The sequence below is a fragment of the Pseudomonas sp. W22_MBD1_FP4 genome (genome assembly GCF_052113765.1).
Classification (GTDB): domain Bacteria; phylum Pseudomonadota; class Gammaproteobacteria; order Pseudomonadales; family Pseudomonadaceae; genus Aquipseudomonas; species Aquipseudomonas sivasensis.
In genome coordinates, this window is the sequence record NZ_JBGQOI010000002.1 from 1 (window position 1) to 115343 (window position 115343).

Consider the following 115343-nt stretch of genomic DNA (forward strand, 5'->3'; position numbering starts at 1 on the left):
GCTCCCGATGGCGGAGTGTCAGTCACCATTGAGCTGGCTGACACTCCGCCATCGGGGGCAAGCCCCCTCCCACATTTGTTTTTGCAGGATTCAGAAAATTTGGTTTTGCAGGGATTCAGAAAATCAGGCGCTGAACCCACCATCAATGGTCAGGCTGGCACCGGTGATATACCCCGCTTCCGGTCCGGCCAGATAGGCCACGAAACTGGCAATCTCTTCCACATGCCCATAACGTCCCACCGCCATTAACCCGATCAGGCTCTCGGCAAAATCACTGTTTGCCGGGTTCATATCGGTGTCCACCGGCCCAGGCTGCACATTATTGATGGTGATGCCCCTCGGTCCCAGATCCCGCGCCAACCCCTTGGTCAGGCCCACCAGCGCCGCTTTGCTCATCGCGTACGGGCCACCACCGCCAAAGGGCATGCGTTCGGCATTGGTGCTGCCGATGTTGATCACCCGACCACCTTCACCCATATGCTTGGCGGCTTCCTGGGTAGCGATAAACACGCTGCGCACGTTGATCGCCAAGGTCTGGTCGAAGTCTTCCAGCTTGAAGTCTTCCAGCGGTGCGATGGCCAGCACGCCAGCGTTATTCACCAGGATGTCCAGGCGGCCAAAGGCTTCCACGGTGGTATTGACCGCGTTGCGGATCGCAGTGGCATCGGCGCTGTCGGCGTGAATCGCCAGGGCTTTGCCGCCGGCGCTGATTACGCTGTTCTGCAACTCTTCTGCCTTGGCGGCCGAGCTGACATAGGTAAAGGCGACCGCTGCGCCTTGGGCGGCGAGGCGCTTGACGATGGCGGCGCCGATACCGCGGGAACCGCCTTGAATCAAGGCGACTTTGCCGCTGAGGTTGAGTGTGGTCATGTCGATCTCCTGGCTGTTCAAGGCAGGCTGCCTTGTTGTTGGAGCCGAGTATCGACTTCACCCAGTCCTACCGGTAGACCGTGATTGCTATAGTCTGTGTAAACCAAAAGTTTAGAGTGGGGCGTGATGGAAAGCTTTGGAAGTATCGAATGCTTCGTGCGCAGCGCCGAAGGTGGCAGCTTTGCCGAAGCGGCGCGGCACTTGAGCCTGACCCCGGCGGCGGTCGGTAAAAGCGTCGCCAAGCTGGAAGCGCGCCTCGGTGTGCGGCTCTTCCAGCGCAGCACTCGGCGCCTCACGCTGACTGAAGCCGGCAAGCTGTTTCTAGAAGAGGTCAGCGCCAGCCTTACCACTATCCAGAACGCCGTCGCCAACCTGGCCAGCGCCGAAGGGCGACCGGTGGGTACGCTCAAGGTCAGCATGGGCACGGTGTTCGGCAATCGCTATGTGGTGCCGCTGCTGGGGGAGTTTATGCGGCGTTTCCCGGATATCAGCCCGGACTGGCATTTTGATAACCGCCAGGTGGACCTGATCGGCCAAGGCTTTGATGCCGCGATTGGCGGCGGTTTTGAACTGCCCCAAGGCGTGGTGGCGCGCAAGTTGACGCCCGCGCACCGGGTGCTGGTGGCTTCACCGGGTTACCTGGCGCAACGCCCACCGGTGCGCGAGCCTGAAGACTTGTCGCGGTGCAAAGGTATCCTGATCCGCTCACCGCAAACCGGGCGTATCCGTTCCTGGCAGTTGACCAGTGTCGAACGTGAATGCCGCCCGCTGGTGCTCAACCCCGGCATGACTATGAGCGACTCCGAAGCCGCCTGCCGCGCCAGCGCTCAAGGCTTGGGAATTGCGCTGGTGAGCATGCCCATGGCCGTGCCGTTCCTCGACAGCGGCGAGGTGGTAAGGGTATTGCCCGACTGGTACGTCGACGACGGCAATATTTCCATCTACTACGCCGAGCACAAACTGCTGCCCGGCAAGACCCGGGCGTTTGTGGACTTCATCATTGAGCAGTTTGCCGAAAAAAAACTGGGGCAAAGGTTCAGCGCAATCTAAAACCAGACGCAGCTTGAAATGTGGGAGGTGGCTTGCTCCCACATTTGATTTTCAGCGGCCGAACCGGGTCGGCCAGCCAATGACCTTCTTCGGCCGAGGCGTCGCGTAAGTCCGGATCTTCGACGTCGACAACCCCAGCCGCACCAAGGATTCGGCGATGGTCACCGCCGCCGTCACGCCATCCACCACCGGCACCCCGGTGCGCTGGCGAATCTGCTCATCCAGCCCGGCCATGCCGCCGCAACCCAGGCAAATCACTTCGGCCTTGTCCTCGCGGATGGCCAGTTCCGCTTGGCGCACGATGGCTTCCATCGCGGCCAACGGGTCTTCTTCCAGCTCCAAAACCGCCATGCCACTGGCCCGAACTGAAGCGCAGCGCTGGTACAGGCCGGCAAGTTTCAGGCGGTCTTCGATCAGTGGCACGGTGCGGTCCAGGGTGGTCACCACCGAATAGGCATGGCCCAGGAACATCGCCGTGCTGGCCGCCGCTTCGGTGATATCCACCACCGGCACATTCAATAACTCCTGCAAACCTTCCCGGCCGTGTTCGCCGTAGCCGGCCTGTATCACCGCATCGAACGGTTGGTCGTAAGCCATTACCCGGTCCATCACGGCGATGGCGGCCAGGTAGCTCTCAAAATTGCCTTCAACCGATTCCGCGCCGAAGTACGGGGTAAGCCCGACAATCTCAGTGCCCGGCGAGGCCACGGCCCGCGCTTGCTGGGCGATGGTTTCAGTGATGGATTCGGTGGTGTTGACGTTGACCACGAGGATACGCATGGAAGGTCCTTACTCAGTGACTGACGTTATCGACGGCAATGCTTTCGCCGCTGACATCGGCGTAGAACGGCTGGCGCTTGGCGATCAGCAGGTACAGCAACCCTGCAATACCGGCGCCAAACAACCAGGAAAACGGTGAGACGCTGGCAAATCCTGGCAACAGCGCCAGCAGGATGGCGATGATGGCCGCAGGAATAAACGCCGCCACTGCACGCATATTCACCCCACGGCTGTAGTAATAAACGCCATTCGGGTTTTCGCTATACAGCTGCGGTACGTCCACCTGGCTTTTACGGATCAGCCAGTAGTCGACCATGATCACCCCGTACAACGGGCCTAGCAGTGCGCCGAGGCCAGAGAGGAAATACACGATCACCAGCGGGCTGTTGTAGAGGTTCCACGGCAGAATCAATACAGCCACGGTGGCGCTGATCAGACCCGCACGGCGGAAGTTCAGGTACTTGGGCGCCAGGTTGCTCAGCACAAAGGCAGGCGCAACGAAGTTGGCCATGATGTTCACCGCCACGGTGACGATCAGGAACGCCAGGCAGCCCAGCACAAGGAAGAAGGTATTGGGGATGGCCGCGATGATTTCGGTCGGGCTTTCGATCACCCGGCCATTGAGTTGGAATTGTCCGCCGCAGAGCAGCACGGTGATTGCGGCAAACACCAGGATATTCACCGGCAAGCCCCAGAAGTTGCCGACCAGGATGGTCTTGCGGCACGGCGAAGAGCGTGCAAAGTCGCAGAAGTTGAGGATCAGCGTGCCGTAGATCGCCAGCCATAGCGCGCCGCCGGCAAAGATATTGCGCCACATCTCGCCACCGCTCAGCGGTTCGCGGATCGACCAGGCAATGTTGCCGCCTGCCTGGAAGTACATCCAACCGGCCAGCGACGCCACAGTCAGCAAAATCACCGGCCCGGCGAAGCCTTCATAGCGCCGTACCATCTCCATGCCGTAGGCCAGGATCACCAGTTGTACGAACCATATCGCCACAAAACACGCCCAGCCAAGGGATGACAGGCCGAGGATTGAGTTGTGGTCATAGTCGGCAAACCCTGGATGAATTGCCGTCAGCAGCACGCGGAAAACCACCGAGGCCAGGTAGGTCTGGATACCAAACCAGGCAATCGCAATGACCGCACGGATCAACGCGGGAATCTGTGCGCCGTGAATGCCGAAACTGATACGGCTGATGACCGGGAACGGTACGCCGGTCTTCTGCCCCATATACCCCGACAAGTTCATGAAGAAGTACACCAGCGCCGCACCGATCCCCAGGGATAACAGGATCTGCCAGCCGCCGAGGCCCAGTGCATATAAGCCAATGGCGAACGAATAGTTGGCGATGTTGTGCACGTCATTGGTCCACAACGCAAAGATGCTGTAGCGCCCCCATCGACGGCCTTCGATCTTGGTCGGCGCCAGGTCTTTATTGTGCAGGCGTGGGCTGAGCACTAACGGGCCGGGGCATGCTGCGTCCGGGTTCAGGGCGGAGGAGGGCAGATCCAGTGCGATATTGTTCGAGAGGCTTGTACGCATTCCGGCAGGCTCCAGCATATCTGCCGGGAAGAGGCAGATGGCAAAGTGTATGTATGTTTTGTATTTATTGTATACAAAGCGCAATTCACCTTAAGCCACATGCGTGCCAGTTTTGGATCTATGAAAGTCCTGGGTAATTTCGTTTTTATAGGTTTGTTAAATAAATAACTGAATTTAAAGAGATATAAATTGACCGACTGAACAGCTATTTATTTTTGGGTTGCCAGTATGCGATTTGCCAGGCCAATCGAGGGGAGGGGAGAGGTGTTACGTTATGGTGCGGCCGAATAAGAATTGCACACATAAATGGCACCGATGGTTACATGTATGTGTACATCTCCAACACCCAACACAAGACAAATGTGGGAGGGGGCTTGCCCCCGATAGCGGTTTTCCAGTCAAACATAGGTTGACTGACAGGCCGCTATCGGGGGCAAGCCCCCTCCCACATTTTCTAACCGCGTCAGCCCTTAGGCCTTGCTGATGATATTCCCGGCATGCAGCCCGCATTCTTTCTGCGTGGCTTCTTCCCACCACCAACGACCCTCTCGCTCATGCTGGTTCGGCAGCACAGGCCGGGTGCACGGCTCACACCCGATGCTGATAAAACCGCGCTCATGCAAGCTGTTGTACGGCAGCTCCAGCATGCGGATATAGCCCCAGATCTCTTCGCTGCTCATCTGCGCCAGCGGGTTGAATTTGTATAGGGTGCGTTCCGGGGTAGAGAAGGCGGTGTCGATCTCCAGCGCCGCCACTTGGCTGCGGGTGCCAGGGCTCTGGTCACGGCGTTGGCCGGTGGCCCAGGCAGTCACGCCCGACAGCTTGCGGCGCAGCGGCTCGATCTTGCGCACGCCGCAGCATTCGCCATGACCATCCTTATAGAAGCTGAACAGACCTTTCTCCTTGACGAAGGGCTCCAGCTTGCTCTGGTCCGGCGAAATCAGTTCGATGTCGATCTTGTAGAAGTCGCGCACCTGCTCGATAAACCGGTAGGTCTCCGGGTGCAGACGGCCGGTGTCGAGGCTGAACACCTTGACGTTCTTGTTCAGCTTCCAGGCCATGTCCACCAGCACCACGTCCTCGGCGCCGCTGAAGGAGATCCACAGGTCATCGCCGAACTGGCTGAACGCCAGCTTGAGAATGTCCTGGGCGGATTTGTTGGCGTAAGTCGCGGCGAGTTCAGCGACGTCGAAGGCTTGGTTCATCAGGACGGTTCCTACAGGTCAGTGGCGCTGAGCGCTCTATAGGGGAGCGATGGTATCAAAATCCGCTCCGCGTTGCGGCGGCGAGCTTGAATGGCTAGAGTTCGGCAGTCCTTTTGCTCGCTCAACTAACAACATCCAATAGGAGTGTCTTGTGGAAATTGCCTGTCTTGACCTGGAAGGGGTACTGGTACCGGAAATCTGGATCGCCTTCGCCGAAAAAACCGGTATTGAATCGCTACGGGCCACCACCCGGGACATTCCTGACTACGACGTGCTGATGCAGCAGCGCCTGCGCATTCTCGACGAGCACGGGCTCAAGCTCGCCGATATCCAGGCAGTGATCGCCACGCTCAAGCCTTTGGACGGCGCCATCGAGTTCGTCAACTGGCTGCGCGAGCGTTTTCAGGTGGTGATCCTGTCCGACACCTTCTACGAATTTTCCCAGCCGCTTATGCGCCAACTGGGTTTCCCGACTCTGCTGTGCCACCGCCTCATCACCGATGAATCCGACAGGGTGGTGAGCTACCAACTGCGCCAGAAAGACCCCAAGCGCCAGTCGGTATTGGCGTTCAAGACTCTTTACTACCGCGTGATCGCCGCTGGCGACTCCTACAACGACACCACCATGTTGGGCGAGGCCGACCGTGGGATTCTGTTCCATGCGCCGGAGAATGTGATTCGCGAGTTCCCGCAATTCCCGGCGGTGCATACGTTTGAGGATTTGAAGAAAGAGTTCATCAAGGCGTCGAATCGGTCGCTGAGCCTCTAAAGCGGATTGTGGTGAGCGGGCTTGCCCCCGGAATGGGACTGCTGCGCAGTCCAACGCGAGCAAGCTCCCTCGCCACAAGAGGTCTACCTGCTACAACCCTTCCAGCGTTTGCAGCAAAACCCGCACCTTCGTCAGCGACTCCTGATACTCGGCCTCCCACTGCGAATCCGCGACAATCCCGCCACCGCCCCAGCAGCACACTTGCCCATCCTTGACCAATAAGCTGCGAATGGCGATGGAGCTGTCCATCTCGCCGCGTACGTCCAGGTACACCAGCGAACCGCAGTACAAGCCGCGTCGGGTGGGTTCCAGTTCGTCGATGATCTGCATGGCGCGAATCTTCGGCGCGCCGGTGATGGACCCACCAGGGAAGCTGCCGGCGATCAGGTCGAGGGCGTCTTTGTCGTCGGCCAGTGTGCCGGTGACGCTGCTCACCAGGTGGTGCACGTTGGGGTAGCTTTCCAAGCTGAACAACTCCGGCACGCTCACCGAGCCGGTGCGGCAACTGCGCCCCAGGTCGTTGCGCAGCAGGTCGACGATCATCAGGTTTTCGGCGCGATCCTTGGGGCTGGCCAGCAGTTCCGTGGCGTGGGCGGCGTCTTCTTCAGGCGTGACACCGCGTGGGCGAGTGCCTTTGATCGGGCGGGTTTCGACCTGGCGCTCGCTGACGCGCACGAAACGCTCCGGTGACAGGCTCAATACCGCGCCGTCATTGGGCAGGCTCTGGAATCCGGAGAAGGGCGTCGGGCAGGCTTCGCGCAAGGCGCAATAGGCGACCCAAGGATCACCGCTGCACGGCGCACGAAAACGTTGGGCGAAGTTGACCTGGTAGCAGTCGCCGGCCTGGATGTAATCCTGGATGCGCTCAATGGCCTGCTGGTAAGCCTCGACGCTGAGATCCGGCGCCATGGGGCCCTGCAATTTGAAGGTTGCAGGGGCGGTGGCAGCGTCACCGCTGAACAGCGTGATCAGTCGCTGCCGTTCGCTACCGGCCAGCGCCGGGTGAAATACCAGTTGGCTGGTCTGTGCCAAGTGGTCGCTGATCAGCGCCCAGGCATACAGTCCAAAACGCGCATCCGGCAGGTGCAAATCATCCACCGCCAAGTGCGGCAGCTGTTCCAAATGCCGGCCAAAGTCGTAGCTCAGGTAGCCGATCAAGCCACCGGCAAACGGCAACTCATAGCCGTCGGGCAATTTCGCTTCACCCAACTGTGAAAGGTTTTTCCGTAATCGCCGCAGGAAGTTGCTGCCGCTTTCGTCAGGATCCACTGCAAGAGTCGCCTCGGGCCAGGCGCTGAGCAGGTCATAACGACCGCGTTCGGCAGCAGGTCGGCCGCTGTCGAGCAGGACCGCGCCGGGTGCATGGCGAATCGCCGCAAAATACTCGGCGGGGTTGGCCCGATAGGGCAGCGGGTGTACTGAACAGGTCGACATGCGAGGGTGGATCAGCCAAGGCGCGGGGGAGGGAATTGTAGTCCCCTGTAGGATTTGCTCCTAGAGGGGATGTCGGCGATAGACAGTTCGAAGACCGGATCAGCCTTCCACAGGGGGAATATGCCCAAACATTTCCTGCACAAACTTCACCCGCTCTTCCGGGGTTTCCGTCACGCCGGCGGCTTTGAGTGCTTCCAGTCGTGCTTCTACCGCGTGGGTGCGCAAGGTCAGGCCGCAATCGTTGGCGATCTGGATGTTCAGCCCTGGCCGCGCATTGAGCTCCAGGATCAGCGGGCCTTTTTCCTGGTCCAGCACCATGTCCACACCGATGTAGCCCAGCCCGCATAGCTCATAGCAGCCGGCGGCCAGCTTCATGAAACCGTCCCAGTTGGGCAGTTGCACGCCATCCACCGCGTTAGTGGTGTCGGGGTGTTTGGTGATGATGTTGTTCAGCCAGGTACCGCGCAGGGTCAGGCCGGTGGCAAGGTCCACACCGACGCCAATGGCGCCCTGGTGCAGGTTGGCCTTGCCGCCGGACTGGCGGGTCGGCAACCGCAGCATGGCCATCACCGGGTAGCCCATCAGCACGATGATGCGGATATCCGGAACGCCTTCGTAGCTGATGCTCTTGAAGATCTGGTCGGGCACCACGCGGTACTCGATCAGCGCGCGGTCACGGTGGCCGCCCAGGGAATACAGGCCGGTGAGGATGCTGGAAATCTGATGCTCGATCTCTTCATGGCTGATGATCTTGCCGGACACCGTGCGGTAGCGCCCTTCAAAACGATCGGCCACCACGAGAATGCCGTCACCGCCGGCGCCCTGGGCCGGCTTGATCACGAAGTCGCTGCGCCCACCGATAATTTCATCGAGCTTGTCGATTTCCTTCTCGGTGGAGATCACTCCATACATTTCCGGCACGTGGATACCCGCCGCGATTGCCCGTTCCTTGGTGATGATCTTGTCATCCACGATCGGGTACAGGCTGCGCTTGTTGTACTTGAGCACGTAATCGGCGTTACGCCGGTTGATGCCCATGATTCCCCGCGCTTCCAGGGCCTTCCAGGTCTTCCAGAAACCGAACATTACTTATCAGCCTTCAAGAACGCCTTGAAACGCACCAGCTCGGTCAGGCGGTAGCCGCGATAACGACCCATGGCCAGCATGAAGCCCACCAGGATCAGGAGGATCGCAGGGAAGGTGAACACGAAGTACACCAACTCCGGCACGCTCATAATCAAGTGCGCCAGGGAGGCAGCGAACAACGTACCAATCGCCACTTTCAACGCATGGTTGGCACCGCGCTCTTCCCAGGTGATCGACAGGCGTTCGATGGTCATGGTCAGGATCACCATCGGGAACAGTGCCACCGACAGCCCGCGCTCCAGCCCCAGTTTATGGCTGAACAGACTGATGGCCGCGATCAGCACCACCACGAAGGTCAGCACCACCGACAGCCTCGGCAGCATTTGCAGCTTCAAGTGTTCCAGGTACGACCTGAGTGACAGCCCCAGTGCCGTAATAATGGTGAAAAGCACGATTCCGAAGCCCAATTGCGTCTCGCGGAACGCGAGGGCAATCAGCACTGGCGTGAACGTGCCCAGGGTCTGCAGGCCGATCAGGTTGCGCAGGATCAGAATCACCAGCACGCCAATCGGGATCATCACCATGATCATGAACGTCTGCTGGGTTTGCAGTGGCAGGCCGTACAGCGAGTATTCGAGGAAGTTGGCGTCGGTGTTTTCATCCGTCAGCTTGGCCAGGCGAATCGCGTTCATTTCGCTGTTGTTCAGGCTGAACGTCACCATGGCTTTCTTGCCGCCGTCGACCGTGATCAGGTTTTCATCGCCGGTCCACCACAGCAAGCGGTCGCTGGGCAGGCCCTGTTCGCCGGTTTCCGGGTTGAAGTAGAGCCAGTCATTGCCATTAAAGCTGCGCAGCCAGAGTTCGGGCGTTTGCGGCTGGTCGGCGACCAGGCGGATGGTGTGGACCTTTTCCACCGGCACGTGGGCGATGGACAGCAGCAACTCGACGATCTTGGCTTTGTGAGGCGTGGACGGGTCGCCGGCCAGCAACAACTTCACATTGTCGTCGTTGAGGTTGTTGGTGCGCTTGATGGCTTCGGTAATGAAGGTTTCGACGTCGGCCGAATGCTGGCGGATCGGCGCCAGCAGGGCTTCGGCGGCGATTTTTTCCGGGCCTTCCACCGCGATGCTGTCGCGGAACGTTGGGCCTTTGATCTTGGTTTTTTCACCGCTGTAACGCTTGGTCAGCACCAGGCGGTAATACAGGGTCTGGTTGCCGTTGGCGCGGCGTGCCGACCAGGTGACCTTACGGTTACCGTCAATACGATTGACGCTCACCCCATAGTTGTTCGAGATAAAGCTCTCATTAAGGCTGACGAAGTCGCGGCTCAGGGGCGGCACGAACATCTGGATCTTCACCGGGTCCTTCGGATTGGCGACGAACTCGACCTTGGCGTCGATGTTCCACAAATCGTCGGTCGCGTCCTCGGTGACAGGAATGCCCAGCACGAAGATCTGGTAGGCGGTGACCGAAATACCCAGCACCACCAGGATGGCGATCAGGATTTTCAGGTGCAGGGTAAGAGAGCGCATTCGGTTTACTCGGCGGTATGAGCGTCGGCGGCGCAGGCGGGTTTGCCTGCTGCGTATTTAAGACTGGGGTCGACCAGCGCATCAAAGCGTTTCAACGCTTCGGAGCCGATCAGCAGCGGATATTGGAATGCGCTGCGGTCAGTCAAGTTCACTTCGATGCTGCGTAAAGCGGTGCCCATGCAGATATCCAGGGCTATCACTGGACGGGCGGTGTAGTTCTTGTCCTCATCGGGGTCGTAGTCACCGGCGCGGCGCTTGATCTTGCTGACGCGGGCCAGGGGCCGTTCGATGGGGTGGGAATGGGCGGTGTCGATGGCCAGGTAGAAGCGCACCCAGGATTCGCCGTTGCGCTTGAAGCGCTTGATATCACGGGCGCTGAGGGAGGCGGTCTTGGCGCCGGTGTCCAGCTTGGCGGCCACTTCAAGGTCGATGCCAGCCAATTGGGCATATTCATTGAGGCCATACACGGTCTTCTCGGCGGCAACGCCAAGGCCGGGGATGAACAGTAGGCAAAACAGGGGGAAGGGCTTGAGTCTCATAGATCCTGAGGCGGTGCAGTGCGATGTTCAATTCAAGGCGACTGGCATTGCTGCGCAAACTCCCTCGTGCGCCGTTTCATCAAGCGATGTCAGGCAAATGCGGCGGCATTCTAACATGATGCTTTTTTGGCGCCACCGCTGGCAGGCGGCCATGCTCCGAGCGCGTGCAACAAGGGTTATTAGACGATTGTCGACAATGTGTATTTATTCTTTGACTATCGAGGTCTGATTGGCTAGTTTTTGCGGCATTGCTTTTCAAGGTGTCGACAATATGCTGGTTCAGCCTGAAGCTCCGATAGTCGTGTCGGACGAATCCCAAACGATGTCGGAGAACGTTTTCCGGCGCATCCAGGCCGCCATCGTCAAAGGCGAGATCGCCCCCGGCAGCAAGATCTCCGAACCGGAACTGGCCCGCACCTACGGCATCAGCCGTGGCCCGTTGCGTGAGGCGATCCACCGCCTGGAAGGCCAGCGCCTGCTGGTGCGCGTGCCCCATGTGGGCGCGCGGGTCGTGTCCCTGAGCCACGCCGAGCTGATCGAACTCTATGAAATCCGCGAATCTCTGGAAGGCATGGCCTGCCGCCTGGCCGCCGAGCGCATGACCGACGCCGAAATCGAAGAGCTGCGCCAAGTGCTGCACACCCACGAACGGGATGCTGCGTTCCAGGCCGGCGTCGGCTACTACCAGCAAGAAGGCGACTTCGACTTTCATTACCGGATAATTCAAGGCGCCGGTAACCGCACCCTGACCCAAATGCTCTGCGGCGAGCTGTACCAGTTGGTGCGCATGTACCGCATTCAGTTCTCCACCACTCCCAATCGTCCACGCCAGGCTTTTGCCGAGCATCACCGCATTCTTGACGCGATTGCCGATCGCGACGGTGAACTGGCCGAACTGCTGATGCGCCGTCATATCGGCGCGTCCAAACGCAACATTGCCCGTCACTTCCCGGACGGCGCCCCTGATAGAGGTGAGTCATGAGTTCGAACAATAAAAGCACACCCGGCCAGCGTTTCCGTGACGCAGTCGCCAGTGAACAGCCGTTGCAGGTCGTCGGCGCAATCAACGCCAACCACGCGCTGCTGGCCAAGCGCGCTGGCTTCAAGGCGATCTACCTGTCAGGCGGGGGCGTGGCGGCCGGTTCCCTGGGCGTGCCCGACCTGGGCATCACTGGCCTGGATGACGTGCTCACCGACGTGCGCCGTATCACCGACGTCTGCGACCTGCCGCTGTTGGTGGACGTGGACACCGGTTTTGGCTCCTCGGCGTTCAACGTGGCGCGCACCGTCAAATCGATGATCAAGTTCGGCGCCGCCGCGATTCATATCGAAGACCAGGTCGGCGCCAAGCGCTGCGGGCATCGTCCGAATAAAGAAATCGTGTCCCAGCAGGAAATGGTCGACCGCATCAAGGCCGCCGTGGATGCGCGCACCGATGACAGCTTCGTGATCATGGCGCGTACCGATGCCTTGGCCGTCGAAGGGTTGGAGTCCGCCCTGGAACGCGCCGCCGCCTGCATCGAAGCCGGCGCCGACATGGTGTTCCCGGAAGCCATCACTGAACTGGAGATGTACAAACTGTTCGCCGCCCGTGTGAAAGCGCCGATCCTGGCCAACATCACCGAATTTGGCGCGACGCCGCTGTACACCACCGAACAGTTGAAATCTGCTGATGTTTCCATCGTGCTGTATCCGCTCTCGGCCTTTCGCGCCATGAACAAGGCCGCCGAGAACGTCTACACCGCGATCCGTCGCGACGGCACCCAACAGAACGTGATCGACACCATGCAAACCCGCATGGAGCTTTACGATCGCATCGACTACCACACCTTCGAGCAGAAGCTCGACGCGCTGTTCGCCGCGAAGAAGTGACGAACACGTCTCCCTGAATAACGACAAAATTGGAGAAAAACCATGGCTGAAGCAAAAGTACTGAGTGGCGCCGGCCTGCGTGGCCAGGTCGCCGGGCAAACTGCACTGTCCACCGTGGGCCAGGCCGGTGCCGGCCTGACCTATCGCGGCTACGATGTTCGCGAACTTGCTGCCGATGCGCAGTTTGAGGAAGTCGCCTACCTGCTGCTGTACGGCGAATTGCCGACCAAAGCCGAACTGGCTGCGTACAGCCAGAAGCTGAGCAAGCTGCGCGACCTGCCGCAAGCGCTCAAGGAAGTGCTGGAACGCATCCCCGCCGACGCCCATCCGATGGACGTGATGCGCACCGGTTGTTCGTTCCTGGGCAACATCGAGCCGGAAAAAGACTTCAGCGTGCAGCGCGATGTCACCGACCGCTTGCTCGCCGCCTTCCCGGCAATCATGTGTTACTGGTACCGCTTCAGCCACGACGGTAAGCGCATCGACTGCGTGACCGACGAGCCGAGTATCGGTGGTCATTTCCTGCACCTGCTGCACGGCGAGAAACCGAGCGAGCTGCATGAGAAGGTCATGAACGTCTCGCTGATCCTTTACGCCGAGCACGAATTCAACGCGTCGACCTTCACCGCTCGTGTGTGTGCCTCGACCCTGTCCGATCTCTACTCCTGCGTCACTGCCGCCATTGGCTCCCTGCGCGGTCCGCTGCATGGCGGCGCCAACGAAGCGGCGATGGAAATGATCGAGCGTTTCGGTTCGGCAGAGGAGGCTGTCGAAGGCACCCTCGGCATGCTGGCGCGCAAAGACAAGATCATGGGCTTCGGCCACGCGATCTACAAAGACAACGACCCGCGTAATGAAGTGATCAAGGGCTGGTCGAAAAAACTCGCTGACGAAGTGGGCGACACCGTGCTGTTCCCTGTCTCCGAAGCCATCGACAAGACCATGTGGGAACAGAAAAAACTCTTCCCTAATGCCGACTTCTACCATGCCTCGGCGTATCACTTCATGGGCATTCCGACCAAGCTGTTCACGCCGATTTTCGTCTGCTCGCGCCTTACCGGCTGGGCAGCTCACGTATTCGAGCAACGCGCCAACAACCGCATCATCCGTCCAAGCGCCGAGTACACCGGCGTCGAACAGCGCAAGTTCGTGCCAATCGAACGTCGCTGAAGGCTGACGATCCTGAAGTGGTAATCGAATCAAATGTGGGAGGGGGCTTGCCCCCGATAGCGGTGTGTCATTCAACACTCATAGCAACTGATCCACCGCCATCGGGAGCAAGCCCCCTCCCACACGTTGATCGCATTTCAATTCTGGATCGGCCCAGGTCTTCCTTTTGTAATCACCGTGACCGAGTCCTGACGATGAACACAGAGTTTCGCAAACCGCTCCCCGGCAGCCGCCTGGATTTCTTCGACGCCCGTGCGGCAGTCGAAGCAATCACCCCTGGCGCCTACGCCACCTTGCCCTACACCTCCCGCGTACTGGCAGAAAACCTGGTGCGCCGCTGCGACCCGGCCACTCTCAATGCTTCCCTGAGCCAGTTGATCGAACGCAAGCGCGATCTCGACTTCCCCTGGTTCCCGGCGCGTGTGGTGTGCCACGACATTCTTGGTCAGACCGCGCTGGTCGACCTCGCCGGCCTGCGCGATGCCATCGCCCTGCAAGGCGGCGACCCGGCCCAGGTCAACCCGGTGGTGCCGACCCAATTGATCGTTGACCACTCCCTGGCCGTCGAAGCCGGGGGTTTTGACCCCGATGCGTTCGAGAAAAACCGCGCCATTGAAGACCGTCGCAACGAAGACCGTTTCCACTTTATCGAGTGGACCAAAAAGGCCTTCAAGAACGTCGACGTGATCCCGCCGGGTAACGGCATCATGCACCAGATCAACCTGGAGAAAATGTCCCCGGTGATCCAGGTGCGTGACGGCGTGGCGTTTCCGGATACCTGCGTCGGCACCGACAGCCACACGCCCCACGTGGATGCTCTGGGCGTGATCGCCATTGGCGTCGGCGGCCTGGAAGCGGAGAGCGTGATGCTCGGTCGCGCCTCGTGGATGCGCCTGCCGGAAAGCGTCGGTGTCGAGCTGACGGGCAAGCTGCTGCCGGGCATCACCGCCACCGATATGGTGCTGGCGCTGACCGAGTTCCTGCGCCAACAGAAAGTCGTCGGCGCATGGCTGGAGTTCTTTGGCGAAGGCGCATCAAACCTGACCTTGGGCGACCGCGCGACCATCTCCAACATGGCCCCGGAATACGGCGCCACGGCAGCGATGTTCTACATCGACCAACAAACCATCGCCTACCTGAAACTCACCGGTCGTGAAGATGAACAGGTCGCACTGGTCGAGCAATATGCGCGTCACACCGGTCTGTGGGCGGATGATTTGAAAGGCGCGCAGTACGAGCGCGGCCTGACCTTCGACCTGTCCAGCGTCGTGCGCAACATGGCCGGCCCGAGCAATCCCCACGCCCGCGTCGCCACCCGCGACCTGGCGGCCAAAGGTATCTCCGGACAGTGGGATGAAGTGCCGGGGCAAATGCCTGATGGCGCTGTGATCATCGCCGCCATCACCAGTTGCACCAACACCAGCAACCCGCGCAACGTGATCGCCGCCGGGCTGTTGGCGCGCAATGCCAACAAGCTGGGGCTCAAGCGCAAGCCGTGGGTCAAATCCTCCTTGGCACCCGGTTCGAAAACCGTGGCCATGTACCTGGAAGAAGCCGGCCTCGGTCACGAACTCGATAAGCTCGGTTTCGGCGTGGTGGCGTTTGCCTGCACCACCTGCAACGGCATGTCCGGCGCGCTCGACCCGGTGATCCAGCAAGAGATCATTGACCGCGACCTGTACGCCACCGCCGTACTGTCGGGTAATCGCAACTTCGACGGGCGCATTCACCCTTACGCCAAGCAAGCCTTCCTCGCGTCGCCGCCGTTGGTGGTGGCGTATGCGATTGCCGGCACCATCCGTTTCGACATCGAGAAGGACGTGCTTGGCCTCGACGCCGACGGCAAAGAAATCCGCCTGCAGGACATCTGGCCGAGCGACGAAGAAATCGACGCGGTGGTCAAGGCCTCGGTCAAGCCGGAGCAGTTCCGCGCGGTGTATATCCCGATGTTTGCGATCCACGAAGACACCGGCCCCAAAGTCGCGCCGCTGTACGACTGGCGTCCGCAGAGCACGTATATCCGCCGTCCGCCGTATTGGGAAGGTGCGCTGGCCGGAGCGCGTCCGCTGAAGGGCATGCGCCCGCTGGCGGTGCTGCCGGACAACATCACCACCGATCACCTGTCGCCGTCCAACGCGATCATGCTCGACAGCGCTGCCGGTGAATACCTGGCGAAAATGGGCCTGCCGGAAGTCGACTTCAACTCCTACGCAACCCACCGCGGCGACCATTTGACCGCGCAGCGCGCAACGTTCGCCAACCCGAAACTGTTCAACGAAATGGTGGTGGAAAACGGCAAGGTCAAACAGGGTTCCCTGGCGCGCATCGAGCCGGAAGGCCAGGTTACGCGGATGTGGGAAGCCATCGAAACCTACATGGAGCGCAAGCAGCCGCTGATCATCATCGCCGGTGCCGATTACGGCCAGGGCTCGTCCCGCGACTGGGCGGCCAAGGGCGTGCGCCTTGCTGGTGTGGAGGCGATTGCCGCCGAAGGTTTCGAGCGCATCCACCGCACCAACCTGGTGGGCATGGGCGTGTTGCCGCTGGAGTTTTTGCCGGGGACCGACCGTCACACCTTGCACATCGACGGCAGTGAAACCTATGACGTGGTCGGCGAGCGCACCCCGCGTGCGCAGTTGACCCTGGTGATCAACCGCAAGAATGGCGAACGTGTCGAAGTGCCGGTGACCTGCCGCCTCGACACCGCCGAAGAAGTGTCGATCTACGAGGCGGGCGGCGTGTTGCAACGTTTTGCCCAGGACTTCCTGGAATCGGCGGCGACCGCTTAAGAGGACGACCATGGCACACGTACCGCAAATCAAGATCCCCGCCACCTATATGCGTGGCGGCACGAGCAAGGGCGTATTTTTCAGCCTCCAGGACCTGCCCGCCTCGGCGCAGGTACCGGGCGCTGCCCGCGATGCCTTGTTGTTGCGGGTGATCGGCAGCCCCGATCCCTACGACAAACAAATCGACGGCATGGGCGGCGCCACATCGAGCACCAGTAAAAGCGTGATCCTGGCCAAAAGCACCCGCGCCGAGCACGACGTGGACTACCTGTTTGGCCAAGTCTCCATCGACAAACCCTTTGTCGACTGGAGCGGCAACTGCGGCAACCTGTCGGCGGCGGTGGGTTCGTTCGCCATCACCGCCGGGTTGGTCGACCCGGCTCGCATTCCGCACAACGGCGTGGCCGTGGTGCGTGTGTGGCAGGCCAATATCGGCAAGACCATCATCGCCCACGTGCCGATTACCGACGGCGCTGTGCAGGAAACCGGCGACTTCGAACTGGACGGCGTGACCTTTCCGGCCGCCGAAGTGCAGCTGGAATTCATGGACCCGGCGGCAGAAGAAGAGGGCGGCGGCGGCTCGATGTTTCCCACCGGCAACCTGGTCGATGACCTGGAAGTGCCCGGTGTCGGCACCTTCAAGGCCACGCTGATCAACGCCGGCATCCCGACGATTTTCATCAACGCCGAAGACCTCGGCTACACCGGCACCGAGCTGCAAGGCGCGATCAACGGCGACCCCAAGGCTTTGGCCATGTTCGAGACCGTGCGGGCCTATGGCGCGTTGCGCATGGGCCTGATCAAACACCTGGACGAAGCCGCCCAGCGCCAGCACACGCCGAAAGTCGCGTTTGTGGCCAAGCCTGCGGATTACGTGGCGTCCAGCGGCAAGGCGATCAAGGCTGGCGATGTGGATCTGCTGGTGCGCGCCCTGTCCATGGGCAAGCTGCACCACGCCATGATGGGCACGGCTGCCGTGGCGATTGGTACGGCAGCGGCGATTTCCGGGACATTGGTCAACCTCGCCGCAGGCGGCATTGAACGTAATGCGGTGCGCTTCGGGCATCCGTCCGGCACGTTGCGCGTGGGGGCTGAAGCCACCCAGGTGAACGGTGAGTGGGTGGTGAAGAAAGCCATCATGAGCCGCAGTGCACGGGTGTTGATGGAAGGTTTCGTCCGCGTACCCGGCGACTCTTTCTAAAGTCCAACACCAATCCCTTGTGGGAGGGGAGGTGCGACAATTCGACTTGTCCTTGATAGCGGTGTGTCAGTCGACACATTCATCACTGACCCATCGCCATCGGGGGCAAGTCGAATTGTCGCACCGCCCCCCCCCCCACAGTCATAAGCAGGCATTCAGACCTGCGAAACGATCAACCCTGACCCTGAGGATGCAACAACCCTAACTCACTTTGGAGATCTGCCATGAGCACCAACGTCGACCAGAACAACCGCCCCGACTACGACCAGGTTCTGCAGGACATCGCCGACTACGTCCTCACCTACCGGATCGACTCCCCAGCCGCCCTCGACACTGCCCGCAACTGCCTGATGGACACCCTCGGTTGCGGCCTCCTGGCGCTGCGTTTTCCCGAGTGCACCAAGCACCTGGGGCCGATCGTCGAGGGCACGGTGGTGCCGTTCGGTGCGCGAGTGCCGGGCACGTCGTTGCGCCTGGATCCGGTCAAGGCCGCCTGGGACATCGGCTGCATCGTGCGTTGGCTCGACTACAACGACACCTGGCTCGCCGCTGAATGGGGCCACCCTTCGGATAACCTCGGTGGCATTCTGGCCGTGGCCGATCACCTGTCGCAAAAACGTGTGGCCAATGGAGATGCGCCGCTGACCGTGCGTGCGGTGTTGGAAGCGATGATCATGGCCCACGAAATTCAGGGCGTTATCGCGCTGGAAAACTCGTTCAACCGTGTCGGCCTCGACCATGTGCTGCTGGTCAAAGTCGCCTCGACGGCGGTCACTGCCAAGCTGATGGGCGCCACCCGTGAGCAACTGCTGGCGGCCTTGTCCCACGCGTTTGTGGATGGGCAAGCGCTGCGCACTTACCGCCATGCGCCGAATGCCGGCTCGCGCAAATCCTGGGCGGCGGGTGATGCATCAAGCCGTGGCGTGCGCCTGGCGGATATCGCGCTGCGTGGCGAGATGGGCATTCCCGGTGTCTTGAGCGCGCCGCAGTGGGGCTTTTACGACGTGTTGTTCAGCCACACCAACAAGGACCTGGCGCTCAAGCCCGAGGACAAGCGCGCGTTCAGTCTTTCCCAGGCGTACGGCACCTATGTGATGGAAAACGTGCTGTTCAAGATCAGCTTCCCCGCCGAGTTCCATGCGCAAACAGCCTGCGAAGCGGCGGTGACTTTGCATCCGCAGGTCAAACATCGACTGCATGAGATCGAGCGCATTGTGATCACTACCCATGAGTCGGCGATCCGCATCATTTCCAAGGTGGGTCAGTTGGCCAATGCCGCTGATCGCGACCACTGCCTGCAATACATGACCGCCGTGCCTCTGGCGTTCGGCAATCTGGTGGCCGAGCAGTACGAAGATGAATTCCATGCAGCCCACCCGATCATTGATGAGCTGCGCGACAAGATGGTCATTGTCGAAGACCCACGCTACAGCCGCGAATACCTGGAGGCCGACAAACGTTCCATCGCCAATGCAGTGCAGGTGTTCTTCAAGGATGGCTCCAGCACCCAGCAGATGGCGGTGGAATATCCCATCGGCCATCGTCGCCGTCGCGTGGATGGCATTCCGTTGCTGGAAGACAAGTTCAAGGCCAACCTGGCGACGCGGTTTACCGCGCAACGCAGCGCCGAGATCTTTGCGTTGTGCAAGGACCAGGCGAAGCTTGAGGCCACAGCTGTAAACCGCTTCATGGACCTGTTCGTGATCTAGCAGGCGACGCAAAACTAAAAATGTGGGAGGGCGGCGTGACGATTCGACTTGCCCCCTCCCACATTTGAATTGCGTTCATTCGAACCGCAGGATCACCCGGCGATTGTGCTTACTCTTCTTCTCGATCTTTTCGCAGAACACCCGGCCGATTTCCTCAGTGTTGATCACGTGGGTGCCGCCGCACGGCTGGATGTCGATCCCGGCAATTTCAATCACCCGTACCGAACCTTGGATCACCGGGGGGGCGACCGCCTGGGTGCGGGTGATCTGCAGCAGGGTGGAGTATTCCGTGGCAGCCATCGACAGGGTTTTCACCGGGTGAGCCTGTTCGATCAGCGCGTTGAGGTCGCGGGTGATGCTGTCTTTGTCGAGGGTCATTTCCGGCAGGTCGAAATCCAGGCGACCTTTGTCGGCACTGATGCTGCAGCCCGTTACCGGTGCATCGATGAGCGAGCACAACAAATGCAGGCAGGTGTGCATTTTCATGTGCTGGTAGCGCCGTGCCCAATCCAGCCCGGCATCCACCTGTACTCCGGCAACCAGTTGCTCGGGGCAGTGTTCAACCTGGTGCCAGATGATCGAGCGCAGTACTTGGTCGCGTACGGTGCCGATCACTTCGACCCGCGTACCATCGGGTAAGGTCAAGTGGCCGGTATCGCCCGGCTGTCCGCCGCCGGTGGGGTAGAACAGTGTGTGCTCCAGGGCAATGCCGTGTTCGCTTACGGCAATCACCCGGGCGCTGAATGCGTTCTGGTAGGGCGCGCTGTCATACAGTGCCAGGGTTTCCATGGAGTGCACGGACATGTTCAACCTCCGACGATCAGTGGGCTGGCTTGCAACAGGTGGCGCACCATTGCACTCAAGCCAGGGGGGGAAAGCAGGGTTATTTCAAATTCCGGGCCGCAGATTTTCAGGTTCAGCGGCAGGCGCGGCAGTTGATTGCCGGCTTCGACCCGGTGCAGACGAAATTGGAGGTGATGACGCTCCTTCACTGTCGGCTCCAGCATCAGCCCAGGCAAAGGGTGGAAGTCGGCATCCAGCACCGTCACCTTGTGGCTGGCGTTGACCTCGCCGACCACGTGCAAGCGCTCCTCCAGGGCGAAGGCGCCAAGGTAGCTGCTGTGGTCCGATTCATCGTTTTTCTGCAGTTGGATCTGGTTGACCACCTTGACCTTGGTCCCGGCGGGCACGTCCTGGGTGATCACGCAGGACGGGCTGATAAACACGTTATCGCCAATTAACACATACCCCAGCACCCGGGCACCGGAGCCGACTTCGACGTTGTTGCCCAGGCGTGGATGGCGCTTGCCGTCAGGGTTGTTGGCAATGCCTCGAGCGCCGAGGGTCACGCCGCAGAGGATGTAGCAGTCGTTGCCGATCTCGCAGGTTTCACCGATGACCGTGCCGTAGCCGTGGTCCAGCACAAAGCGCCGGCCGATGCGCGCCGCCGGGTGTATCTCGGCGCCGGACAGCACTTTGCCCTGGTTGCTGAGCTTGAGGGCGATGCGCGAGAACACGCCGTTGGTCTGGTCGGGGAAATTCCACACCAGGTGCGCAAGCCGGTAATACAGCACCGCCTTGAACGAGGCATAGGATTCCAGAATCAGCTCGCCGCGACCGCGTGAAGCCGGGTCGCGGTAGGCATAGGCGATCAGGTCTTCGGCCACCGATTGGGCGGCGCTCTGGATCAGCGGCGCCAGGTGCGGTTCCAACTGTTTCATTTGCGCAGGCGTCAGGGTCTTGATGAGTTGGGTGAGCAACTCATCATGCAGGTGTTGCATGTCGATAAAGCCGCCCATGGAGGAACCCCCGCATTCTGGCTGGTTGGAAAACCGGTTATTCGAAGCTGGGCAGGTAGCTGTCGGCATTGTCGTAGACCATGGTCAACACCACCGTTTCGGGCGGCAGTTCGGGGGCAAGCCTGGCGACGGCCACCATGTTGGCGGCGGAGGAGAGGCCCAGGCTGATGGCGTCGGTGCGCATGATGCGTTTCATCATGTCGATGCAGTCTTGGCGCGAAACCTTGAGCATGCCGTCAATCACATCGAGGTTGAGGATGCTCGGGATCAGCCCAATCGACAGGCCCTGGATATGGTGCGGCGCGTGTTGGTTTTTCAGCAGGTCACATTCTTCCGGTTCCACGCCCATTACGCGTAGTGCCGGCCAGGCGGCTTTGAGGGTTTCGCCGATACCGGTGATATGGCCACCGGTGCCGATGCCGCTGACGAAGTAGTCCACGCGGCGATCACCAAAGGCGCGGAGGATTTCCGGCGCGGTGGTGTCGCGGTGAGTCTGCGGGTTGGCGCCGTTACGTTGCTGGTTGAGCATCACGTAGTTGGGGTTTTCCAGCTGCAACTCCATGCATTTTTCACCGTGGGAATTGTTGCCCAGGCGGCTGTCCGACAGCACCACCTTGGCGCCGTACAGGCGCAGCAGCTTCTGTTTTTCAGGGCTGTAGTTGTCGGGAATCACCAGCACCACCTTGTAGCCCAGCACGTTACCGGCCATCACCAGGCCGATGCCGGTGTTGCCGCCACTGGGCTCGATGATGGTTTGCCCGGAATCGCGCATCAGCACGCCCCGGCGCTCGGCGTCGAGGATCATGCCAAGGGCGATGCGCGCCTTGTGGCTGCCGCCGGGGTTGAGGGATTCGAGCTTGGCGTAGACCTCGATGCCGAGGTCTTCGGAAAACTGCGCCAGACGCACGATGGGCGTGTGGCCGATGGCATCGAGGATCGAGTTATGCAACATCAGTCAGTCCTCAACTCAGTACAAGGGCATGTCGGGTTCGACGTCGCGAACCCAGTGCTTCATGCCGCCTTGCAGGACTTTGGTGTTGGCAAAACCTGCCGCGAGAAGCGTACTGGCCGCTTGCTCGGCGCGGGTGCCGGCGTAGCAGATCAGGTAATGAGTGTTGTCGCGGCTGAGGCGGTCGAGTTGACCGTCCAGCTCGGCGAGGGGGATGTGCACCACCCCCGGTAACTTGCACACCTCCAGTTCGCTGGCGTCGCGCACGTCCAGCAGCACGTCGGCGCTGCGCGGGTGTTCGAGCAATTGCTTGAGAACGCGCGGCTTGATGTAGCGCTCTTCGGCGAGTGACGGTGCGCTGGGCATGGTGTCGGCGCATACGGCTGGCGCGACCGTTTCACTGTGGCGCAGTTCGGAGCAGCACGGGCAGTCGGCGCGGCGTTTGAAGCGGATTTCACTGAATTTCATCGCCAGCGCATCGAAGCGCATCAAGCGCCCGGACAGCGGCTCGCCAATGCCGATCAGTAACTTGATTGCCTCGGTGGCCTGGATCATCCCCACCACGCCGGGCAGTACGCCTATCACGCCACCGGCGCTGCAATTGGGTGCCAGCTCTGCGGGCGGTGCGCTGGGGAACAGGCAGCGGTAGCACGGCCCGCCCTTGTAGTTGAGGACGCTGATCTGCCCGTCGAAACGGTAAATGGCGCCATACACCAAGGGTTTTCCAAGCTGCACGCAGGCGTCATTGACCAGGTAGCGGGTGTCGAAATTGTCGGTGCCGTCGATCACCAGGTCATAGGCGCTCACCAACTCCAGGGCGTTGTCGGCATTCAGGGCGGTGTCGTGGGCGTTGATCTGGATATGACTGTTGAGGTCTTGCAGGCGTTGCTTGGCGGATTCGACCTTGGGCATGCCGAGGGTGCTGTTGCCGTGGACGATTTGGCGTTGCAGGTTGCTGCTTTCTACTACATCGAAATCCACCAGGCCCAGAGTGCCGACACCGGCCGCCGCCAGGTACAGGCTGATGGGGGAGCCCAGGCCACCGGTGCCGATGATCAATACCTTGGCTTTTTTCAGGTTCAACTGGCCTTCGCGGCCGACGCCCGGCAGGGTGATGTGGCGCACGTAACGCTGTACTTCCTCGTTGCTCAGGGTGTCGAGGTCTATGCCGCCGGACGTGGCGAGCAACACTTCGATTTTGGCTTGTTCCGGCAAGGGTTCGTCGGCACCGATCAGCTCTTCTTCGGCGGTAAACAGGAAGTGTTCCTTGAGCTGGTTGTTCTTCTCGTGAAACAGGTGCGCACGCAACTGCGGGTGGCTGGTGCAGAGGTTTTCAATGACTTCGCGCAATGTCGATCCGGTGCTCTCAAGGGTCGATTCCGGCAGCTTGGCCACGCGAACCAGGATATCGGGGAAAGAGACAGCGTTCATGGACAACTCCGTGTGCAGGTCGTTGAAGGGTTGAAGGGCGAAATGTTTGCCATCCCAGGCAAATAGCTTGGAACCGAGGGCCTGGCCCTGGCGAACATCCACCACCAGATAGCTCACGGGGTAGATCGGCTCGCCCAGGAACAGCGCCTTGTCCTGGTCCTCGTCGCTGAAATACGCGCCGACGTCCGGGTGGGAGTGGTAGATCACCACCACGGGGTTGTCGCTGCGAAATGCCTTGTTCAGCAGCAGGGTGTCGGCCACCGAGAAGGTGTAGCCGCTGACCGCGCTGCGCGGGTACATCTCGGGGTTCTTGTGGTGCAATTCATTTTGGATATTGCTGCCCAGGTACACGCTGCCGTCGGCAAAGACGTAGCCACAGCATTCCTCGGGATAGCTGCGGCTGGCGTGGGCGTAGATCTGTTCCAGGACGGTGGGGCGGAGGACTTCCATGTTTCTCTCGCGTTGGTTGTGGGTCAATTTTTCTTGGCCATGAGTTTTTCAATCGGCAACTTGGTGATCGCAAAGCCAGCCAGCAGGATGGCCGAATACAGCATCAGGTCGCGTGAAATCGCCACGCCTTCGTACCAGGCGCCGATGATCACCGCGAACACCGGGAAGATGATGAACACGAACGACAGGATGATCGGGCTCAAGCGCTTGAGCAGCATGAAGTACACGATGAACCCGCCCACCGAGGCCACCAGTCCGAGGTAGAACAGGGCACTCCAGGAGCGCAGGGTGATGTCTTCAAAGGTGGGTGTTTCAAACCACAGCCCGGCGACGAACAGCATCAGCCCGGCGATGCCGATGGGCAGGGTGTTGTAGGTGATCACGCTGATGGCGCTGCCTTTCTGCTTGGTAATCACGTAGCACAAGGCATGCATGATCGCGGCGGTCAGAATCGCCAGCACGCCGAAGAACTCGGCGTGGTCCAGGTGCAATCCCTGGCTCCTGATGATCATGTAGAGGCTGCCGAAGCCGATGCCGATGCCGACCACTTGGGAAAAGTAGATGCGCTCGCGCAGAAATAACGCGGAGAAAATCAGGATGAATACCGGCATGCAACTGAAGAGCAGGGCGGTCAGGCCGGACGAGACATGCATCTCGCCATAGTTGAGCAAGTAGTAGGGAACGCTGAAGTAGGACAGGGTCACGAACACGAAGAACCAGCGGCTTTCGCGGGGAAACAGGATCGGCTCGCGCCGCACCATGGCAAAACACAGGAACAGCGGGAACGCGATCAGGAAACGCAGGCCGGCAGAGGTCAGTGGCGGCACGCTTTCCACGGCAATTTTGATGCCCAGCCAGGTCGTGCCCCAACTCAGGCACACGATCAGGAACATCACACTGGTGATCAGCCCGGCCAACCACTGTTTTTGAGTGTTGGTTTTGGCGGTGTTTTCTATAACGGCGGACATTGGCATCGTTTATTACTTCCCTGAGCCGGAATTGAACTCTATATTGAACTTGTAATGAGTTATGAAATTCGGCGATTGAACCCGTAAAAGCACACTATTAGGGCGAAAGATGGCTGTCAAAACAAATATTGACATGGTGTCAATTATGCGTGAGGGCTTGTCCAACGGTCAGGGCGTGAAGTACAAGCGCCTGTCCGATGTCATGGAACGGGGCATCCTCGAAGGCTTGATTGAGCCGGGACGAAAACTGCCGCCCCATCGGGTGCTTTCCGACAATCTGGGTGTGACCATCGGCACCATCAGCCGGGCCTACGGTGAGTTGGAGCGCCTTGGCTTGGTGGTTGCGCGAGTCGGTGACGGAACATTCGTGCGCAAGCGTGGGATGGAGCGCCAGCGCGATGAAGGCTTTCGCAACGTCAGCGAGGAGCCGCGCCAGTACTTCGATATGAGCCGCAACATGCATATCCCCGGGCAGGAGACGGCGTTCCTGGCCCAGAGCTTCCAAACCTTATCGACCAACGCCAAGTTCCTTCAGGACATCAGCGCCTATACCCCGGACGCTGGCCTGCCGCGCTACCGCGAAGCGGGTGCGCAATGGCTGGTGCAGAGGGATTTTCATCCGATTCCCGAGCAGGTCATCTGCGTCAATGGCGGCCAGCACGGCCTGCTCTGCGCGATGATGGCTTTGCTGCGGGCCGGCGATACGGTGGTGACCGAACAACTGACGTACCCAGGCTTGATCACCGCGGCGCGCATGCTTGGCATCCGCCTGATCGGCCTGGAGATGGATGACGAGGGCGTGTTGCCGAATGCGCTGGACGAAGTCTGTCGAAACCACCGGATTTCGGCGCTGTACTGCACGCCGACGATCCAGAACCCCACCACCGCCGTGTTATCGGTGGCGCGCCGCGAAGCGCTGGTCAAGGTGTGTCGCGAGCACAATCTGCTGATCCTTGAAGACGAAGCTCATGGCGTATTAGTAGAAGACCGGCCGCCGCCCCTCAGCCATTTCGCCCCCGAGCGCACGATTTTGATCAGCAGCCTGAGCAAAGCCGTTTCCGCCGGGCTGCGCGTGGGCTATGTGCATGCGCCGCCGGCGTTGGTCAGCCGTATTTCGGCGGCCTTACGTTCTACGTGCTGGATGGCTACGCCGGTGACCTTGGAACTGGCCACGCAATGGATCGAAAATGGCACGGCCGAATACCTGCTGCGCCAACAGATCAACGAGATCAGCCGGCGTAAAGCCTTGGTGAGTGACCTGCTGGAAGGCCTGGCATACCGCACCCACCTCAACAGCCCGCACTTCTGGATTGAAGTGCCGGAGCCGTGGCGTGCGTCGGAAATCGAGGCGGAGCTCAAGCAGAACAATTACCTGATCGCCACCGCCGAAGCATTTGCCGTAGGGCAGACGGCGGTCCCGCAGTTTATTCGGGCGAGTATCTGCAATACCTCTGGAGATGATCAGTTGTTGCGAGCGGGGTTTGATGCGTTGGCGACGGCGTTGGGGCAGGGTGGGGGCAGGTTCCATCTGTAGAGTTGAATGTACGCCGACCCAAATGTGGAAGGGGGCTTGCCCCCGATGGCGGTGGATCAGTCAATTAATCTGTCAACTGACACGTCGCCATCGGGAGCAAGCCCCCTCTCACAGGTTATTTGAACCTGCGCTCCACACCTTTCTCCACCAGAATCTTCGCCGAAATCTCTTCCACCGAAAAATGCGTGGAATTGATGTGCGCAATATTCTCGCGACGGAACAGATTTTCCACTTCGCGCACTTCGAACTCGCACTGGGCATAGCTTGAATAGCGGCTGTTGGGCTTGCGCTCGTTGCGGATGGCGGTGAGTCGGTCCGGGTCGATGGTCAGGCCGAACAGCTTGTGGGAATGAGCGCGCAGGGCGGTCGGAAGTGTCAGGTGCTCCATGTCGTCTTCGGTCAGCGGGTAGTTGGCCGCGCGGATGCCGAATTGCATGGCCATGTACAGACAGGTGGGCGTTTTGCCGCAGCGCGACACGCCCACCAGGATCAGGTCGGCTTTGTCGTAGTAATGCGTGCGGGCGCCATCGTCGTTGTCGAGGGCGAAGTTCACCGCCTCGATACGCTCCATATAGTTGGAGTTATGCCCAATGGAATGGGACTTTCCTACGGAGTAGGAGGAATGTTCGCTCAGCTCCTGCTCCAATGGCGCCAGGAAGGTCGAGAAGATGTCGATCATGAAACCATTCGACGTTGCGAGAATCTCACGGATGTCTTGATTGACGATGGTGTCGAAAATGATCGGCCGAAAGCCGTCTTTTTCAGCCGCAAGATTGATTTGTTGTACCATGGCCCGCGCTTTATCCACGCTGTCGATATAGGGCCGCGTGAATTTGGCGAAGGTATTGTTTTCGAACTGCGCGAGCAGGCTCTGACCCAATGTTTCGGCTGTAATGCCGGTGCCGTCGGAGATAAAGAAAGCAGATCGTTTCATTTGAGCCCTGGGCCTTAAGCTGATGGCGAATCTTGGATATGATAGGCGCGATTTTGCCGTCCCGCAGTGGGCCGCATTCTCACTTATTTTCCAGGTCCAGGCCACAAGCGCGGGCGTTAGCTCCTACTGAGCCGCCGGCGTCCTGAGCTTTTCCAACACAGAAAGTGGAGAGATCACCTTGGTAGAGTACGTAGTTTCCCTCGATAAGCTCGGCGTCCATGATGTAGAGCACGTGGGGGGCAAGAACGCATCCCTCGGCGAGATGATCAGTAATCTTGCAGGCGCTGGTGTCTCGGTGCCCGGTGGTTTCGCCACCACGGCCCAGGCTTACCGCGATTTCCTCGAACTGAGCGGCCTGAACGCTCAGATCCACGCCGCGCTGGACGCCCTGGACGTCGATGACGTCAATGCCCTGGCCAAGACCGGCAGCCAGATCCGCCAATGGATCATGGACGCCGAGTTCCCCGAGAAGCTCAACGAAGAAATCCGCACCGCCTTCGCCACATTGTCGGCCGGCAACCCGGACATGGCTGTCGCCGTGCGCTCCTCGGCCACCGCCGAAGACTTGCCCGACGCCTCCTTCGCCGGTCAGCAAGAAACCTTCCTTAATATTCGTGGCGTGGAAAACGTGATCCGCGCCGCCAAGGAAGTGTTTGCCTCTCTCTTTAACGATCGCGCCATTTCCTACCGCGTACACCAAGGTTTCGACCACAAGCTGGTGGCGTTGTCTGCCGGTGTGCAGCGCATGGTGCGTTCGGAAACCGGCACCGCCGGCGTGATGTTCACCCTGGATACCGAGTCGGGCTTCCGTGACGTGGTGTTTATCACCGGCGCCTACGGCCTGGGCGAAACCGTCGTTCAGGGCGCGGTCAACCCGGATGAATTCTACGTACACAAGCACACCCTTGAAGCTGGCCGTCCCGCCATCCTGCGCCGCAATCTGGGCAGCAAAGCCATCAAGATGATCTACGGCGACGAGGCCAAGGCCGGTCGTTCGGTGAAAACCGTTGATGTGGACAAGGCCGAGCGTGCACGTTTCTGCCTGTCCGACGCGGAAGTCAGCGAATTGGCCAAGCAAGCGATGATCATCGAAAAGCACTACAAGTGCCCGATGGACATCGAATGGGCCAAAGACGGCGACGACGGCAAGCTGTACATCGTGCAGGCCCGTCCGGAAACCGTGAAGAGCCGCACTTCGGCCAACGTCATGGAGCGCTACCTGCTCAAGGAAACCGGCACCGTGCTGGTGGAAGGCCGTGCCATCGGCCAGCGCATCGGCGCCGGCAAGGTGCGGATCATCAAGGACGTGTCCGAGATGGATAAGGTCCAGCCAGGCGACGTACTGGTCTCCGACATGACCGATCCGGACTGGGAACCAGTGATGAAGCGTGCCAGCGCTATCGTCACCAACCGTGGCGGGCGTACCTGCCACGCGGCGATCATCGCTCGTGAGCTGGGCATTCCGGCAGTTGTAGGTTGCGGCAACGCCACCCAACTGTTGAAGGATGGTCAAGGCGTGACCGTGTCCTGTGCCGAAGGCGACACCGGTTTCATCTTCGAAGGCGAACTGGGCTTTGACATCAAGCAAAACTCCATCGACGCCATGCCGGACCTGCCGTTCAAGATCATGATGAACGTCGGCAACCCGGACCGTGCCTTCGACTTCGCGCAGTTGCCGAACGCCGGTGTGGGCTTGGCCCGCCTGGAGTTCATCATCAACCGTATGATTGGCGTGCACCCCAAGGCGCTGTTGAACTACGACGGCCTGCCGCTGGATATCAAGGAAAGCGTCGACAAGCGCATCGCCGGTTACAACGACCCGGTGGGCTTCTACGTCGAGAAGCTGGTGGAAGGCATCAGCACCTTGGCGGCGGCGTTCTACCCGAAAAAGGTCATCGTGCGCCTGTCGGACTTCAAGTCCAACGAATACGCGAACCTGATCGGCGGCAAGCTTTACGAGCCGGAAGAAGAAAACCCAATGCTGGGTTTCCGTGGTGCCTCGCGTTACATCAGCGAAGCGTTCCGTGATTGCTTCGAGCTGGAATGCCGCGCGCTGAAACGTGTACGTAATGAGATGGGGCTGACCAACGTCGAGATCATGGTGCCGTTCGTCCGAACCCTGGGCGAAGCGAGCCAAGTCGTGGACCTGCTGGCTGAAAACGGTTTGTCCCGTGGTGAAAACGGTCTGCGCGTCATCATGATGTGCGAGCTGCCGTCCAACGCCATCCTGGCCGAAGAGTTCCTGGAGTTCTTCGACGGTTTCTCCATCGGTTCCAACGACCTGACCCAACTGACCCTGGGCCTGGACCGCGATTCCGGGATCATCGCTCACCTGTTCGACGAGCGTAACCCTGCGGTTAAGAAGCTGCTGTCCAATGCTATCCAGGCCTGTAACAAGGCCGGCAAGTACATCGGCATCTGCGGCCAAGGCCCTTCCGACCACCCTGACCTGGCCCGCTGGCTGATGGAACAGGGCATCGAAAGCGTATCGCTGAACCCCGACTCCGTGCTGGAAACCTGGTTCTTCCTGGCGGAAGGCCAAGCGTCCGCCTAAAGTCGCTACGTCAAAAGTGCCGGTCACTCGTTGTGGGTGACCGGCATTCTTATCTGTGCGGGGCGGATCTCCTTCCGGACGCCGCCCTTTTTTGTGCAAGAGCATTATGCAAAGCAGCAGCAATCTGTTTCCCGTCGCCCTGATCAGCGCTGAGCGTCGTGGCGACCTGAGTGAAGATGTATATCGCCTCAAACCCGGTAATAGCCCCGACGGCACCGTTGAGCTGGCAGTTACCCGTTTGGGCCTTGCCGATGTCCCGGAAAACCGGGGCATCCCGGTTATTTTGTTGCACGGCAGTTTTTCCAATCGGCGTTTCTGGTATTCGCCTAAAGGCATCGGCTTGGGTGCTTTCCTGGCGCGCCAGGGCTTCGATGTGTGGATACCGGAAATGCGCGGCCATGGTTTGTCCAAGCGCAATCATGACTACGCCAAAAATCGAGTCGCCGACTACGCGCGCTATGATTTGCCGGCTATCGGCGCGTTTGTGAGAGAGCAAAGTGCGCAGATCCCCCACTGGATCGGGCACTCCCTGGGCGGCACAGCCTTGGCGGCGGCGCTGGGTGGTGAGCACCTTGGCGCGCCGGCAGTGGCTTCCGTGGCCTTGTTTGGTTGCCAGGTCAGTCGCACCCACTGGCCATTGAAGCTTCCTCCGGTGGAGTGGACCGGTCGATTGCTTCTGAAACGCTTCGGGGAATTGTCCGGCTCGCGCCTCAAGCGCGGTCCGGAGGATGAGCCCGCAGGCGTGCTGATCGAAGCCATGCGTTGGAATGGCCTGTTTGGACGCTTTGGCGAGGGTAAGCAGGACTGGTGGAAAGGCCTGGCAACCGTCGATGTGCCGCTGTTGGCCGTCAGTGCTGCCGGTGATCAACAGGACCCTGATTGGGCATGTCGCAAGTTGTTCGAGCAAATCGGTTCTGAGCATCGGCAATACCTTTGCCTGGGCCGCCAGCAAGGTTTTACCGAGGATTTCGGGCATGTGGAAATGCTGGTGAGCAAGGCCGCGCAGGCCGAAGTGTGGCCGCTGGTGGCGCAATGGTTAAAAGATCCGCTCACACCGTTGCTTGGCGCCCCGGTCGCTACAGTGGCGACGGTTTGACGCAGCGCTCTGCCAAGGGCGTTTCGCTTGTGCGAGGTTGCGGCTAAGATATGACGCGCTGAACGCTTCTGGTCATATTCAGTCGCGCAGTGGCTCTTGCGTTGCGGCGAGGCGAAAGGGATGTTCCCCGTCCGCTTCGGCCGGTACTTCTTTGAAAGACACTTCTCTGGCAGAAAGGAATTTTTCGATGAACCATTACGTGACCCCCGACCTGTGCGACGCCTACCCGGATCTGGTGCAGGTGGTCGAGCCGATGTTCAGTAATTTTGGCGGCCGAGATTCCTTTGGCGGCGAGATTGTCACCATCAAGTGCTTCGAAGATAACTCGCTGGTCAAGGAGCAAGCCGACCAGCCGGGCGCCGGCAAGGTGCTCGTGGTCGACGGGGGCGGTTCCCTGCGGCGCGCGTTGTTGGGGGACATGATCGCCGAGAAAGCCGCAAAAAACGGCTGGGAAGGGTTGGTGATCTACGGTTGCATCCGTGATGTCGATGTCATCGCGCAGACCGATCTTGGCGTCCAGGCCCTGGCCAGCCACCCGATGAAGACCGACAAGCGCGGCATTGGTGACTTGAATGTGGTGGTCACATTTGCCGGCGTGACCTTTCGTCCGGGTGAGTACATCTATGCGGATAATAATGGCGTGATTGTGTCGCCAAGCCCGCTGAAAATGCCTGAATAAACCGCAATAACCGACGGGGTGAGGATGTTCGAGGAAGAAAACGCGCAATGGGGGCTGGTGCATGCCCTGGTGCTGGACGGTAAAGGCGGTGCGCGTTCGATTGCCCGGACTGAGCTCGACGACTTGCAACTGCAGCCCCAGGAAAGCCTGTGGCTGCATTGGGATCGCAGCCATCCGCAGACCCAGACCTGGCTGCGTAAATCCAGTGGCCTGAGCGAATTTGCCTGCGACCTGCTGCTGGAGGAGAACACCCGCCCGCGCTTGTTGCCGCTGCCAGAGGGCGAGCTCCTCTTGTTCCTGCGCGGGGTTAACCTCAATCCGGGTGCAGAGCCCGAAGACATGGTGTCGGTGCGTATCTTCGCCGCCGCCAGCCGCGTGATTTCCTTGCGCCTGCGCCCGCTGCGCGCTACCGATGAACTGCTTGTGCAACTGGCGGAGGGAAAAGGGCCAAGAACTGCGTCTGAACTCATCCTTTATATGGCGCAGTACCTGACCAATAAAGTGCAGGATCTGGTCACGGACCTCTCTGAAGTCGTGGATTCCGAGGAAGAAAAACTCGATACCGACGAACGGTATACTCCGGAGCACGGCAGCGTGTTGCAGATCCGTCGACGAGCGGCAGGGCTCAAGCGATTCCTCGCGCCGCAGCGGGACATTTTTGCTCAACTGACGCGGATCAAATTGCCATGGTTCTGCGATGACGATGCCGACTATTGGAACGAATTGAACAACAGCCTGACCCGCTATCTGGAAGAGCTCGAATTGACCCGCGAGCGCGTGGGGCTTGTGCTGGAGGCCGAAGACCGGCGCTTGAGCGTGCGCATGAACCGCACGATGTATCGCTTTGGGATCATCACTGGAATCTTCCTGCCCATGAGCTTCTTGACCGGCTTACTGGGTATAAATGTGGGAGGCATACCTTTCTCTCAGAGCCCCTATGGCTTCATCATTGCGTGCCTGTTGATGGTGTCGGTGGCCCTCGGACAATGGTGGCTATTTCGGCGGTTACGCTGGGTTTGAGCTGAATATCACCTGAATGTAGGAAGGGTCCTATGTGACCCCAGGAATTTTCCCCTCGTCTTTAAAACACTTGCGAGAGGTCTTTATGCACGATCCGTTCGAACAGTCTTTACGTGACATGCTCAATGCCTCGCCGTCCAACCGTGACGACGATGCCTGCCTGGGCCGCGTGTTGAAAACCGCTAACCGCCAGGTGGGCGCGGGTGACCTGTTCGGTCTGCTCGGCCGCTGGGTGCCGGCGTTGATGATGGCCTTGAACAACGGTTCGGCCCACGTTTCACCGGTTTCCCGTCGTAAACCTCTTGCTCGCACTGCTGATAAGGCTGATTGAATATGGAACTTGATCTCTGGACCCAGAGCCTGGTCACTGCAATGACCGCATTGTGGACCAAGGTGGCGAACTTCATTCCCAACCTGTTTGGTGCTCTGGTCCTGGTATTGCTGGGCTTTGTCGTAGCCAAACTGCTCGATACCCTGCTGTCCAAATTGCTCGCTAAACTCGGGCTTGATCGCCTGATGGCAGGCACTGGCCTGACCAAGCTGCTGGGGCGTGCCGGGCTGCAAGTGCCGATCTCCACGTTGATCGGTAAGATCGTCTATTGGTTCGTTTTGCTGATTTTTCTGGTTTCTGCGGCTCAATCCCTTGGACTTGAGCGAGTTTCAGCTACGCTCGACATGCTGGCGCTGTATTTACCGAAAGTTTTCGGCGGCGCGCTGGTACTGCTGGTAGGTGTTCTGCTGGCGCAACTGGCCAATGGGCTGGTGCGCGGCGCTGCCGAAGGCGTGGGGCTGGACTATGCTGCTGGCCTGGGGCGAATTGCCCAGGGGTTGGTGATCATCATCAGTATTTCGGTCGCGATCAGCCAGTTGGAGGTCAAGACTGACCTGCTCAACCACGTAATTGTGATCGTTTTGATTACCGTTGGTCTGGCCGTTGCGCTGGCCATGGGCTTGGGAAGCCGGGAAATTGCGGGTCAGATTCTTGCGGGAATCTATGTGCGCGAGCTGTATCAAGTTGGGCAACAGGTGCGTGTAGGCGAGGTCGAAGGGCAAATCGAGGAGATCGGCACGGTCAAGACGACGGTGCTGACCGATGACGGTGACCTGGTGTCGTTGTCCAATCGGATTCTCCTGGAGCAGCAGGTCAGTAGCCGCTAATCCGGTAAACCCTGCTAATGTACGCCGCCGCAAGCTCGGCTGACCGGGCTGTAGCGGACATTGACCTGACTGTCGGCACGACTTGTTTTGAATAAAGCCCAAACGCTGTCCACGCGCTATGACCCCCGTGAGCTCTCTGATGAGGAGTTGGTCGCGCGCTCGCACACGGAGCTGTTTCACGTCACTCGCGCGTACGAAGAATTGATGCGCAGATATCAACGCACTCTGTTCAACGTTTGTTCAAGGTATTTAGGGAACGATAGAGATGCGGACGATGTCTGTCAGGAAGTGATGCTCAAGGTGTTGTACGGCCTGAAGAACTTTGAGGGTAAATCGAAGTTCAAGACCTGGCTCTACAGCATCACGTACAACGAGTGCATCACGCAGTATCGGAAGGAACGGCGAAAGCGTCGCTTGATGGACGCTTTGAGTCTGGACCCCCTTGAGGAGGCGACTGAAGAGAAGTCGCCGGCACCCGAGGAAAAGGGCGGACTCGATCGCTGGCTGGTGTATGTGAACCCGATTGACCGGGAAATTCTGGTGCTGCGATTTGTCGCAGAGCTCGAGTTCCAGGAAATCGCTGACATCATGCACATGGGTTTGAGTGCTACAAAAATGCGTTACAAACGTGCTCTAGATAAATTACGTGAGAAATTTGCGGGCGAGACTGAAACTTAGTGCGTGGCAAATATCTCTTACGTGTAGGCAAGTTCTGTTAGACTTGTCGCCGAGTTGTCCCCCGGTTTGTGGGACTGCTTTACAATCACCAGATGGGGATTTAACGGATGAAACTGAAAAACACCTTGGGCTTGGCCATTGGTTCTCTTATTGCCGCAACTTCTTTCGGCGTTCTGGCACAAGGCCAAGGCGCAGTTGAAGGCGAGCTGTTCTACAAGAAGCAGTACAACGATAGCGTCAAGCACATCGAAGACGGCTTCAATCCTGGCGCTCGCATCGGTTACTTCCTGACCGACGACCTGTCCTTGAACTTGTCCTACGACAAAACCAACCACACCCGTTCGAACGACGGTACTGGTAGCCAGAAGATCAAAGGCGATACCGGCAGCCTGGTTGCCCAGTATCACTTCGGTCAAGCTGGTGTTGACAGCCTGCGTCCATACGTTGAAGGCGGTTTCGGCCACCAGAGCCGTGGCAACGTACAAGCTGACGGCCACAGCGGTCGCGATCAGACCACTTTCGCTACCGTCGGTACTGGCGTGAAGTACTACTTCACCAACAACCTGTACGCTCGTGCCGGTGTTGAAGCTGACTACGGTCTGGACAACGGCAAGTGGGACTACTCCGCACTGGTCGGCCTGGGCGTAAACTTCGGCGGTAACGCTGGCGCAGCTGCTCCAGCTCCTACTCCAGCACCAGCTCCAGAGCCAACTCCAGAGCCAGAAGCTCCAGTTGCTCAGGTTGTTCGTGTTGAGCTGGACGTTAAGTTCGACTTCGACAAATCCGTTGTTAAGCCTAACAGCTACGGCGACGTGAAAAACCTGGCCGACTTCATGGCTCAGTACCCAGCTACCAACGTAGAAGTTGCTGGTCACACTGACTCCGTAGGTCCAGACGCTTACAACCAGAAGCTGTCCCAGCGTCGTGCTGACGCTGTTAAGCAAGTCCTGGTTAAAGACGGCGTTGCTCCTAGCCGTGTAACTGCTGTTGGTTACGGCGAATCCCGCCCAGTTGCTGACAACGCAACTGAAGCAGGTCGTGCTGTTAACCGTCGTGTAGAAGCGTCGGTTGAAGCTCAAGCTCAGTAATTACTGAGTAGAAAAAAGCCCGGCTCAGGCCGGGCTTTTTTTCGCCTGGAATTTGCCTCAGGCACTGGCCGCTGCCGTGGTGTAGGCCACTTGGTCGGTGGCGGCAACACTGCCAATCACCAGGATTGCAGGGCTCTTCAAGGCAAAGGAATGAGCATCCTCGTGCATGCGTGACAGCTCACTACGGCATTCGCGCTGCTGGGGCAGTGATGCATTTTCGATCATCGCCACTGGCATATCAGCTGCCATCCCGCCGCCGAGCAATTGCTGGCGAATCTCCTCCAGCTTGGCCACCCCCATGTACACCACCAATGTCGTTCCACCTTCTGCCAGCGCGCGCCAATTAACGCTGCTGTCGTCTTGAGTGTGGGCCGTGACCAACGTCACGCCGCGGCTGACACCGCGCAATGTCAGAGGAATCGCGCAGTTCGTCGCACCCGCCAGCCCTGCGGTGATCCCGTTGACCAACTCCACCTCGACGCCACGCTCGCGCAGCCACATGGCCTCTTCACCACCGCGTCCGAAAATGCACGGATCGCCACCTTTGAGCCGCACCACGCACTTGCCTTGGCGGGCGTAACGCAGCATCAGGCGATGGATAAAATCCTGCGGGGTTGAGCGGCAGCCACCGCGTTTACCCACGGTAATCACACGAGCCTCGGCGCAGTGCTCCAGTACGGCCGGGTTGACCAAATCATCGATCAACACTACATCGGCTTCGTTCATTGCTCGTACGGCTTTGAGGGTCAACAGTTCTGGGTCGCCGGGGCCTGCGCCCACCAGCCAGACTTTTGCGTTCATGTGTTTTTCCTCGTCTAGAGCTGACGTCAGCTATGAAAGAGTGAATACAGAAGAATCAGATTGATCAGCATCGAGACCAGGCCCAAGGTGCGCCAAACCTTCAAAGGTTCGCGCTCAAGGAGTGGCCTCGGACGGATGCTCAGCTCTTGGCGGTCAGCCTGCTCAAGCACCAGCAGCCATTCCTCGGCAGTCTCGTAGCGATGCGCCGGCTGCGATGCCACAGCGCGTTCCAGGCTCAGAGGGAGCCAGTCCGGGAGGTCCGGACGATAGCGGCTGGCGGTGACGGATTGGGCAAATCTAGGTCGTTGGAAAGCTTCGATTTCACCGTATGGGTAGTGCCCGGTCAGCAGGAAATACAGCGTCACACCAACGCTATATAAATCCTGTTGTGCTGTAGGACGGTCGCCATTGAACGCCTCAGGCGCGATAAAGCTCGGAGTGCCGGGCAGCACATGGGCGCGATCCTCTGACAGGCCGGAGCAATACGCCAGACCGAAATCCAAGACTCGCAATTCTCCGTCGTCCCCCAGCAGCAGGTTTTCCGGCTTGATATCGCGGTGCAGGATCTGCCGTCGATGCAGCATGCCCACCGCGCGCAGCAAACGCTCGGCGACGGACTGCCATTGCGCCAGGGGCAGTGGGCCCTGGCGCTGAAAGAGCTCGGCGAGGGTCATACCGGGATATTCACGCATCACGTAGTACAAATGCTGACGCCCGCTGGCCGTATGGACTTCCGGAAACGCCCGCCCGGCAACCCGTCGCAGAAACCATTCTTCCGACAACAATGCCTGACCGCCGTCGCTGTCATTATCGCGGCTCAGGGGCAGCGTTTTCAGCAGCCAGGGTTGCTGCTGGGCATCGCGTACCCGGTACAACAATGACTGCCTGCTGTGTGCCAGGACGGCGTCGACCTGCCAACCTTCAAAGTGTTGCCCGGCTTTGAGCGGCGGTGGCAAGGGCCATTGCTGCAGCTGCACCAAGGCGTCACCGAGTGTGGCCTCGCCGACCGTGTCGACACGCACCAGCAGGGCGCTGGCATTGTCCTGGCTACCCGCCAGGTGCGCGGCGTTGATCAGGGTGCTTACCGCCAGGTCGAGGTCGGTTTGTTCACGCAGGATCGCGCTGATGCTGTGATCGGCCAGGGTCGCCCACACGCCATCGCTGAGCAGCAGGAAACACTCACCCTCGCGCAATTGACCGTCGAGAAAATCCAGGACCAGATGTTGATCCAGGCCAAGGGCACGCTTGAGCACATGCTGCATGCCCGGCTGTTCCCACACATGGTCTTCGCTGATGCGCTGCAACTCGCCGTCCAGCCAGCGATATGCCCGGCAATCGCCGACATGGGCCAGGGTGAAGCGCTGGCCGCGAAAGACCAAGGCGCTGAGGGTGGTCAGCAACGGTTGACCTCCCCCATTGGCCTGCAGCCAGCGGTTCTGTGCGAGTAGCAACCGCTCCAGTGCCTGTGCCACGCCCCAGGTTTGCGGCGTGGCGTAGTAATCCAGGGCCAGGGCCTGCAGAGTTGAGCGGGCGGCCAGGCCACCGTCTGCACACTGGCTCACGCCGTCGGCCATGGCGCACAGATAGCCTTTGCTCGCCGCCAGTTCCGCAGCGGGGGTAACCACCCGCAGCGCATCCTGGTTTTCCGCCCGTGGGCCGATGGCACTGGCGTGGGCGATGCTCAGTTGCAGGCTCATCAGACGCGCGCGGCGGTCACAGCGGCCGAACCCCAAGTAGTTCTCCAGCGGCGCTTGACGCCATGCAGACCGAACCAGGCCAATACGCCCAGGCTCGCGAACAACCACAAGGCCAATTGATAGCTTCCGGTGCTCTGCTTGATCGCGCCCATGCCCGCCGCCAGGGCGAAACCGCCGATGCCGCCGGCCATGCCAATCAGGCCGGTCATCACGCCGATCTCTCGGCGAAAACGCTGTGGTACCAGTTGGAACACAGCGCCATTGCCTGCGCCCAAACCGAGCATGGTGCAGACGAAAAGCGCCAGCGCCGCGTAGGAACTGGGCAGGTTGAAACCGACTGCCGCGATGCAAATTGCTGCGACGCTGTACATGCCGAGCAGTGTGCGGATCCCGCCGAAACGGTCGGCCAAGGCGCCGCCCAGTGGGCGCATCAGGCTGCCACCGAACACGCAGGCGGCGGTGTAGTAGCCGGCGGTCATGGGGCTCAGGCCGTATTGATCGTTGAAATAGCCGGGCAGGGCGCTGGCCAGGCCGATAAAGCCACCGAAGGTCACGCTGTAGAAAAACATGAACCACCAACTGTCGCGGTCGCCCAGAGCCTTGAAGTAATCAGCCATGGACTTGGCTTTAGGGCGTTCAGGCGCATTTTTCGCGAGCCAGGCGAACACGATCAGGGTCAGGATCAGCGGAATCAGTGCGAAGCCGAACACGTTGCTCCAGCCAAAGGCCGCCGCCAGTACCGGGGCCAACAATGCAGCGAACACTGTGCCCGAATTACCGGCGCCGGCGATGCCCATGGCCTTGCCCTGGTGTTCGGCTGGATACCACTGGGACGCCAACGGCAACGCCACTGCAAAGGATGCGCCGGCCATACCGAGGAACAGCCCTAGCAACAAGGCTTGTTCGTAGCTGTGAACCCCCAGTTTCCAGGCGCCGAACAACGCGACGATCACAATCACCTGGCCAATCAGCCCGGCTGTCTTTGGCGATAGCTTGTCCGCCAGCATGCCCATCAGGAAGCGCAACACAGCGCCCGCAAGGATCGGTGTCGCCACCATCAAGCCGCGTTGTTGAGTGGTCAGGTGCAAGTCGGCGGAAATCTGTACCGCCAGCGGGCCCAACAAATACCAGACCATGAAGCTCAGATCGAAATACAGGAACGCGGCAAACAGGGTCGGGGTGTGCCCGGATTTCCAGAAGCTTGATTTCATCACGCACCTCAACGGTTGGGAGTCTTGTAAGAAGGCCTAGTGATGGAGCAGCCGGCTGGGGCCGCCCCACCGGCCCCGTGCTGCTGGGGCCAAAACGAAAAAACGCCGCCATCGGGTTCGCGAGGGCAAACCGGATGTGCGACGTCTTTGTCGTGGAGGGGCAACCGCCGTTGGTTACCTGTGATGATTGTTTAGCAAGTCCCGCGCCACATCAGCCGAGCAGTTCACTCATGGCGATGATTTGCTCTGCCACTTGGATCAGTTTCTGTTGGCGGCTCATGGCTTGGCGGCGCATCAGTGTGTAGGCCTCTTCCTCATTACAGGCCTTCATTTTCATCAGCATGCCCTTGGCCAGTTCGATGCGCTTGCGCTCGGCCAACTGCTGGTCCCGCGCCTGAAGCTGGGCGCGCAAGGCTTGGTCGCTTTCAAAGCGGGCCATGGCCACGTCGAGGATCGGTCGCAGGCGCTGGGCCTGGATGCCCTCGACGATATAGGCACTGACACCGGACTTGATGGCCTGGCGCATCACGTTCGGGTCGTGCTCGTCGGTAAACATCACGATAGGCCGGGGCTGGTCGCGGCTGACGAGCACCACTTGCTCCATCACATCGCGGCCCGGTGACTCGGTATCGATCAGAATCACATCCGGGCGCACTGTTTCGACGCGTGCTGGCAAGTCGATGGTCAGGCCGGACTCATCGATCACCTCGAAGCCAGCTTCGATCAGCGCCGTACGCAGGCGCCCGACTTTGCGCGGGGTGTCATTGATCAACAGGATTCGCAGCATAGAAGTGCTCCTGTCAGCGCAAGGCTTGGCGGTTGGCGTGGTCGGCGATGGCATGCAATCGGAAACTGCGGGCGTAGCCGACGGGGTCCGAGCCGTCCCACACCTTGCCGTCGATCAGTTGGCTGCTGCGCATGTCCTGGCGTTGCGCATTGATGCCCAGCGCGTCTGCCGCCTGGCGATACAGCGCCAGTTGCTGGACCTGGCGGGCAACGCCCAGGTAATCAGGGTCTTCGCGCAGCAGGCCCCAGCGTCGAAACTGGGTCATGAACCACATGCCATCGCAGAGATATGGCAGGTTCACTTCGCCATCGGCGAAAAAGCGCAGGGCATGGGGATCCTGCCAGTGGTTGCCCAGTCCATCGTCATAAATGCCCAGCAGGCGGGGTTCGATGCAGTCGAGAGGCGCGTCAAGGTACTCGCGGCCGCTGAGCAACTGCGCGGTGGAACGCCGGTTTTCGATACTTTCTTCAATAAAACGGCTGGCTTCGAGAATAGCCATGACCAATACGCGGGCGGTGTTGGGGTATTGGTCGACGAAGGCCTGTGTGCAGCCGAGCACCTTTTCTGGATGGTTCGGCCAGATCGCTTGGGTGGTTGCCAGTGTAAAGCCCTGGTTTTGCGCGACTGCGCTGGCACTCCAGGGTTCTCCGACGCAAAAGCCATCAATCCGACCAGCTTGCAGGTGCGCAACCATTTGCGGGGGCGGTACCACGACGCTGTCCACATCCTGTAACGGATGAATGCCCTGACTTGCGAGCCAGTAGTACAACCACATGGCGTGGGTACCTGTGGGAAAGGTCTGGGCGAAGGTCAGTTTTGTTCGGCTTTGGTGCACGTGACGATCCAATGCCTCAGGAGTGACCACCCCTTGTCGTTGCAGGGCGTGGGACAGGTTGATGCTTTGACCGTTCTGGTTCAATCCCATCAGCACGGCCATGTCGGTGGGTGCGACGCCGCCGATGCCCAGGTGAACGGCATAGATCAACCCGTACAGGCTGTGGGCGGCGTCCAGTTCACCGCTGACCAGTTTGTCCCGCAGGTTGGCCCACGAGGATTGGCGCTTGAGGTTTAGCGTCAGGCCATAAGGTTGAGCGAAGCCCTGGGTTGCCGCCACCACCAAGGAGGCGCAGTCGCTCAAAGCCATGAAGCCCAGGTCGAGGCTGCTCTTTTCCGGAGCATCACTGCCGTTGACCCAGGCCAGTGGGTCTCTTGTCGGGCTGCTGCCAACCGAATCGTTCATCAACACCTACCTTTTCTTTCAAAAAAAAGCGCCGTTCCCTCAGATGGCGATGCAAGGCCATTGCGGGTAACGACGCCTTTGTCCGTAAGCTCGCTCCGCCGTTGGAGTGCGCTCTGATACCGAGTGCAAAGCAAGGCACATGCCACGGGCCTGGAAGCGCTGTCGGCCGTCACCTTTCCATCAAGATTGAAAATGGACGGCCTCTCAGTATGGCCGCCTCTCACTGCCAGGCCGCCCAGGAAACCTACGGTGTACGCTGACTTCCCCTTAACGACTCCCTGCCTCTGGCTACTGCTTGCCGCGCTGATGCTGGGAGGTGCCGATGCCCATGGCGAAACCTATCAGGCGCAGGACGAGAGCCTGCATACCGTCTTTACTGCCTTGTCCGTGCCTATGGGCCTGCCCATTGTCGTGAGCAGTGAAGTGGCGCGCACACGCATCAGTGAAGTCATTGACCTCGATACACCTCAACACGCCCTGGAGACGCTTGCATTGCAATACGGCTTGATCTGGTACGGCGACGGGCAGGCGCTCTACCTCTATGACGTCAGCGAAGCAAAAAGCTCGACCGTGACGTTGTTGCATATATCCGTCGACAGGTTTCGTGCCCTCATGCGCCGCTCTGGGGTTGATGAAACGCGCTACCCCCTTAGGATCAGCGGAGCTCGGACATTCTCCGTGTCGGGTCCGCCTAATTATGTCGATCAGGTGTTGCAACTGGCCCAATTGATGGACCTTGAACGTGCTGATTTGCGCGTGGGTACCCAGGCGTTTGCTGTCGTCCAGGTACTCAACACCCATGTTGCTGACCGGGTGTACTCCATGGGCCCGGAAAAGGTCACGGTGCCGGGGATCGCGTCGCTGATCGACACCCTGCTGGCGTCTGAGGAGGACGGACCGCTGGCCGACAAGAGTCTGGCGGTGATCCCCTATTTGGATACCAACAGCCTGCTGATCAAGGGCGAACCTGAGCAATTGGGTTTCATCGAGCGATTGATCGCCGAGTTGGACACACCCAAGCGGTCTGTCGAAGTCTCGCTCTGGATGGTGGACGTGGAGCGTGACGACCTGAAAAAACTGGAGCCTGCCTGGGATAAGGAGGCGAAGGGTCAGGCCACGCGAATCCTGGAACCGATTGACGATAACCGCTTGATGGCGCAAATCGCCACGCTGGAGCATCGGCGGCGAGCGAAAGTGATGACGTTACCGGTGATTCTCACCCAAGAGAACGTGCCAGCGGTATTTCAGGATAACCACACCTTCTATCTGCCCGCTCCCGGACAGGATCATGCTGATTGGAAGCCTGTGCATTACGGCTCCCAAGTCAGCGTGTTACCGCGTTTTGCCGAAGCGAATCAGATCGAGATGCTTCTCCACGTTGAGGATGGTCGCCAGATGAGCCAGGTAGGTCGGCGCGGCAAACCGAGCGCGGTCGGACGGGTGAGTGTCAGTAGCGTGGTGCAAGTGCCGCAGGGCAAGCGCCTGTGGTTGGGGCCGTTTAGCCGTGAGGCCAATGAGCAGGGACGAAACGCCGTATCAAATGGCTCGGCCAAGGTTCGTCTGTTTGTGATTCAGTCCCGGGCCGTGGGTAGCGAGAAGGCCTTACCGGCAGGCGTTGGTGCGCCACCGTTGACTGCGGCGCAATACGAACGTGTGCAACGTGCGTTTGTGCACCCGGGTCGCGATATCTCTCCGTGAAAAAGGTGCTAACCCGTGCATATGGAAATTCTTCTACAGGAACAACTGGTCAGTTTCAGGCGCCTTTCAGCCTTTGCGCCTGGGAAGGTGCTGCCATTGGCGCCTGGAATCAACCACTGCGTGGAGGTTCGGGTTAACGGCCGGCTATTGGCGTTGGGGGAGTTGGTGCAGTTGGAGGATCGCCTGGGGATTGAATTGCACGAGGTCTATCGAAAAGGGGCATCTGACAGTTGTAAATGAACGGTCTTACAGGGTGATGCTGAAAAGCGGCGGCTGTATGGGTTTTTTCCTAGCGTGGGCTGCAAGGCGGTTTTTTATAGTCATGACGTGGGCACAAGAGCCAGTACTGGAAATAAGGAATGAGTCGGATGCCGAGGTGGATATGGCCGTCGTGAATGATGGGTTGACTGCGACTTCCCTGTATTTCTCCCAGTGGATACTGCATGGCGATGGTCGTCTAAGCGGTAAAGTCAGCGATGTTCAGTTGCCGCCCAAGGAGCTGCATGTTTTGCGGTTGCTGCTTGCCTCTGGCGGTGTCCTGATGACCAAGGATCATTTGCTTGAACTGGCCTGGCCACAAGGGGAGGTCGCGGAGGAGTCACTGACCCGTTGCATTTACTCGCTGCGCAAGCATCTTGGAGCCGACAAGGGTTTTATCAAGACCATCTACGGTCGTGGGTATCGCTTCACCTGTCCGGTGAACGTTGAGCGGCATGGGGCCGGGCATACGGATGCCGCGCAGCACCTGTGTTCGGCCTGTGGCCAGCTCAGGCGTGGCTAAGCTGTGGCGCAGGCTGCTGTTGCTCAGCCTATTGATCAGCGCAAACCAGGCGTTTGCCTACTGCTGGGAGGAAACCGCCAGTCGCTACGGTATCGAGCCTGAATTGCTGCAGGCTATCGCTGCCGTGGAGTCGGGGTTTCGTGCAGATGCGATCAACCACGCAAACCAGAATGGTACGCGTGACATCGGCCTGATGCAGATCAACAGTATCCATTTGCCCCGCTTGCTCAAGCTGGGCATTACCGAGGAGCGGCTGTTGAGTGAGCCGTGCCTCTCAGTGGAAGTAGGCGCTTCCATACTGGCCGATTTCATTCAGCGTTTTGGCTACAACTGGACGGCGGTAGGTTCCTACAATGTTGGCGCCGGCTCAGGCCCTCAGCGCGACGCATTGCGCATGCGCTATGCAGAGAAAATCTGGGCACGCTATGAGTTGCTCGTACAGCAGCGCTATTGATGTTTGGGTAGCACGCCTCGCGTGCACCCCGTCACCCCGGCTATAATCGCCGCCACCTTTCGCCGCCATCCGAGTCTAGCCCGCCCATGTATACCCTGGCCCGCCAGCTGTTGTTCAAACTCTCCCCGGAAACCTCCCACGATCTGTCCCTGGACCTGATCGGCGCCGGTGGCCGCCTGGGGCTCAACGGCCTGGTGTGCAAGGCACCCGCAAAAATGCCGGTATCAGTGATGGGGCTCGACTTCCCCAACCCGGTCGGACTGGCCGCTGGCCTGGACAAGAACGGCGCGGCCATCGATGGCTTCGCGCAACTGGGTTTCGGTTTTGTCGAGATCGGCACCGTGACGCCACGGCCGCAGCCCGGTAACCCCAAGCCGCGGATCTTCCGCCTGCCTGAAGCCGAGGCGATCATCAACCGCATGGGTTTCAACAACCTCGGCGTCGATCACCTGCTGTCGCGGGTTGAGGCTGCGAAGTACAAGGGCATCCTCGGCATCAATATCGGCAAGAATTTTGATACACCGGTTGAGCGAGCGGTGGACGACTACCTGATCTGCCTGGACAAGGTCTACGCCCACGCCAGCTATGTCACCGTCAACGTCAGCTCGCCGAATACACCGGGCTTGCGCAGCCTGCAGTTCGGTGACTCCCTCAAGCAATTGCTCGAAGCCCTGCGCCAGCGCCAGGAAGATTTGGCAGTGCGCCATGGCAAGCGCGTGCCGCTGGCCATCAAGATCGCCCCGGACATGAGTGACGAGGAAACCGTACTGGTGGCCCAAGCCCTCGTGGATTCGGGTATGGACGCAGTGATCGCTACCAACACCACCCTAAGCCGTGTCGGCGTCGAAGGGTTGGCCCATGGCGACGAAGCCGGTGGCCTGTCAGGTGCGCCGGTGCGGGACAAGAGCACCCATATCGTCAAGGTGTTGGCTGCTGAGTTGGCCGGGCGTTTGCCGATCATTGCAGTGGGCGGTATCACCGAAGGCAAGCACGCAGCCGAGAAGATCGCTGCCGGCGCGAGCCTGGTGCAGTTGTACTCCGGGTTTATCTACAAAGGCCCGGCGCTTATTCGTCAATCGGTGGATGCGATAGCGGCATTGCGTTGAAAGATCGCCCAATAAAAAGGGCTCCTTAAAAGGAGCCCCTGGGCCGAAGCCCGCCGCCTTGAGAGGGCGTGCGTGGTTAAGTCGTCATCTATTCGTGGTGGTGTCGGAATTAAGTGCCCTTGATTAGCCGACGGCGTGAAGTTCGTTGAGTCTGTGGATTCCCGCAGTGCCAGTCATACCGTCCCAGTTGTCGCCTCGTCCTTCTCGCCAGCCGTTGATCCAGGCTTGGCGTACCGACGGTAGAGTAAATGGGCAAAGCTCACGGGATTTGCCATGAACGCCATATTGATATCCGCGTAAAAAAGCTCTTTCCAACGGATCACGCTTAAGTCTTCTCATAGGGTGTTTCCCTCACTTGTTGACTGTCTTGATATCCTTCGGCCTCGTCTGAGGCCGGGCAGAGTTTTTCTGCCGTTGGTGGGCTCGCTGCCGGCGTGGCGAGCCTAGGTGTTGGCGTCGTTACGGCGCCAACCTGTGTTGAGTTCTAACCAATAGGTCACACGGATTCAATGATCGTTTTGTCATAAGCACGTAACGATTACGATGCTATAGCCATAAGCTGGGATGGCTTTTCGCCCCTTTTTTGAGGCAAAGCCAGCTATGATGCACCCTGCAAAGAGGATGGGTTTAATCCTTTAGTGAGAATGCTGGCCCGTTGCGGTCGGTTACTATTCGACGAAGGGTCGGAATATTTCTTTTTGTTGCTTAAAAAAATCACTCTGCCCCGTCAATAAAGGCTCAAGGGCCCGTCAGACGGGGTGGGACGGCACATTCGTGCCACGCGAGCACTCTTCGAGAAAAGTGCTTGATTGAAAACCGAACCGGTGATGCGTCGCCCGTTCATTTATTGCTGAAAAGCCTGGAATGCCCCATGTCGGACCGTTTTGAACTCTTCCTCACTTGCCCCAAGGGCCTCGAAGGCCTGCTGATCGAGGAAGCCGTCGGGCTTGGCCTTGAGGAAGCCCGCGAGCACACCTCGGCCGTGCGCGGCATGGCCGACATGGAAACCGCCTATCGCCTGTGCCTCTGGTCGCGCCTGGCCAACCGCGTGTTGCTGGTGCTCAAGCGCTTCCCGATGAAGGATGCCGAAGACCTCTACCACGGCGTGCTGGACATCGAATGGGCCGACCACATGGTCTCCGACGGCACCCTGGCGGTGGAGTTCAGCGGTCACGGTTCGGGCATCGACAACACACACTTCGGCGCGCTGAAGGTCAAGGACGCGATCGTCGACAAGCTGCGTACCCCGACCGGCGAACGCCCGTCCATCGACAAGATCAACCCGGACCTGCGCATTCACCTGCGCCTGGACCGTGGCGAAGCAATCCTGTCCCTCGATCTTTCCGGCCACAGCCTGCACCAGCGTGGCTACCGCCTGCAGCAGGGCGCGGCGCCGTTGAAGGAAAACCTGGCGGCGGCGATCCTGATTCGTGCCGGCTGGCCGCGTATTGCTGCCGAAGGCGGCGCGCTGACTGACCCGATGTGCGGTGTGGGGACCTTCCTGGTCGAAGGCGCGATGATTGCCGCCGACATGGCCCCCAACCTCAACCGCGAACTGTGGGGCTTCACCACCTGGCTTGGCCACGTGCCGGCGCTGTGGAAGAAACTTCATACAGAAGCCACTGAACGTGCCGCCATCGGCATGAACAAAACTCCGCTGTGGGTGCGTGGCTACGAGGCTGACCCCCGTCTGATCCAGCCCGCGCGCAACAACATCGAGCGTGCTGGTCTGAGCCATTGGATCAAGGTGTACCAGGGCGAAGTCGGCACCTTCGAGCCGCGCCCGGACCAGAACCAGAAAGGCCTGGTGATCTGCAACCCGCCCTACGGCGAACGTCTGGGTGACGAAGCCAGCCTGTTGTACCTCTACCAGAACCTCGGCGAGCGTCTGCGCCAGGCCTGCATGGGCTGGGAAGCCGCGGTGTTCACCGGCGCACCGGACCTGGGCAAGCGCATGGGCATTCGCAGCCACAAGCAGTATTCGTTCTGGAACGGCGCGTTGCCGTGCAAATTGCTGCTGATCAAGGTCAACCCGGATCAGTTCGTTACCGGCGAGCGTCGTACCCCGGAACAGCGCCAGGCTGAACGTGAGCAGGCCGTTTACGACCAAGCCCCGGTCGAGCCACAAGAGCGCCAGTACAACAAGAACGGCAACCCGATCAAGCCAGCCCCGGCTCCTGTGGTCGAGCAGGCGCGCCTGAGCGAAGGCGGGCAGATGTTCGCCAACCGCCTGCAGAAGAACCTCAAGCTGCTGGGCAAGTGGGCCAAGCGTGAAGGGGTGGATTGCTATCGCGTGTACGACGCCGATATGCCCGAATACTCCATGGCCATCGACCTGTACCACGATTGGGTGCATGTGCAGGAATATGCCGCGCCGAAGTCCATTGACCCGGAAAAAGCTTCCGCACGTATGTTCGATGCGCTGGCGGCGATCCCTCAGGCGCTGAACATCGACAAGAGCCGCGTGGTGGTCAAGCGTCGTGAGCGCCAGAGCGGCACCAAGCAGTACGAGCGTCAGAGCGCCCAAGGCAAGTTCACCGAAGTCAGTGAAGGCGGCGTGAAGCTGCTGGTCAACCTCACCGATTATCTCGACACCGGCCTGTTCCTAGACCATCGCCCGATGCGCATGCGTATCCAGAAGGAAGCGGCCGGCAAGCGTTTCCTTAACCTGTATTGCTACACCGCCACCGCCAGTGTGCATGCAGCCAAGGGTGGCGCGCGCAGCACCACCAGCGTTGACCTGTCCAAGACCTATCTGGACTGGGCGCGTCGTAACTTCTCCCTCAACGGGTTCTCCGACAAGAACCGCCTGGAGCAGGGTGACGTGATGGCCTGGCTGGAGGCCAGCCGCGATGAGTTCGACATGATCTTCATCGACCCGCCGACCTTCTCCAATTCCAAGCGCATGGAAGGCATTTTCGACGTGCAGCGTGACCACGTGCAGTTGCTGGACCTGGCGATGGCACGCCTGGCACCGGGTGGTGTGCTGTATTTCTCGAACAACTTCCGCAAGTTCGCGCTGGAGGAAAACCTCAGCGAGCGCTACACGGTCGAGGAAATCAGCGACAAGACCATCGATCCGGATTTTGCGCGCAACGCCAAGATCCATCGGGCCTGGAAAATCACCGCTCGCGGTTAACCAACAGCCTGAAGCCGCAAGCCTGGTTTAATCCGGTCTTGCGGCTTTTTTACGCTGGTCAAACTCTGGGCCGATAGCTATAACTTAAGGCCTAGCCAAAGTGACACCCCCGCACGCTGGCGTTGTGAGTGTTGCTTATGCCGATGCAAGCCGTTCGCCCGAAAATCCTAGGCTTTATCAGTGAACAGGCGTCGGCTTGGCTGGTGGCATTGGTGGTGTTTCTGGCGGGCTGTACCCTGACGCTCATCGTCGCCTGGGCGTCCTTCGATCTCTATCAACAACAGGTGCGCCAGCGTTTCCAGTTGCTGGTCAACGAGCGGTATACCCGCCTGCAGGAACGCTTCGAAGATCAGGAACAGCGCTTAAACAGCCTGCGGCGGTTCTTCGTCAATTCCGACGATGTGTCCCGTGAAGAGTTCGATGGTTTCGCCCAGCCTTTGCTATTGCGCACCCGGGCCTACGCCTGGGCGCCGCGCGTGTCTCGCGATCAACGCAGCCAGTTCGAACAAGAGGTGTCCCGCCAGCGTGGTGCGCCCTTTGTCATCCGTGAGTTAAATAGCGCCGGAGAACTGGCCCCGGCGCCTGAGCGTGATGAATACGTGCCGGTGCTCTACAGCCAGACTCAAAGTCTGCTGGGCTCGCCACTGGGTTTTGATCTGCTGGCCCAGCCCCTGCGGCGCTCAGCCCTTGAGCGCGCACAAAAAAGCGGCAAGCTGGCGGTTTCCCAGCCCATGCAACTGGTAGGCGTTGAGCCTGCTTATGCCACTGGGGTATTGCTGGTGGCGCCGGTCAGTCACCTGTCCACTTCCGAGCAGTCCCAGCATGAGCCCTTTGGCTACGTGATGGCCGTGATCAGCATGCGCCAGTTAGTAGCTGACGGCTTGCCCAAGCCGGAACGGGACAACCTGGTGATGCAGATCGTCGATACCTCCGACCTACAGAAACGTGTGCTCTACGAATCGAGCAATAGCGTGGCAAACGGCGACCTGATCGGTGCGCGCCGTCTTACCTTGGGGGACCACGTTTATGCCCTGACCCTGCGTCCGAGCCAGGTGTTCGACCAGACTAACCATTCTTCGTTGATCACGATCCTGACGATGGGCGGGTTGCTCAGCCTGTTGCTCAGCGCCTTGCTCTATGTGCTGGTCAGCCAACGCCAGCGCGCCGTGAAGCTGGTGGAACAGCGTACCGTGCAGTTGCGCCTGCGTGAGCAGGAGTTACGCGGTGCCCATGGCCAACTGCGCAGTGTGCTGAATGCGGCGACCCAGGTCGCCATCATTGCCACCGACTTACGCGGCGTCATCAACACCTTCAATGCCGGTGCCGAACAAATGCTCGGGTTCTCAGCCGAGCAGGTGGTGGGTAAGTTGACCCTGGAAAGCTTGCACTTGGCGTCGGAACTGGAAGCCCGTGCAGCTAGCCTGAGCGTGGCCTTGGGCAAGCGAATCCCTGCCAGTCAGGCGATGCTGGTCGAGAGCCCGGATAACCTGCACGAAGCCCGGGAATGGACCTTGGTGCGCGAGGATCGCAGCCAGTTGACTGTGAACATGCTGGCCACTGTGTTGCTGGATGATCACGGTTTGTGGATCGGGCACTTGGCGATTTACCTGGACATTACCGAGCAAAAACGCGCTTACGAAGCATTGGCGGCCCGTGACCGCCTGCTCAAGAAACTCAGCGCCCATGTGCCCGGCGGTATCTTCCAGTTCACCCTGGAGCCCCGCGAAAACTGGCGGTTCATCTATGCCAGCGATGGTATGCGCGACATTTATGAAATCGAAACCGGTGTGTTGCAGCAGGACGCGAAGAAAGTTTTCGAGCGTATCCACCCGCTGGACGTGGAGCGGGTACGAGCCTCGATTCGCCTGTCGGCGTTGCAGTTGAGCCATTGGCGCGAAGAGTACCGGGTGCAGTTGCCACAACGGGGGCTGCGCTGGATTCGCGGCGAAGCCACACCGGAAGAGTTACCGGGTGGCGGTACGCTGTGGCATGGCTACGTGTCGGACATTTCCGATTTGAAGCGGGTTGAAGAGGAGCTACGCGCACTGTCCATCACTGATTCCCTGACCGGAATTCACAATCGCCGCTATTTTCAGGACCGACTCAGGGCCGAGATGGTGAGGCTCAATCGGACCAGCGGGGCATTGTCGGTGATCATGCTCGATATCGATCACTTCAAGCGCATCAACGACAAGCATGGTCACGCGGTCGGCGACGCGGTGTTACAGGAGTTGTGCAAACGCATCGGCCAACGCTTGCGTCGTTCCGACGTTTTCTGTCGGCTGGGTGGCGAGGAATTCATGGTGCTCTGCCCCAACACCGGTGGCGAACAGGCCTACAGCCTGGCGATGGAATTGTGGCAGTCGCTGCGCAACGAGCCTATGGAAGCGGTGGGCATCGTCACTGCCAGTTTTGGTGTGGCCAGTTGGCGGATCGACGAAGGCATTGATGGGTTGTTGCTGCGCGCCGACTCGGCCGTTTATGTCGCCAAGCAGGCGGGCAGGGATCGGGTAGAGGCGACGCCGCTGTGTTGAGTGACCTTTGTGGTGAGCGGGCAAGCCGCTCACCACAGGCCCCAGTTCAGCGTCAGAGTACTGGGGCTGAAGCTGCCAATTTAGGTTGGCGATACAGGTCCAGCAGCACCTGATCCAGCACCGACGAAGCGCCCCATGGCTTCGGATCGTTGAGAATCGCCACCACCGCCCAGGTATTGCCGTTGTTGTCGCGGCTGAACCCGGCAATGGCGCGTACGGTGTTCAAGGTGCCGGTCTTGACGTGGGCTTCGCCGCGCATCGCAGTGGTCTTCAGGCGTTTGCGCATGGTGCCGTCGGTGCCGGCAATCGGCATCGAACTGATGTATTCGGCAGCGTAAGGGCTTTTCCAGGCGGCTTGCAGCATCGCGGCCATCTCGCGGGCGCTGACCCGTTCGGCACGGGACAGCCCGGAGCCGTTCTCCATCACCAGATGCGGTGCAGTGATACCTTTTTTCGCCAGCCACTGACGCACTACACGTTGCGCGGCCTTGGCGTCGTCGCCGTCGGCATCGTTGCGAAACTGCGCGCCCAGGCTCAGGAACAACTGCTGCGCCATGGTGTTGTTACTGTATTTGTTGATGTCGCGAATGATTTCCGCCAGGTCCGGCGAGAATGCGCGGGCCAACACCTTGGCATCCTTGGGCACGGGTGCCTGGATATCACGGCCCTGGATACTGCCGCCCAACTCCTGCCAGATTGCCCGCACGGCGCCGGCGGTATAGGTGGCATGGTCGAGCAGCGACAGGTACGTCTGGGAGCTGCAGCCGTCGCCCAGTTGGCCACTGACGGTGACCGTCACGCTGCCATCGGCGGCAGTGACCGGGTTGTAGCGCACGTCGCCGGTGCATTGCTTGGCGTTGGAAACCTTGACCTGATTGTCGATGCGAATACTGGCGATCGGCGGCTCCACCGATACGATCACACGGCCTGAGTCGTTGCGGGTCACAAAGCGCAGGGCCTTGAGGTTGACCAGCAGGGCGTCGGGCTTAACCAAGAAGGGCTTGTTCTCGTCGTTGCCGTCGTCATTGAATTCCGGCAGTTGTGGCGGGATAAAGAAGCCACGGTCCAACACCAGGTCGCCGGTGACTTGCTGTACGCCATTGGCGCGCAGGTCGCGCATCAGCAGCCAGAGTTTTTCCATGTTCAGCTTGGGATCACCGCCGCCCTTGAGGTAAAGGTTGCCATGCAACACGCCGCCGCTGAGGGTGCCGTCGGTGTAGAACTCGGTTTTCCACTGGTGGTTGGGGCCGAGCATTTCCAAGGCGGCGTAGGTGGTAACCAGCTTCATGGTGGACGCGGGGTTTACCGAGACGTCAGCGTTGAAGACGGTGGGGGTGCCAGGGCCGTTCAGGGGGATCATCACCAGTGACAGCGCGGTGTTTTGCAGCTTGGCTTTGGCCAGGGCCTGCTGAACATTCGGGGGGAGGGTGTTATTGACTGGGGCAGCTGTGGCGCTGAGGGCCAGTGGCAAGAGGAGACCGGCTAGCAAGACTGAACGTAAAGATTTGATCATAAGAAATGAAACCCTACTGCTGAGGAGGGTGAAAAAGGCGAGGGGTAAATAGGAAAAATCCCTCATTGGTCATGAAAGTGTCGGCATTATGCCCCAAGGTGGGCGCGCTTGTGGCTGAACCATAGCTGGAAATCAGCGTTTTTTTTACAGGCAAAGTGCCGCCTGTCCCAGAGAGTCGGGCAATCGTCGCCTTAAACTGCTAAAGTGCCGCCCGTTATTACTTATGAGGATTGTTCCAATGGCGACTAACCGTTCCCAGCGTCTGCGCAAAAAACTGTGCGTTGATGAATTTCAAGAGCTGGGTTTCGAACTGAACCTGGACTTCAACGAAGGCCTGAGTGAAGAAGCTATCGACGCTTTCCTCGAAGCATTCATCAAAGAAGCCATGGAAGCCAACGGTCTGGGCTATGTCGGCGGCGATGACTTCGGTCTGGTTTGCCTGCAGAAGCGTGGCTCGGTCTCCGAAGAGCAGCGCGCTGCTGTTGAAGCCTGGCTGAAAACCCGTTCCGAGCTGACCAAGGCTGAAGTCAGCCCGTTGCTGGACGTGTGGTATCCGGAAAAGCCGATCAACGCGGCTAAGTGATACTGAAAAAAACGGCGACCTGAGGGTCGCCGTTTTTTTATGCCTTGCGCCAGTTCAGAATCAGCAGCGTCAATACCCCCGCCACAATCCCCCAGAACGCCGACCCGATGGAAAACAACGTCAAGCCTGACGCGGTGACCATAAAGGTGATCAGCGCCGCTTCCCGTTCCTTCGGCTCATTCATGGCGATACTCAAGCCGTTGATGATCGAGCCAAACAACGCCAATGCCGCAATCGACAGCACCAGCTCCTTGGGCAATGCTGCGAACAATGCCGCCAACGTGGCGCCGAACACGCCAGCAATCCCGTAGAAAACCCCGCACCACACGGCCGCGGTGTAGCGTTTGTTGCGGTCTTCGTGGGCATGGGGCCCGGTGCAGATGGCTGCGCTGATCGCCGCCAGGTTGATGCCATGGGAGCCAAAAGGTGCCAGCACCAGCGAGGCCAGGCCGGTGGCTGTGATCAGTGGTGATGCCGGCACGTTATAGCCGTCGGCGCGCAACACGGCGACGCCGGGCATGTTTTGCGAAGTCATTGCCACCACAAACAGCGGAATGCCGATGCTGATCGTCGCGGCCAGTGAGAAGTGCGGCGTGGTCCAGACCGGCGTCGCGACTTCCAGGTGGAAGCCGCTGAAATCCAACAGCCCCATCACCCCGGACAGCGCGGTGCCGATCACCAGCGCGGCCAGCACCGCATAACGTGGCGACAGACGCTTAATGATCAGATACGTGAAGAACATTCCCAGCACCAGGCCGGTGCGATGCTGCGCGGCAACGAAAATCTCGCTGCCGATCTTGAACAGGATCCCTGCCAATAAGGCCGCCGCCAGTGAGGCAGGAATGCGTTTGACCAGTTTTTCAAAGCTGCCGGTCAGCCCGCAGATCGTCACCAGCACCGCACAGGTGATATAGGCACCGATGGCTTCGCCATAACTCACGCCGCCCAGGCTGGTGATCAACAGCGCCGCGCCAGGCGTGGACCAGGCAATGGTGATCGGTGTGCGATAGCGCAGGGACAGGCCGATGCTGCACACCGCCATGCCGATGGAAATTGCCCAGATCCATGAGGAAATCTGCGCGGTGGTCAAGCCGGCGGCTTGTCCGGCTTGGAACATCAGCACCAGGGAACTGGTGTAGCCGGTCATCATCGCAATGAAACCCGCGACGATGGCCGATGGAGAAGTGTCGGCCAGCGGGCGCAAAGGCGCTTGAGTGGCTTCGGTCATGGAGAGGTGTTCCTTTTACCTGGGTATTTGCCGGTGATGGCGCAGATTCAAGCCTAAACTCAAACGTAACTAGTCATTGCAATACAGCCGCCGGCGCAATCAGCCGTACAGTGTGTTGGCGCATTGGGTTGTGTACAATGTGCCGTGTTTTTAGGTGATACTTGCCAGCGACCCTCGCTTGCCGTATTACCGTTAATTCGCCGCCGTTCTCCAAACCCGAGTGCCCATGAACGAACAGTTGCAACCTCTCAAGAAACAACCGCGAGCCGGCAAGGCCGGTCGCAGCGGAACCCAGGACGATATCGTCTATGCGCATATCTTCGAGGCCATCCTCGAACAACGCCTGGCGCCCGGCACCAAATTGAGCGAAGAAGCACTGGGCGAAATCTTCGGCGTAAGCCGCACCATCATTCGTCGCGCACTGTCGCGCCTGGCCCATGAAGGCGTCGTGCTGCTGCGGCCCAATCGCGGCGCGGTGGTGGCGAGTCCAAGCGTGGAAGAGGCGCGCCAAGTGTTCCTGGCACGGCGTCTGGTGGAGCGGGCGATCACCGAGTTGGCGGTGCAGCATGCTACCGCCGAACAACTGGCCGAGCTGCGCCAGATGGTCAACGACGAGCGCGACAGTTTCTCCCGTGGTGATCGCGGTGCGGGTATCCGCCTCTCCGGCGAATTCCACCTCAAGCTGGCCGAAGCGGCAAAGAACGCGCCGCTGATCAGCTTCCAGCGCAGCCTGGTGTCCCAGACCTCACTGATCATCGCCCAGTACGAAAGCGGCAACCGCTCGCACTGTTCGTATGATGAGCACACCCAGTTGATCGACGCGATTGAAGCGCGGGACGCGACACTGGCGGTGAATTTGATGATGCATCACATGGATCACATCGACAGCAAGCTCAACCTCGACGAGGAAAGTGCGTCGGATGATTTGCATGCGGTGTTTTCGCATTTGCTGCAGACCAAAAAGCCGGGGCGTTCTTCGGTCAAACTGTAATTTCCCCGGTTCACCCGGAAACAAATGTGGGAGGGGGCTTGCTCCCGATAGCGCTGGATCAGTTAACACATGACTAACTGAACCACTGCCATCGGGAGCAAGCCCCCTCCCACGTTTGGTTTTGTGTAGCGGTTGAGATCAGCGTTGGTGCACGAGTTGGCCGGCAGCGTAGGTCTGCAACACCGTCCGATCATCCCCCAGCGTCATCAGCACAAACAACGTCTCGGCAATGTTGTTCGCCTGCTTCAAGCGATAGCTGAGCAACGGCGTGGCGTTGTAATCCAGCACCAAAAAGTCCGCATCCGTGCCCGGCTGCAACGTGCCGATCTTGTCCTCCAGGCGCAGTGCACGCGCTCCGCCGAGGGTCGCCAGGTACAGCGATTTGAACGGGCTCAACCGCGCCCCTTGTAGTTGCATGACCTTGTACGCTTCGTTCAACGTTTGCAGCAGCGAGAAACTGGTGCCGCCGCCCACATCAGTGCCCAGGCCCACATTCAACTTGTGCTTCTCGGCCATTGGCAGGTTGAACAACCCACTGCCGAGGAAGAAGTTCGACGTCGGGCAGAACGCCACCGCCGAGCCGGTCTCTGCCAGCCGCGCGCACTCGTCATCACACAGGTGCACGCCGTGGGCAAATACCGAACGCTCGCCCAGCAGGTTGTAGTGGTCGTACACATCCAGATAGCCTTTGCGCTCTGGGAACAACTCCTTCACCCATTCGACTTCCTGCTTGTTCTCACTGATGTGCGTCTGCATGTACAGGTCCGGGTACTCGCCCAGCAGTTGCCCGGCCAATGCCAGTTGTTCCGGCGTGCTGGTCGGCGCGAATCGCGGCGTGACGGCATAGTGCAGACGGCCCTTACCGTGCCAGCGCTCGATGAGCGTCTTGCTTTCCTGGTAGCCGGTTTCGGCAGTGTCGGTGAGGTAGTCCGGCGCGTTGCGGTCCATCATCACTTTGCCAGCGATCATGCGCAGGTCGAGTTTCTCGGCCGCTTCGAAGAATGAGTTCACGGACTGCGGATGCACGCTGCCGAACACCAGCGCCGTGGTGGTGCCGTTGCGCAGCAGTTCCTTGATGAAAATATCCGAGACTTCGTCGGCGTGGGCCTTGTCGGAAAATTGGCTTTCACACGGGAAGGTGTAGGTGTTGAGCCAGTCCAGCAACTGCTCGCCATAAGCACCGACCATGCCGGTCTGCGGCAGGTGGATATGGGTGTCGATCAGGCCTGGGGTGATCAGCGCGTCCTGGTAATGGGTGACTTCGATGTCGGCCGGCAGGGTCGGCAGCAGGTCGCCAGCATGGCCGACAGCGCTGATCTGGCCGTTGTCGATCACCAGCAGGCCGTCTTCGAAATACTCATAGGACGCTTCGATCCCAACGATGGCGGGGTCGGCGATGCTGTGCAGGATGGCGGCACGGTAGGCTTTGCGAGTCAAAGGCATGGTTATCTCAATTCGTGGCTTGGCTGCGGCGTGACACCGGCAGCAATTTGGCAATGGGTTCGGCGCTCGCGGTGTGCTGGCCGAAATTAGCGTTATAGGTGGCGATGATTTCGCCGGCGATGGAGATGGCGATTTCTACCGGTAATTTGCCCTTCACCTCGGTCAGGCCCATGGGGCAGCGCATGCGTTGCAACTGCGCGGCGTCGAAGCCACGGTCACGCAGGCGGTGTTCAAACTTGACGCGCTTAGTCTTGGAGCCAATCAGGCCGAAGTAGGCGAAGTCATTGCGCTTGAGCAGGGCGGCGGTGAGTTCCAGGTCCAGCGCGTGATTGTGGGTCATGACGATGCAATAACTGCCCGCCGGCAAGTCGGCAATTTCGTCGACCGGTTCTTCGCTGACGATTTTACGCACGCCCTGGGGGATATGTTCCGGGAACTCCTGATCGCGGGAATCGATCCAGCGTACCCGGCACGGCAGGCTCGCCAGCAAGGGCACCAGCGCGCGGCCGACGTGGCCTGCGCCAAATACCGCAATCTGCGCCTGCACCTGGCCCATGGGTTCAAACAGCAACACGGTGACGCCACCGCAGCACTGGCCCAGGCTGGCGCCGAGGCTGAAGCGCTCCAAATGAGTGTTTTGCTGGCCGCGCGCGAGCATGTCGCGGGCGATCTGCATGGCCTTGTATTCCAGGTGCCCGCCACCGATGGTGTCGAAGGTCTGCGCGGCGCTGATCACCATCTTCGAACCAGCATTGCGCGGCGTGGAGCCGAGTTCTTCGATGATGGTCACCAGTACGCAGGGTTCGCCTCTGTTTTGCAGGTCGGCGAGGGCGCTGATCCAGTTGTTCATGTTTACCTCAACATTACTGTTGTCAGTCAGGCCGCTATCGGGGGCAAGTCCCCTCCCACATTTGAAGGTATTCACAGATCAAAATGTGGGAGTGGGGCTTGCCCCCGATGGCAGCGCCTCGGTCTAGAGCGAAGCCATCTCGGTATCAGCCTCAACTACCTTCGCAGCAGCCAACTTGCGCATCTGCTCACACCCCCACAACACTCGCTCCGGCGTCGCTGGCGCATCGATTTTCGGCTGATGGCGATAGTCACCCAGACTCGCCACCGCATCCTTGATCGCGCACCACGAGGCAATCCCGAGCATGAACGGCGGTTCGCCCACGGCCTTGGAATGGAACACTGTGTCTTCCGGATTTTTGCGGTTTTCTACCAGCTTCACCCGCAGATCCAACGGCATGTCCGCCACCGCCGGGATCTTGTAGCTGGCTGGGCCGTTGGTCATCAGCTTGCCCTTGTTGTTCCACACCAGCTCTTCCATGGTCAGCCAACCCATGCCCTGGATAAAGCCGCCCTCCACCTGGCCGATGTCGATGGCCGGGTTCAGCGAGGCGCCTACGTCATGCAGGATGTCGGTGCGCAGCATTTTGTATTCGCCGGTCAGGGTGTCGACGATCACTTCGCAGCAGGCTGCGCCGAAGGCGAAGTAATAGAACGGCCGCCCGCGTGACTGGCTGCGGTCGTAGAAGATTTTCGGGGTCTTGTAGAAGCCGGTGCTCGACAGCGACACCTGAGCGAAGTAGGCCTGCTGGATCAGTGCCTCAAAGGTCAGGATCTGGTCACGCACGCGCACATGGCCGTTGTGGAATTCAACGTCCGCCTCGCTCACGTCGTATTTGCGCGCCGCAAATTCCACCAACCGTTGCTTGATGGTTTCGGCGGCATTCTGCGCGGCTTTGCCGTTCAGGTCCGCGCCGCTGGAAGCGGCGGTCGGCGAGGTGTTGGGCACCTTGTCGGTGTTGGTGGCGGTGATTTGCACGCGGTCGATTTCCACCTGGAACACTTCGGCCACTACTTGCGCCACCTTAATGTTCAAACCCTGGCCCATCTCGGTGCCGCCGTGGTTCAGGTGGATACTGCCGTCGGTGTAAATATGGATCAGCGCACCGGCCTGGTTCAGAAAGCTGGCGGTGAACGAGATGCCGAACTTCACCGGTGTCAGCGCCAGGCCTTTCTTCAGGATTGGGCTGTGGGCGTTGTACAGGCGAATCGCTTCGCGGCGCTCGGCGTATTGGCTGCTGGCCTCCAGTTCGGCGGTCATCTCTTCGAGCATGTTGTGCTCGACGGTCTGGTAGTAGTGGGTGACGTTGCGCTCGGTCTTGCCATAGTAGTTGGCCTTGCGCACCGCCAGCGGGTCCAGCGCCAGATGGCGGGCGATGGCGTCCATCACTTCTTCGATAGCGACCATACCTTGGGGCCCGCCGAAGCCACGGTAAGCCGTGTTGGACGCGGTATTGGTCTTGCAGCGATGGCCGTTGACCGTGGCATCGCCCAGGTAATACGAGTTGTCGGAGTGGAACATGGCACGGTCGACAATCGAGTTGGACAGGTCCGGCGAGCAGCCGCAGTTGCCGGCCAGCTCCAGGTTGATCCCGTGCAGGCGGCCGCTGTCGTCGAAGCCCACGTCGTATTCGATATAGAAGGGGTGGCGCTTGCCGGTCATCAGCATGTCTTCCATACGCGGCAGGCGCATTTTGGTCGGCTGGCCGGTGAGGCGCGCCACCACTGCGCACAGGCAGGCGGGGCTGGCGGCCTGGGTTTCCTTGCCACCGAAACCACCGCCCATGCGGCGCATGTCGACGACGATTTTGTTCATCGACACATCGAGTACTTCGGCTACCAGTTTCTGCACTTCGGTGGGGTTTTGTGTGGAGCAGTAGACGATCATGCCGCCGTCTTCGGTGGGCATCACCGACGAGATCTGGGTTTCCAGGTAGAAGTGTTCCTGGCCGCCGATGTGCAGAGTGCCCTGGATACGGTTTTTCGCCGTTGCCAGTGCGCCTGCCGAATCGCCGCGTTGATGGGTATGACTGTCGAGCACAAAGTGTTTTTTGCGGTAGGCCTCGACCACGTCCAGCACCGGTTCCAGGTCTTCGTATTCGATCACGGCGGCCATGGCGGCTTTGCGTGCGGTGTCCAGGTCACGGGCGGCAACCGCCAGTACCACTTGGCCAACGAACTGCACGGTGTCGATGGCCAGCAGCGGGTCGCCGGGCATCAGCGGGCCGATGTCTTTCAGGCCCGGTACGTCTTCGTGAGTGATAGCGATGCGCACACCTTCGAAGGCGTAGCAGGGCGCGGTGTCGATGCTGATGATTCGAGCGTGGGCGCGGTCAGACATGCGCGCATACAGGTGCAACTGGTTGGGGAATTCCAGGCGGTCATCGATGTACTGCGCCTCACCGCTGACGTGCTTGGCGGCGCTGTCATGCTTGACGCTGCGACCGACTCCGGAGGTCAGGTCCTGGGCGAACAGCTCGGCGAGTTCGGCCTGGGTTTTTTCCACGGCGTGATGGTTAGACATAAGCGGTCACCCGAGTCTCGATGTGCGGCGTTTGCAGTTCGATGAAGTATTTACGCAGCAGGTTCTGCGCGCTGAGCAGGCGATATTCCTTGCTGGCGCGGAAGTCCGACAGCGGCGTGAAATCCTGGGCCAGGGCGGCGCAGGCTTTCTCCACGGTGGCGGCGTTCCAAGTGGCGCCGACCAATGCGGCTTCGCAGCTTTTCGCGCGTTTTGGTGTCGCGGCCATGCCGCCGAACGCGACGCGTGCCTCACGAATTACGCCGTTGTCGATCTGCAGATTGAAGGCTGCGCAGACGGCGGAAATGTCATCGTCCAGGCGCTTGGAAACCTTATACGCACGGAACAGCGTATGGCCCTTGGGTACGATGATTTTCTCGATGAATTCACTGTCCTGGCGGGCGGTCACGCGGTAGTCGATGAAGTAGTCTTCCAGGGCCAGAGTGCGGCGTACGTCGCCCTTGCACAGCACGATCTGCGCGCCCAGGGCGATCAGCAGTGGCGGTGAGTCGCCGATGGGTGAGGCGTTACCGATATTGCCGCCCAACGTGCCCTGGTTGCGGATTTGCAGAGAGGCGAAGCGGTGCAGCAGCTCACCGAAGTCCGGGTATTCGTGATGCAGTGCGGTGTAGCAGTCGGAGAGGGCGGTGGCGGCGCCTATTTCCAGGCGGTCGTCGAACGATTCGACGCGCTTCATTTCTTCAATATTGCCGACGTAAATCATCACTGGCAGTGTGCGGTGAAACTGGGTGACTTCCAGCGCCAGGTCGGTGCCGCCGGCCAGCAGGCGGGCTTGGGGGTAGGCGTCATAGAGGTCGGCCAGGTCGGCCACGGTCAGCGGCACCAGGCAGCGTTTGTCGCCGCTGTTGAGCTCGCCCGTTTGGGTCGGCGCGATGGCTTTGAGGCGTGCAATGGTCTCGGCCTGGCGGCTGTCGAACTGATCCTGGGGCTTGTTGCAGCAGGCCTGTTCGGCGGCCGCAAGAATCGGGCGGTAGCCGGTGCAGCGGCACAGGTTGCCGGCCAGGGCTTCATGGGCTTTCTGGCTGTCGGGAGCGTCGCTGTTCTTTTGCAGGGCGAACAGCGACATCACAAACCCTGGGGTGCAAAAGCCGCATTGCGAACCGTGGCACTCAACCATGGCTTGCTGCACGCTGTGCAGTTGGCCTTGGTGCTTAAGGTCTTCGACGCTGATCAGTTGTTTGCCGTGCAGCGACGACACAAAGGTCAGGCACGAGTTAAGGCTGCGATAACGAATCTGCTCGACGCCTTGATCGTCGCGATGCAGCTCGCCGACCACCACGGTGCACGCACCGCAGTCGCCGCTGGCGCAGCCTTCCTTGGTACCGGATTTGCCCACGTGCTCACGCAGATAGTTGAGCACGGTCAGGTTGGGGGCCAGGGCGTGCTCGCTACGGAGTTCCTGGTTGAGTAAAAACTGGATCACGGAAGGCCTCGCAGACTCATTATTGTTGTTAACCGCTTTTCGCCGAATCTAGTCATGTCTGACTTTTCGGTCAATGATTTTCTGACCAGCAGGTCAAGAAAATGCGATCGCAACACTCTCAATTATGGTCCAGTCTTTTGGAACCGGCGTTTTTGCGGGCTTACGCTGCTCAACCGCTGCTTATTTCATGCCAAATTCGCCACGGTGGGCGTAGCGCCATCAGCCAGCCAATGCGCTACACTGCCGCGCTTGTACCGATAGAAGATTTTGAAGGGAAAACATGACGTTCAAGGCGCCGGACAGTCTCGCCGAGCAAATCGCTCACCACCTCGCCGAACGCATTATTCGCGGCGATCTCAAGCCTGGTGAGCGCATCCAGGAACAGAAAGTCACGCTGGCACTCAATGTCAGCCGTGGTTCCGTGCGCGAAGCCTTGCTGATCCTCGAACGGCGCCACCTTATCGCGATCCTGCCGCGCCGTGGTGCCCACGTGACCGAGCTCACCGCGCACAAAGTGCAGAGCCTGTGCACGCTGATGAGCGAGCTGTACATCCTGCTCGGCAATGCCGTCGCCGAAGGCTGGCAGACCCAGGCCGACATGGCGCCGTTCGTGCAGATCCAGCAGCGCCTGGTGACCAATTTCGAGCGTGAGGACATCCGCGCCTTCGTCGAAGAATGCTTTAACGTGATGCGCGCCGCGTACCCCTTTGCCAACAACCCGTACCTGCAGGAAACCGTCGAGAACCTGCAACCGGCGATGAACCGCGCTTATTACCTGGCCCTGGATCAGCGCAAGGCCTCCATGAGCGAGTACCTGGCGCTGTTCGAGCAACTGCTCGCCGCCGTACTGGCCCGTGACGTGCCGCAGATTCGCCTGGTGCTGTCGGCCTACTGCCAGCGCAGCAGCTCGTTGGTCATCGCAGCGTTGGCGGACGGCTAAGCGTGCGGCTCAAGTGCATCAAACTGGCGGGGTTCAAATCCTTCGTCGACCCGACCACGGTGAACTTCCCCAGTAACATGGCGGCGGTGGTCGGGCCCAATGGTTGCGGCAAGTCGAACATCATCGACGCCGTCCGTTGGGTGATGGGCGAGAGCTCGGCAAAAAACCTGCGCGGCGAGTCGATGACCGACGTCATCTTCAACGGCTCCACCAGCCGCAAGCCGGTGAGCCAGGCCAGCATCGAGTTGGTGTTCGATAACTCCGACGGCACCTTGATCGGCGAGTACGCGGCCTACGCGGAAATTTCCATCCGCCGCAAAGTCACGCGCGACAGCCAGAACAGCTACTTCCTCAACGGCACCAAGTGCCGTCGACGTGACATCACCGATATTTTCCTTGGCACCGGCCTGGGCCCGCGCAGCTACTCGATCATTGAGCAGGGCATGATCTCCAAGCTGATCGAAGCCAAGCCCGAAGACCTGCGTAACTTTATTGAAGAAGCGGCCGGCATCTCCAAGTACAAAGAGCGCCGCCGCGAAACCGAAAACCGCATCCGCCGTACCCACGAAAACCTTGCCCGCCTCACCGACCTGCGCGACGAGCTGGAACGCCAGTTGGAGCGCCTGCACCGCCAGGCCCAGGCGGCCGAGAAATACCAGGAATACAAGGGCGAAGAACGCCAGCTCAAGGCACAACTCTCGGCCCTGCGCTGGCAGGCGCTGAATGAGCAAGTGGGGCAGCGCGAAGCGATCATCGGTACCCAGGAAATCAGTTTTGAAGCCTTGGTGGCGGAGCAGCGTAACGCCGACGCCAGCATCGAGCGTCTGCGCGACGGGCACCATGATCTGTCCGAACGCTTCAATCTGGTGCAAGGCCGCTTCTATTCGGTAGGCGGCGACATCGCCCGTGTCGAGCAGAGCATCCAGCACGGCCAGCAGCGCCTGCGCCAATTGCAGGACGATCTGAAGGAAGCCGAACGCGCGCGTCTGGAGACCGAATCTCACCTGGGCCATGACCGCACCTTGCTGCTGACCCTGGGGGAAGAGCTGGACATGCTCACCCCAGAGCAGGAAATCACCAGCGCCGCCGCCGAAGAAGCCGCCGCCGCCCTGGAAGAATCTGAAACCACCATGCATGGCTGGCAGGAACAGTGGGACGCTTTCAACCTGCAATCCGCCGAGCCGCGTCGCCAGGCCGAGGTGCAGCAGTCGCGCATCCAGCAACTGGAAACCAGCATGGAGCGCCTGGCCGAGCGCCAGCGCCGCTTGCAGGAAGAGCGCGTATTGCTCGCCGCTGATCCGGAAGACGCCGCGATCATGGACCTCAGCGAGCAACTGGCCGAAAGCGAAATGACGCTGGAAGAGCTGGAAGCCAGCGAAGAACAGCAAGTACAGCGCCTTGAACAATTGCGTCAGCAGTTGCAACAGGCGACCCAGGCCCAGCAGCAGGCACAGGGCGATTTGCAGCGGCTCAATGGTCGGCTGGCATCCCTTGAAGCCTTGCAGCAAGCTGCGTTGGACCCAGGTACCGGCACCGCCGAATGGCTGCGCGACCAGCATTTGGCAGAGCGGCCACGCCTGGCGGAAGGCCTGAAGGTCGAAGCCGGCTGGGAATTGGCAGTGGAAACCGTGCTCGGTGCCGATCTTCAAGCAGTGCTGGTGGATGACTTTGGCGGTTTCGACCTGGCCGGGTTTGCCCAAGGCGATCTGCGTTTGCTCAGCCCCGCCGCCGATGGTGCGCGGGTGCCGGGCAGCCTGCTGGATAAGGTCGAGGCCGCCATTGACCTGTCGCCGTGGTTGGGCAAGGTCAAACCGGTGGATTCCCTGGAGCAGGCCCTGGCCCAGCGCGGTCAATTGGCAGCCGGCGAAAGCCTGATCAGCCGCGATGGCTATTGGGTCGGCCGGCACTTTTTGCGGGTTCGCCGCGCCAGTGAAGCGGAAAGTGGCGTTCTGGCCCGTGGCCAGGAAATCGTCAACCTGATCGCTGAGCGCGAAGAGCGTGAAGCGACCCTCGAAAGCCTGGAAACCGAACTGCAAACCCTGCGCGCCACCCAGCGCCAGCAAGAGACCGGCCGCGAACACCTGCGCCGTCTGTTGCAGGACGAAGCGCGTCAGCAAGGCGAGTTGAAGGCGCAACTGTCGGCGAGCAAAGCCAAGGCCGAACAACTGACCCTGCGCCGTACCCGTCTTGATGAAGAAGTCGCCGAGATGGGCGAGCAACGCGCCCTGGAACATGAACAGATCGGCGAAGCGCGCCTGCACCTGCAGGAGGCGCTCGACAGCATGGCCCTCGATACCGAGCAGCGCGAACTGCTACTGGCCCAACGCGACAGCTTGCGCGAACGCCTTGACCGCGTGCGCCAGGAAGCGCGGCAGCACAAGGATCACGCGCACCAATTGGCGGTACGCCTCGGCTCGCTGCGCGCCCAGCATGATTCCACACGCCAGGCCCTTGAACGCCTGGAGATGCAATCCGAACGCCTCACCGAAAAGCGCGAGCAACTGAGCCTCAATCTGGAGGAGGGCGAAGCGCCGTTGGAAGAGCTGCGCCTCAAGCTCGAAGAATTGCTCGACAAGCGCATGACCGTCGACGAAGAACTCAAGACTGCGCAGATCGCCCTGGAAGACGCCGACCGCGAATTGCGCGACGCGGAAAAACGCCGAACCCAGGCCGAGCAGCAATCCCAATTGATTCGCGGCCAACTCGAACAACAGCGTATGGAATGGCAAGCCTTGACCGTGCGCCGCAAAACCTTGCAAGACCAATTGCTGGAAGACGGCTACGACCTGCACGGCGTGCTCAACACCCTGACCTCCCAGGCCAACGAGAAAGAAGCCGAGGAAGAACTTGAGCGGATTGCTGCACGTATCCAACGCCTGGGCGCGATCAACCTCGCGGCCATCGATGAATATCAGCAGCAGTCCGAGCGTAAACGTTATTTGGATGCCCAGGACGCCGACCTGGTCGAAGCCCTGGATACGTTGGAAAACGTGATCCGCAAGATCGACAAGGAAACCCGTAATCGCTTCAAAGATACCTTTGATCAGATTAATAGCGGTTTACAGGCGTTATTCCCGAAAGTTTTCGGCGGTGGCAGCGCTTACTTGGAACTGACGGGCGAAGATCTACTCGATACAGGGGTAACGATCATGGCGCGGCCTCCAGGTAAGAAGAACAGCACCATTCATTTGTTGTCCGGCGGCGAAAAAGCCCTGACCGCATTGGCCCTGGTATTTGCCATCTTCAAATTGAACCCGGCGCCGTTCTGTATGCTCGACGAAGTTGACGCCCCATTGGATGACGCTAACGTTGGACGCTATGCACGACTGGTCAAAGAGATGTCCCAGACCGTGCAGTTCATCTATATCACCCACAACAAGATCGCCATGGAAATGGCTGATCAGTTGATGGGGGTGACGATGCATGAACCGGGCTGTTCGCGTTTGGTCGCAGTGGATGTCGAAGAAGCGATGGCGATGGTGGAATCCTGAGCTGCACCATGAGAGATAGTTTTCATGCGATGTCAGGTGATTTACCGGTCAAGTGAAAGTGGCAAATGGACATATTTGTTCAAGGCATTTTGACAGACGGTGTAAAGTTATCTTTGGTCGTGCTAGTTTAATGTCAATTTTTCGTGTGCGTGGGCAAAACGTCAGTCAGAACATAGAGTTGGCGCCACGTTTTAAAGCGGTTTGCACGGTGCTAAACCCCTTATTTTTCAGCATTTTTTATTAGAGGCACGGGATTACATGGAAATCGGTCTGCGCGAGTGGCTGATCGTCATCGGCATTATTGTCATTGCCGGTATTCTTTTTGATGGCTGGCGCCGCATGCGCGGTGGCAAGGGCAAGCTCAAATTCCGTCTGGACCGCAACCTGTCCAACTTGCCTGACGACGACGGCAGCGCCGAGCTGCTGGGGCCGCCCCGTGTGCTGGACACGCATAAAGAGCCGCAACTGGACGAGCACGACTTGCCGTCGATGAGCGCGCCGTTGCGTGAAGCCCGTGAACCGTCTTCCAAGCGTGGCAAGCGCGCCAATGCCGCCGTGGCCGAGCCCCATCAGGGCGACCTGAACCTCGACGTCGACGAAGGCCCGAGTTTCAGCAGCCGTGACGATGACTTCCCGGACGAAAACGTTGGCAAGAACGCGCCGCGCCAATCGGTTAACGATCAGCCTGCTGCTGAAGAAGTGCTGGTGATCAGCGTGATCTGCCGCGACGCCGCCGGCTTCAAAGGCCCGGCCCTGTTGCAGAACATCCTCGAAAGCGGCCTGCGCTTTGGCGAGATGGATATTTTCCATCGCCACGAAAGCATGGCAGGCAACGGCGAAGTGCTGTTCTCCATGGCCAACGCAGTCAAGCCTGGCACCTTCGACCTGGACGACATCGACCTGTTCAGCACTCCAGCGGTGAGCTTCTTCCTTGGCCTGCCAGGCCCGCGTCACCCGAAACAAGCGTTCGATGTGATGGTGGCCGCAGCCCGCAAGCTGTCCCAGGAGTTGAACGGCGAACTGAAGGACGACCAGCGTAGCGTCCTGACCGCCCAGACCATCGAACACTACCGTCAGCGCATCGTCGAATTCGAGCGTCGCGCCCTGACACAGAAACGCTGAGGTTTGGCTTCAAGCGTTGTCGATAGAATTAAGCGCACCAACATTTGAGCAGCTTCGGCTGCTCTTTTGCTTTATGAGAGAACACCCATGACCGCCGCCCACACCCGCATCCTCGAACTGCGCGCTGAACTGGATCAGCACAACTACCGTTACCACGTCCTCGACGAGCCGAGTATTCCGGACGCCGAGTACGATCGGCTGTTCCACGAGCTCAAGGCTCTGGAAGCTGAGCATCCGGAACTGATCACGCGGGATTCGCCGACGCAGCGGGTGGGCAGCGCGGCGTTGTCGGCGTTCACTCAGGTCAAGCACGAGATCCCGATGCTCAGCCTGGGCAACGCCTTTGATGAAACCACCATGCTGGAGTTTGATCGCCGGGTGACTGAAGGCCTGGACTTGCCGGTGGGCGACCTTTTTGGCGCTGGTGCTGAGGTGGAGTACAGCTGCGAACCCAAACTGGACGGCCTGGCGGTCAGCCTGCTGTATCAGGACGGTGAGTTGGTGCGCGGTGCCACCCGAGGTGACGGTACCACTGGCGAAGACATCAGCGTCAACGTGCGCACCGTGCGCAATATCCCTTTGAAACTGCACGGCAGCGGCTGGCCGGCGACCTTGGAGGTGCGTGGCGAAGTCTTTATGTCCAAGGCCGGCTTCGAACGGCTCAATGCCTCGCAACTGGAAGTCGGCGGCAAGACCTTCGCCAACCCGCGCAATGCCGCCGCCGGCAGTCTGCGTCAGTTGGATTCGAAAATCACCGCCAGCCGCCCGCTGGAATTCTGCTGCTATGGCATTGGCCAGGTAACGGCTGACATCAGCGATACCCACATCGGGAATCTGCAGCAGTTGCAAAAATGGGGCATGCCCATCAGCCATGAGCTGAAGCTGGCCAAGGGTATTCAGGATTGCCTGGATTACTACCGCGACATCGGCGAGCGGCGTAACAGCCTGCCCTATGAGATCGACGGCGTTGTCTTCAAGGTCAACAGCATTGCTGCTCAGCGTGAATTGGGCTTCCGCGCCCGTGAGCCGCGCTGGGCCATCGCCCATAAATTCCCGGCGATGGAAGAACTCACTGAGCTGCTCGACGTGGAATTCCAGGTCGGCCGCACCGGCGCCGTCACCCCGGTAGCGCGTCTGAAGCCCGTCAAGGTCGCGGGTGTGACTGTGTCCAACGCCACCTTGCACAACATGGATGAAGTGGCGCGTCTGGGCGTCATGATTGGCGACACCGTGATCATTCGGCGCGCCGGGGATGTGATCCCTCAAGTGGTGTCCGTAGTGCTTGAGCGACGTCCGGCCGACGCCCGCGCGGTACCGGTTCCCGAGAGCTGCCCGGTGTGCGGCTCGCACGTGGAGCGCACTCAACTGGTCAAGCGCAGCAAGGGCAAGGAAACCGTCAGCGAAGGCGCCGTGTACCGCTGCGTCGGGCGCCTGGCCTGTGGCGCTCAGCTCAAGCAGGCGATCATTCATTTTGTCTCGCGCCGGGCCATGGACATTGATGGGCTGGGTGACAAGACCATCGAGCAACTGGTGGATGAAAAACTCATCGGTTCGCCAGCCGACCTCTACACGCTCAAGTACGAGCAGATCATCGACCTGGAAGGCTTCGCCGACATCTCCAGCAAGAAGCTGATCGCCGCCATCGAGAACAGCAAGACTCCGACCCTCGCGCGTTTTATCTACGCGCTCGGCATCCCCGACGTGGGCGAGGAGACCGCCAAAGTGCTGGCACGCTCGCTGGGGTCCCTTGAGCGCGTGCAGCAGGCGTTGCCGCCGGTGCTGACGTACTTGCCCGACGTGGGCCTTGAAGTGGCGCACGAGATCCACAGCTTCTTTGAAGACAGTCATAACCAGGAAGTGATTGGCGCACTGCTGTCGCCGGAGGAGTGCGGCCTGCAATTGCAGGATCAGGGCGACCTCAGCGCCGAGTTCGCCGCTAGCACCACCTTGGGCGGCTTGCTCGACAAGCTGCACGTACCGTCCGTGGGCCCAGGCGCTGCGCAGAAGCTGGCGGACAAGTTCGGCAGCCTGGAAGGCGTGATCAAGGCCGACTGGCTGGACATGCGCCAGGCGCTGCCCGAAAAGCAGGCCAAGGCCGTGCGCGACTTCTTCGACAACCCGGACAACGCCCAGCACGCCTTGGCCATTGAGCAGCAGCTCAAGGACTTCGGCATGCACTGGCAAAGCGAGAAAAAAGTCGTAGAAGGCTTGCCTGAAGCCGGGCACACGTGGGTACTCACTGGCTCCCTGGAACTTATGAGTCGCGACGTGGCCAAGGAAAAGCTCGAAAGCCTCGGCGCCAAGGTGGCCGGTTCCGTCTCGGCGAAAACCCACTGCGTGGTGGCCGGGCCGGGTGCTGGTTCGAAGCTGGCAAAGGCCAGCGAGTTAGGCTTGAAGGTGCTGGACGAAGAGGCCTTCGTGGCCTTTCTCGCCAAGCACAACATTCCAGTCAGTTGACCCTCACCTGTAGGCGTCCGGCTGGCCGGCGATCGCGCGCCAAGGAGTGCCATCGTCGGCACGCCTGACGCCTATAGGGATGTCATCCCATTTTTGGAACGATCTTCGAAGGGAATTGATCTAGTCTTGGTCACCCCAGGAAGAGATCGCCATGTTCCGCTACTTCGAGCAACTCAGTTCGCGCATTGCCGCACCGTTCATGGCCGAATCCTCGCGCAACAGCAAGGTTTGGCAATGTCGTTGCGGCCAGTCCCTATTCTTTCGCAACAGCCAATGCCTGGCATGCGCAGCGCTGCTGGGCTATCAACCCCGGCAAAGTCGCTTGTCCTCGCTGCAACCCGGCCCCGTCGAAGGCACCTGGCTGCAGGACGATAACCTCGACGCCGGCGCCTTTCGCCGCTGCGCCAACCTTGACACGCCTGCCGCCTGCAACTGGCTGATTCCGGCCCACAGCACCGCACCGCTGTGCGTGGCCTGTAGCCTCAACCGCACGATCCCCGACCTGTCGATCCCGGAAAACCATGAGCGCTGGCGCAAGGTAGAAACCGCCAAGCGCCGGTTGGTGGCGCAACTGATCAGCCTGGGCCTGAGCGTCGTGCCCAAGAGCGTTGACGAAGACACCGGTCTGGCCTTCGATTTCGTTGGCATCGACCTGGAAGGCAACGCCCCGATGACGGGCCATTCGAACGGCTTGATCACCCTCGACATCAAAGAAGCCGACGACGCCCACCGCGAAAAAATCCGGGTGCAGATGCGCGAGCCTTACCGCACCTTGCTCGGTCACTTTCGCCATGAGGTCGGCCACTATTATTGGGATCGCCTGATCGCCAATACCCACTGGCAGGAGTCCTTTCGCACCCTGTTCGGCGACGAACGCGCCAGTTACGCCGACGCCCTTGACCAGCATTACCAAAACGGCCCGCGTCCTGACTGGCAGCAAACCTGTGTCAGCGCCTACGCCACCATGCACCCTTGGGAAGACTGGGCCGAAACCTGGGCTCATTACTTGCACATGATGGACGCCGTCGACACTGCCCTGGGCTTTGGCATGAGCGCCCGCGAGATGGACCTGGATTACCAGCCGTTCCCCCTTACTACGCTTTTTGACCCCCAACATCCCAGCGGTCCGGCGTTCCTGTCGTTCGTTAACGCCTGGATTGAACTGGCGGGCATGCTCAATGAGCTGTCGCGCGCCATGGGTCAGCCGGATTTCTACCCGTTCGTGCTACCACCGGCGGTGATCGCCAAGCTGCACTTCATCCACCTGGTGATCCAGGAGGAGGGCGGCCGGGCGGATGAGGTGTTGCAGGCACAATGACGAACCAGTGTGGGAGGGGGCTTGCCCCCGATAGCGTTGGGTCAGTCACTGATTTATTGGCTGGCAGACGGCTATCGGGGGCAAGCCCCCTCCCACAGGGGATGACGGGGAAGCTGATGGCCATGGCAAGTGCTTGAACCCCTTCATATTTTTAATCCGTCACCAACGGTTGTAACTTCCGATGAGATCGGTACAATGGCCCCGCTTGCCGAGAGGCAGGCGTCGTTATGGTGACCCCATCGGTCCCCCCGCAACGATTACCCGTGAACCTGGTCAGAGCCGGAAGGCAGCAGCCACAGCGGGAACATTGTGTGCCGGGGTGTGGCTGGTGGGGTTGCCTCCATAACGCTCCTCCTTGCAATACCCCTTCGATTCAAATCCAAATGTCTTATTTTCAGCCAACTGCCGATGTTTATTGCGCAGTCGATGACGGCTGTTTCACAACTTTCCAAACCCCCGCTGGACAACCCTAAACCGCCTTGTTAGTTTGCGCCGGCCACTTGTTTCAGAATATGACAACGGCGCTGAATTGATATTGAAGTGCTATCACTTCTTTAACTAACAAGGATGTCTGTGATGAAAAGCCTGCAAGGTTTACCTCGTCTTATCAGTGCTTCGGTAGGCGCTCCGGGTAAGGCCCGCAACTTGCCCGCCGATGTGCAGTGCATCCAATATTTATTCAATCTGATCATTCCCAAGATGGGTTTCCCGTTGGCCGAAAACGGCAAATGCGATGGTCAGTTGGTGCAGTGCATCAGCCAGTACCAGTTTCGCCATCTCAAATACGCCCATCCCGATGGTGTGGTCGACCCCACCGGTCGTACGTTCAACAGCCTGATCGAAGAGGCGGTGAAGGTGCCGGTGAAGTCCTTCCCGACGATGCGTATACCGAGTTTTCTCAACGCATTTGGCAACAACCAGGGCGACGCGGTGCAGGCCACGGTCAATGTGTACCTGGACCGCATGCGCGCGATGATTGAGGCCGAGCGGCGTAACCGGCAATTGATGCTCCAGGCCACGTGCGACGGGGGCATGACCCTTAGCGAAACGGACTTCCAGAACGCCGCTACGCAACTGGGTAGCGGTATTTCGGTGAATATCATCAAGGCCTTCGCCACCGTGGAATCTGGCGGGCGCTCCGGCTTCGGGCCGGCCAAGCTGCCGGTGATCGCCTTTGAAGGTCACCTGTTTCGCAAATACACCAAGCACATCTATGACCAGGCGCACCCGCTGCTGTCCTACCCCTACAAGAAAAAAGCAGGGCCGCAGTGGCAGGCGAACAACAAGGACCAGACAAAGGCCTGGGAAACCATGGCTACCGCATTCGCCCTGGATCAGGAAGCCGCATTGATGTCGGCATCGTGGGGCATGTTCCAGATCATGGGTTTCAACTTTGCGTCGTGCGGGTACAAGACGGTATTTGAGTTTTCGGCGGCATTAAAGGTGAATGCCGGCAACCAACTAAAGGCGTTCCTCGGCTTTTGCAGTAAGAGCCCTGCGTTGATGAAGGCGATGAAGGCCAAAGACTTTACTGGAATGGCGCGTAACTATAACGGTGAGGACTACGGCAACTACGACGTCCTTATGCAAAAAGCCTACGAAAAACTTGAAGGGAAAAAATAGGATGATGCGTTTACTCGCGATAGGTGTGTTGTCGTTGTGCGCCGTGGCACCTGCCATGGCTGGTTCGGCCGCGCTGCATTCGGGCAAGTACGAAGGGCTGATGCTGGCGGTGACGCCGGAGCATCAGGTCGAAGGTTTTTACACGGAATCAATGGGTGAGGGCGTGACGCGCAGCTGTGCGTTCTACCTGCAAGGTAAGCCCGACGCGCTCACCACTTGGCTCGACGACGCCTACCCTGGCAGCGTGGCGCCGTCGTCCGACGGTGTGATCCTGACCGTGGAAGAAGGCCGTCAGCATCCCGGCTGCATCAACGTACTGATGCCGGAAATCGCCACCGGTCTTGATCTGACCCAGACCGCCAGTAAGAAGTGGATCGGCCTGGTCACAGTGTCTGCCGACAAGGCTTACCTGCAGAAAACCCCCGGCGCCAAGGCGGCCAAGCGTCCGTATATCGTCAAGAACGATGTGGTAGGGGTGCTGGCGTTTAAGGATGGCTGGGCTCAGGTTGAGTTCATCAATGCTGAAGACCGCTCGTTTAAGGGTTGGATCACCCAGGATCAATACAGTCGTCTGGCCGCGCCCACTGCAAAAAACTGAGCAGAACCGCGCACACAAAAACGCCGCAACGTGTCCAGCACGCTGCGGCGTTTTTGTGTGCGGCGGTCAGGCCTTGTTGCGGTTGAACAGCTTGCGGATCACCGCGAACAACGCCACGACACCCACCACCAGAAACTTCTTCGCGGCCAGCAGGAAGATCCCGATCTTGGCGAATAACCCGGCCTTGGCGGCAATCCCGCCGGCAACCAACGCGGCTAGGCCGTAAGTGGCGAGCTTGTCGGTTTTCGGGTTGAAGTCGGTGTAGAGGTTGCCGTCGGTGAAGTTGGTAAACGCCAGGACCTTGGGCAGTTCCTGCTTGATGGTCGGCAGGTCGGCCATCGCCGCGACGGCGTTGAGTTCCAGTACACCCTCACGGCCCAGCACGCGGATGCTGTAGTTGAGGGTGTTCTGGTCGGCGTCGTCGGCCTTCAGTTCACGGGCCCAGTACATCTTGTGGGTGGTGTCGTCGTAGCGCGGCGGCTCGGCCCAGCCCACCAGATGCAGGCCGGCGTAGCCTTGTTTCTGGCGTTCCTTGTTATCTGTTTCGTCTTCTTCCTGCATTTGCTTGAGCAGGTCGGAGTAGTCGATTTTTGCGGCATCTTCATCGGAAATATGCCCGTCGGCCTTATAGCTAACGATGACGCCCCAACCGCGCTCCGACAGTGGGCTGACGGCTTTAGGCACGATCATGCCCAGGGTCTTGAAGCCCGGCGGGTTGCCCCAGCCATCGGTGAGCAAGCGCTCAGTGTCGGCGGGGTCGAGGTAATAAAATTCGTCGTTGAGCTTGAGGGTGGCAATGCCACTTGGGAGCGTGACGGTGCCGGTCTTTTGCTTAAGTGACGCCAGAAAGTGCTCGGCCGTTTCGGCGGGGGCACTGGCCTCAACGGGGGCAGGCGAGGCAGCAGCAACGGCAGGTGCGGTAGGCAGGCTCAGAGCGGCCGCCGCCAACAAAAGGCGGAAGTAATTCATGGTAGTCCCTTACATTTTGAATTAATTTCGTAAGAGGATAACCGAAACAACATGTTGCGAGTTAGCCGAAAGTCTCCCGCAACAGCCCCGCGAATGCATCCCGTGCCAGGTGGCGTTGGGTGTCCTTGTGCCAGAACAGCAGGTTATCCACGGCCGCCAGCTCTTCAAATCGATAAGACGCCAGCTGATTGGCCTGCTCATAGCGCGCCAGGATGCCTTCCGGCGCCAATGCCACGCCAATCCCGGCGCTGACGCAACCGATGATCGTGCCCCAACTGGCATAGCTGGCAATGGTCGGTTTGAAGTTGTGCGGCTTGACCCAGTTTTCCAGTGCTGCGCGATACGGGCAGCCAGGCGGCCAGACCAGCAAGGTGCGGCCGGCGAGGTCCTCGGCGTCATTGATGGGTGCACTGGATGCGCTGGCGATCAGCACCAGGCGCTCGCTGTAGACCACGCTGTGTTCGAGCTTGGAGCGTTTGTTGCCGGCGGCCACGAGCGCCACGTCCAGGCGATGGTGTTGCAGGTCGTCGAGCAACGGGCCCCAGGCGCCGGTCACCAGTTCCAGGCTGACATCCGGGTAGCGCCGGTGATACTCCGCCAGCAGCGGCGGCAAACGTCCGCTGGCGCTGGATTCCACCGCGCCGATACGCAAAGTGCCACGGGGAATGGCGCTGGCGTCCACGGCGCGTTTGGACTCATCGACCAGCGCCAGAATGCGCTCGCAGTACTCCAGGAAAATCTCACCGGCGGCACTGATCGCCAGCCCACGCCCGGCGCGGATGAACAGTGGTGTGCCCAGCTCGCCTTCCAGCTGCTTGATGCGCGTGGTGATGTTGGACGGCACGCAATGCAGCAGCACGGCTGCTTGGGCCACGCTGCCGGTTTGTGCCACGGCTCGCACCATTTTCAGTTGGGCCAGTTCCATTGCTCAGTTCCAGTGATTGCAGAAGTCAGAAACGGTTAATTGTCCTGCGCCTTACGGGGGCCAAGACTGACGGCACACCTTCTCAGTTTCTGGACGCCGTCGATGAATAACCCTTCACCCGCAAAGCTTACGCTAGTCATCGCCAGCGTCATCCTGTGTTGGGCCTATTCGCCGATTGGCGTGCACATGGGGCTGCACAGCTACAGCCCCGGACAATTGGCGTTGTTAAGGTTTTTGATTGCGTCGGTGTTCATGGGCGGTGTGGCACTGGTGATGGGCATCGGTCGGCCGAGCTTGCGGGATTTTCCGTGGTTGCTGGTGCTGGGGTTCTTCGGCGTGTTCCTGCACCACACCAGCCTCAACTACGGGCAGCAATGGGTCACGGCAGCGGCGTCAAGCGTACTGGCGCAGTCGGCGCCGCTGTTCAGTGTGCTGATCGCGTTTTTCTGCCTGAAGGAGCGAGTCAGCGCTTGGCGCTGGGCCTGCGTATTGCTGGGGCTGCTCGGCGTGATGGTGGTGATCTGGGGGGATCAGGGGCTGGGTGAGATCGACCCGCGTGGCTTGTTGATCCTGCTGGCGGCGGTGTCGTGGAGTGTGTATTTCGCCCTGCAGAAACACTATGCCCACCGCTACAGTCCGCTGACTATGGCGTGCTACATGGTGTGGGCGGGCACCCTGATGCTGTGCGTGAACCTGCCGGGCCTGCCTGCTGCGGTGGTGCAGGCGCCGTTGGCGGAGAACGTCGCGGTGCTGGTACTCGGTATTTTTCCCAGCGCCTTGGCGTATCTGGCTTGGGGTTATGTGTTGAAGCATGTGGAGGTCAGTCGCGCGTCGGTGGCGATGTACCTGATCCCGCCGGTGGCGATGGTGATGGCCGCGACGTTGCTGGGTGAACACATTGCCTTGCAGGTGATGATGGGCGGTGTGATCGTGCTGGCCAGCGTGGCGGCGATCAGTCTGGAAGGGCGCTGGCGGTTAGTCGTTCAGACAAAACGCACGCAAACGGTGGCCATCGAAGTCCAGGGCCGGCGGTGACTGGATAACGATGGCGCCGCATTCTACCCATCGGTCCCGCAGCAAGAAGCCCACTTCACCGCCGGCTGTAAGCTGGACTGCGGCTCGACCAGAGCCCGAGCCTATAAGGAGCGGCTGTCAGTTTTTGTCAGGGGCGAGCAGGGGCGCCGGGTTTTCGCCGGTGTACAGCTTGATGATGTCGTCGATTTCGCCGGACATTTTCATCCGCAACAAGGTGCGCAGGATTTTTTGCGCCGGCACGTCGGGATCGTTACGCACGATGCAACCGAGGTTTTGCTCGTCAATCAACGCGACCTTGTGCAGCCGCTGGCTGATCGGCATTTTCTGGTTGAAACGGTCGACGATCCATTCGTTGCTCACCGCATAGTTGAATCGCCCCGCCACCAGTTTGTGCAGCACCAGCTCTTCGCTATGGGCGTCGTCGCGGGTGAGTTGGCCGTTGGCAAACAGCGGGTCGAGGGCGGCATAGCGATAGTTGAGCACCGTGCCGATCGGCTGAGGTGCCAGCTTGAGCACCTGTACCGGCTGGTTTTGCGCACTGACCAGCACATTGCGCTGCACCATTAAAGGCAAGCTCCAGATGTAGTCGCCGGACAGGTTGTCGACCCACGCCTGGGTGACATAACAGCGCACATCAATGTCGCCGTGTCCCATGGCCGCAGAGATGCGTGCCCGGGCCAGCACGTGGAACTGCGCCGGATGGCCAACCTGGGTGGCCAGGCTCAGCATCACGTCATACAAAATGCCCTGGGTCGGCCGACCGTTCTCCAGTTGCACCATGGGCATCGCCCAACTGTCGGAAACCGAGAAGCGCAGCGGTGCAGGCGCCGCCAGGCTAGCCGTGGTCATCATCCATAAAGCGCCCAGGACTACGCGCATACACTCTCCGGGTTCAGGCCTTTTGGAGGCCAGTCAGCAGAGCTTAGTCAGATTAGGCGAGCGTGCCGGATGCAATTTCCCCCTTGCTCCGCTAGCATTACCGGCTTCCGCTTCCCAGTTGCGACGGTTTTCGATGAGTTATCAGGTTCTTGCACGTAAATGGCGTCCGCGCTCGTTCCGCGAAATGGTCGGCCAGACCCATGTGCTCAAGGCTCTGATCAATGCCTTGGACAGCCAACGGCTGCACCACGCCTACCTGTTCACCGGTACCCGGGGCGTGGGCAAGACCACCATTGCGCGCATCATTGCCAAATGCCTGAACTGTGAAACCGGTATCACTTCGACGCCTTGTGGCACTTGCTCGGTGTGCCGCGAGATCGACGAAGGGCGCTTCGTAGACCTGATCGAGATCGACGCCGCGAGCCGCACCAAGGTCGAAGACACCCGCGAGCTGCTCGACAACGTGCAGTACGCGCCGAGCCGCGGCCGCTTCAAGGTCTACCTGATCGACGAAGTGCACATGCTGTCCAGCCATTCCTTCAACGCGCTGTTGAAAACCCTGGAAGAGCCGCCGCCCTACGTCAAATTCATCCTGGCCACCACCGACCCGCAGAAACTTCCTGCAACGATCCTGTCGCGGTGCCTGCAGTTCTCCCTGAAAAACATGACCCCCGAGCGCGTGGTCGAGCATTTGACCCACGTGCTGGGTGTCGAGAACGTACCGTTCGAAGACGACGCGCTATGGCTGCTCGGCCGTGCCGCCGATGGTTCGATGCGTGATGCCATGAGCCTTACCGATCAGGCCATCGCCTTCGGTGAAGGCAAGGTCATGGCCGCCGATGTGCGCGCCATGCTCGGCACCCTCGACCACGGCCAGGTGTTCGATGTGCTGCATGCATTGATCGAAGGTGATGCCAAGGCGTTGCTCGAAGCCGTGCGCCACCTCTCGGAGCAAGGCCCGGACTGGAATGGCGTGCTCTCGGAAATCCTCAATGTCCTGCACCGCGTCGCTATCGCCCAGGCTTTGCCGGAAGGTGTCGACAACGGCCATGGCGACCGCGACCGCGTGTTGGCCCTGGCCCAGGCGTTGCCGGCCGAAGATGTGCAGTTCTACTACCAGATGGGCCTGATCGGTCGTCGGGACTTGCCTTTGGCGCCGGACCCGCGTGGGGGCTTTGAAATGGTCCTGCTGCGCATGCTGGCGTTCCGGCCAGCTGATTCGGCCGATGCGCCGAGACAGCCGCTAAAGCCAGTGGGGATCAGCCAGGCCACAGTTGATTCCGCCAAACCAGTGGCTGGCGCGGCGGTGGTTGCGCCAGTGGTTGCTGCCCCGGTTGCGCCGGCGCCTGAGCCAGCCCCTGTGGTGGTGGCACCTGTGGTTGAGCCGGAGCCGGTGGTTGAGCCCGAGCCTGTCGTCGACTTGCCTTGGAATGACCCGGTAGAAGCCGAGGTCGAAGAACTCGAACAGCAGCCCTATGTTGAGCCCGTGCTGGAAACTGCCAGCGAGCAGCCTGAGCTGACGCCTATGCCTGCGCCGACACCGGACAGCGTGGTGCCAGCCGCTCCTGAGTGGGTTTCAGCACCGGTTCCCGAGCCGACCGTCGCCCAGGTTGAGGCCGCAACCCCAGGCATCGACCTCGACGACGAGCCGCCGCTGGACGAAGACTACATCGAGCCGGACATGGATTCGGCCTACAGTTACCTGGACGATTTGGCCAGCGAACACACCGCCGAACCGGCCCCCGAGCCCGAAGCAGAACCCGCGGCAGCCCCGGCCACTGGCCTGGCGTTGCAATGGCTGGAACTGTTCCCGAAACTGCCGATCTCCGGCATGACCGGCAGTATTGCCGCCAACTGCACCCTGATTTCCGTCGACGGCGACCGTTGGCTGTTGCACCTGGATCCGGCCCACAGCGCCCTGTTCAACGCGACCCAGCAACGGCGCCTCAACGATGCCCTGAACCAGTACCATGAGCGCACGCTGACTATCACCATCGAGTTGATCAAGCCCGAGCAGGAAACCCCGGCCCAAGCCGCAACCCGTCGGCGTATCAACCGTCAGCGCGAGGCTGAGGATTCGATCCACGCAGACCCGCTCATCCAGCAAATGATGCAACAGTTTGGTGCGGTCGTTCGTCACGATACTATTGAACCTGTCGAAGCCCCGGTGACCCAAGCGTCATGACACCGGGCTATTAATTGATCCACGTACTTTTGAGGTGATTCCCATGATGAAAGGTGGCATGGCCGGCCTGATGAAGCAGGCGCAGCAGATGCAGGAAAAGATGGCCAAGATGCAGGAAGAACTGGCCAACGCCGAAGTCACCGGTAAAGCCGGTGGCGATATGGTCAGCGTGGTGATGACTGGGCGTCACGACATCAAGCGCGTGAGCATCGACCCAAGCGTGCTGCCAGGCGTGGGTGAAGATGACCTGGAAATGCTCGAAGCGCTGTTCGCCGCGGCCGTCAACGACGCCGTGCGCAAGATCGAAGCCAATAGCCAGGACAAAATGTCCGGCGTGACCGCTGGCATGCAACTGCCACCGGGCATGAAGATGCCGTTCTGATTCTCCAGCGTTAGCTAGACTCCAATGCCAGGCCCAGTGCCTGGCATTTTTGTTTGTGCCTATTCAATCGAATCCCGATCGAACCCTGGCCTGGCACCCATGGTCTGCAACCTATACCGATGAATTCGATAAGGAGCCCCTGATGCCTCAAGAACTGACCCTGAACCAACGTATCGTGCTGGTCTCGCGCCCCCTAGGCGCGCCCACTCCGGAAAACTTTCGCCTGGAGCGCGTGAGCTTGCCGGAGTTGGCGGACGGCCAAGTGCTGCTCAAGACCCTCTACCTGTCCCTTGACCCCTACATGCGCGGGCGCATGAGCGACGCACCTTCCTACGCCGCCCCGGTGGAAATCGATGAGGTGATGACCGGCGGTGCTGTCAGCCGTATCGAGCAATCCCGTAACCCTAAATTCGAAGTGGGTGATCTGGTGGTCGGCGCCACCGGTTGGCAGAGCCACAGCATTTCCGACGGCCGCAACCTGATTCCGGTGCCCAAAGGTCTCGCCAGTCCGTCCATGGCGTTGGGCGTATTGGGGATGCCGGGTATGACCGCCTACATGGGCCTGATGGACATTGGTCAACCCAAGGCTGGGGAAACCCTGGTGGTCGCCGCTGCCTCCGGCGCAGTCGGTTCGGTAGTGGGCCAGGTCGCCAAGCTCAAGGGCCTGCGCGTGGTCGGGATTGCAGGCGGTGCGGACAAGTGCCGCTATGTCGTGGATGAACTGGGCTTTGATGCCTGTATCGACCATAAGAGCGCAGACTTCGCCGATCAACTCGCCCAGGCTTGCTTCAACGGCGTGGACATCTATTTCGAGAACGTCGGTGGCAAGGTGTTCGACGCCGTGATGCCTTTGCTCAACCCCAAGGCACGCATTCCTTTGTGCGGGCTGATTGCCGGCTACAACGCCCACGAAGCCCCCAGCGGGCCTGATCGCTTGCCGGCGCTGCAACGCACGTTGCTGACCAAGCGGGTGCGCATCCAGGGCTTTATCGTGTTTGATGACTACGGTGATCGTCAGCCAGAGTTCCTCAGTGCCATGGCGCCCTGGGTCCGCGACGGTAAGATCAAGTTCCGCGAAGACGTGGTCGATGGCTTGGAGCAGGCACCCGAAGCCTTTATCGGCCTGCTTGAAGGGCGCAACTTCGGCAAGTTGGTGGTACGGGTCGCGCAGGATTGAGGATTTGACGCTAATCCGGGGCGCGGGTATAAACCGCGTCTCGTTGTTTTGTCGGACCATTGCCCCATGAGCTTCAGCCCCCTGATTCGCCAACTGATCGACGCCCTGCGCACGTTGCCGGGTGTCGGCCAGAAAACCGCCCAGCGCATGGCGCTGCAACTGCTGGAGCGTGATCGCAGCGGCGGCACCCGGTTGGCCCAGGCCCTGAGCCAGGCCATGACGGGCGTCGGCCACTGCCGCCAGTGCCGAACCCTCACCGAAGAAGACCTTTGCCCGCAATGCGCCGACCCGCGTCGCGACGACACGTTGCTGTGTGTGGTGGAAGGCCCGATGGACGTCTACGCGGTGGAGCAGACCGGTTATCGCGGGCGTTACTTCGTGCTCAAGGGCCACCTGTCGCCGCTGGACGGCCTGGGTCCGGAGGCCATCGGCATTCCGCAACTGGTGGCACGTATCGAAGAGCAGGGCACCTTTACCGAGGTGATCCTGGCCACCAACCCGACCGTGGAAGGTGAAGCCACCGCCCATTACATCGCCCAACTGCTGAGCAACAAAGGCCTGATCACTTCACGTATCGCCCATGGCGTACCGTTGGGTGGGGAGTTGGAGCTGGTGGATGGCGGCACGCTGGCGCATTCGTTCGCCGGTCGCAAGCCGATCGCGCTCTAACAATAAACACCAGCCAAATGTAGGAGGGGGCTTGCTCCCGATGGCAGTGGATCAGCCATGAATCTATTGGCTGACACACTGCTATCGGGAGCAAGCCCCCTCCCACAATGGTTTTGCGGTGTGATTGAGATCTGTGTTGCTAACCAAGCAAGCGCTTGGTAATTTCGCTCCACCTCTCCGTGGAGCTCGCCGATGTCTGCCTATCAGGACTACTTCGACCCCAGCCACCAATTGCTCCGCGACAGCGTGCGCCGTTTTGTCGAGCGGGAGCTGTTACCGGGCATCGAGCAATGGGAGGAGGCGGAGAGCTTTCCCCGAGCGTTGTACCTTAAGGCCGGTGCGGCGGGGATCCTCGGTATCGGTTATCCCGAATCCTTGGGCGGCAGTCACGAGGGCGATCTGTTCGCCAAGGTGGCCGTCAGCGAGGAATTGATGCGCTGCGGTTCCGGCGGCGTGGTCGCGGGATTGGGCTCGCTGGATATCGGCTTGCCTCCCATCATCAAATGGGCGCGGCCCGAAGTGCGCGAACGTGTGGCCCCGCAAGTGCTCTCGGGCGAGAAGGTCATCGCCTTGGCCGTCACCGAACCCAGCGGCGGCTCCGATGTAGCCAGCCTGCGCACCCGCGCCGTGCGTGATGGCGACGTTTACCGGGTCAGCGGCAGCAAGACCTTTATCACCAGCGGCAACCGCGCCGATTTCTACACCGTTGCTGTTCGTACCGGCGGGCCAGGCTTTGGCGGCATCAGCCTGTTGCTCATCGAAAAAGACACCCCGGGTTTCACCGTCGGCCAGCCCCTGAAGAAAATGGGTTGGTGGGCGTCGGACACGGCAGAGTTGTTCTTCGATGATTGCCAGGTGCCCGTAGGCAACCTGATCGGCGCCGAGAACATGGGGTTTGCCTGCATCATGGGCAACTTTCAGAGTGAACGGCTGGCGCTGGCGTTGATGGCCAATATGACCGCGCAGCTTGCGCTTGAGGAAAGCCTCAAATGGGCCGCGCAGCGTGAAGCATTTGGCAAGCCCATTGGCAAATTCCAGGTGCTCAAGCATCGCCTGGCGGAAATGGCGACGGCTGTGGAAGTGTCCAGGGAATTCACCTACCGCCAAGCCGCCAAGATGGCCGCTGGCAAGAGTGTGATCAAGGAGATATCCATGGCCAAGAACCTGGCCACCGATACCGCCGATCGGGTGACTTATGACGCCGTGCAGATCCTCGGCGGCCAGGGCTATATGCGCGGCAGCCTGGTGGAGAGGCTGTATCGCGACAACCGTATCCTGTCGATCGGCGGCGGCACTCGTGAAGTGATGAATGAAATCATCAGCAAACAGATGGGGCTTTGAGGCGGCTTACCTGCCTCATCGGGGCAAGCCCTCTGCCACATTTTGATGTGTAAACACCTTCAAGTGTGGGAGGGGGCAGCCCTTGATAGCGTCAGTCCAGCCAAATATTACCGCTCGGACAGCGCAAATTGCGTCAGGCAAAACGTCGGAATCCCCATGTCTTCCAAACGCTGCGAGCCACCCAGCTCCGGCAAATCAATAATTGCCGCGGCTTCAAAAATCTTCGCACCCATGCGCCGCACCAGGTTCGCCGCAGCGATCAAGGTCCCGCCTGTGGCGATCAGGTCATCGAACATCAGCACCGAGTCGCCTTCGCACAGGCTGTCGGCGTGCACTTCCAGGAAAGCTTCGCCGTATTCGGTCTGATAACCCTCGGCCAGGACATCGGCCGGCAGCTTGCCCTGCTTGCGAAACAGGATCAGCGGTTTGTTCAGTTGGTAGGCAATGATCGAACCGATCAGAAACCCGCGGGCATCCATCGCGCCGATGTGGGTGAAATCGGCTTCGACATAGCGATGGGCAAAGGTATCGGCCACCAGGCGCAGGGCCTTGGGCGATTGGAACAGCGGCGTGATGTCACGGAAGATCACCCCAGGCTTGGGGAAGTCGATGACGGGGCGGATCAGGGATTTGATGTCGAACGAATCGAAGGTCATCGTCGAAGAGTCCTGGGAGGAAAACGGACTCGAAGTATACCTGCGGCCTCACCGATTGGCGCGGCCACAAGTGTCTGCATCAACCCTCTAGAGAACCACCCGCCAGCGCACACAGCTGGATCGGGTCGAGAATGTGCACTTCCTTGCCTTCGGCGGCAATCAACTCGTTCTGCTGGAAACGGGTGAACACGCGGGACACGGTTTCCACCGCCAGACCCAGGTAGTTGCCGATTTCGTTACGCGACATGCTCAAGCGGAACTGGTTGGCCGAGAAACCGCGTGCCCGGAACCGGGCCGACAGGTTGACCAAGAATGTCGCGATGCGCTCGTCGGCGGTTTTCTTCGATAACAGCAGCATCATCTGCTGGTCGTCACGAATTTCTCGGCTCATCACGCGCATCAACTGGCGGCGCAGTTGAGGTAATTGGATGGCCAGTTCGTCCAGGCGTTCGAAGGGGATTTCGCACACCGACGTGGTCTCCAGCGCCTGGGCCGACACGGGATGCATCTCGGTGTCCATGCCCGACAAACCCACCAGTTCGCTGGGCAGGTGAAAACCGGTGATCTGCTCCTCGCCGTTGTCGCTCAGGCTGAAGGTCTTCAACGCGCCCGAACGTACTGCATAGACGGAGTCGAACTGATCGCCCTGACGAAACAGGAACTCGCCTTTCTTCAGCGGGCGACCACGTTTAACGATGTCGTCCAGCGCATCCATGTCTTCCAGATTCAGCGAAAGTGGCAGGCAGAGGGGGGCCAGGCTGCAATCCTTGCAGTGAGCCTGGCTGTGAGCGCGCAGTTTGACTGGCTCGGACATTTCTTAAATCCTTGTGGGAAAACACACATAAGACGTAAGGGTAACGCACTGGGGGGCAGTGAGGCCAGCGTGTACAAAAAACAGACAGCCGTATAAAGCTTTGTGTATCGGTGCCGATACATATGTGTACGTTCATGAGCAGGAGCTCAGCGCATGTTGATCATCGCCGCCAACAACCCCTCCATCCGTGTGCCAAACCCAGAGCCGGCCCCGCCCGCTGCGGCGGTTGAGACGCAGGATGCCGTGTCAACGCCTGCCACGAGCGAAGGCGTGAAGGTGAGCATTTCGCCGGATGGCTTCAAGGCTGCGGGTGCGGCCAAAAGTGCCAACGCCGATATCGACGACAGCGGTCTGGACGACAACGTTAAGCAAGTTCTTAAAATGATCCGTCAGTTGAAGCAGCAGATCGCCGAAAAATTGGCGGAGCTTCAGGCCATCGCCGCGGACAAAAGCCTGACGCCGGAGGAGGTTCAGGCCAAGTTCGCTAACGTGCAAGGTGCCATCAGTTCCTTGCAGGCCGGCTTGATGACGGCCCAAATCTCCTTGGCCAAGGCCATGAAAACCATGAGTGCCGATCAGGCGCTCAAGGCCGCTTCGTTGTCGATGTAACTAGATCACCCGTGAAAACCGTTGCCGGTTCTGGTGTTCCAGGTACGCGTCGAACACCATGCACACCGAGCGCACCAGCAAGCGCCCTGCGGGCAGCACCCGAATGCCCTGGGCGTCGAGCGTGATCAGGCCGTCCTTGGCCATGGCCTCAAGTTGCAGCCAGATCTCATCGAAGTACCCGCGAAAATCAATATTGAAGGCCTGTTCGATACGCTCGAATACCAGGCTGAAATTGCAGATCAACTGCTGAATCACTTCCCGTCTTAGTCGATCGTCTGTGGTGCAGACCAAGCCACGGCTGGTCGCCAGCTGCGCGCCGGCCAGGGTGTTCTGGTAGCCGTTGAGGTCACTGCTGTTCTGGCAATACAAGTCGCCGATCTGGCTGATCGCCGACACACCCAGGCCGATCAGGTCGCAATGGCCGTGGGTGGTGTAGCCCTGGAAATTGCGTTGCAGCGTGCCTTCTTCCTGGGCGATGGCGAGTTCGTCATCCGGCAGAGCGAAGTGGTCCATGCCGATGTAGCGATAACCCGCCTCGGTCAATTGCGTGATGGTGGTTTGCAGCATCAGCAGTTTTTCCGCCGGTGCTGGCAGCTCGTCGCTGTCGATGCGCCGCTGGGGCATGAAGCGCTCCGGCAGGTGCGCATAGTTGAACACCGACAGGCGATCCGGTTGCAGCTTGATCACTTCTTCCACGGTGCGCGCGAAGTTGATCGGCGTTTGCTTGGGCAGGCCGTAGATCAGGTCGATATTGATCGAGCGAAACTGCAAAGTGCGCGCCGCATCGATTACTGCGCGAGTCTCTTCCAGGCTTTGCAGGCGGTTAACGGCCCGCTGCACCTCGGGGTCGAGGTCTTGCAGGCCAATGCTGACGCGGTTGAAACCGAGTTCACGCAGCAGGCCCATGGTGGCCCAGTCGGCTTCGCGCGGGTCGATCTCGATGCCGTAGTCGCCGGAATCATCATCGAGCAAATTGAAGTGCTGGCGCAGGGAGCCCATGACCTGACGCAGTTCGTCGTGGCTGAGAAACGTCGGCGTGCCGCCGCCGAAATGCAACTGCTCCACCGGCTGTTTCGGGTCGAGGTGGCAGGCCACCATTTGGATCTCCTGCTCCAGGCGGTGCAGGTATGCCTGGGCGCGGCCACGGTCCTTGGTGATCACCTTGTTGCAGGCGCAGTAGTAGCAAATGTTCGCGCAGAACGGCACATGCACATACAGCGACAATGGGCGCACAGCCTTGCGACTGTCGCGCAGGGCATGCAGCAGGTCGAAGGTGCCGACCTGGCTGTCGAATTGTACGGCGGTGGGGTAGGACGTATAGCGCGGTCCCGCCAGGTCGTAGCGATGAATCAGATCGGTGTCCCAACGAATGGCGTCGAGCATGCGGGCGTCCCCCGGATAGGCTAGTGGGCCGAGTCTAGAGGCGTGGAGCAGAGGGCATCTTGATTTGCATCAACGAGCAGCGGCGCTATGCCACATGGCCTTTTAGTGGCCCATCAGCCAGTGCTGGTGCGGCCCTGGCAAGGTCCAAATACCGAACACAATGACCAGCAGTCCACCGGCCATGCGCACGCTGCGTTTGCGCAATAACGCGGTGACGCGTTCGGCGGCCAGCCCAGTCGCCAGCAGCACGGGCCAGGTGCCCAACCCGAACGCGAGCATCAGCAAGGCACTGTCCAGCGCATTGCCCTGGCTCGCGGCCCACAGCAGGGTGCTGTAGACCAACCCGCACGGCAACCAGCCCCACAGCGCGCCCAGCAGTAGAGCGCGGGGCAGGCTGGACACCGGCAGCAAACGGGTGGCAACGGGCTGGATATGCCGCCACAGGCCGCGCCCGAGGCTTTCGATACGGGTGAGGCCGCTCCACCAACCGGCCAGGTACAGGCCCATACAGATCAGCAGCAGACCGGCGAGCACGCGCATGAACATCGCCGCCGGGCTATTGGCCACGGCCCAGCCGGCCAGGCCGATCAACAGCCCAGCTGTGGCGTAACTGAGGATTCGCCCCAGGTTGTACGCCAGCAGCAGGCGAAACCGGCGACTGCGTTGCTCCTTGGGAATTGCCAAAGTCAGCGCGCCCATCAGCCCGCCGCACATGCCCAGGCAATGACCGCCGCCCAGCAGGCCTAGGATCAGCGCGGAGACCAGCAGCGGCGCCAATTCAAGCATGAGGTGGGTCTTTGGGCGGTTGTTCCGGGCCGTTGGCTTCGTCGATGGCGGCCAGGTGGTTCGGGTCCTGGTCGTCGAACAGCACGCTGTGGGCCGGGCCGTCGAGGTCATCGTACTGGCCGCTGTCCACGGCCCAGAAGAAGATGTAAATAGCGATGGCCACTATCAGCAGCGCCGCCGGAATCATCACGTATAAAGCTGGCATCTGCACTCCATGCCCGCGCGGCTCACGCGGGCAGCGGGCGGGTGATTGAGGGGGCGCTGGCGGACTGTGCGCTCGGCACGCGAGTCAGGCGCAGGGCGTTGAGTACCACGGTCAACGAACTGATGGACATGCCGACTGCCGCCCAGATTGGCGTGATCCAGCCCAAAGCAGCAAACGGCAACATCAGGCCATTGTATAGGCCCGCCCAGAGCAGGTTTTCAATAATCACTCGTCGGGTGCGCCGCGCCAGGCTGAAGGCCTGCACCAGAGCGTCGAGGCGATTGGAGAGCAACACCGCATCGGCACTGGTCTTGGCCAGGTCGGTGGCCGAGCCCATTGCCACGCTGATATCGGCGGCGGCGAGGACGGGGACATCGTTGACGCCATCGCCGAGCATCAGCACCTTGCGACCTTCCTTGTGCAGCTGTTGCAGCACGTGCAGCTTGTCGTCGGGACGCAGGCCGCCGTGGGCCTCGTCTATGCCCAGCTCAAGGGCGACACTGGCGACCATCGGCGAACTGTCCCCGGACAGCAGCAGTGTGCGCCAACCGCGTGCCTTGCAAGCGGCGAGCAGGGCGGGGGCGTCGCTGCGCAGGCGATCATCCAGTACGAACCAGGCGAGGGCGCCGCTGCGGTCGCCCAGCAGCAGCCATTGCCCGGCGTCGTCCGGCGGAGCGGGGATCGGGCAGCCACTGAGTTCGCAGACGAAACCCGGCTGGCCGATGCGCAGCAGACGCTCGCCCACTCGACCTTCCAGACCGAGACCGGGCGTACTGAGCACTTCGTCAGCGGCCAGTGGCGCACGGCCAAAGGCGCGGGCAATCGGATGTTCCGAGCGGTTTTCCAGGGCGGCGGCGAGACCCAGGCAGTCGTCGCTGCCCAATTCGCCCAGCGGCCGGATCGCGCGCAGGGCCAGGCGACCTTCGGTGAGGGTGCCGGTCTTGTCGAAGATCACCGTGTCGATCTGGTTCAGGCCCTCCAGCACATGGCCACGGGTCAGCAGCAGCCCGAGTTTGTGCAGGGTGCCGGTGGCGGCGGTCAAGGCGGTAGGTGTAGCGAGGGACAACGCACATGGGCAGGTCGCCACTAACATCGCCAGCACGATCCAGAACGCTCGTGATGAGTCCAGTTCCCACCACAGCAGGCCGATCAGCGCAGCGGCGATCAGCGAACACAACAGGAACCACTGCGCGGCGCGGTCGGCGATTTGCGCCAGTCGCGGTTTTTCGGCCTGGGCGCGCTCCAGCAGGCGCACGATGGCGGACAGGCGGGTCTCGTGGCCAAGGGCGCGCACTTCGACGGTCAGCGCGCCGTCGACGTTGAGGGTGCCGGCGGTGACGGTGTCGCCGACTTGGCGCGGTTGCGGCAAGTACTCGCCGGTGAGCAGGGACTCATCAATGCTGGACTGGCCATCGAGGATCACGCCGTCTGCTGGCAGCACCGCGCCCGGATGCACCAGCACCCGGTCGCCCAGGGCCAGTTCGCTCAACAGGATGCGTTCGCTCTGGCCGTCGTCTTTCAAGCGCAGGCACGACGCAGGCAACAGGTTGACCAACTGCGCAGTGGCCGCCGCCGTGCGCTCCCGGGCACGGCGTTCCAGGTAGCGACCGGCCAGCAGGAACAGTGCAAACATGCCCACTGCATCGAAATACAGCTCGCCGACGCCGGTGATCGCGGTCCATATTCCCGCCAAATAAGCCCCGCCAATGGCGAGGGATACTGAAACGTCCATGGTCAGGTGGCGCGTGCGCAGGTCGCGCATGGCGCCCTTGAAGAACGGCGCGCAGCTGTAGAACACGATGGGAGTTGTCAGAAACATCGCCACCCAGCGCAGGATTACATGCAGCTCCGGGCTCAGGTCGATATTGAATTCCGGCCAGGTGGCCATGGTTGCCATCATTGCCTGGAACCACAGCAGCCCGGCGACACCGAGTTGGCGTAAAGCCAGACGGTTTTCGCTGGCCAGTTGCTCAGCGGCGCGGTCGGCCTGATAAGGATGGGCGGCATAGCCGATATGGCGCAGCTCACTGAGCACTTGGCTCAACGGCAATTGCCCGTCGGCCCAGCGCACCTGCAAGCGATGGTTGGACAGGTTCAACCGCGCCTCGGCAACGGCGGGCAAGCTGCGCAGGTGTTTTTCGATCAGCCAGCCACAGGCGGCGCAGCTGATGCCTTCCATCAACAGGGTCGTTTCAGCCAGTTCGCCTTGGTGGTGCACGAAGGGTTTTTGCACGTCCGCGCGATCGTACAGCGCCAGCTCGTCCACCAGTTGCACCGGCAGCGTTTCGGGGTTGGCCGAGGCTTCGCTGCGGTGCTGGTAATAGCTTTCCAAACCTGCGGCCACGATTGCTTCGGCCACCGCCTGGCAGCCCGGGCAGCAGAGTTCGCGGCGTTCGCCGAGGATATCGGCGGTGAACCGGCCGCCGGGCGGTACGGGCAGGGCGCAGTGGTAGCAGGGAGTGGGGGTGGTCATGGTTCGGGATCTTTGGTGGCTGGGAAGGCCCCATCGCCGGCAAGCCGGCTCCTACGAGAGGGGTGAGGGTCTGTAGGAGCCGGATTGCCGGCGATGCGCGAAGCGCAGGTGTTTATTTTTTCAGGTCTTCGGCACCCTGCAACGGTTCATCACCCAACAGCAAGTCTTTGTCGTGGCTGACTTCTTCTTCCTCGAACAGCCGCCAGGTCTTGTCGCCTTCCACGCCCAGCAGTTCCACGAAGCGGCGGCCTTCGACTTTGTCGGTGACCTGGCCGATGTAGCGGCCGGGTTCGCTGTCGCTGCGGGCCAGGTTGATTTTGCGATCTTTCTCCGGCTGAGTCGGGGAAATCAGGTTCAGTTCCAGGGTGTTCGGGTTGCTGTAGCCGGTGAGCTTCAGCTCGACTTCACCGGTCAGTTCGTCCAAATGCAGCTTGGCGCGCAGTTGCAGGGTCTGCGCCAGGCGTTCGCGGTCCAGTGAGCGGTTGATGCCCTTGCCAGCCTCGTAGTAGTTGTCGTTGACCAGGTTGTCCGGGTTGTTTACCGCGATGGTCACCATGGACAACGTCAAAGTCACCGAGCAGGCGAGGATCCCGATGATGATCCAGGGCCAGAGGTGCTTGTACCAAGGGCTTGCGGCAGTGGCTAAGGGCATTGTTTCGTTCTCTCTTTATCGAACTTGTGGGCCGATGAATCGGCTCTTGGCTTCAATGTTGACGCTGGCGTCATCGGCATCGGTGAGGGTGAATTTCACCTCGTTGGTGCTCGACGGCAGTTGTTCCGGCGCACTCGACAGTTCCACTGGCATGCTGACGATATCGCCGGCTGCCACCTTGATCTCGCGCCGGCCCTGCAGTTTGAGGTCTGGCAGGCCTGATGCGTCGAGCACGTAGGTGTGGTCGCGCTGGTCCTTGTTCATGATCTTCAGGCTGTAGACGTTTTCGATACGGCCTTCGGCGTTTTCGCGGTAGAGCACGCGGTCTTTGCTCACGTCGAAGCCCACCAGCGACCGCATGAAGAACGCCCCGGCCAACAGGCTGATCATCGCCAGCAACACCAGGGCGTAACCGATCAGGCGTGGTCGCAGCTTGTGGGTTTTCTGCCCGGACAGGTTGTGCTCGGTGGTGTAGCTGATCAGGCCGCGCGGGTACTCCATCTTGTCCATGATGTTGTCGCAGGCGTCGATGCACGCGGCGCAGCCGATGCACTCGATTTGCAGACCGTCGCGGATGTCGATGCCGGTGGGGCACACCTGCACGCACATCGTGCAATCGATGCAGTCGCCCAGGCCTTGGGCCTTGTAGTCGATCCCTTTTTTACGCGGGCCACGCAGCTCTCCACGACGTGGGTCGTAAGAGACGATGAGGGTGTCTTTGTCGAACATCACGCTCTGGAAACGCGCGTACGGGCACATGTAGATGCACACCTGTTCGCGCAGCCAGCCGGCGTTGCCGTAGGTGGCGAGGGTGAAGAAACCGACCCAGAAATACGACCAGCCATCGGCCTGGCCGGTGAAGAAATCGAACACCAGTTCGCGGATCGGCGAAAAGTAGCCGACGAAGGTAATCCCGGTGGCAAAACCGATCAGTAGCCACAGGCTGTGCTTGCTGAATTTGCGCAGGAATTTGTTGGCGCCCATCGGCGCTTTATCCAGCTTGATGCGTTGGTTGCGGTCGCCTTCGGTGACTTTTTCGCACCACATGAAGATCCACGTCCACACGCTTTGCGGGCAGGTATAACCGCACCACACGCGGCCGGCGTACACCGTGATGAAGAACAGGCCAAACGCCGCGACGATCAGAATGCCCGACAGCAGGATGAAGTCCTGGGGCCAGAAGGTCGCACCGAAAATGAAGAACTTACGCTCCGGCAGGTTCCACCACACGGCCTGGTGGCCACCCCAGTTCAGCCACACCGTGCCGAAGTAGAGCAGGAACAAAGCAGCGCCGCCGAGCATTCGTAAATTGCGGAACAGGCCGGTAAAGGCGCGAGTGTAGATTTTCTCGCGCGGGGCATAGAGGTCGACGGTGGCGGTCGAGTGTTTGGCAGGCGGGGTAACGTCATGTACCGGTATTTGGTCGCTCATCATTGCATCCCACGGCGGTGGAGATTTGCCTCGGCCAGTACGTGCCAACCGGGGTCAAATTAGGGGTCTTGCAGTGGCGTAATGATACGCCCCCGATGCTGCGCAAGGGGTGCGACCTTTGGTCGCGTTGGGGAAAATCAATTGATGGTGTACGTGATCTGGATCAATTGACTTGTGAAGTATGGACGGTTTTTGCGGGCTCAACCTTCAAAAAGCCGAAGATCCAATGTGTGAGGGGGCTTGTTCCCGATAGCGGCGTGTCAGTCAGAGTCACTAATACTGATCCACCGTCATCGGGAGCAAGCCCCCTCTCACAAGGGTTTTTTGGTGTTTCTGGGTAAGGGGGTAGCCTTACTGCTCCTCGGCCTTCTTATCCCCATGGGACAAGCTGTAAACATACGCCGCGAGCAAGTGCACCTTGTCATTGCCTTGCAATTGTTCCTGCGCCGGCATCTGGCCCTGGCGGCCGAAACGGATGGTCTGCTGCAGTTGGGCGAAGCTCGAACCGTAGATGAAGGCGCCGGGGTGGGTCAGGTCGGGCGCGCCCATTGCTGGGGTGCCTTTACCGGCTGGGCCGTGGCAGGCCACGCAGTTGGCGGCGAAGAGTTTTTCGCCGTTGGCTACGTTGGCCTTGACGCCTTCGGGCAGTTTGCGGCCGTCGAGTTGGGTGACCACGTAGGCCGCCACGTCGCTGACACCCTCTTCTTGCAGCACCGGCAGCCAGCCCGGCATCACGGCATGACGGCCTTTCATGATGGTTTCCTTGATCGTCGCCGGCTCGCCACCCCAGCGCCAGTCGGCGTCAGTCAGGTTGGGGAAGCCGTAGGCACCCTTGGCGTCGGACCCGTGGCACACCGAGCAGTTGGACGCGAACAAGCGGCCACCCATCTTCAGGGCTTGCGGGTCCTTGGCGACTTCCTCAATGGGCATGGAGGCGAATTTGGCGAAGATCGGACCGAACTTGGCGTCCGACCGGGCCATTTCCTTTTCCCATTCGTGTACACCGGTCCAGCCGGTCTGGCCGTTGGCGAAGGGGGTTTGCTTGTCGTTGTCGAGGTAGTTGTAGCCCGGAAGCAGGCCTTTCCAATTGCCCAGGCCTGGGTACAGCACCAGGTAGCCAAGGGCAAAAATGATGGTGCCGACGAACAGCATGAACCACCACTTGGGCAATGGGTTGTCGTACTCCTCGATGCCATCGAACGAGTGGCCGACGGTCTCGTCGGTTTGCTCGGCGCGCTGGCCCTTGCGGGTCGACAGCAACAGCCAGGTCAGGGCGAAAATGGTACCCAGACTGAGGACTGTGACGTACAGACTCCAGAACGTAGTCATTCTTTGTTACTCCTAGAAGCTTGCTCGACGTGCTTGATGGCTTCGGGATCATCCGCAAAGGGCAGCAAGGTCGCGTCTTCAAACTCCGACTTGCGCTTGGGGCTGAACACCCACAACGCCAGGCCGATAAAGGCCACCATCACCACAACGGTGCCCAGGCCACGAATCATCCCGATATCCATGAAGAATCACCGTTTGCTTTTGATGATGGTGCCCAGGCCTTGCAGGTAGGCCACCAATGCGTCCATTTCGGTCTTGCCCTTTACGGCTGCGGCTGCACCGGCGATGTCTTCGTCGGTGTAGGGCACGCCCAGGGTGCGCAAGACTTCCATCTTCTTCGCGGTGTCCTTTCCGTCGAGCTTGTTTTCCACGAGGAACGGGTACGCCGGCATTTTCGACTCAGGCACCACGTTGCGCGGGTTGTACAAGTGCGCACGTTGCCAGTCATCGGAGTAACGCCCGCCAACACGGGCCAGGTCAGGTCCGGTGCGCTTGGAACCCCACAGGAACGGGTGGTCCCATACGCTTTCGCCGGCGACCGAGTAGTGGCCGTAGCGTTCGGTTTCGGCGCGGAACGGGCGGATCATCTGCGAGTGGCAGCCCACGCAACCGTTGGCGATGTAGACGTCGCGGCCTTCCAGTTCAAGGGCGGTGCGCGGCTTCATGCCTTCCACCGGCTTGTTGGTCACGTCCTGGAAAAACAGCGGAACGATCTGGGTCAGGCCGCCGATACTCACGGCGATGACCATGAAGAAGGCCAGCAGGCCGATATTCTTCTCGACTACTTCATGCTTCATCAGTGGGCTCCCACAACGGCGATCTTGGCGGCGGCTTCGGCTTCTGCCGGGTCCGAGGCACGCACGGTGCGCCAGACGTTGTAGGCCATGAACAGCATGCCGGCAGCGAAGAACGCACCGCCCAGGGCGCGGACGATGTAGCCCGGATGGCTGGCTTGCAGCGCTTCGACGAACGAGTAGGTGAGGGTGCCGTCATCGTTGATCGCACGCCACATCAGGCCTTGGGTGATGCCGTTGACCCACATCGAAGCGATGTAGAGCACGGTACCGATGGTGGCCAGCCAGAAGTGCGTGTTGATCAGCCCGACGCTGTGCATCTGCGCACGGCCGAACAGTTTGGGGATCATGTGGTACAGCGCACCGATGGAGATCATCGCCACCCAACCGAGGGCACCGGCGTGAACGTGGCCGATGGTCCAGTCGGTGTAGTGGGAGAGCGAGTTGACGGTCTTGATTGCCATCATCGGCCCTTCGAAGGTCGACATACCGTAGAACGCCAGGGATACCACAAGGAAGCGCAGGATCGGGTCGGTGCGCAATTTATGCCAGGCACCCGAGAGGGTCATCATGCCGTTGATCATGCCGCCCCAGCTCGGAGCCAACAGGATGATCGACATCGCCATGCCCAGGGACTGCGCCCAGTCCGGCAGTGCGGTGTAGTGCAAGTGGTGCGGGCCGGCCCAGATGTAGAGGGTGATCAATGCCCAGAAGTGCACGATGGACAAACGGTACGAGTAAATAGGACGTTCGGCCTGTTTCGGCACGAAGTAGTACATCATCCCCAGAAAACCGGTGGTGAGGAAAAAGCCTACGGCGTTATGCCCGTACCACCACTGGATCATCGCGTCCGTCGCGCCCGCATACGCCGAGTAGGACTTGAACAGGCTGACCGGCAGCGACGCGTGGTTGACGATGTGCAGCATCGCCGTGACCACGATGAAGGCACCGTAGAACCAGTTGCCCACGTAGATGTGCTTGGTTTTGCGCTTGACGATGGTGCCGAAGAACACCGCACCGTAAGTCACCCACACAATCGCCAGCAAAATGGCGATCGGCCATTCCAGCTCGGCGTATTCCTTGGTGGTGGTGTAGCCCAGTGGCAGGCTGACGATGGCGCCGACGATGACCGCCTGCCAACCCCAGAAGGTAAAGGCGGCGAGGCCATCGGAGATCAGTCGCGTCTGGCAGGTTCGCTGCACGACATAATAGGAGGTGGCAAACAATGCACATCCGCCGAAGGCGAAAATCACCAAGTTGGTGTGCAGCGGGCGTAGGCGACCGAAGGTCGTCCATGGCAAGTCGAAATTCAATTCCGGCCAAACCAGTTGCGAGGCGATGAACACCCCGAGCCCCATGCCAAGGATCCCCCAGACCACCGTCATGATGGCGAACTGGCGGACTACCTTATAGTTATAAGCAGTCGGACTGATTGCTGTGCTCATTCTAAGGTTCCACGGTTTAGGTTTTTTTATAGGTAAAATCGGCCGCAAGTATGTAGAAAGCGAGGGGCCATTGCAACGCAATGGCTGACCTGGATCAATGCGTTCCACGCCAGATTCTGCGCCCTTTCCATGTTTGGCGTAAGGACAAAATCAGAAATCGAAAGCTGATCGAGTGGACAGGAAATTTTGGGGGTCGCAACGACTGTCGTCGCGTACGCCAAGATCGGTCCGCTGTGCAAGCAAGCGTAGACCCGAATGGCAGTAGGGGAAAGTTGTGCTTTGGAGGGGTGTGACACTTGGTCGCGTAGCGCGGTAGAGCTGCCGCCCCAAATTGGGGCGGCAGTCAGGTGTTACTGAGCTGCGCTTTCTGGCATTGCACCATCAGCGTTGTGAGACAGGCTGTACACGTAAGCTGCGAGCAGGTGCACTTTGTCGTTGCCCTGCAACAGTTCCTGCGCCGGCATCTGGCCCTGACGGCCGTGACGAATGGTCTGCTGCAATTGCGCCAGGCTGGTGCCGTAGATATAGCCGCCTGGCAGCGTCAGGTTCGGCGCCCCCATGACTTCCATACCGTGGCCTTCCGGCCCATGGCAGGCCACGCAGGTGGTGTTGAACGCCGCTTTGCCCGAATCCAGGTCGGCAGTGCTATCGGCCGGCAGTGGCAACTTGGCCAAATCGTGACGTACATAGGCAGCGACGTTTTTCACACCGTCGTCACCCAGCACCGTACCCCAGGCCGGCATCGCCGCGTGGCGACCGTTCAGGATGGTGGTCTTGATGGCCTCAGCCGAGCCGCCCCAGCGCCAGATGTTGTCTGCCAGGTTAGGGAAGCCGAACGCGCCCTTGGCGTCCGAGCCGTGACACACCGCGCAGTTGGAAGCGAACAGGCGACCACCCATCTTCAGCGCTTGCGGGTCTTTAGCGACTTCTTCCACGGGCATGGCCGAGAATTTGGCGAAGATCGGCCCGAACTTGGTGTCGGCCTTGGCCATCTCCTTGTCCCACTCCTTGGCCGAGGTCCAACCGTCTTCATAGCCCGGCAGCACACCTTTCCAGTTGCCCAGGCCCGGGTAGAGCACCAGGTAGCCGACCGCAAACACCAGGGTGCCGGCGAACAGCATGAACCACCACTGGGGCAGCGGGTTGTCGTATTCCTCGATACCGTCGAAGGCGTGGCCCATGGTCTGGTCGACACTGCCCTTGGTCTCGCCCTTGCGGGTGGCGATCAATAGCCAGGTCAGCCCGATCAGGCTGCCGAGGGTCAGTACGCAGATCCATGTACTCCAGAATAGGGTCATGGCCGATTGCTCCTTGTTGCAGGCTCTTCTTGAGCGTCGGATGGAGAAGGTTCATCGGCGAAGGGCAGCAGGCGCGCCTGCTCGAATTCCTCATTGCGCCGGTTGTTGAACACCCACAGCGACAGGCCGATAAAGGCGATGGCAACGACCAGCGTGCCAAGGCCGCGGATGGTGCCCGCATCGAATTCAAATCCCATGGCTCACCTCTTGCTCTTGATGGCAGTGCCGAGTACTTGCAGGTACGAAACCAGCGCGTCCATCTCGGTCTTGCCCTTGAGGCTGGCCACGGCGCCACTGATGTCGTCGTCGGTGTATGGCACGCCGAGGGTGCGCATTACTTTCAACTTGTTCTCGGTGTGGCTGCTGTCGACCTGGGCCGTGACCAGCCACGGGTAGGCCGGCATCTTCGACTCGGGCACTACGTTGCGCGGGTTGTACAAGTGCGCGCGGTGCCAGTCGTCCGAGTAGCGGGCGCCAACGCGGGCCAGATCCGGGCCGGTGCGCTTGGAGCCCCACAGGAACGGGTGATCCCACACGCTTTCGCCCGCCACCGAGTAGTGGCCGTAGCGTTCGGTTTCGGCGCGGAACGGACGGATCATCTGCGAGTGGCACTGCACGCAGCCTTCGCGGATGTAGATGTCGCGGCCTTCCAGTTGCAGCGCGGTGTAGGGCTTCATGCCTTCCACCGGCTTGTTGGTCACGTCCTGGAAGAACAGCGGGACGATCTGGGTCAGGCCGCCGATGCTCACGGCGAGCACCATGAGCAGCATCAACAGGCCGACGTTCTTTTCAATCGTTTCGTGTTTCATCACAGACTCCTCAGGCCAGCTGCGCAGTGGTGGCGGCTTCGACAGGCTGCGGCGAACGCACGGTGCGCCACGTGTTGTAAGCCATCAGGAACATGCCGCTGAGGAACACCGCACCGCCCACCAGCCGCACGATGAAGCCTGGATGGCTGGCCACCAGGGTTTCGACGAAGGAGTAGGTCAAGGTGCCGTCTTCGTTGATCGCACGCCACATCAGGCCCTGGGCGATGCCGTTGACCCACATCGAGGCGATGTAGAGCACGGTGCCGATGGTGGCCAGCCAGAAGTGCGCGTTGATCAGGCCGAGGCTGTACATCTGCTCGCGACCGAAGACTTTCGGGATCATGTGGTACAGCGCGCCGATGGAGATCATCGCCACCCAACCGAGGGCGCCGGCGTGTACGTGGCCGATGGTCCAGTCGGTGTAGTGGGAGAGGGCGTTGACGGTCTTGATCGCCATCATCGGGCCTTCGAAGGTCGACATGCCGTAGAACGCCAGGGACACCACCAAAAAGCGCAGGATCGGGTCGCTGCGCAACTTATGCCAGGCGCCCGAGAGGGTCATCATCCCGTTGATCATGCCGCCCCAGCTCGGAGCCAGCAGTACCAGAGACATCACCATGCCCAGGGACTGCGCCCAGTCCGGCAGCGCGGTGTAGTGCAAGTGGTGCGGACCGGCCCAGATGTACAGGGTGATCAGCGCCCAGAAGTGCACGATGGACAAGCGATAGGAATACACCGGACGTTCGGCCTGCTTGGGCACGAAGTAGTACATCATCCCCAGGAAGCCTGCGGTGAGGAAAAAGCCTACCGCGTTGTGCCCATACCACCACTGCACCATGGCATCCGTCGCACCGCCGTAGAGGCTGTAGGACTTGGTCAGGCTGACCGGGATTTCCAGGTTGTTGACGATATGCAGGATCGCCACGGTGATGATGAACGCACCGAAGAACCAGTTACCGACGTAGATGTGCTTGGTGTTGCGCTTCATCACCGTGCCGAAGAACACGATGGCGTAGGCCACCCAGACAATGGTGATCAGGATGTCGATCGGCCATTCCAGCTCGGCGTATTCCTTGGAACTGGTGTAGCCCAGCGGCAAGGTGATCGCAGCCAGCAGGATGACCAACTGCCAACCCCAGAAGCAAAACGCGGCGATTTTCGGCGCGAACAGCTGCGTTTGGCAGGTGCGCTGCACCGAGTAGAACGAGCTGGCAAACAGTGCGCAGCCGCCGAAAGCGAAGATCACCGCGTTGGTGTGCAGCGGGCGCAAGCGGCCGAAGCTGGTCCAGGGCAAATCGAAGTTGAGTGCGGGCCAAACCAATTGGGCGGCGAGAAAAACCCCGAGCCCCATGCCGACGATGCCCCACACCACCGTCATAATGGCGAATTGGCGGACCACCTTGTAGTTATAGGCGGTACTTAAAGTAGTGTTCATGGTTCCCCATCCACGGTTCAACCCAAGCAAATGCGGCACTTGGGCTGGAGTTATAGGCAGACTAAATAGCGAGGCAAGCATGGGCAAAGAGCACAAGGCCAGTATTGACGGGGATCAATGGGCGCAGTGTGTGCGGGAACACGGCTGGTTGTGGGATGTCGCGAAAGGGTCTATCGCGCATACGCCGGTGACGCTGATCCTGGCCCACGGCGCCGGCGCACCGATGGACTCATCCTTCATGAACGACATGGCTGCACGCCTTGCCGGGCATGGCGTCAACGTGTTGCGCTTCGAGTTTCCCTACATGGCCCAGCGTCGATTGGACGGTGGCAAACGCCCACCCAACCCGGCGCCGAAACTGCTGGAAGCCTGGCGCGAAGTGCATGCCGAGGTGCGACGTCATGTCGCTGGGAAACTGGCCATTGGTGGCAAGTCCATGGGCGGGCGCATGGCGAGTCTGTTGGCCGATGAATTGGCCGCGGACGCGTTGGTGTGCCTGGGCTATCCGTTCTATGCGGTGGGCAAGCCGGAAAAACCGAGGGTCGAGCATTTGGTCGAGCTAAAGACGCCGACGTTGATTGTGCAGGGCGAGCGCGATGCGCTGGGCAATCGGGCGGCGGTGGAGGGGTATGTGTTGTCACCGAACATCGAGGTGATGTGGCTGGTGGCGGGGGATCATGATTTGAAGCCGTTGAAGGCTTCGGGGTTTAGTCATGAGCAGCATTTGGAGGCTGCGGCGGTGCAGATCGCCAGGTTTCTCGGCGCCTGTTAGGGCCGTATCGGGACGTAGGTATCTACACATCTTTGATGCAAACATACCCTGAGAAAACGAGGCTCTTGTGGGGAGCGGGCTTGCCCCGCGCTGGGCTGCGCAGCAGCCCCAAAACCTGCCAGTCGGGTGTTGCTGAAAAAATGCGGTGTCTGGGTTAGGGCTGCTTCGCAGCCCAGCGCGGGCAAGCCCGCTCACCACAGAGTTATGTGTCTGCCTTTAGGCGTTGTGTAGATAACCCTGCCCCCGATAGCGGTCTAGCGGTTAAAGCGCTCCACCAGCGAGTACTGGGTATTGGCGGTATGCGTCAATTCCTCACTCAACTGCGCCGAGTTCATCGCCTGCTCCGAGGTCTGATCTGCCAACAGCGCAATGGTGCTGATGTTACGGCTGATCTCTTCGGCTACCGAGCTTTGCTCTTCAGTCGCCGCTGCAATTTGCGTGGTCATGTCAGTGATGTGCGCCACCGCTTCACTGATGCCCACCAACGCCTGATCCGCCTCCATCACCCGCGCCACGCCTTCTTCGGCCTGGCGATGCCCGGCGTCCATGGTTTGCACGGCGGCGGCGGCGGTGTGTTGCAGCTTGGCGATCAGGGCATGGATCTGCCCGGTCGACTCGGCCGTACGCTGCGCCAGCTGCCGTACTTCGTCGGCTACCACGGCAAAGCCACGGCCCATCTCGCCGGCACGAGCGGCTTCGATAGCAGCGTTCAATGCCAACAGGTTGGTCTGGTCGGCAATGCCCTTGATCACGTCAACAACGCCGCCGATCTCATCGCTGTCCTTGGCCAGTTGAGTGACGGTCACGCCCGTCTCACCCACGGCAACCGACAGACGCTGAATGGCCTCGCGGGTTTCCCCGGCGATATCGCGGCCGCGACCGGTCAAGCGATTGGCTTCCTGGGTGGCGTCAGCCGTGCGCTGCACATGGCTGGCGACTTCCTGGGTGGTCGCCGCCATCTGGTTGACCGCTGTGGCCACCTGTTCGGTTTCCACGCGCTGGCGTTCCAGGCCGCTGGAGCTGTTGTGGGCCAGGGTGTTGGACTGCGCCGCTTGCTCGTTGAGATGCTCAGCAGTGTCCTGCAAGCGTGTAAGGCATGTCTTCAGACGCGCTTCCTGGCTGAGGATCGACATCTCCAGGCGCGCCTGAGCGCCACGGCTGTCGGTGTACATCTGCGCGATCAACGGGTCGGAGGTGGTCTGCTCGGCCAAACGCAGCAGGCGCTTGAGACCGCGCTGTTGCCAGCTCAGGCCCAGCAGGCCCAACGGCACCGACAAACCCGCCGCCAGGGCAAAGCCCCAGTGGGAGTTGAGCGACACGCCAATCATGAAGCTCAACTGGCTGATCAGGATAAACGGCAGCCAGTCCTGCAACACCGGCAGCCACTTGTCCCGCTGGGGAACGGCCGACTTGCCCTGGTTGATACGTTGGTAGAGCGCTTCGGCCCGGCGGATCTGCTCGGCGGTGGGCTTGATGCGCACCGATTCGTAGCCGACTACCTGATTGCCTTCAAAGACCGGCGTCACATAGGCGTTAACCCAGTAGTGATCGCCCGTCTTGCAGCGGTTCTTAACGATGCCCATCCATGGCAAGCCTTGTTTGAGCGTGGCCCACATATGCCCGAACACCGCCGCCGGCACATCCGGGTGACGAACCAGGTTGTGCGGGGCGCGTACCAGTTCTTCGCGACTAAACCCACTGATCTCGACGAAAGCGTCGTTGCAGTAGGTGATCACGCCTTTGGCATCTGTGGTTGAGATCAACCGTTGCTGAGCGGGGAAGGTACGTTCGCGCTGGGTAACGGGTTGGTTATTACGCATGGTTGTTCAATCCGCAAGGCTTTCAGGGGGTATCGACCGGAACGGGGGTTTATTTAACTTATTTTTGCAACAATCCCTCGGTCGGACGCCACCTCACTGTTCTATTTGAGTTTTCCGGTATTGAGAATGTCGATCGCCATAGGCTATTGAACGTCGCTGCCGTAGTACTCCTGGATAAATGCAGCACGGTCAGTAGCGCCCAGGGTCAGCTTGGCGAGTGCGGCAACCACGGCATCCGGGTTTGCGAGGGCAAATACAGAGGCATTGGGGATGATGTAAATGGTGAGCCTTTTTGAATAACCGCCCAGGCCCGCCAGGATTGGTTTGCCGGTGGCTGCGTATTCGAGCAGTTTGGAGGGCACGATTTTTCAAGAGCCATTGAAGCTATTCAGGTGCAAGAACGGCGCATTTGCGTGCTGATAATAGTGAATCAATTTGTCACGAGATATCGGGGGAATGAGTTCGACATTCGTGACGGCCTTTTGATGAGTGCTTCGCTCAACTTCTTCATCGTAATGCCGTCGCCGATCACATAAAAACGCGCTGTATGCCAGCTATTCAGCCAGTGGAGGCAAAGTTTTTTCCAAGCCTTGGCTCCTGCCGATATTGCCTGCTCAGACAATCTTCAGTGGGGTGAGGATGGGTTGGGCGCACTTGGATCGAAGGGCGTTTCAAGAAACATATCGTCGACACCGTGGATGTGCGTTGAAAAGGTTTTGCCAAGATATCGAGCTAAGAAGTAATCCAAAAAGCCAGGTGATACCTGGTTGGCCTGCATCGCGTGCTGGGGGGGGGCTTTCCAAACGGGAGAACAGTCGCACGAGGCGTTTGCCGAGGGATATCGACAAAGACATCTCGGATATCCAGATGAAGTGGCGTGTGTTTATTACGTGGCAACTGCCTTCAGCGCAGCGTCAGGCATTTAACGGGTAGCAATCGGGGTTTATGCGTTGCTTCAGGCACGAAAGGGCTGTGGACGATTCAGCCCAACGGGCAAGCGGGCGAGTACTGACCGTTCGGATAGGTAAGGCATTTTGCAAGGGCAGGTAAATACAAAACCGCCTTCAGAGTGGCTTGGACTCAGGTGAAATCGGGCGGAATCAGTAAATCGGTTTAGCCACTTGTTGATAGGTGTAATTAGTCTGGAGGAGCTGATTGTCTTGGCACTATTTCGACAAGGGGAGTCGCTCGATAGCTATCAAAGATTTTATTGAAATAGCTGAATATATTTTTGAACTTTTTGAACTTTTTGAACTTTTTGAACTTTTTGAGCTTTTAGATGTATGGCTGGCTAGTTAAAACATGACCCGTGGATCACTGCTAAATACACTCTTGGAGTTTAGGGGGAGGAATTAGCTATTTCGTATTTTTCAGATTTTTGGAATGTATAGCAGCGACTATTGTGCCCGTTTGATCGTCTTTGCGACGCGTTTTGGTGATGCGGCCGATTTGCCTTGTTGGCCTAGGCGCGATCATCGCCTTCTGAAATGCCGCGTTGCTGCGTGGAAGAGGTTGTGGGGCGATCTGTGGGGTATAAGCGGCGTTGTTGCTCCCTGTAACCGCTTCAATTTGAAGCATTCTTCTGGCCCCATGCCCCAAAAATACCCATCAATGAATAGGCGGTCTCGTTTTTGAATTTCACGTGGCTCAGTAAAAAGTGCAGCGACGGTTGCGGCTGTTTAAGCGAGTCGGGAGGGGGAGGGATGTGGCACTTTAATATTAATCCTCGACTGTTTGTCCGGTTGCCCAGTCGCTGACTCAGTGATGCATGGCTGTGTCGGTACTTGGAGTGCGCGGAGCTTCAAACGGAGGAGGGTGGCCATTGATCAAGAGTTGGATTGTGCCTACAGAAGATAACTGTATACTTCATCATTTCCTACGACACATGTCCGCATTTCCTACAGAAATGTTCGCCACGAAGGGAGTTTCGTGTCTATTTTTGCTTCCAGTAGTGCCTCTCTTCTTGATGTGCACGATTTTTGCCATGCAAAAGTCGCCGTATTGATGTGCACGTACAACGGCGAATCCTTTCTGGCCGAGCAGCTTGATTCCTTTGAGCGCCAAACTCATGGTAATTGGATCCTGGTTGTATCAGACGACGATTCCCAAGACGGAACCCTGGCGCTATTGGATGGCTACCGAAATAACTGGGGGGATGAGCGCATTAGAGTGGTACGTGGACCCAAGAGAGGCTTTGCGGCCAACTTTTTATCGCTGACTACTCGAGATGACATCGACGCTGATTTTTTTGCGTGGTCTGATCAGGACGATATCTGGGATCAAGACAAAATCGAGGTGGCGCTCGCTTGGCTGCAAACCATTCCTCAGCATATTCCTGCTCTCTATTGCGGCCGTACCCAACTGATCAGTGAATCAGGGGTGCCGTTAGGGGTATCGCCCCTGTTCCGTTTGCCGTCAGGTTTTGCCAATGCACTGGTTCAAAGTATCGCTGGTGGCAACACCATGGTCTTTAACCAGGCAGCCCGTGATCTTATCCGGGAAGCGGGTGCCGATATCAGCGTTCCTGCTCACGATTGGTGGGCGTATCAGTTGGTCTCGGGTGCGGGAGGGGTCGTCAACTATGACCCTGAACCCAAAGTGCGTTATCGCCAGCACAGTGAAAACTTGATAGGCAGCAATTCAGGCTGGTCTGCTCGGCGGGTGCGTTTGCGCATGGTTTTTCAAGGACGGTTTTACGAGTGGAATGAGCAGAATATTCATGCGCTCGAATCCATGCAGCATCGTCTTTGTGATGGGCACCGCGCGACGCTTGCCCGCTTCAAACATGCAAGAAACCAAACATTATTTCGAAGATTATTGGGAATGCGGCTAGCCGGCCTGTATCGACAGACCCTGCTCGGCAACCTCGGCCTAATCCTCGCAACACTACTGAAAAAGATCTGAATAAATGACTATCTTGGTAACTGGCGGCGCAGGCTTTATCGGTGCGAATTTTGTATTGGACTGGTTGGCGCAAGCGGACGAGCCTGTCATTAACTTGGACAAACTGACGTATGCGGGCAATCTGGAGAACCTCAGCTCTCTTGAGGGTGATAAGCGTCACGTGTTCGTGCATGGCGATATCGCCGATACGCAATTAGTCGAAAGCTTGCTCGTTGAGCATTCGCCACGCGCCATTCTGAACTTCGCTGCCGAGTCGCACGTGGATCGGTCCATTCACGGCCCGGAAGACTTTATCGAGACCAATGTTGTCGGCACATTCCGCTTACTGGAAACGGTGCGCGCCTATTGGAAAGGCTTGCCGACAGATGCTCAGCAGGCTTTTCGTTTCCTGCATGTTTCGACAGACGAGGTCTATGGCTCCTTGTCCAAGGACGATCCCGCCTTCACCGAAACTCACCAGTACGAGCCCAACAGCCCCTATTCAGCTAGCAAGGCCGCTAGCGACCACCTTGTGCGTGCCTACCACCACACGTATGGTTTGCCGGTCCTGACCACCAATTGCTCGAACAACTATGGCCCCTATCACTTCCCGGAAAAACTGATTCCGTTGATGATCGTCAATGCGCTGGCGGGCAAGGCACTGCCGGTGTATGGCGACGGCCAGCAGATTCGCGACTGGCTGTACGTCAAGGACCATTGCAGTGCCATCCGCCGTGTACTGGAGGCCGGTACGGTGGGTGAGGTCTATAACGTAGGGGGATGGAACGAAAAGCCCAACCTGGACATCGTTCATACCATCTGCGCCTTGCTTGATGGGCTGCGTCCTCGCCAGGACGGCAAGCCTTACAACGAACAGATTGCATACGTAACAGACCGCCCAGGGCATGATCGTCGCTATGCCATTGACGCGCGTAAGCTTGAGAGCGAGTTAGGCTGGAAACCGGCAGAAACCTTCGAGACTGGAATTCGCAAGACCGTGGAGTGGTACCTGGATAATCAGGAGTGGGTCAGTAATATCCAATCCGGCTCTTACCGCGAGTGGGTGGAAAAAAACTATTCCGGACGCTCTGTATGAAGATCCTTCTGCTTGGCAAGAATGGCCAAGTAGGATGGGAGTTACAACGCAGTTTGGCCCCGCTGGGCCAAGTGCTCGCGTTGGATTCCAAAAGCCTCGACTACTGCGGTGACCTTAGCGACCTAGGGGGGCTTGCTGCGACCGTGCAGCGGTTTGCTCCAGATGTCATCGTCAACGCGGCTGCATATACCGCCGTGGACAAGGCCGAAAGCGAGCCTGGCGTGGCGCGGCGCGTTAACGCAGAGGCACCGGCTGTATTGGCCGCAGAGGCCCTGAAGCTCAATGCCTTATTGGTGCACTATTCAACTGACTATGTCTTCGCAGGCGATGGCGAAACGCCTTGGCAGGAAAGCGATCCGGTCGGCCCTCTTAGTGTCTATGGCGCGACCAAGCTTGCCGGTGAGCAGGCGATTCAGTCGTCGGGTTGTTCGCACCTGATATTTCGCACCAGTTGGGTGTATGCCGCACGGGGCAACAACTTCGCCAAGACCATGTTGCGCCTTGCGCAGGAACGCGACAGCCTGAACGTCATTAACGATCAGTTCGGCACGCCGACTGGCGCCGATTTACTCGCGGATGTCACTGCGCACGCCATTCGCGCGGTAAGGCAGCAGTCACACCTGGGCGGGCTCTACCACCTCGCGTCAGCCGGTGAGACCACCTGGTATCGCTATGCGCGATTCGTACTTGAGCAAGCGCAAGCGGCAGGGGTAGAGCTTCAGGTTGGCCCAGCTTCAGTCGGCGCCATCGCGACAGCGGCCTATCCAACGCCGGCTAAACGCCCCGGCAATTCGCGACTTAATACCCAAAAACTGCAGAACGCCTTCTCATTGTTCTTGCCGGATTGGCAAGACGGTGTGGCACGGATGCTTATTGAAACACTAGAGAAATGAACATGCTCAAACGTAAAGGAATCATTCTGGCTGGCGGCTCGGGCACGCGCCTGCACCCGGCGACCTTGGCCATTTCCAAGCAATTGTTGCCTGTTTACGATAAACCGATGATCTATTACCCGCTGACAACACTGATGTTGGCCGGTATTCGCGACATCCTGATCATCTCCACCCCCCAGGACACGCCGCGTTTTGAGCAATTGTTGGGTGATGGCAGTAATTGGGGACTGAATATTTCCTACGCGGTGCAGGCCTCCCCGGATGGCCTGGCTCAGGCATTCATTATTGGTGAAGACTTCATCGGTAACGACCTGTCGGCGTTGGTGCTGGGTGACAACATCTACCACGGTCACCACTTTAATGAGCTGTTGAGAAACGCAATGGCTCGGGAAGAGGGCGCCAGTGTCTTCGCATACCACGTTAACGATCCTGAGCGGTACGGGGTCGTAGAGTTCGATAGCCAAGGCAGGGCGATGAGCCTGGAAGAGAAGCCGCTCCAGCCAAAATCAAGCTATGCCGTAACAGGTCTGTATTTCTATGACCAGGAAGTGGTTGATATTGCTAAAAGCATTCAACCCTCACCTAGAGGTGAGCTGGAGATTACCGACCTCAATCGTATCTATATGGAACGAGGCAAGCTGTCTGTAGAAATCATGGGCCGAGGGTATGCCTGGCTGGATACCGGTACTCACGATTCTCTCCTTGAGGCGAGTCACTTCATTGCCACGCTGGAGCGTCGCCAAGGGCTCAAAGTTGCTTGTCCGGAAGAAATTGCATTCAGGCAAAAGTGGATCGATGCGCAGCAGTTGGAGAAACTGGCTGCACCGCTTTCCAAGAACGGTTATGGCCAATATCTCAAACGTTTACTGCATGAGAAGATCTTTTGAAGCACGTTGCTGCAATCTGCCTTCCAAGGCGCTTGCCCTAAGATCTTTTTTTGACCTGCAGCGTCGCCCTGTCGGCCTGGATACATTTTGGAGATATTGTAAAGATGAGAGTTACCCCACTCGTTCTCCCGGAAGTTCTTCTAATCGAACCGAAAGTGTTCGGGGACGAGCGCGGTTTTTTCTACGAAAGTTTCAATCAAAAAATTTTTGAAGAAGCACTGGGAAGGCCAGCTCATTTCGTTCAGGACAACCACTCCCGATCAGTCAAAGGTGTACTTCGCGGCCTGCACTATCAAATCCAACAGGCCCAGGGAAAGCTTGTGCGTGTCACCCACGGTGAGGTGTTTGATGTTGCTGTTGATTTGCGTAAAAGCTCGGCGACTTTCGGCAAGTGGGCGGGCGCCTTCCTGAGTGCAAGCAACAGATCCCAGCTTTGGATACCGGAGGGATTTGCGCATGGTTTCGTTGTTCTCTCCGATAGCGCAGAATTTCTCTACAAAACCACGGATTACTGGGCGCCGGAGCACGAGCGGAGTGTTGCCTGGGACGACCCTGATCTGGCAATTGCCTGGCCGATCTGCGAAGCCCCGACGCTTTCCGCAAAAGATGCCAGTGCACCTCGCTTGATTGATGCTGAGGTGTTTGCCTAGTGAACCCTCATCGCGCACCTTCCGCGGGGCCATTCAGTCTGGCTGCGAGCCTGTGGAAAAATCGTTCGTTGATTTCGCAAATGACTACTCGCGAGGTCATTGGTCGTTATCGTGGCTCGGTGATGGGCCTGGCATGGTCGTTCTTCAATCCGATCCTCATGCTTGCGGTTTATACCTTCGTGTTCTCCGAGATTTTCAAAGCTCGATGGGTGGGAGTGGATACAGGCAAAGGTGGGTTCGCGGTTCTGCTGTTTGTAGGCATGATTGTTCACGGATTGTTTGCAGAATGTGCTAATCGTGCGCCTTCGCTTGTGATGACCAATAGCAACTACGTAAAAAAAGTAGTATTTCCGCTGGAAATTCTGCCGGTGATTACGCTGGGGTCCGCGTTGTTTCATAGCTGCATCAGCCTGATCGTGTTGCTGGCCGCTCAGTTTCTGATCATGGGCCAGATCCATTGGACGGCGCTCTTGTTCCCGCTGGTCCTGGTGCCCTTGATATTGGCGACGCTCGGCGTTAGTTGGTTCCTGGCGTCGCTGGGGGTTTACCTGAGGGATGTGGGGCACGTAATAACGGTACTCACGACCGTGCTTCTTTTTCTTTCCCCTGTGTTGTACCCGACCGCTGCGCTGCCTGAGGCCTACAAACCGTGGCTAAAGCTCAATCCTTTGACTTACATCATTGAGGAGAGTCGAAGCGTGCTGCTTTTTGGAAACCTGCCTGATTGGGGGAGCTTGGGGGTCGCGGTCATCATTGGAGCAGTGATGGCTTGCGTTGGATTCTGGTTCTTCCAAAAAACACGTAAAGGGTTCGCTGATGTCATCTGATCATTCGGTAATCAGCGTTCGGAATGTCTCCAAATGTTTTTACACATACGACAAGCCACGCGATCGCTTGAAGCAAGCGATTGTTCCGCGTCTGCAGCGTTGGGTGGGCGGCCCGCTGACCACCTATGGCAACGAATTTTGGGCCTTGCGCGACGTAAGTTTTGAGGTCGGCAAGGGCGAAACCGTCGGCATCGTCGGTCGAAATGGATCGGGCAAGTCGACCTTGCTGCAGATAATCTGCGGCACACTTGCGCCGACGATTGGCGAGATTGAAACCCGCGGACGTGTCGCCGCGCTTCTCGAGTTGGGTTCAGGCTTCAATCCGGAGTTCACCGGGCGTGAGAATGTCTATCTGAACGGTGCTGTACTGGGTCTTACCCGTGAGGAAGTGGATGATCGCTTCGATGCTATCGCGGGTTTTGCGGATATCGGAGAGTTTCTCGATCAGCCGGTCAAAGCTTATTCCAGTGGCATGGCGGTCAGACTCGCTTTCGCTGTTCAGGCACAAGTAGACCCTGAGATTCTAGTGGTGGACGAGGCTCTTTCGGTAGGTGATGCTCGGTTTCAAGCCAAATGCTTTGAGCGCCTGCGCCAGCTCAAAGAGAATGGAACAAGCATTCTGTTAGTGACGCACTCCAGCGAGCAGGTGGTCACGCACTGCTCGCGTGCAATTCTGTTGGAGCAAAGTCGGGTCGAAATGATCGGTGCGTCACGCCCGGTTATAAACCGCTACACCGATATCCTCTTTGGTCGTAATGCCAGTGATGGCCCCGAAGATGGCCATTCATGCGCACCTGCGAGTACCCCTCAAGAGTCTGTAGCGCCAGTAACTCCCCATGCATTGCTTAACCTGGATAACGATGTCTATGCATCGCGCGTTGGGTACAACCCGCATGAGTATCGCTGGGGCGACGGTGCCGCCACTCTGCTTGATTTCCATTTAAGAGCCAGTGCTCGGGAGTTTCCCACCAGTGCGGAAACCGGTGAAGAGATCGTACTGAGTGTTGCATTCAGATTTAACCGCCCGGTGATTAATCCGATTCTGGGTTTCACCATTAAAACCAAGGAAGGGGTCACGGTTTACGGCACTAACTCGTATTTATTGGAGTGTGTGGAAATACGCTCCATGGGAGAGTCCGGTAGCGCTGCGACTGCCAGTGTCAGATTTATAAATAGACTCGCGACGGGTGATTATTTTATATCCCTAGGGATCGCCTCCCGAGAGGGCGAAGACATCATTGCTCATGACCGACGTTATGACTCTATTCATTTGATTGTCGAGCCTACCCCTAAACTGTTGGGGCTGATTGACCTTGCAGCTGCCATGACAATCGATCCGGTAGATCCAAATGTTTAAACTCGATGATTATGGCTATACCAAGGATGATGCGACGAATGTATGGGTTCGCGCTGATTTTCAGGGCATCGCCTACAGTGATGGTGATAGTGCCGAAACTGAATTGGCGAGCATCATCCATAACGCAAATGACGTTTCTGTATTGTCGGATGAACTCCCGCAGTACTGCACCGATTGGGCAAAGCTTTATCATTTGAGTGCGACGCGGGCTAATATCCTGCGTCCGTTTGAACACTTATTAAAGTCTCGCGTGCTAGAGATCGGTGCCGGTTGTGGCGCCATCAGCCGTTACCTTGGTGAATGCGGAGCGGACGTGTTGTGCCTCGAAGGAAGCCCGCGTCGAGCGGCCATTGCAGCGAGTCGCACGCGGGATCTGGATAACGTCACGGTACTGGCCGAGCGGTTCGATGACTTTAAAGTCGAAGAGCAATTCGACGTGGTCACTCTGATTGGCGTGCTTGAATACGCCAGCATGTTCAGTAATGCCGATGATCCGGCCTTAGCAATGCTTAAGCGAGTTCGCAAACTATTGAAGCCCGATGGGCATCTATTTATCGCCATCGAAAATCAGTTGGGGTTGAAGTATTTTGCGGGGGCTCCCGAAGATCATGTCGGTATCACCATGTATGGAATTGAAGGCCGTTACGAACATGGCCAACCCAAAACCTACGGCAGGAAAGAGCTCAAAGATCTAATCACGAGCGCGGGGTTTAGCTCTTCCAGCTTCCTGGCCCCCAGCCCGGATTACAAACTGCCCAATTCGATCATCACGGAGGGTGGCTTCGAGAGTGACGAGTTCGACGCTGCGGCCTTGGCATGGCAAAACGTTAAGAAGGATCCGCAGCTTCCAGAGCAGACCACCTTTAACTTGGAAAAAGCTTGGTCGGTCGTCATTGACAACCGTCTAGGCATGGATCTGGCGAACTCCTTTCTGATTGTGGCGTCCTGCGGGAAAAATGAACCGCTTGACGTTGACGTGCTTGCCTACCACTACAGCACTGGCAGGAGGACCCGTTACTGCAAGGAATCAGTGTTCGTCAAAACACCGCAAGGTATTCAGGTCCGTTACAGAAAGCTGGGAACTCTTGCTAGCGATGTGACGGAAGCGAGCCTTGAGGATGGCTTCAAATATGTGCTTCCAAGTGTGGACGCCTATGCCAAGGGCAGCGTGCTCAGTCTTGAATTTCTTGATCTCGCGGCACGTCGCGACTGGAGCGTGGAAGGTTTTACGCCATTTTTACAAAAGTATCTCGCGTGCCTGAGGACGCTCCTCAAAAAGGAGGGGGCCGACTTCGAATTACTCTCGGCCAAGTCTCTGCTTCCGGGTCGTTTTATCGATGCGGTCCCTCAAAACATAGTTGTCGGAGCGGGCGACGTTCCACAATTCATAGATGTTGAGTGGGAAAGTTCTGAGGGCGTTGAGCTCGGCTACTTGATGATGCGGGCGCTTCTGCTGCTCATGGCAGCAGCAAGTCCTTTCTATCCGAGTACTTCTTCGGTCAGTCGGCAGGAGTTCGTCACCCAGCTGTTGGCAAGTGCTGGTATGGACATTAGCCCTGAAGACCTTGCGCGCTACATCGGTACCGAGGCGGCTTTTCAGGAGCGGGTAACCGGTGCTGACGCGAATCGCTTCCTGAATTGGTCTCCCGATGCGATGGTCCATAAGCTCGGCGTGACGCATATGCCGTCCAAGCACGCCAAGCTCTATATAAGTGACGAGGCAGGGAATCTTTCAGAGGAGTCCGCCCTGCTCCGAGTGGTAGATGATGGACCTCAACTAATCAGGTTTACCCTTCCTCGCGCGCTGCCCAAGGGGGGATTGCTGCGGTTTGACCCCATCAATAGACGTCAAAGCTTTTCGATTCACTCGATCAGGGTGTACTCTAGCGCCGAAAAGATTTTGGAGTGGCAAGATGACATCAGTCAGCCGCTTGTCATTGCGTCCGCGATGCGGATTTCCGAAGTCGGGCGCGACACGCTTTATCTAGCGCTGAGTGACGATCCGAGCGTGATGATTCCTCTGCAAGCAGAAACGCTTAGTGGTACCGATCAACTAGAGCTAGAAGTAAGCTTCACCTTATTCACGGAAGAGCAACTGGCTCAAGAGATCGAAGTGCTGAATCAATCTGGACTCACACGCAATAATGCTGAATTGCAAAATAAACTCGAACAGTTTTTAGACTCAAGTAGCAAGCTGGATTTGATTGCTGACTCAAACAGTAAGCTTGACGTTATCCTGGGTTCAAATAACAAACTTGACCTGCTAGTTGACTCAAATAAAGAAATTACAAATATTCTGGAGTTGGTAAAGGCTTCGATAGCATCCAACAATGCGGATGTGATTTCCCGAATCATTCGCGAAAAAGATGAAGAGGTTCAAGTCGTCGTCGAACAAATTCGACAGCAGGCTGAGGAGCACGAGGCATTCGTTCAACTTTTGAGCGAGCAGAAAAAATTAGAACTGGACGAGAAAGACTCCCAGATTGAAGAGTTCATCGCAGCGACTGCACTTGAACACGCGCATTCAGAGGCCGAGCGGCTTCAGATCCTTGCGACATTGCATCAACAGGCGTCTCTAAAAGACGAGGCACTGCAACACACGCTGGCCAAGTGGCAAGAGTCGTTGCTGGAGAAGGATGTTCATATCGCCAGTCTTGAAGAACGACTGCGTGTACAGCAGGTACAGAAAGACACTCATATCCATAACTTGAACCTGCAGATCATCGCGATGCAGTCATCGTCAAGTTGGAAGGTTACTTCACCCCTGCGAAAACTCGTTAAGAGCGTTAGACAAGCTAAGAGTTTATGGCGCCTGTTGCCCGCGGTTATCCGTCGAGGCGGTGGATTGCGCAGGACCATGCGCAAGGCTATTGCAGTTTGGCGTCAACAAGGCATTGCTGGCTTGAAGGCACGGGTGGTGTGGGTTGCTGGTGCGAGCAACTTTGCATTTGTAGGCAAGGAAACTCGTGAGGTTCCAGATCGCCACGATTATTCCAGATGGGTTCAGTACTACGACACCCTTGATGAAAATGGTCGCTGGAAAATCAGCGAAGAAATTCGTAAGTGGAAAACCAAGCCACTCATTTCGATCATTATGCCCGTCTACAACCCGCCTTTGGGCTTGTTGCGTGAGGCGGTCGAGAGCGTTAAGTCCCAGCTCTACAAAAACTGGGAGCTGTGTATCGCGGACGACGCTTCCAATGATCCTGAGGTCATCGCCTATCTCAAGTCGCTGAAGCAGCAGGATCAGCGTATTAAAGTGGTGTTCCGCCAGCAAAATGGTCATATCTCCAATGCCAGTAATTCGGCGCTGGAATTGGCGTCGGGGCAGTACATCGCTCTGATGGACAATGACGACTTGCTCGCCGAACACGCATTGTACTGGGTGACCCGTGCTGTTCATGATTGTCCGGATGTTGGCGTTATCTATTCAGATGAAGACAAAATCGACACTGCCGGTAAACGAAGCTCGCCTTATTTCAAATCGGGTTGGAATGAGTTCTTGTTCCGTTCCCAGAATATGGTTTGCCATTTGGGCGTATACCGTTCGGATCTGGTGAAAGCTGTCGGAGGGTTCCGCACAGGGTTTGAAGGCTCCCAAGACTACGATCTGGCGTTGCGATGCATCGAGAAACTCGACCGCAATCAAATCGTACACATCCCTCGCATTCTCTATCACTGGCGTATGCACGCTGGCAGTACCGCCATGGCTGGCGACGAGAAGCCTTATGCCGCGCTCGCTGGTGTCAAAGCCCTAGATGAACATCTCCAGCGCAAAGGTGATATCGGTACTACAGAGCTTTTACCGATGGGCATGTATCGCGTTCACTACACGCCTCCCGTGACGCCGCCATTGGTTACTCTGATTATTCCCACGCGCAACGCCCACTCGTTGGTCAAGCAATGCATCGACAGTATTCAGGCGCTGACTACCTACAGTCATTATGAAATTATCTTGATCGATAATGGATCGGACGATCCGGTTTCTATCGAATATTTTGCAGCGCTCGACCAACAGGACAACGTTCGCGTGTTGCGTGACGATGGGCCGTTCAATTATTCCGCATTGAACAATGGCGCCGTCAGAATGGCGCGCGGTGAGCTGATTGGCCTTGTTAACAACGACATTGAAGTCATCACGCCGCAATGGCTGGATGAGATGGTGTCAATCGCACTACAGCCGAACGTTGGAGCAGTAGGGGCGCGGCTGTGGTATCCCGATGATCGCCTGCAACACGGTGGCGTCGTGGTGGGTGTGGGGGGAGTTGCAGGTCACTCGCACAAATACTTGCCAAAAGGTGACTACGGCTACTTTTGCCGGGCGGCGCTGATTCAAGAGTTTTCTGCTGTGACCGCGGCTTGCCTAATCATCAAGAAAAGCATTTTTGAACAGGTAGGCGGTTTGGATGAAGAAAACCTTAAGATTGCCTTCAACGATGTCGACTTCTGCTTGAGGGTGCAGGAGGCGGGCTACATCAATGTGTGGACCCCTTTTGCAGAGCTCTATCACCACGAGTCCGCGACGCGTGGCTTGGAAGATACGCCTGAGAAAAAGGAAAGATTTTCTAATGAGGTTGTTTATATTCAAAGCCGCTGGCCGAATATTTTGGAAGACTACGCCTACAGCCCGAACCTGACATTGGACCATGAGGATTTTGGCTTGGCCTGGCCACCTAGGGTAAAACTTTAATCCACCGGGATCGCTGTCTGATCTGAAATAGGGCTCTGTTGGCGAGTAAAAGACTCTTGAAGTTGGCCTGTGCAGCGGCAGTGACCTGTCAATCACTATCGCCGCTGCCCTAACGGGGTGACGGAATCTGCGCGTACTCGATCAGGATCGTAAGGCCATGATTTACGCGCGGAAGCGGCTCGCCTTCGGAGGGCATTGGGAAGGTAGTCAGGGTGATCGGGCCAGCAGAGCATGCGCTATGTTGCGTGACCACCGTTTTTCCTGGCGCTATCTTCGTGGTCCCTTTTATGAAGAAATGTTTCGTCTGTGGTAACGTTGCCCGCGAATAAAA

Annotated in this window: 96 protein-coding genes and 1 other RNA gene; 50 read left to right on the top strand and 47 right to left on the bottom strand. The window is 59.3% G+C overall.

Going from position 1 to position 115343, the window contains the following annotated elements:
• Positions 1-123: 123 nt before the first annotated feature.
• Positions 124-870 (bottom strand): 3-oxoacyl-ACP reductase family protein, encoded by a 747-nt coding sequence (locus tag ACEN2T_RS02880; protein ID WP_032887548.1) that lies wholly within the window; start codon positions 868-870, stop codon positions 124-126.
• A 126-nt stretch (positions 871-996) separates the two neighbouring features.
• On the opposite strand from ACEN2T_RS02880, the gene ACEN2T_RS02885 reads away from it, so the two are divergent.
• Positions 997-1920: a LysR substrate-binding domain-containing protein gene (locus ACEN2T_RS02885; RefSeq protein WP_442116284.1), complete on the top strand. Its 924-nt coding sequence runs from the start codon at positions 997-999 to the stop codon at positions 1918-1920.
• A gap of 51 nt (positions 1921-1971) precedes the next feature.
• Here ACEN2T_RS02885 and ACEN2T_RS02890 read toward each other — a convergent pair whose 3' ends face one another.
• The 3 genes from ACEN2T_RS02890 to ACEN2T_RS02900 all read right to left on the bottom strand — a co-directional run bounded on the left by ACEN2T_RS02890 (position 1972) and on the right by ACEN2T_RS02900 (position 5448).
• Positions 1972-2700: an aspartate/glutamate racemase family protein gene (locus ACEN2T_RS02890; protein ID WP_032887552.1), complete on the bottom strand. Its 729-nt coding sequence runs from the start codon at positions 2698-2700 to the stop codon at positions 1972-1974.
• Between the two features lie 13 nt (positions 2701-2713).
• Positions 2714-4243 carry an NCS1 family nucleobase:cation symporter-1 gene (locus ACEN2T_RS02895; RefSeq protein ID WP_095185337.1) on the bottom strand — a complete coding sequence of 510 codons (1530 nt, stop codon included), beginning with the start codon at positions 4241-4243 and terminating at the stop codon, positions 2714-2716.
• A gap of 470 nt (positions 4244-4713) precedes the next feature.
• The gene (locus ACEN2T_RS02900) at positions 4714-5448 is read right to left on the bottom strand and encodes a phosphoadenylyl-sulfate reductase (protein ID WP_286819723.1); all 735 of its coding nucleotides are present in this window, start codon (positions 5446-5448) and stop codon (positions 4714-4716) included.
• Positions 5449-5599: 151 nt separating this feature from the next.
• Between ACEN2T_RS02900 and thrH the strand changes: the two genes are divergently transcribed.
• Positions 5600-6217 carry a bifunctional phosphoserine phosphatase/homoserine phosphotransferase ThrH gene (gene thrH / locus ACEN2T_RS02905; RefSeq protein WP_032887558.1) on the top strand — a complete coding sequence of 206 codons (618 nt, stop codon included), beginning with the start codon at positions 5600-5602 and terminating at the stop codon, positions 6215-6217.
• Positions 6218-6307: 90 nt separating this feature from the next.
• On the opposite strand, the gene pabB is transcribed toward thrH, so the two are convergent.
• From pabB to rloA, 4 genes are all read right to left on the bottom strand, one after another.
• Positions 6308-7651 carry an aminodeoxychorismate synthase component I gene (gene pabB, locus ACEN2T_RS02910; protein WP_442116285.1) on the bottom strand — a complete coding sequence of 448 codons (1344 nt, stop codon included), beginning with the start codon at positions 7649-7651 and terminating at the stop codon, positions 6308-6310.
• A 99-nt stretch (positions 7652-7750) separates the two neighbouring features.
• A complete protein-coding gene (locus tag ACEN2T_RS02915; protein ID WP_032887562.1) occupies positions 7751-8737 on the bottom strand; it encodes an alpha-L-glutamate ligase-like protein in 987 nt (328 codons plus the stop codon).
• Positions 8737-10269 (bottom strand): osmotic stress tolerance membrane protein RloB, encoded by a 1533-nt coding sequence (rloB, locus tag ACEN2T_RS02920; RefSeq protein ID WP_032887564.1) that lies wholly within the window; start codon positions 10267-10269, stop codon positions 8737-8739. Before rloB ends, ACEN2T_RS02915 begins: the two co-directional genes overlap by 1 nt.
• Before the next feature lie 5 nt (positions 10270-10274).
• Positions 10275-10808 carry a retropepsin-like aspartic peptidase RloA gene (gene rloA, locus ACEN2T_RS02925; RefSeq protein ID WP_032887566.1) on the bottom strand — a complete coding sequence of 178 codons (534 nt, stop codon included), beginning with the start codon at positions 10806-10808 and terminating at the stop codon, positions 10275-10277.
• 271 nt (positions 10809-11079) lie between these two features.
• Between rloA and ACEN2T_RS02930 the strand changes: the two genes are divergently transcribed.
• The 6 genes from ACEN2T_RS02930 (at position 11080) to prpD (ending at position 19549) form a co-directional block, all read left to right on the top strand.
• Complete coding sequence (locus tag ACEN2T_RS02930) at positions 11080-11790, top strand: GntR family transcriptional regulator (protein ID WP_032887568.1); 711 nt, start codon at positions 11080-11082, stop codon at positions 11788-11790.
• Positions 11787-12680: a methylisocitrate lyase gene (prpB, locus tag ACEN2T_RS02935; protein WP_015885362.1), complete on the top strand. Its 894-nt coding sequence runs from the start codon at positions 11787-11789 to the stop codon at positions 12678-12680. The genes ACEN2T_RS02930 and prpB overlap by 4 nt, the downstream gene beginning before the upstream one ends.
• Positions 12681-12722: 42 nt before the next feature.
• On the top strand, positions 12723-13850 hold the full coding sequence (gene prpC, locus ACEN2T_RS02940) for a bifunctional 2-methylcitrate synthase/citrate synthase (protein WP_032887571.1): 1128 nt from the start codon (positions 12723-12725) through the stop codon (positions 13848-13850).
• Between the two features lie 194 nt (positions 13851-14044).
• Positions 14045-16639 carry a Fe/S-dependent 2-methylisocitrate dehydratase AcnD gene (gene acnD, locus ACEN2T_RS02945; protein ID WP_095185341.1) on the top strand — a complete coding sequence of 865 codons (2595 nt, stop codon included), beginning with the start codon at positions 14045-14047 and terminating at the stop codon, positions 16637-16639.
• A gap of 10 nt (positions 16640-16649) precedes the next feature.
• Positions 16650-17840 (top strand): 2-methylaconitate cis-trans isomerase PrpF, encoded by a 1191-nt coding sequence (gene prpF, locus ACEN2T_RS02950; RefSeq protein WP_095185342.1) that lies wholly within the window; start codon positions 16650-16652, stop codon positions 17838-17840.
• Positions 17841-18064: 224 nt separating this feature from the next.
• Positions 18065-19549, top strand: coding sequence for a 2-methylcitrate dehydratase (prpD, locus tag ACEN2T_RS02955; protein ID WP_095185343.1), 1485 nt, complete (start codon positions 18065-18067; stop codon positions 19547-19549).
• 75 nt (positions 19550-19624) lie between these two features.
• Here the strand turns inward: prpD and ACEN2T_RS02960 are convergent, their stop codons facing one another.
• From ACEN2T_RS02960 to ACEN2T_RS02980, 5 genes are read right to left on the bottom strand one after another with little or no spacing between them, the layout of a single operon-like run.
• Positions 19625-20353: an alanyl-tRNA editing protein gene (locus ACEN2T_RS02960; RefSeq protein WP_032887578.1), complete on the bottom strand. Its 729-nt coding sequence runs from the start codon at positions 20351-20353 to the stop codon at positions 19625-19627.
• A 2-nt stretch (positions 20354-20355) separates the two neighbouring features.
• Positions 20356-21348: a serine O-acetyltransferase gene (locus tag ACEN2T_RS02965; RefSeq protein WP_032887580.1), complete on the bottom strand. Its 993-nt coding sequence runs from the start codon at positions 21346-21348 to the stop codon at positions 20356-20358.
• A 37-nt stretch (positions 21349-21385) separates the two neighbouring features.
• Positions 21386-22300, bottom strand: a complete 915-nt coding sequence (locus ACEN2T_RS02970) for a PLP-dependent cysteine synthase family protein (RefSeq protein WP_032887582.1) — start codon at positions 22298-22300, stop codon at positions 21386-21388.
• 15 nt (positions 22301-22315) lie between these two features.
• A complete protein-coding gene (moeB, locus tag ACEN2T_RS02975; RefSeq protein ID WP_442116286.1) occupies positions 22316-24178 on the bottom strand; it encodes a molybdopterin-synthase adenylyltransferase MoeB in 1863 nt (620 codons plus the stop codon).
• 23 nt (positions 24179-24201) lie between these two features.
• Positions 24202-25095, bottom strand: a complete 894-nt coding sequence (locus ACEN2T_RS02980) for a DMT family transporter (RefSeq protein WP_160385034.1) — start codon at positions 25093-25095, stop codon at positions 24202-24204.
• Between the two features lie 160 nt (positions 25096-25255).
• On the opposite strand from ACEN2T_RS02980, the gene ACEN2T_RS02985 reads away from it, so the two are divergent.
• Positions 25256-26680 carry an aminotransferase-like domain-containing protein gene (locus ACEN2T_RS02985; RefSeq protein ID WP_032887586.1) on the top strand — a complete coding sequence of 475 codons (1425 nt, stop codon included), beginning with the start codon at positions 25256-25258 and terminating at the stop codon, positions 26678-26680.
• A 115-nt stretch (positions 26681-26795) separates the two neighbouring features.
• Here ACEN2T_RS02985 and ppsR read toward each other — a convergent pair whose 3' ends face one another.
• Complete coding sequence (gene ppsR / locus ACEN2T_RS02990) at positions 26796-27614, bottom strand: posphoenolpyruvate synthetase regulatory kinase/phosphorylase PpsR (RefSeq protein ID WP_122681196.1); 819 nt, start codon at positions 27612-27614, stop codon at positions 26796-26798.
• Positions 27615-27792: 178 nt separating this feature from the next.
• Here ppsR and ppsA point away from each other — a divergent pair, with 178 nt between their 5' ends.
• The 8 genes from ppsA to ACEN2T_RS03030 all read left to right on the top strand — a co-directional run bounded on the left by ppsA (position 27793) and on the right by ACEN2T_RS03030 (position 35887).
• Positions 27793-30168 carry a phosphoenolpyruvate synthase gene (gene ppsA, locus ACEN2T_RS02995; RefSeq protein WP_032887588.1) on the top strand — a complete coding sequence of 792 codons (2376 nt, stop codon included), beginning with the start codon at positions 27793-27795 and terminating at the stop codon, positions 30166-30168.
• Between the two features lie 106 nt (positions 30169-30274).
• Complete coding sequence (locus ACEN2T_RS03000; RefSeq protein WP_122681195.1) at positions 30275-31264, top strand: alpha/beta fold hydrolase; 990 nt, start codon at positions 30275-30277, stop codon at positions 31262-31264.
• A gap of 187 nt (positions 31265-31451) precedes the next feature.
• Positions 31452-31943: a ribonuclease E activity regulator RraA gene (gene rraA, locus ACEN2T_RS03005; RefSeq protein WP_032887592.1), complete on the top strand. Its 492-nt coding sequence runs from the start codon at positions 31452-31454 to the stop codon at positions 31941-31943.
• 24 nt (positions 31944-31967) lie between these two features.
• Positions 31968-32963 (top strand): zinc transporter ZntB, encoded by a 996-nt coding sequence (locus ACEN2T_RS03010; RefSeq protein WP_032887594.1) that lies wholly within the window; start codon positions 31968-31970, stop codon positions 32961-32963.
• Between the two features lie 85 nt (positions 32964-33048).
• The gene (locus tag ACEN2T_RS03015) at positions 33049-33294 is read left to right on the top strand and encodes a hypothetical protein (RefSeq protein ID WP_025854229.1); all 246 of its coding nucleotides are present in this window, start codon (positions 33049-33051) and stop codon (positions 33292-33294) included.
• Positions 33295-33296: 2 nt separating this feature from the next.
• On the top strand, positions 33297-34121 hold the full coding sequence (locus ACEN2T_RS03020; RefSeq protein ID WP_003175519.1) for a mechanosensitive ion channel family protein: 825 nt from the start codon (positions 33297-33299) through the stop codon (positions 34119-34121).
• Between the two features lie 87 nt (positions 34122-34208).
• Positions 34209-34799 (top strand): RNA polymerase sigma factor SigX, encoded by a 591-nt coding sequence (gene sigX, locus ACEN2T_RS03025; protein WP_032887596.1) that lies wholly within the window; start codon positions 34209-34211, stop codon positions 34797-34799.
• Between the two features lie 107 nt (positions 34800-34906).
• Entirely contained in the window at positions 34907-35887 is a 981-nt protein-coding gene (locus ACEN2T_RS03030; protein ID WP_032887598.1) for an OmpA family protein, read from the top strand.
• 57 nt (positions 35888-35944) lie between these two features.
• Here the strand turns inward: ACEN2T_RS03030 and cobA are convergent, their stop codons facing one another.
• From cobA to ACEN2T_RS03055, 5 genes are all read right to left on the bottom strand, one after another.
• Positions 35945-36688 (bottom strand): uroporphyrinogen-III C-methyltransferase, encoded by a 744-nt coding sequence (gene cobA / locus ACEN2T_RS03035; RefSeq protein WP_095185346.1) that lies wholly within the window; start codon positions 36686-36688, stop codon positions 35945-35947.
• Between the two features lie 26 nt (positions 36689-36714).
• Positions 36715-38385: a protein kinase domain-containing protein gene (locus ACEN2T_RS03040; protein ID WP_442116287.1), complete on the bottom strand. Its 1671-nt coding sequence runs from the start codon at positions 38383-38385 to the stop codon at positions 36715-36717.
• Entirely contained in the window at positions 38385-39596 is a 1212-nt protein-coding gene (locus ACEN2T_RS03045) for a nitrate/nitrite transporter (RefSeq protein ID WP_095185347.1), read from the bottom strand. The genes ACEN2T_RS03040 and ACEN2T_RS03045 overlap by 1 nt, the downstream gene beginning before the upstream one ends.
• Before the next feature lie 211 nt (positions 39597-39807).
• Positions 39808-40383: an ANTAR domain-containing response regulator gene (locus ACEN2T_RS03050; RefSeq protein WP_442116288.1), complete on the bottom strand. Its 576-nt coding sequence runs from the start codon at positions 40381-40383 to the stop codon at positions 39808-39810.
• Between the two features lie 13 nt (positions 40384-40396).
• On the bottom strand, positions 40397-41623 hold the full coding sequence (locus ACEN2T_RS03055; protein WP_032887605.1) for a CmpA/NrtA family ABC transporter substrate-binding protein: 1227 nt from the start codon (positions 41621-41623) through the stop codon (positions 40397-40399).
• A gap of 249 nt (positions 41624-41872) precedes the next feature.
• On the opposite strand from ACEN2T_RS03055, the gene sctC reads away from it, so the two are divergent.
• From sctC to ACEN2T_RS03080, 5 genes are all read left to right on the top strand, one after another.
• Positions 41873-43321 (top strand): type III secretion system outer membrane ring subunit SctC, encoded by a 1449-nt coding sequence (sctC, locus tag ACEN2T_RS03060; RefSeq protein ID WP_442116289.1) that lies wholly within the window; start codon positions 41873-41875, stop codon positions 43319-43321.
• Between the two features lie 15 nt (positions 43322-43336).
• Entirely contained in the window at positions 43337-43561 is a 225-nt protein-coding gene (locus tag ACEN2T_RS03065; RefSeq protein WP_032887609.1) for a FliM/FliN family flagellar motor switch protein, read from the top strand.
• A gap of 142 nt (positions 43562-43703) precedes the next feature.
• Positions 43704-44102, top strand: coding sequence for a winged helix-turn-helix domain-containing protein (locus tag ACEN2T_RS03070; RefSeq protein ID WP_032888085.1), 399 nt, complete (start codon positions 43704-43706; stop codon positions 44100-44102).
• On the top strand, positions 44095-44556 hold the full coding sequence (locus ACEN2T_RS03075; protein WP_338104851.1) for a transglycosylase SLT domain-containing protein: 462 nt from the start codon (positions 44095-44097) through the stop codon (positions 44554-44556). The genes ACEN2T_RS03070 and ACEN2T_RS03075 overlap by 8 nt, the downstream gene beginning before the upstream one ends.
• An 86-nt stretch (positions 44557-44642) precedes the next feature.
• On the top strand, positions 44643-45662 hold the full coding sequence (locus tag ACEN2T_RS03080) for a quinone-dependent dihydroorotate dehydrogenase (protein ID WP_095185350.1): 1020 nt from the start codon (positions 44643-44645) through the stop codon (positions 45660-45662).
• A 123-nt stretch (positions 45663-45785) separates the two neighbouring features.
• On the opposite strand, the gene rmf is transcribed toward ACEN2T_RS03080, so the two are convergent.
• Positions 45786-46001 carry a ribosome modulation factor gene (gene rmf / locus ACEN2T_RS03085; protein WP_002553055.1) on the bottom strand — a complete coding sequence of 72 codons (216 nt, stop codon included), beginning with the start codon at positions 45999-46001 and terminating at the stop codon, positions 45786-45788.
• Between the two features lie 532 nt (positions 46002-46533).
• On the opposite strand from rmf, the gene rlmKL reads away from it, so the two are divergent.
• Positions 46534-48801 carry a bifunctional 23S rRNA (guanine(2069)-N(7))-methyltransferase RlmK/23S rRNA (guanine(2445)-N(2))-methyltransferase RlmL gene (gene rlmKL, locus ACEN2T_RS03090; protein ID WP_032887613.1) on the top strand — a complete coding sequence of 756 codons (2268 nt, stop codon included), beginning with the start codon at positions 46534-46536 and terminating at the stop codon, positions 48799-48801.
• 137 nt (positions 48802-48938) lie between these two features.
• Positions 48939-51335 (top strand): sensor domain-containing diguanylate cyclase, encoded by a 2397-nt coding sequence (locus tag ACEN2T_RS03095; RefSeq protein WP_099602944.1) that lies wholly within the window; start codon positions 48939-48941, stop codon positions 51333-51335.
• Between the two features lie 52 nt (positions 51336-51387).
• Here ACEN2T_RS03095 and dacB read toward each other — a convergent pair whose 3' ends face one another.
• A complete protein-coding gene (gene dacB, locus ACEN2T_RS03100; protein WP_032887618.1) occupies positions 51388-52848 on the bottom strand; it encodes a D-alanyl-D-alanine carboxypeptidase/D-alanyl-D-alanine endopeptidase in 1461 nt (486 codons plus the stop codon).
• A gap of 238 nt (positions 52849-53086) precedes the next feature.
• On the opposite strand from dacB, the gene ACEN2T_RS03105 reads away from it, so the two are divergent.
• Entirely contained in the window at positions 53087-53431 is a 345-nt protein-coding gene (locus ACEN2T_RS03105; protein WP_016979277.1) for a YggL family protein, read from the top strand.
• Positions 53432-53468: 37 nt separating this feature from the next.
• Here the strand turns inward: ACEN2T_RS03105 and ACEN2T_RS03110 are convergent, their stop codons facing one another.
• Entirely contained in the window at positions 53469-54659 is a 1191-nt protein-coding gene (locus ACEN2T_RS03110) for a benzoate/H(+) symporter BenE family transporter (protein WP_095185353.1), read from the bottom strand.
• Between the two features lie 226 nt (positions 54660-54885).
• Here ACEN2T_RS03110 and ACEN2T_RS03115 point away from each other — a divergent pair, with 226 nt between their 5' ends.
• Positions 54886-55650 carry a GntR family transcriptional regulator gene (locus ACEN2T_RS03115; RefSeq protein WP_017134778.1) on the top strand — a complete coding sequence of 255 codons (765 nt, stop codon included), beginning with the start codon at positions 54886-54888 and terminating at the stop codon, positions 55648-55650.
• A 138-nt stretch (positions 55651-55788) separates the two neighbouring features.
• On the opposite strand, the gene guaD is transcribed toward ACEN2T_RS03115, so the two are convergent.
• From guaD to xdhA, 4 genes are all read right to left on the bottom strand, one after another.
• A complete protein-coding gene (gene guaD, locus ACEN2T_RS03120; protein WP_442116290.1) occupies positions 55789-57093 on the bottom strand; it encodes a guanine deaminase in 1305 nt (434 codons plus the stop codon).
• Positions 57094-57100: 7 nt separating this feature from the next.
• Positions 57101-57943 carry a xanthine dehydrogenase accessory protein XdhC gene (xdhC, locus tag ACEN2T_RS03125; protein WP_099602947.1) on the bottom strand — a complete coding sequence of 281 codons (843 nt, stop codon included), beginning with the start codon at positions 57941-57943 and terminating at the stop codon, positions 57101-57103.
• 123 nt (positions 57944-58066) lie between these two features.
• Positions 58067-60466 carry a xanthine dehydrogenase molybdopterin binding subunit gene (gene xdhB, locus ACEN2T_RS03130; RefSeq protein ID WP_442116291.1) on the bottom strand — a complete coding sequence of 800 codons (2400 nt, stop codon included), beginning with the start codon at positions 60464-60466 and terminating at the stop codon, positions 58067-58069.
• Positions 60459-61907, bottom strand: coding sequence for a xanthine dehydrogenase small subunit (gene xdhA / locus ACEN2T_RS03135; protein WP_442116292.1), 1449 nt, complete (start codon positions 61905-61907; stop codon positions 60459-60461). Before xdhA ends, xdhB begins: the two co-directional genes overlap by 8 nt.
• Before the next feature lie 280 nt (positions 61908-62187).
• Between xdhA and ACEN2T_RS03140 the strand changes: the two genes are divergently transcribed.
• From ACEN2T_RS03140 to ACEN2T_RS03175, 8 genes are all read left to right on the top strand, one after another.
• On the top strand, positions 62188-62847 hold the full coding sequence (locus ACEN2T_RS03140) for a GntR family transcriptional regulator (protein WP_032887629.1): 660 nt from the start codon (positions 62188-62190) through the stop codon (positions 62845-62847).
• 2 nt (positions 62848-62849) lie between these two features.
• A complete protein-coding gene (gene smc / locus ACEN2T_RS03145; protein ID WP_442116293.1) occupies positions 62850-66338 on the top strand; it encodes a chromosome segregation protein SMC in 3489 nt (1162 codons plus the stop codon).
• Positions 66339-66596: 258 nt separating this feature from the next.
• Positions 66597-67460 carry a cell division protein ZipA gene (gene zipA / locus ACEN2T_RS03150; protein WP_032887633.1) on the top strand — a complete coding sequence of 288 codons (864 nt, stop codon included), beginning with the start codon at positions 66597-66599 and terminating at the stop codon, positions 67458-67460.
• An 87-nt stretch (positions 67461-67547) separates the two neighbouring features.
• A complete protein-coding gene (gene ligA, locus ACEN2T_RS03155) occupies positions 67548-69917 on the top strand; it encodes an NAD-dependent DNA ligase LigA (protein ID WP_442116294.1) in 2370 nt (789 codons plus the stop codon).
• Between the two features lie 151 nt (positions 69918-70068).
• Positions 70069-71235 carry a zinc-binding metallopeptidase family protein gene (locus ACEN2T_RS03160; protein WP_122764548.1) on the top strand — a complete coding sequence of 389 codons (1167 nt, stop codon included), beginning with the start codon at positions 70069-70071 and terminating at the stop codon, positions 71233-71235.
• A gap of 237 nt (positions 71236-71472) precedes the next feature.
• Positions 71473-71569, top strand: an RNA gene (gene ffs, locus ACEN2T_RS03165) — signal recognition particle sRNA small type.
• Positions 71570-71811: 242 nt separating this feature from the next.
• The gene (locus ACEN2T_RS03170) at positions 71812-72858 is read left to right on the top strand and encodes an N-acetylmuramidase family protein (RefSeq protein WP_032887639.1); all 1047 of its coding nucleotides are present in this window, start codon (positions 71812-71814) and stop codon (positions 72856-72858) included.
• 1 nt (position 72859) lies between these two features.
• Positions 72860-73456, top strand: a complete 597-nt coding sequence (locus ACEN2T_RS03175; RefSeq protein ID WP_442116295.1) for a hypothetical protein — start codon at positions 72860-72862, stop codon at positions 73454-73456.
• Positions 73457-73522: 66 nt separating this feature from the next.
• Here ACEN2T_RS03175 and ACEN2T_RS03180 read toward each other — a convergent pair whose 3' ends face one another.
• The gene (locus ACEN2T_RS03180; RefSeq protein ID WP_032887643.1) at positions 73523-74425 is read right to left on the bottom strand and encodes a DUF2167 domain-containing protein; all 903 of its coding nucleotides are present in this window, start codon (positions 74423-74425) and stop codon (positions 73523-73525) included.
• Positions 74426-74486: 61 nt separating this feature from the next.
• On the bottom strand, positions 74487-75350 hold the full coding sequence (locus tag ACEN2T_RS03185; RefSeq protein WP_442116296.1) for a LysR family transcriptional regulator: 864 nt from the start codon (positions 75348-75350) through the stop codon (positions 74487-74489).
• 102 nt (positions 75351-75452) lie between these two features.
• Between ACEN2T_RS03185 and ACEN2T_RS03190 the strand changes: the two genes are divergently transcribed.
• Entirely contained in the window at positions 75453-76385 is a 933-nt protein-coding gene (locus tag ACEN2T_RS03190; RefSeq protein ID WP_442116297.1) for a DMT family transporter, read from the top strand.
• A gap of 117 nt (positions 76386-76502) precedes the next feature.
• Here the strand turns inward: ACEN2T_RS03190 and ACEN2T_RS03195 are convergent, their stop codons facing one another.
• Positions 76503-77264: a substrate-binding periplasmic protein gene (locus tag ACEN2T_RS03195; RefSeq protein WP_095185363.1), complete on the bottom strand. Its 762-nt coding sequence runs from the start codon at positions 77262-77264 to the stop codon at positions 76503-76505.
• Positions 77265-77397: 133 nt separating this feature from the next.
• Here ACEN2T_RS03195 and dnaX point away from each other — a divergent pair, with 133 nt between their 5' ends.
• The 5 genes from dnaX (at position 77398) to ACEN2T_RS03220 (ending at position 83018) form a co-directional block, all read left to right on the top strand.
• A complete protein-coding gene (dnaX, locus tag ACEN2T_RS03200) occupies positions 77398-79449 on the top strand; it encodes a DNA polymerase III subunit gamma/tau (RefSeq protein ID WP_442116298.1) in 2052 nt (683 codons plus the stop codon).
• 43 nt (positions 79450-79492) lie between these two features.
• Entirely contained in the window at positions 79493-79831 is a 339-nt protein-coding gene (locus tag ACEN2T_RS03205; protein ID WP_032887653.1) for a YbaB/EbfC family nucleoid-associated protein, read from the top strand.
• A 142-nt stretch (positions 79832-79973) separates the two neighbouring features.
• Positions 79974-81008 carry an NADP-dependent oxidoreductase gene (locus tag ACEN2T_RS03210; RefSeq protein ID WP_442116299.1) on the top strand — a complete coding sequence of 345 codons (1035 nt, stop codon included), beginning with the start codon at positions 79974-79976 and terminating at the stop codon, positions 81006-81008.
• 66 nt (positions 81009-81074) lie between these two features.
• A complete protein-coding gene (gene recR / locus ACEN2T_RS03215) occupies positions 81075-81677 on the top strand; it encodes a recombination mediator RecR (protein ID WP_032887656.1) in 603 nt (200 codons plus the stop codon).
• Positions 81678-81869: 192 nt separating this feature from the next.
• Positions 81870-83018 carry an acyl-CoA dehydrogenase family protein gene (locus tag ACEN2T_RS03220; protein ID WP_442116300.1) on the top strand — a complete coding sequence of 383 codons (1149 nt, stop codon included), beginning with the start codon at positions 81870-81872 and terminating at the stop codon, positions 83016-83018.
• A 107-nt stretch (positions 83019-83125) separates the two neighbouring features.
• Here the strand turns inward: ACEN2T_RS03220 and ACEN2T_RS03225 are convergent, their stop codons facing one another.
• Together ACEN2T_RS03225 and fnr are read right to left on the bottom strand one after the other, a co-directional pair.
• On the bottom strand, positions 83126-83674 hold the full coding sequence (locus ACEN2T_RS03225) for an adenine phosphoribosyltransferase (protein WP_032887660.1): 549 nt from the start codon (positions 83672-83674) through the stop codon (positions 83126-83128).
• A 79-nt stretch (positions 83675-83753) separates the two neighbouring features.
• On the bottom strand, positions 83754-84488 hold the full coding sequence (gene fnr / locus ACEN2T_RS03230) for a fumarate/nitrate reduction transcriptional regulator Fnr (RefSeq protein ID WP_032887662.1): 735 nt from the start codon (positions 84486-84488) through the stop codon (positions 83754-83756).
• Between the two features lie 153 nt (positions 84489-84641).
• Here fnr and ACEN2T_RS03235 point away from each other — a divergent pair, with 153 nt between their 5' ends.
• Complete coding sequence (locus ACEN2T_RS03235; protein WP_442116301.1) at positions 84642-85097, top strand: hypothetical protein; 456 nt, start codon at positions 84642-84644, stop codon at positions 85095-85097.
• On the opposite strand, the gene hemN is transcribed toward ACEN2T_RS03235, so the two are convergent.
• The 14 genes from hemN to ccoN (ACEN2T_RS03305) all read right to left on the bottom strand — a co-directional run bounded on the left by hemN (position 85098) and on the right by ccoN (ACEN2T_RS03305) (position 99137).
• The gene (hemN, locus tag ACEN2T_RS03240; protein WP_442116302.1) at positions 85098-86480 is read right to left on the bottom strand and encodes an oxygen-independent coproporphyrinogen III oxidase; all 1383 of its coding nucleotides are present in this window, start codon (positions 86478-86480) and stop codon (positions 85098-85100) included.
• Between the two features lie 102 nt (positions 86481-86582).
• Complete coding sequence (locus tag ACEN2T_RS03245; protein ID WP_032887667.1) at positions 86583-87266, bottom strand: sulfite exporter TauE/SafE family protein; 684 nt, start codon at positions 87264-87266, stop codon at positions 86583-86585.
• The gene (gene ccoS, locus ACEN2T_RS03250; protein ID WP_032887669.1) at positions 87259-87471 is read right to left on the bottom strand and encodes a cbb3-type cytochrome oxidase assembly protein CcoS; all 213 of its coding nucleotides are present in this window, start codon (positions 87469-87471) and stop codon (positions 87259-87261) included. The genes ACEN2T_RS03245 and ccoS overlap by 8 nt, the downstream gene beginning before the upstream one ends.
• Before the next feature lie 22 nt (positions 87472-87493).
• The gene (locus tag ACEN2T_RS03255; RefSeq protein WP_339482065.1) at positions 87494-89944 is read right to left on the bottom strand and encodes a heavy metal translocating P-type ATPase; all 2451 of its coding nucleotides are present in this window, start codon (positions 89942-89944) and stop codon (positions 87494-87496) included.
• A 112-nt stretch (positions 89945-90056) separates the two neighbouring features.
• A complete protein-coding gene (locus ACEN2T_RS03260) occupies positions 90057-90596 on the bottom strand; it encodes a FixH family protein (RefSeq protein WP_032887673.1) in 540 nt (179 codons plus the stop codon).
• 15 nt (positions 90597-90611) lie between these two features.
• Complete coding sequence (ccoG, locus tag ACEN2T_RS03265) at positions 90612-92027, bottom strand: cytochrome c oxidase accessory protein CcoG (protein WP_032887674.1); 1416 nt, start codon at positions 92025-92027, stop codon at positions 90612-90614.
• Positions 92028-92378: 351 nt separating this feature from the next.
• Positions 92379-93356 (bottom strand): cytochrome-c oxidase, cbb3-type subunit III, encoded by a 978-nt coding sequence (gene ccoP / locus ACEN2T_RS03270; protein ID WP_032887676.1) that lies wholly within the window; start codon positions 93354-93356, stop codon positions 92379-92381.
• Complete coding sequence (locus tag ACEN2T_RS03275) at positions 93353-93538, bottom strand: CcoQ/FixQ family Cbb3-type cytochrome c oxidase assembly chaperone (protein ID WP_003175465.1); 186 nt, start codon at positions 93536-93538, stop codon at positions 93353-93355. Before ACEN2T_RS03275 ends, ccoP (ACEN2T_RS03270) begins: the two co-directional genes overlap by 4 nt.
• Positions 93539-93544: 6 nt before the next feature.
• A complete protein-coding gene (gene ccoO, locus ACEN2T_RS03280) occupies positions 93545-94153 on the bottom strand; it encodes a cytochrome-c oxidase, cbb3-type subunit II (RefSeq protein WP_003193167.1) in 609 nt (202 codons plus the stop codon).
• Positions 94153-95595, bottom strand: coding sequence for a cytochrome-c oxidase, cbb3-type subunit I (gene ccoN, locus ACEN2T_RS03285; RefSeq protein WP_032887677.1), 1443 nt, complete (start codon positions 95593-95595; stop codon positions 94153-94155). The genes ccoO (ACEN2T_RS03280) and ccoN (ACEN2T_RS03285) overlap by 1 nt, the downstream gene beginning before the upstream one ends.
• 350 nt (positions 95596-95945) lie before the next feature.
• Entirely contained in the window at positions 95946-96893 is a 948-nt protein-coding gene (ccoP, locus tag ACEN2T_RS03290; RefSeq protein ID WP_442116303.1) for a cytochrome-c oxidase, cbb3-type subunit III, read from the bottom strand.
• Entirely contained in the window at positions 96890-97090 is a 201-nt protein-coding gene (locus ACEN2T_RS03295; RefSeq protein WP_032887681.1) for a cbb3-type cytochrome oxidase subunit 3, read from the bottom strand. The genes ccoP (ACEN2T_RS03290) and ACEN2T_RS03295 overlap by 4 nt, the downstream gene beginning before the upstream one ends.
• 3 nt (positions 97091-97093) lie before the next feature.
• Entirely contained in the window at positions 97094-97702 is a 609-nt protein-coding gene (gene ccoO, locus ACEN2T_RS03300) for a cytochrome-c oxidase, cbb3-type subunit II (protein ID WP_032887682.1), read from the bottom strand.
• Between the two features lie 10 nt (positions 97703-97712).
• Positions 97713-99137 carry a cytochrome-c oxidase, cbb3-type subunit I gene (gene ccoN / locus ACEN2T_RS03305; protein WP_032887684.1) on the bottom strand — a complete coding sequence of 475 codons (1425 nt, stop codon included), beginning with the start codon at positions 99135-99137 and terminating at the stop codon, positions 97713-97715.
• Between the two features lie 79 nt (positions 99138-99216).
• On the opposite strand from ccoN (ACEN2T_RS03305), the gene ACEN2T_RS03310 reads away from it, so the two are divergent.
• Positions 99217-99909, top strand: coding sequence for an alpha/beta fold hydrolase (locus ACEN2T_RS03310; RefSeq protein ID WP_442116304.1), 693 nt, complete (start codon positions 99217-99219; stop codon positions 99907-99909).
• Between the two features lie 254 nt (positions 99910-100163).
• On the opposite strand, the gene ACEN2T_RS03315 is transcribed toward ACEN2T_RS03310, so the two are convergent.
• Entirely contained in the window at positions 100164-101729 is a 1566-nt protein-coding gene (locus ACEN2T_RS03315; RefSeq protein WP_032887688.1) for a methyl-accepting chemotaxis protein, read from the bottom strand.
• 143 nt (positions 101730-101872) lie between these two features.
• Positions 101873-102091: a hypothetical protein gene (locus tag ACEN2T_RS03320; protein ID WP_442116305.1), complete on the bottom strand. Its 219-nt coding sequence runs from the start codon at positions 102089-102091 to the stop codon at positions 101873-101875.
• A gap of 1567 nt (positions 102092-103658) precedes the next feature.
• On the opposite strand from ACEN2T_RS03320, the gene ACEN2T_RS03325 reads away from it, so the two are divergent.
• From ACEN2T_RS03325 to ACEN2T_RS03360, 8 genes are all read left to right on the top strand, one after another.
• Entirely contained in the window at positions 103659-104633 is a 975-nt protein-coding gene (locus ACEN2T_RS03325; protein ID WP_442116306.1) for a glycosyltransferase family 2 protein, read from the top strand.
• A gap of 4 nt (positions 104634-104637) precedes the next feature.
• On the top strand, positions 104638-105708 hold the full coding sequence (rfbB, locus tag ACEN2T_RS03330) for a dTDP-glucose 4,6-dehydratase (protein ID WP_442116307.1): 1071 nt from the start codon (positions 104638-104640) through the stop codon (positions 105706-105708).
• Positions 105705-106601, top strand: a complete 897-nt coding sequence (gene rfbD, locus ACEN2T_RS03335) for a dTDP-4-dehydrorhamnose reductase (protein WP_442116308.1) — start codon at positions 105705-105707, stop codon at positions 106599-106601. Before rfbB ends, rfbD begins: the two co-directional genes overlap by 4 nt.
• A gap of 2 nt (positions 106602-106603) precedes the next feature.
• On the top strand, positions 106604-107488 hold the full coding sequence (rfbA, locus tag ACEN2T_RS03340) for a glucose-1-phosphate thymidylyltransferase RfbA (RefSeq protein WP_099602964.1): 885 nt from the start codon (positions 106604-106606) through the stop codon (positions 107486-107488).
• A gap of 104 nt (positions 107489-107592) precedes the next feature.
• Positions 107593-108138 (top strand): dTDP-4-dehydrorhamnose 3,5-epimerase, encoded by a 546-nt coding sequence (rfbC, locus tag ACEN2T_RS03345; protein WP_099602965.1) that lies wholly within the window; start codon positions 107593-107595, stop codon positions 108136-108138.
• Positions 108138-108965, top strand: a complete 828-nt coding sequence (locus ACEN2T_RS03350) for an ABC transporter permease (RefSeq protein WP_442116309.1) — start codon at positions 108138-108140, stop codon at positions 108963-108965. Before rfbC ends, ACEN2T_RS03350 begins: the two co-directional genes overlap by 1 nt.
• Positions 108955-110322 (top strand): ABC transporter ATP-binding protein, encoded by a 1368-nt coding sequence (locus tag ACEN2T_RS03355; RefSeq protein ID WP_442116310.1) that lies wholly within the window; start codon positions 108955-108957, stop codon positions 110320-110322. The genes ACEN2T_RS03350 and ACEN2T_RS03355 overlap by 11 nt, the downstream gene beginning before the upstream one ends.
• Entirely contained in the window at positions 110315-115012 is a 4698-nt protein-coding gene (locus ACEN2T_RS03360) for a glycosyltransferase (protein ID WP_442116311.1), read from the top strand. Before ACEN2T_RS03355 ends, ACEN2T_RS03360 begins: the two co-directional genes overlap by 8 nt.
• The last annotated feature ends 331 nt before the right edge of the window (positions 115013-115343 follow it).

Bases quoted from the DNA above. Each gene is read 5' to 3' on its own strand.
- ACEN2T_RS02880 (WP_032887548.1), bottom strand. From the start codon at position 870: ATGACCACACTCAACCTCAGCGGCAAAGTCGCCTTGATTCAAGGCGGT.
- ACEN2T_RS02885 (WP_442116284.1), top strand. From the start codon at position 997: ATGGAAAGCTTTGGAAGTATCGAATGCTTCGTGCGCAGCGCCGAAGGT.
- ACEN2T_RS02890 (WP_032887552.1), bottom strand. From the start codon at position 2,700: ATGCGTATCCTCGTGGTCAACGTCAACACCACCGAATCCATCACTGAA.
- ACEN2T_RS02895 (WP_095185337.1), bottom strand. From the start codon at position 4,243: ATGCGTACAAGCCTCTCGAACAATATCGCACTGGATCTGCCCTCCTCC.
- ACEN2T_RS02900 (WP_286819723.1), bottom strand. From the start codon at position 5,448: ATGAACCAAGCCTTCGACGTCGCTGAACTCGCCGCGACTTACGCCAAC.
- pabB (WP_442116285.1), bottom strand. From the start codon at position 7,651: ATGTCGACCTGTTCAGTACACCCGCTGCCCTATCGGGCCAACCCCGCC.
- ACEN2T_RS02915 (WP_032887562.1), bottom strand. From the start codon at position 8,737: ATGTTCGGTTTCTGGAAGACCTGGAAGGCCCTGGAAGCGCGGGGAATC.
- rloB (WP_032887564.1), bottom strand. From the start codon at position 10,269: ATGCGCTCTCTTACCCTGCACCTGAAAATCCTGATCGCCATCCTGGTG.
- rloA (WP_032887566.1), bottom strand. From the start codon at position 10,808: ATGAGACTCAAGCCCTTCCCCCTGTTTTGCCTACTGTTCATCCCCGGC.
- ACEN2T_RS02930 (WP_032887568.1), top strand. From the start codon at position 11,080: ATGCTGGTTCAGCCTGAAGCTCCGATAGTCGTGTCGGACGAATCCCAA.
- prpB (WP_015885362.1), top strand. From the start codon at position 11,787: ATGAGTTCGAACAATAAAAGCACACCCGGCCAGCGTTTCCGTGACGCA.
- prpC (WP_032887571.1), top strand. From the start codon at position 12,723: ATGGCTGAAGCAAAAGTACTGAGTGGCGCCGGCCTGCGTGGCCAGGTC.
- acnD (WP_095185341.1), top strand. From the start codon at position 14,045: ATGAACACAGAGTTTCGCAAACCGCTCCCCGGCAGCCGCCTGGATTTC.
- prpF (WP_095185342.1), top strand. From the start codon at position 16,650: ATGGCACACGTACCGCAAATCAAGATCCCCGCCACCTATATGCGTGGC.
- prpD (WP_095185343.1), top strand. From the start codon at position 18,065: ATGAGCACCAACGTCGACCAGAACAACCGCCCCGACTACGACCAGGTT.
- ACEN2T_RS02960 (WP_032887578.1), bottom strand. From the start codon at position 20,353: ATGTCCGTGCACTCCATGGAAACCCTGGCACTGTATGACAGCGCGCCC.
- ACEN2T_RS02965 (WP_032887580.1), bottom strand. From the start codon at position 21,348: ATGGGCGGCTTTATCGACATGCAACACCTGCATGATGAGTTGCTCACC.
- ACEN2T_RS02970 (WP_032887582.1), bottom strand. From the start codon at position 22,300: ATGTTGCATAACTCGATCCTCGATGCCATCGGCCACACGCCCATCGTG.
- moeB (WP_442116286.1), bottom strand. From the start codon at position 24,178: ATGGAAGTCCTCCGCCCCACCGTCCTGGAACAGATCTACGCCCACGCC.
- ACEN2T_RS02985 (WP_032887586.1), top strand. From the start codon at position 25,256: ATGGCTGTCAAAACAAATATTGACATGGTGTCAATTATGCGTGAGGGC.
- ppsR (WP_122681196.1), bottom strand. From the start codon at position 27,614: ATGAAACGATCTGCTTTCTTTATCTCCGACGGCACCGGCATTACAGCC.
- ACEN2T_RS03000 (WP_122681195.1), top strand. From the start codon at position 30,275: ATGCAAAGCAGCAGCAATCTGTTTCCCGTCGCCCTGATCAGCGCTGAG.
- rraA (WP_032887592.1), top strand. From the start codon at position 31,452: ATGAACCATTACGTGACCCCCGACCTGTGCGACGCCTACCCGGATCTG.
- ACEN2T_RS03010 (WP_032887594.1), top strand. From the start codon at position 31,968: ATGTTCGAGGAAGAAAACGCGCAATGGGGGCTGGTGCATGCCCTGGTG.
- ACEN2T_RS03015 (WP_025854229.1), top strand. From the start codon at position 33,049: ATGCACGATCCGTTCGAACAGTCTTTACGTGACATGCTCAATGCCTCG.
- ACEN2T_RS03020 (WP_003175519.1), top strand. From the start codon at position 33,297: ATGGAACTTGATCTCTGGACCCAGAGCCTGGTCACTGCAATGACCGCA.
- ACEN2T_RS03030 (WP_032887598.1), top strand. From the start codon at position 34,907: ATGAAACTGAAAAACACCTTGGGCTTGGCCATTGGTTCTCTTATTGCC.
- cobA (WP_095185346.1), bottom strand. From the start codon at position 36,688: ATGAACGCAAAAGTCTGGCTGGTGGGCGCAGGCCCCGGCGACCCAGAA.
- ACEN2T_RS03040 (WP_442116287.1), bottom strand. From the start codon at position 38,385: ATGAGCCTGCAACTGAGCATCGCCCACGCCAGTGCCATCGGCCCACGG.
- ACEN2T_RS03045 (WP_095185347.1), bottom strand. From the start codon at position 39,596: ATGAAATCAAGCTTCTGGAAATCCGGGCACACCCCGACCCTGTTTGCC.
- ACEN2T_RS03050 (WP_442116288.1), bottom strand. From the start codon at position 40,383: ATGCTGCGAATCCTGTTGATCAATGACACCCCGCGCAAAGTCGGGCGC.
- ACEN2T_RS03055 (WP_032887605.1), bottom strand. From the start codon at position 41,623: ATGAACGATTCGGTTGGCAGCAGCCCGACAAGAGACCCACTGGCCTGG.
- ACEN2T_RS03070 (WP_032888085.1), top strand. From the start codon at position 43,704: ATGGCCGTCGTGAATGATGGGTTGACTGCGACTTCCCTGTATTTCTCC.
- ACEN2T_RS03080 (WP_095185350.1), top strand. From the start codon at position 44,643: ATGTATACCCTGGCCCGCCAGCTGTTGTTCAAACTCTCCCCGGAAACC.
- rmf (WP_002553055.1), bottom strand. From the start codon at position 46,001: ATGAGAAGACTTAAGCGTGATCCGTTGGAAAGAGCTTTTTTACGCGGA.
- rlmKL (WP_032887613.1), top strand. From the start codon at position 46,534: ATGTCGGACCGTTTTGAACTCTTCCTCACTTGCCCCAAGGGCCTCGAA.
- ACEN2T_RS03095 (WP_099602944.1), top strand. From the start codon at position 48,939: ATGCCGATGCAAGCCGTTCGCCCGAAAATCCTAGGCTTTATCAGTGAA.
- dacB (WP_032887618.1), bottom strand. From the start codon at position 52,848: ATGATCAAATCTTTACGTTCAGTCTTGCTAGCCGGTCTCCTCTTGCCA.
- ACEN2T_RS03105 (WP_016979277.1), top strand. From the start codon at position 53,087: ATGGCGACTAACCGTTCCCAGCGTCTGCGCAAAAAACTGTGCGTTGAT.
- ACEN2T_RS03110 (WP_095185353.1), bottom strand. From the start codon at position 54,659: ATGACCGAAGCCACTCAAGCGCCTTTGCGCCCGCTGGCCGACACTTCT.
- ACEN2T_RS03115 (WP_017134778.1), top strand. From the start codon at position 54,886: ATGAACGAACAGTTGCAACCTCTCAAGAAACAACCGCGAGCCGGCAAG.
- guaD (WP_442116290.1), bottom strand. From the start codon at position 57,093: ATGCCTTTGACTCGCAAAGCCTACCGTGCCGCCATCCTGCACAGCATC.
- xdhC (WP_099602947.1), bottom strand. From the start codon at position 57,943: ATGAACAACTGGATCAGCGCCCTCGCCGACCTGCAAAACAGAGGCGAA.
- xdhB (WP_442116291.1), bottom strand. From the start codon at position 60,466: ATGTCTAACCATCACGCCGTGGAAAAAACCCAGGCCGAACTCGCCGAG.
- ACEN2T_RS03140 (WP_032887629.1), top strand. From the start codon at position 62,188: ATGACGTTCAAGGCGCCGGACAGTCTCGCCGAGCAAATCGCTCACCAC.
- zipA (WP_032887633.1), top strand. From the start codon at position 66,597: ATGGAAATCGGTCTGCGCGAGTGGCTGATCGTCATCGGCATTATTGTC.
- ligA (WP_442116294.1), top strand. From the start codon at position 67,548: ATGACCGCCGCCCACACCCGCATCCTCGAACTGCGCGCTGAACTGGAT.
- ACEN2T_RS03160 (WP_122764548.1), top strand. From the start codon at position 70,069: ATGTTCCGCTACTTCGAGCAACTCAGTTCGCGCATTGCCGCACCGTTC.
- ACEN2T_RS03170 (WP_032887639.1), top strand. From the start codon at position 71,812: ATGAAAAGCCTGCAAGGTTTACCTCGTCTTATCAGTGCTTCGGTAGGC.
- ACEN2T_RS03175 (WP_442116295.1), top strand. From the start codon at position 72,860: ATGATGCGTTTACTCGCGATAGGTGTGTTGTCGTTGTGCGCCGTGGCA.
- ACEN2T_RS03180 (WP_032887643.1), bottom strand. From the start codon at position 74,425: ATGAATTACTTCCGCCTTTTGTTGGCGGCGGCCGCTCTGAGCCTGCCT.
- ACEN2T_RS03185 (WP_442116296.1), bottom strand. From the start codon at position 75,350: ATGGAACTGGCCCAACTGAAAATGGTGCGAGCCGTGGCACAAACCGGC.
- ACEN2T_RS03190 (WP_442116297.1), top strand. From the start codon at position 75,453: ATGAATAACCCTTCACCCGCAAAGCTTACGCTAGTCATCGCCAGCGTC.
- ACEN2T_RS03195 (WP_095185363.1), bottom strand. From the start codon at position 77,264: ATGCGCGTAGTCCTGGGCGCTTTATGGATGATGACCACGGCTAGCCTG.
- dnaX (WP_442116298.1), top strand. From the start codon at position 77,398: ATGAGTTATCAGGTTCTTGCACGTAAATGGCGTCCGCGCTCGTTCCGC.
- ACEN2T_RS03205 (WP_032887653.1), top strand. From the start codon at position 79,493: ATGATGAAAGGTGGCATGGCCGGCCTGATGAAGCAGGCGCAGCAGATG.
- ACEN2T_RS03210 (WP_442116299.1), top strand. From the start codon at position 79,974: ATGCCTCAAGAACTGACCCTGAACCAACGTATCGTGCTGGTCTCGCGC.
- recR (WP_032887656.1), top strand. From the start codon at position 81,075: ATGAGCTTCAGCCCCCTGATTCGCCAACTGATCGACGCCCTGCGCACG.
- ACEN2T_RS03220 (WP_442116300.1), top strand. From the start codon at position 81,870: ATGTCTGCCTATCAGGACTACTTCGACCCCAGCCACCAATTGCTCCGC.
- ACEN2T_RS03225 (WP_032887660.1), bottom strand. From the start codon at position 83,674: ATGACCTTCGATTCGTTCGACATCAAATCCCTGATCCGCCCCGTCATC.
- fnr (WP_032887662.1), bottom strand. From the start codon at position 84,488: ATGTCCGAGCCAGTCAAACTGCGCGCTCACAGCCAGGCTCACTGCAAG.
- ACEN2T_RS03235 (WP_442116301.1), top strand. From the start codon at position 84,642: ATGTTGATCATCGCCGCCAACAACCCCTCCATCCGTGTGCCAAACCCA.
- hemN (WP_442116302.1), bottom strand. From the start codon at position 86,480: ATGCTCGACGCCATTCGTTGGGACACCGATCTGATTCATCGCTACGAC.
- ACEN2T_RS03245 (WP_032887667.1), bottom strand. From the start codon at position 87,266: ATGCTTGAATTGGCGCCGCTGCTGGTCTCCGCGCTGATCCTAGGCCTG.
- ccoS (WP_032887669.1), bottom strand. From the start codon at position 87,471: ATGCCAGCTTTATACGTGATGATTCCGGCGGCGCTGCTGATAGTGGCC.
- ACEN2T_RS03255 (WP_339482065.1), bottom strand. From the start codon at position 89,944: ATGACCACCCCCACTCCCTGCTACCACTGCGCCCTGCCCGTACCGCCC.
- ACEN2T_RS03260 (WP_032887673.1), bottom strand. From the start codon at position 90,596: ATGCCCTTAGCCACTGCCGCAAGCCCTTGGTACAAGCACCTCTGGCCC.
- ccoG (WP_032887674.1), bottom strand. From the start codon at position 92,027: ATGAGCGACCAAATACCGGTACATGACGTTACCCCGCCTGCCAAACAC.
- ccoP (WP_032887676.1), bottom strand. From the start codon at position 93,356: ATGACTACGTTCTGGAGTCTGTACGTCACAGTCCTCAGTCTGGGTACC.
- ACEN2T_RS03275 (WP_003175465.1), bottom strand. From the start codon at position 93,538: ATGGATATCGGGATGATTCGTGGCCTGGGCACCGTTGTGGTGATGGTG.
- ccoO (WP_003193167.1), bottom strand. From the start codon at position 94,153: ATGAAGCATGAAGTAGTCGAGAAGAATATCGGCCTGCTGGCCTTCTTC.
- ccoN (WP_032887677.1), bottom strand. From the start codon at position 95,595: ATGAGCACAGCAATCAGTCCGACTGCTTATAACTATAAGGTAGTCCGC.
- ccoP (WP_442116303.1), bottom strand. From the start codon at position 96,893: ATGACCCTATTCTGGAGTACATGGATCTGCGTACTGACCCTCGGCAGC.
- ACEN2T_RS03295 (WP_032887681.1), bottom strand. From the start codon at position 97,090: ATGGGATTTGAATTCGATGCGGGCACCATCCGCGGCCTTGGCACGCTG.
- ccoO (WP_032887682.1), bottom strand. From the start codon at position 97,702: ATGAAACACGAAACGATTGAAAAGAACGTCGGCCTGTTGATGCTGCTC.
- ccoN (WP_032887684.1), bottom strand. From the start codon at position 99,137: ATGAACACTACTTTAAGTACCGCCTATAACTACAAGGTGGTCCGCCAA.
- ACEN2T_RS03310 (WP_442116304.1), top strand. From the start codon at position 99,217: ATGGGCAAAGAGCACAAGGCCAGTATTGACGGGGATCAATGGGCGCAG.
- ACEN2T_RS03315 (WP_032887688.1), bottom strand. From the start codon at position 101,729: ATGCGTAATAACCAACCCGTTACCCAGCGCGAACGTACCTTCCCCGCT.
- rfbB (WP_442116307.1), top strand. From the start codon at position 104,638: ATGACTATCTTGGTAACTGGCGGCGCAGGCTTTATCGGTGCGAATTTT.
- rfbD (WP_442116308.1), top strand. From the start codon at position 105,705: ATGAAGATCCTTCTGCTTGGCAAGAATGGCCAAGTAGGATGGGAGTTA.
- rfbA (WP_099602964.1), top strand. From the start codon at position 106,604: ATGCTCAAACGTAAAGGAATCATTCTGGCTGGCGGCTCGGGCACGCGC.
- rfbC (WP_099602965.1), top strand. From the start codon at position 107,593: ATGAGAGTTACCCCACTCGTTCTCCCGGAAGTTCTTCTAATCGAACCG.
- ACEN2T_RS03355 (WP_442116310.1), top strand. From the start codon at position 108,955: ATGTCATCTGATCATTCGGTAATCAGCGTTCGGAATGTCTCCAAATGT.
- ACEN2T_RS03360 (WP_442116311.1), top strand. From the start codon at position 110,315: ATGTTTAAACTCGATGATTATGGCTATACCAAGGATGATGCGACGAAT.